The organism is Bacillus mesophilum (genome assembly GCF_008923265.1).
Classification (GTDB): Bacteria; Bacillota; Bacilli; order Bacillales; family Cytobacillaceae; genus Cytobacillus; species Cytobacillus mesophilum.
The window spans coordinates 345663-459738 of record NZ_WBOT01000004.1 but is presented as its reverse complement, the minus strand read 5'-3'; the positions used below and the strand labels follow the sequence as shown (position 1 = coordinate 459738).

The window sequence follows — 114076 nt, the reverse complement described above, 5'->3', positions numbered from 1 at the left end:
GACTTGCATGTATTAGGCACGCCGCCAGCGTTCGTCCTGAGCCAGGATCAAACTCTCCAAGAAAGAGTTGATTAGCTCTTGTGTACATAATGTACATTGTTGATTCCGAAGAATCTTTTTTAAACGTTGACGTTTTATTGTTCGTTCAGTTTTCAAAGAGCAATTTTTCTTAAGTATCGCTCCGAGGCGACTTTCTTAATATAACATGTTGAGTTTTTCATGTCAACACTTTTTTAAAAAATATCCGTCAGCTACAAAAACGTTTTTTGTTCGTTTCTCAGCGACGGATATAAATATACCAAGTATTTAATTAAAGGTCAATACTTTTTAAAACTTTTTTACGATAATTTTTTCCCGACTTTATAATAGCGATGGAGTATCCCTTTTCCTTTGGTCTCCACATTCACAACCTCAACATAATGTTTATCAATCAGATACTCTAGAAGCATTGTTAAATCCACTGCATATAAGCCGAGTTCTTCATGATTTAAGATCTCTTGCACAGTCCAATGCTCTCTTTCACTTAAAATATCAATAAGATGGCTGATTCCATCCTTGGTTCTTGAATGAATCAGAAACTCACTTGCTAGAAACAACAGCTCGAGCCGTTTTTCTAAAGGCTCGTGGCTATTCACCAACTCTTCATATAACTTCATAATCTCTGGTTCGATTTGTTTGACCTGATTCCAAACCGTATTCTCCGGATGAAAGCCATGGTCAATTACAGCAAGTCTGGCCAAATGATGCAATGAATGAACAATATGATTGTATGCATCAAAATATTGTTTGTTCTCAAAAAATGCTTTTCCGTCCATATACCGCTTAATAAGCTTGGCAAATTCAAGACCCATTTTCAACTTACGTCCGTGAAAAGGAAATTCCTGCAGTTCTTTCTTCGCCGTTTGCATATATTCATTACGATCAAACAGAATCTTTCCATTATAAATCCAATCAAACACCTTTTTATTAGTGCCAATCAGCAGCCATTCATTTAGCTGCTGCTCCGTAATGATATATAATGCAGCCTTCTTTTCCATATATGTATAATGTTTAATAAAAACCGGTTCATCCGCTTCCGTTACAATAATCAGCAGAACCGCATCAAAGGTATCGGTTGTCGGCAGTGCTTTCTGCCTCTTCTCAACAAGCAAAACACCCTTTGTGTTTGCCTGGCTTGCCCGCTCCTGATAGATCGGGCGGAGAATATCTTCCATTACAATTCCTCCATTAATTAAAGTGAAACTTCAATCCATTTTTCAATCAATAATAGTCATTATACCAGACCATAACGAACAGTTACGATTTCTTTTCCCTGCTAACAATTGAATTCAGACAGTTAGAGAGGGTCATATATGTAATACTTTCGCCAAAATGAAGTTGAATTCCTTCATAAAACAGAGACAATTTTCGACAGGAATAGGAATTGATATTTATAGCAGGCAGGCTTATATGCTATAGTTAACTTTTAGGAGGGTGTTGCATGGCTAAATATTCAAGCAAAATCAATAAAATTCGTACCTTTGCACTGAGTTTGATCTTTGTCGGTTTTATTGTTATGTATATCGGAATCTTCTTTAGAGAATCTCCTGTTCTCATGACCTTTTTTATGTTGCTTGGAACTATATTCATTGTTGCTAGTACAGGTGTTTATTTCTGGATCGGTTTATTATCCACGAAAGCTGTACAAGTTGTGTGTCCAAGCTGCGGTAAATATACAAAGGTACTTGGACGCGTCGATATGTGCATGTACTGCAAAGAGCCTTTAACATTAGACAAAACATTAGAAGGCAAAGAGTTTGATGAAAAATACAATCGTAAATCACAGCAAAACTCGGCAAACTAATGCCGAGTTTTTTGTTTGGCCATTTCGTTCCTATTCTGCAATGAATGACAAAATAAAAAAGCCACCTTAAATTAGGCAGCCTAGTCAATGAATTAGATTAATGCGCTTCTTTTGCAAGACACTCTGGACAAGTTCCGTAGATTTCCATACGGTGATGGCTAACTTTAAAACCCGTTACATGGGAAGCAAGCTGCTCCACTTCATCTAATCCCGGGTAATGAAAATCAACAATTTTGCCGCACTGCTCACAGATTACGTGATAATGCTGTGTTGTAATGAAATCAAAACGGCTTGAAGAATCCCCGTAAGTTAGTTCTTTTACTAATCCAACCTCACGAAATACTCTCAAATTATTGTAAACTGTAGCCACACTCATATTCGGAAACTTTCCTTCTAGAGCTTTATAAATATCATCTGCTGTAGGGTGTGACATGGAGTTTATTAAATATTCAAGTATCGCATGACGCTGAGGAGTAATGCGGACTCCTGTATCTTTTAAAGTATCCAGCGCTTCTTTAAGTTGATCGTGCGTCACGTCATGCACCTCTTTCTAACATAGATTATTACTTTATAATGTTTATAAATAGTGTACTCATTTTACAGTGACTTTGTCAACAATGACAATTGTTCTTCATCTATATGCCTGTCCAACAATTATGCTCCTTTAAATAGTATATACGTTTTTAAAGGTGAAAATTACTTGAACTCCCATCTGCCCTCTCTCCTGCTCAAGTCATAAAAAAACGGACCTTTAAAAGGTCCGCATTATGACTATCTGAGGAGGTATGCCCTAATAAAATGATATTCAGATTGCCGTTTTTTGAATTGGACAAAAGCCTTGAAATCATAAAATAGGCTGGAAATCCGCTCAATTGGGTTCCTCTTTATTTCAATTCTTCTTTTACAAAGCTGTGTACTTCCTCTACATGATCTTTAACCTTTACTTTGCGCCACTCTTTTGCAATCCGTCCCTCTTTATCAATAACGAAAGTAGATCGCTCCACTCCCATGTATTCTTTGCCAAAATTCTTTTTCAGCTTCCAGACATCATATAGTTCAGCTGCTGTATGCTGCTCGTCCGCAAGCAGCGGAAATGGCAGCTCATGCTTTTCAACAAACTTATCATGTCTGTTCAAAGGATCCGGGCTGATGCCAATCACGATGGTGTCTTCTTCTGCAAACTGACTGTGGCGATCACGAAAATCACAAGCCTGTGTCGTACAGCCAGGCGTCATGTCTTTTGGATAAAAATATAAAACAATGTTTTTGCCTCGGTGTTCTGATAGTGTAAATGTCTCCCCTGTACTTGCAGGGAGTGAAAAGTCTGGTGCGAACTCTCCTGTAATTGCTGTCATTTTGACATCTCCTTTATTCATATGTAAAAGTAAGTTTCCCTCTACAAAATAATAATAAACTGTCCAAAAACTTCTCCACTTTTACGTTAATGAAAAAAGAACAGAAAAACAACAGATAAGCATCATGTCTGCTGATCGATATCAAAAACAACTCGCGCTACAAACGCAGTTGGGATTACATAACCAATGAGCGCCTCAATGACAGCGATCATCCGGCCAATGCCAATTGGCGCAATATCCCCATATCCCACAGAAAACAGCGTCATCGCACTAAAATAAAAACCCGTCTCTAGCCGATCCAAAAAACTGACCTCCAGATAGCTAGTTTCTTCTATTAAAACAATATGTCCATTCAAATCAAGAATAATATAGATGAGCCCAAATCCGATCATGATCGTTCCATATAGAAACACTAAATAAATCATGTTCTCAATCGAAACCCATTTCCCTTTGATCCTTTTTGAAGTAAATAAGCTCTGCAGACTCATGATCATGCAAAGCAGGATTAGAACTAAAGAAATATAAAGTATCATCACCATACCTCATTTCAAGCCTGTCTACTCATTCATATGCGCAAAAAATACCTTCTATGAGTGCTTGTCATGTTCCCGGCACATACTCTATAGAGAAAACGTGGTAAACTAGAAAAGCAGAAGGTGCTCGCCCAGGGACGACAAGCTTAAGGCGAGACACCTTTATTTAAAAAGTGTTTAGAAGAGATCCAAGGAGGAATACCCATGCAATTCACAAATTCAGAACGATTACATAGCGAGGCGCTTGAACATATTGTTGGCGGTGTAAATAGCCCATCTCGTTCTTATAAGGCAGTTGGCGGCGGTGCTCCGATTGCGATGGAAAGAGCGAGCGGCGCATATTTTTGGGATGTAGACGGAAATCAGTATATTGATTATCTTGCTGCTTACGGTCCGATCATTACTGGACATGCACATCCTCATATTACAGAAGCGATTACAAGAGCTGCTGAAAGAGGCGTTTTATATGGCACGCCAACACAGCATGAAGTGAAGTTTGCCAAGATGATAAAAGAAGCAATGCCATGGATGGAGAAGGTTCGTTTTGTGAACTCCGGTACAGAAGCGGTAATGACAACAATCCGTGTTGCCAGAGCTTATACAGGTAAAGATAAAATCATCAAGTTCGCCGGCTGTTATCATGGACACTCCGATTTAGTGCTTGTTGCTGCTGGATCTGGTCCATCTACTTTAGGTACGCCTGACTCTGCAGGTGTCCCTAAAAGCATTGCCCAAGAAGTGATCACCGTTCCATTTAATGATATTGAACCTTTTAAAGAAGCATTAGAAAAATGGGGAGATCAAGTGGCGGCTGTCCTTGTTGAGCCAATTGTAGGAAACTTCGGTATTGTAGAACCGCACCCCGGATTTTTAGAACAGGTGAATGAGTTAACACATGCCGCTAACGCGCTTGTTATTTATGATGAAGTAATCACTGCTTTCCGCTTTTCATATGGCGGTGCACAGGACATGCTTGGTGTACGTCCTGATTTAACGGCAATGGGTAAAATTATTGGAGGCGGTTTGCCGATTGGAGCATATGGCGGCAAGAAAGAAATAATGGAAAAAGTCGCTCCGCTTGGCCCAGCTTATCAGGCAGGCACTATGGCCGGAAACCCGGCATCCATCCTTTCAGGAATTGCATGTTTAGAAGTATTAAAGCAAGACGGAGTTTACGAGTATTTAGATCAATTAGGCGAAATCCTTGAAGAAGGCATCCTAAAAGCAGCGAGAGAGCATAACATTCCGATCACAATCAATCGCTTAAAGGGTGCATTAACACTCTACTTTACAGACGTGAAGGTCGAAAACTACGAGCAGGCAGAAAACACAGATGGTGAAATGTTTGCTAAGTTTTTCAAGCTCATGCTGCACCAAGGCATCAATCTTGCTCCTTCCAAATATGAAGCATGGTTCTTAACAATCGCTCATACAGAGGAAGATATTGAAGCAACACTACACGCTGTCAACAATGCTTTTGAAGCATTAGCATCTCAATAATTATACATTTTTTATTCATTAAACGAAGGCTGTTCTGGCCTTCGTTTATACTGAACCAACGATGAAAACGTTTACATATATAGCTTTTTATTCACAGATTATACAATTACCCCAATACCTTCTATCCAACTTTCTGTATATTTAATTGATTTCTGAAAATTCATATGATACTATTAAATCAATATTCTTGTGTAAAACACCCTTTGCTACTTTCGCGTGGTAACGCGGTACATCATTATGTATAACTGCTGATCTCGTCCCTCAAACATTTCAGCACACGATCATAATGAACACGATAAAGTTTCAGATTAATTTTTCTATACAGGAGGTGAACGGCTTAAAGGCCCAGCCTATATAGCCGAAATGATGACAGAGCAATGGACTCCTTCACAATTCAATCAGTTTCATCGACAGGAACACGATGCATGTGGAATTGTCGCAAGTGTTGAGAAGCAAAAAACCCCTACAAGAGAAAATATCTTCAGTTGTATAAATGCCCTCGTAACGATGAATCACAGAGCCGGCTTTATTAACGGCGAAGGTGATGGCGTAGGTATTCATATCGATATCCCCCGTGTATTATGGAAGGAAAAATTAGCAGCAGCTGGTGCAGATGCGAACGCTGCAGATCAAAGTAATTTTGTTGTCGGCCATATTTTCATGTCCAGAGGACAAGATACAGCACAATTCAAAGAAAAATTGATTGAAAAATTAGAAAATAATGGTTTAAATTTTGTATTTCAATCTGAACAAGTGACAGAAGCGTCTGCACTTGGACCAATCGCAATTCAAGAAAACCCTGTTTTCTGGCAATTTGCTTGTACAGCAGATTTAGAGGAAAGTGAACTTTCTAAAACGCTTTTTGCTTTAACCATTGATTTCGAAGAGAACGAACATGTTCATGTTGCTTCATTAAGTCAGCATCATGCGGTCTATAAGGTAATGGGTGCTGGAGATATTCTGCCTAAATATTATCATGATCTTGCTAACCCGCTTGTGGCTTCAACTATGACTCTCGGCCACAACCGCTATTCTACGAATACACTTTCAAGCTTTTTTCGTGTGCAGCCATTTAGTGTACTTGGCCATAACGGTGAAATTAACACGATTGCAAAGCTGCGTGATGAAGCAAAAATGGTGGGTGTGCCGCTTGTAAAAGACGGCAGTGATTCACAGGATTTAAACCGGACAATTGACACATTTATCAGCCGTGATGGCTATTCTCTTTTTGAGGCGGTAGATATTCTCTTCCCGCCGATCGTAAATGAAATTAAAGCATACCCTGAACATCTGCAGAACCTGTATGCTTATATTCGCGAAGCATGGGGACATTTTTCACAGGGACCTGCCGGCATCATTTCCCGATTTGGCGACGAAGCGGTATTCAGTGTTGATGCTCTAGGTTTGCGTCCTCTCTGGATGCTTGAAACCCAAAGTTCTTACCTATTTTCATCTGAACCGGGCATCATTCCGTCCAGTGAATATGTAAATGACCCAAAACCTTTATCTCCTGGTGAAAAAGTTGGCCTTAAATGGGACGGAAATGACATTGTTCTGTATGAACAGAATGAGTACCAGCAGGAAGTGTATGAGCGCTTTTCCGCTAGAATGCTAGTTGATCAATATAAATTGCGTCTGACACCGCCGAAGTTTGATAAAGTCGTATCGATGAACTACCCAGATAAAATTCATAATGGCCAGTACAAAGCCTTTGGCTGGGAGCGAGATCATGTTCAGCTAGTGGAGCAAATGTCGAAAAATGGTGCCGAACCGATTCGCTCGCTTGGACACGATTCTCCACTTGCAGCACTTAATCCGCAGCGTAAGAACATTGCAGATTTTATTAAGGAAAGCGTGGCGGTTGTTACAAACCCAGCGATTGACCGCGATAGAGAAACGGAGCATTTTTCCACAAGAACGGTTATTGGAAGACGCCCATCTCTATTTGAAAAAGAAACAGCAGGAACAGCGATCGAACTGCTTTCTCCTATTTTAATAGAAGGAATCTCAGGCTATCGTTGTGCCAGTGAGTTGAACCAGCCTAGCTTTGACCAAGTGACAAACTTTTTCCAGGAAGAAAAGCTTGTTTCCTATATTCATATTCATTTTCACGAAAGCGAAACATTAAACGACGCAATTGAGCGTCTCAAGAGTGAAGCGATTGAAGCAGTAAAAAGCGGTAAAACGTTGCTAATCCTTGATGATTCGAATGTTCATCAGGAAGGTGCCTATTGGATTGATCCGCATTTAGCGGTGTCTGCCATTGACCAGTCACTTGTAAAGGCAGCGCTAAGACGGGATTGTTCTTTATTATTACGCTCTGCTTCCATCCGCTCTCTGCATGACATCATCACAGCATTTGGACTTGGAGCAGATTTATTAAGTCCATATTATATGTTTATTACGGTTGCGGATGAGGATCAGACTGCTCCGTTAACCAATCTTTTTGCAGCTTTAACGAAAGGGCTTGAAAAAGTCATTTCTACCATTGGAATTCATGAATTAAGAGGATATGGCCGCTTATTTTCATCAATCGGCTTAAGCAAAGAAGTTGCGGATGAGCTTAATATTGTGAACTTCTTTGGCTCTGAGGAGCTGAAATACAATTTCGCTTCTATGCGTGAAGATGGAATTGCCCGTGCAGCCGATTACAACAATGAAAAAGAACGAATCGGCAAAACGTTCAGCCTCTTCCCTCGTATCTGGAAAGCAATTGGCGAAGTCGCTTCAACTGGTGACTATAGCACTTATAAAGAAAAGATTACCGAGCAGGAAGAAGAAAATCCAACAACGATTCGCCACTTAACAAGCTTTAAAAAAGCAAGCGAAGTTTTATCGCCTGAAGAGGTAAATATCGCTGTTGGCGATCATGACTTGCCGTTTATGATCTCTTCCATGTCCTTTGGCTCGCAAAACGAAGTAGCGTTCCGTGCATATGCGGAAGGCGCCGACCGTCTGAATATGATCAGCTTTAATGGTGAGGGCGGAGAAATTAAAGATATGCTCGGCAAATATCCGCGCACACGCGGACAGCAGATTGCCTCTGGACGATTTGGAGTTAACGCTGAGCTCTTAAACTCGACAAACCTGCTTGAAATTAAAATCGGGCAAGGCGCGAAGCCTGGAGAAGGCGGACATCTGCCTGGTTCAAAGGTTACCGCTAAAATTGCCGAAGCACGTAACGCAACCATTGGCTCGGATTTAATTTCGCCATCTAATAACCATGACATCTATTCCATCGAAGACCTTGCGCAAATGATTCATGAGCTGAAAACAGCAAATGATAAAGCCAAGGTTGCGGTTAAGGTCCCTGTTGTTCCGAATATCGGTACAATCGCAGTCGGAATTGCCAAGGCTGGCGCTGATTACATCACACTTAGCGGCTTTGATGGAGGAACTGGTGCTGCAAGAATACATGCGCTCCAGCATGTTGGACTGCCGGTTGAAATCGGCGTCAAAGCGGCACATAATGCCCTTTTGGAAGCTGGATTGCGTGATGGGGTGGAAATTTGGGCAGACGGCGGTATTAAAAGCGTTTCTGATGTGTTAAAAGTAATGCTTCTTGGTGCAAACCGGGTTGGCTTTGGAACATTATCGATGCTTGCGATTGGCTGTACAACTTGCCGCGGCTGTCATTTGGATACATGTCATGTGGGAATCGCTACACAAATCGACTCAGAAGCACAAGCAAAAGAACACGGCTTAAGACGTTTTGTGCCGCGCCAATTTGATTTAGCCGTGCAGGGCATAATGAATTTATTCTCTGCGTTTGGCAAAGAGCTTCAAACACTGGCAGCTGAAATGGGCATTCAAAACGTTCAAGACGCTGTTGGCCGTTCGGATCTTTTAGAACAAGCAAAAGGCAGCGACCAGCTCGACTTAACTTTCCTGTTAAAAACATTGGAAATCCGCCAGCTTGATAAGCATGAAACAGCTTCTGCTCTATCCGAAGCACAGCTTCAAGTGGCAGTTGGAGCCGAGTATCTGGATGCAACGGTTGAAGAATTGCATAGCTCACGTGAATTCAACAGCATTACCTCTGAACAGCGTGTGCTCGGAAGCAGAGTTTCCTGCCACCGTGTCAGAGGCAGACTGGATGGATCTTATAAAGCTCTTCCGCCTGTTGATCTTAAATATAAAAACGGCTCCATCCCGGGCAACGGACTTGGCGCATACAACAGCTTTGGCATCAATATCGAAGTTGCCGGCGGGGCGCAAGATGGGATCGGAAAAACATCATTTGGCGGACAAATTCTTATTTTCAAATCCAAAGGCAAAAATGGTCACTACTATAATGGCTCTGTCGGAAAAGGATTTGGATATGGAGCACAAGAAGGCTTGCTTGTTGCTCAAGGAAATGCGGATGCACGTGCAGGGATTCGCCTCTCCGGCGCAGATATGATCATTGGCGGACAGCTTACGAAGCCTATTCCTGAAAATGAATTCGGCAATATTGGCACAAACGCGAATATTAAAGGATTTGCTTTTGAGTATATGACCAATGGCCGCGGGCTCGTCCTTGGCGATCCTGGCCCATGGATTTGCGCAGGTATGACAGGCGGTGTCGTTTATTTACGCCACCAGCCAGAAAAAGGCCTGACAAAAGAAGCCATTCAGCGCCGTATCGCCAAAGGAGCAAAAGTAACGATTACATCTCTTTCTGAAAAAGGCAAAGAGGATATCCAAGAACTGCTTGGCCAATACATCGCCATGCTAAAGATTCAGGAACAATTCGAAGAAGCTGCTGAATTATCACAGCTGCTCGAAAACCTTGATGATCACTTCCTTCAAGTTATCCCTGTGAAAGAACAGGCAGATCCATCAGTTTCTACTGAGTGATATGAGAAATATTTTTATAAAAGAGAAACGTTTGCTTGTGCGAACGTTTCTTTTTTTGCCTCTATTAGTTATGAGGTGGTTGTGTTTACAATCCCCCCTGCCTCCCTCTCATGTTTATAAGTGATTCCGCCACATATAAATCCCTTAAAAATAACAACCCACCCCAATCAATCCCCCGTCATCTAATTAAAACGTTTCCATAAAAAAGGTAGTAAAACTTTCAAAATTTAGGCTGTTTTTCTTTCAAAAGTTACTTGAACTTCGTGTATAATCCCTGTATAGTACATTATTGTTTAACAACTTGGAAAAACGTTTAAAGTAGATAATATGGACATACTTCCTCATTTTTAGAAGTATATATTGGTTAGAGTGAAACATTTTTTGATGTTAATACGTCAAACAATAGGTATCCATTAAGACTCCTGTATAAGAAAGGAACACATTTTGTATGAAACTTGGCGCCCGCATTTTAAAAACGGGAATCGCAATTATTTTGGCATTATTTTTATCCGAATTATTACAGCTGCCTAATCCTGTATTTGCCGGAATCGCAGCCATTTTTGCTCTGCAGCCTACCATTTACAGATCATATTTATCCATCATTGAGCAAATTCAAGGTAACTCGATTGGCGCTTTTATCGCCGTCATTTTTGTTTTATTATTCGGCAATGATATTTTTATCATCGGCTTGGGTGCAATTATTCTCATAACGATTAACTTAAAGCTGCGAATTGAAAATACGATTGCACTTTCTCTGGTTACGCTGCTTGCCATTATGGAATCACCTGGAGATGAATTTATTCAGTTCGCTCTTATTCGTTTTTCTACCATTATGCTGGGTGTCTTTTCAGCGTTTATCATTAATCTTGTATTTTTACCTCCTAAATATGAGAATAAGCTATATAACCGCATCTCAAATGTCACTGAGGATGTGACTAAGTGGCTTCGACTGACTGTCCGCCGTGCATCTGAGCATCATACCTTAAAATCTGATATTGAAAAAATGCAGGACTCTATCAGCAAATTGGACATGATCTACGCGATGTACAAAGAAGAAAGAAATTATTTTAAAAATAATGCTCTCGCGAAATCGCGAAAGCTGGTTATTTACAGACAAATGATTTCCACCACAAAACGCGCATTAGAAACGCTGAAGAAGCTCCATCGTTTTGATAATGATATGGCGGATATTACAGAGGAATTTCAGTATACCCTGCAGCAGCAGCTGGATTGCCTTATCCACTATCATGAACATGTGATGCTAAAGTTTATTGGCAAGGTTCGTCCACAGGTTTCTTTTGAAGAAGGAGAAGTCACGTTAAACAGACGCGAGCTCTTCCAGGTCTTCATTCAGCAGCAGCGGCAGATGGACACTGATCGCGATATTGAAGAATCCATGCTTCCGCATACCATGCAGATCGTATCTGCGTTCATGGATTATCTTGAGCAGGTCGAACATCTTGATATGCTGATTTCAAGCTTTCAAGCTTATCATAAAGAAGATAACGAAGTAACGATTGAGGAAACGGCAGAAAATTAATAAAAAACAGCTGACCATGGTGTCAGCTGTTTTTTTAATCAAAAGAGGAATTTTTCAATTTTTATGGAAGTATGAGATATACCATTCAGCACAAGGAGTTTACCCATGACAAAACAAATCAATATCTGGGCTTTTATATTATCAATCTGCTTTGTTTTTCTCTTTTTTATGATGCCTGGAACCGAATCTATTTTTGGCTTACATCCGCTCTATCTTCTTTTCTTTATCACGGTATTAACATTTATACTAAGCTTAATAGGATTTTTAGGCATTCAAAATTGGAAAAGTGCTATTCGGAGTATCGTCTCTGTGGTACTAACACTGGGGTTAGCTGCTATTCTTATTTTCATAATATTTGTTGGAAGCTTATAGAAAACGCCTGGAGAACACGAAGTCTCCAGGCGTTTTCTTAATTCTCCAGCTGCTGCACTTGAAAGAGCTTATAATAACTTCCTTGTTTTTTCATGAGCTCATCGTGAGAGCCTTCTTCCATGATTTGGCCATGCTCGATTAAAATGATTCGATCTGCATGAGTAATGGTAGAAAGGCGGTGCGCCACAATAAAGGTGGTTCGGTCTATTGCCAGCTCCTCTAATGACTCCTGAATAAGGTGTTCGCTTTCTAGGTCCAATGCAGATGTGGCTTCATCTAAAATTAGAATCGGAGGGTTTTTCAGGAAGATACGAGCGATCGCAATCCGCTGTTTTTGTCCTCCTGACAGCTTCACACCTCGTTCGCCCACTTTCGTATCATAGCCTTCTGGAAGACTCATGATAAAATCGTGCGCATTGGCTGCTTTTGCCGCCTGAATAACTTCCTCATCTGTTCCCTCTGGTTTCCCCAGCAGAATATTGGTTTTAACCGATTCGCTGAATAGAATATTATCCTGCAGAACCATGCCAATCTTATCTCTTAAACTGCGGACTTTGAAAGAACGGATATCTGTCCCATCAAGAAGGATTGATCCATCTGACACATCGTAAAAACGCGGAATCAAGCCCACTAAGGAAGACTTTCCGCCTCCGCTCATGCCGACTAGGGCGACTGTTTCTCCCTTTTGGATATCAAGGTTGATATGTTTTAATACATCTTCCTCATTTTCATTATATTTAAAGCTGACATCCTTGAACTGAATATGGCCGTTTACTTCCTTGCATTCCACTGCATTTGGCGCATCATCAATATCATATTTTTCATCAAGGAGCTCAAATACACGGTCCATTGAAGCAATTGACTGTGTCAGTGTAGTCGATGAATTAACAAGTCTGCGCAGTGGTGCGTATAAGCGATCAATATATGCTATGAACGCCATCATAACACCGAGTGAAATATCTCCTTGAATTACCTGGTAGCCAGCATAGCCAATGACAAGCAGCGGCGAAATGTCGGTAATCGTGTTTACAACCGCAAAGGCTTTTGCGTTCCATTTTGTATGGTCAATCGCTTTTTGCAGGAAGTTGCTGTTCTGCCGGTCAAAATTCCCTTGTTCATAATCCTCTGTCGCAAAGCTTTTAATTACAGCCATCCCTTGCACCCGCTCATGCAGATAGCCTTGCACCTCGGCGAGTGCCTGGGAACGTACACGTGTTAATTTTCGCAGATTGCCGAAAAAGTATTTAACCGAAAAAGCGTAAAACGGAAATAAGATCAATGACACGATGGTTAATGTGATGTCCATATTAAACATAATTATGACAGCAATAATGATCGTAGACACATCAAGCCAAAGATTCATTAATCCTGTGACAACAAAGGTTTTCGTTTGCTCAACATCATTGATGACCCGGGAAATGACTTCCCCAGCCCGTGTATTGGCATAATACTTAAAGCTTAGCTTTTGAATATGTACAAATAAGCGGTCACGGATATCATATAAAATTTTGCTGGATACCCATTGTGCAAAATATTGGCGATAATATTCAATCGGCGGTCGTGCCACAACAAAAATGACAATCATACCGCCCATCAGCCAAAAAAGTGTACTTGTCTTTTCAGAATCGGCTGCATCACCGCCAATAATATCATCGACGACATATTTAATCAGCAGCGGAATCAATAATGGAATGGCAAATTTAATAATTCCAATGATAATCGTTCCGATAATCTGAAGCCGATATGGCTTTACGAATTGCATATATCTTTTAATACTGTTCAAGTAGCCTCCACCCTTTCAAGGCCTAAAAAAATGCATATCTTTTGCACTCGTTTTAAATTGACCCGTTCCTCATGCTTTCATACCTAATGTTTCTTCCCTTCAGTGCAAAAAGAAAACTTGCCATATTGGCAAGCCGAAAAGACAATCATTAGGCTTCACGTATATTTCTATGCTGCTAAAACATTTAAAAAGCTAAAACCTGTTGACAATCCGTTCAACAGGCAACTCTTAGGCATTTTAACCCTAAATACTAGCGTCTGTACGTTAAATAGCGCTCATACCAAATGTCGATAAAATCAGGTGCAAAAGGACCTTTGCGCTGGCGAATCCATTGAATGAGCTTGTCCACATTGGACCACAGAATTTGATCAATCGGAGCAGGGTAATTCATTTCTTGACGATGGCGTTCATATTCGTCTTCATCCAATAAATTGAAGGTCATATCAGGAAACACTTTAATATCAAGATCATAATCGATATATTTTAATGCTTCCTCGTCGTATATAAACGGCGAGCTGATATTGCAATAATAGTAAACGCCGTCCTCTCTGATCATTCCAATAATATTAAACCAGTATTGGGAATGAAAATAACAGATTGCCGGTTCTCTCGTTACCCATGTTCTGCCGTCCGATTCTGTTACAATGGTCCGATCATTGCCGCCGATGACAAGATTTTGCGTACCTTTTAATACCGTTGTTTCCTCCCAGACGCGATGGATGTGCCCATTATGTTTATAGCTGTGTATTTGTATTGGAGATCCTTCTATGGGTACGGCCATTTTTTCCCCTTCTTTCATTTCTGGAAGCTTTGAAACCTATAGTCCTCTAGAAGCAAGCAAAACGGCTGCTTTTCTTTTAGACACTGAGTACCTTAGATGAATATGGAGCAGATATCTGCTTACCCGCTGTTCATATAAAGTTATCCGATCTGATCCTTTGAAAAGAATTCTTATCATTAAAAATTCCTCTTCACTTCGAACGACGAAAGGCTTGCAAAGAACGATTCCTATTTCTTCTTATTATAACGGTTATACGCTCATTTTAAAACAAAAGAACCATTGAAATGGCTCAATGGTTTAAATAATGCATCTATTTTGCTGTAGATCCTGTCCTTTATACAGGAACATTCATGTCCTGATAAGACCGGATCACCTCTTCTGTCTGTGTTTCGAATATCTTATGAATGGCCTTCAATTCATTTTTCATCATTTTAATTTCATGCTGAATGCTTTCAAGCTCTGTTTCCTGCTGAATTAGCTGCAGCTGTTCCTCAATCTCTTCACAGCGCTCCAGCTCCCCTTGAAGAAACAATAGCTTGTCCATCGTTTTCATCTGCTCTGATACTAAAAGGTTAAACTCACGCACCATTTGCCACCATCCCTTTTGTGATCTCCTAATACAAATTCGCGGCAGAACCCCTTTTCCCTTTGACTGATAATGTAGACTTAATGGAAGTTTTGTCGAGGATGTGCTGATGTTCTATATTGAAGCAGCAAAAAAACCAGGAGAAACTTCCCCTGGTTTCTACGAATAATCATAAGGTCCATCTTCAAGCAGATGGCATGCTGCTTGATGTTCGATCTCGCTCAGCGAATGCAGCTTAGGCTCTTCCACCGCACAGCGGTCCATGGCATATGGGCAGCGGGTGTGGAAGCGGCACCCTGCTGGCGGATCAATCGGCGACGGCACATCTCCTTTTAAGATGATTCTTTCTTTCTTTTTCTCTCCCACATTGATGCTTGGGATCGCAGATAAAAGCGCTCTTGTATAAGGATGCTGCGGATTTTCAAACAGAGAATCCTTATCCCCTATTTCCACTATTTTACCGAGATACATAACAATGATGCGATCCGATATATGGCGGACAACCCCTAAATCATGTGAGATAAATAAATACGTCAGCTGGAATTTTTGCTGAAGTTCTTTTAATAGGTTTAAGACTTGAGCCTGGATCGATACGTCCAGTGCCGACACGGCTTCATCGCAAATGACCAGTTTCGGATCGACTGATAAGGCACGGGCAATCCCAATTCGCTGCCGCTGTCCGCCGCTAAATTCATGTGGATAACGATCCATTTGATGCGCTCCAATGCCTACTGTTTGCAGGAGATCCTCGACCTTCTGGCGTCGCTCTTTCCTGGGAACCACATTTTGAATCTCAAGCGACTCTTCCAGGATTTGTCTTACCGTTTGCCTTGGATTTAAAGAGGCATAAGGATCCTGAAAGATGATTTGCAGGTCCTTGCGTTTTTTTCGCATTTTGGCCTTATTTAAACTTAATAAATTCTCTCCATCGAATAAAATATCACCTGAAGTGGGGTCATCTAAACGCAGGATCGCCCTTCCCGTCGTTGATTTTCCGCAGCCGGATTCTCCCACAACACTGACTGTTTCTCCTTCATACACGACAAAGCTAATATCATCCACAGCCTTTACGTGGTTCACTGTACCGCCAAACACGCCGCCTTTAATCGGGAAATACTGCTTTAAATTATTGACCTCTAACAACGCTTTCTTACTCATGAGTTGACACCGCCTCTTCTTGCTTTTCCCATTGATCGGTGTGCATCCAGCAGCGCACTTGGTTTCCATCTTCTTTCGTTTCCAATGCCGGCAGCTCTCGATGACAGATCTCTCTCGCATGTGGGCATCTTGTCACGAATCTGCAGCCGGACGGCAATTCAAATGGACTTGGCACAGACCCTTTGATCACAGACAATTCTCCTTCAACCTTTAAGTCATGTCTTGGAACTGAATTTAGGAGTCCAATCGTGTAAGGATGCTTTGGATCTGTAAAAATGGTTTTCACATCTGCATACTCAACGACTTTTCCACAATACATAACTGCGACACGATCACACATTTCCGCAACGACCCCAAGATCATGGGTAATAATCATTAAAGAGGTTCCCAATTCTTCCTGCAGCTTTTTTATTAATTCTAGTATTTGTGCTTGGATCGTCACATCAAGTGCGGTTGTCGGTTCATCTGCAATTAATAGCTCAGGATTACAAGCAAGGGCAATCGCGATCATAACACGCTGCCGCATTCCGCCAGAAAGTTCAAACGGATACTGCTTGACCCTTTTCTCTGGAGATGGAATTCCTACTAATTTCAGCATTTCTATCGCTTTCACGCGTGCTTCTTTTCGATTAAGCTTTTGATGAATCCGGAGTGACTCTGCAATTTGCTCGCCACATGTTAAAGTCGGATTTAGGGAGGTCATAGGCTCCTGAAAGATCATAGAGATTTTATTTCCACGAATATCTCTCATTTCTTTCTTTGTTTTCGTTAAAAGATTTTCTCCTTTAAAAACAATTTCTCCATCGACAACTTTACCGGCTGGTTCTTGAACCAGTCGCATAATAGATAAGGAAGTAATACTCTTGCCTGAACCAGATTCCCCCACGATGCCAATGGTTTTGCCTTTTTCTATTGAAAAATCTACTCCATCAACGGCCTTTACTTCTCCTTCATCTGTGAAGAAGGAGGTACAGAGATTTCGAACTTCCAGGATATTCTCTTCATTTGATATATTCATCCTTCTCACCTTCCTTTAATTCAGCTCAATTCGTTTATTAATTAAACGATATGTGATATCAACGATAAAGTTTACGACGACAAACAAGACGGCACATACGAGAATGGTCCCTTGCACCATTGGAAAGTCACGCATTCGGATTGAATCGACAACTAAGCGTCCCAATCCATTAATAGCAAAAACGGTTTCTGTGATAACCGCTCCGCCTAGTAATGTACCAAACTGCAAACCTACGATTGTGACAACCGGAACGAGCGCATTTCTTAAAGCATGTTTATAAATAACTACTCTGTCATGAACCCCTTTTGCATAGGCTGTGCGAATATAATCATTGTCAAGGACCTCAAGCATACTGGAACGTGTCATCCGCGCGATAATTGCTGCTCCCCCTGTACCGATCGTTAACACAGGAAGCACCATATGTTTCCATGATTCCCAGCCAATCGTTGGGAACCAGCCTAAATTAACAGAGAAGAAATAGATTAGCATAATTCCGAGCCAGAAATTCGGCATCGACATACCGAATAGGGCGACAATCATGAGTGATACATCCGAAAATGAATATTTTCTAGTAGCAGAAATAATCCCAGCGATTAATCCTAAAATCACTGCTAAAACTGTCCCATAAAGCGCTAACTCAAATGTAATCCATATACGATTTGTAAATATCTCTTCTGTTACGGCCCGATCTGTCCGGATAGAGGTGCCCAAGTCACCTTGAATAGCGTTTCCGACATAGCGGAAATACTGCTGATAAAGCGGATCGTTTAACCCTAAATTCTCCCTCATTTGTTCTAATTGGGCTTCATCAGCTCTCTCCCCTGCCATTATTTGCGCCGGATCCCCCGGAATCAAATGCATCATAAGGAATACAGCTAACGTCACACCGATCATGACAGGAATTGTTTGAAATAATCTTCTAATGATAAAAACAAACATGTCTCTCACCTTCCTTCATTATCTTTTTGTTTTAGGATCCAGTGCATCTCGCAATCCGTCTCCAAATAAGTTAAAGCCTACTACAACGACTAAAATAATCAGACCAGGAAATAAACTGATATGTGGTGCCTGAGCCATAAATGATCGTCCCTGAGCCAGCATAGTTCCCCATTCAGGCGTTGGAGGCTGTGTTCCGAGTCCCAGGAATGATAGTGCACTTGCAGTAATGATAGCTGATGCTATGTATAAGGTTGATTGGACAATGATGGGTGAGGTAATATTCGGTAAGATATGTTTGAAAATAATTCTAAAATCACTTGCTCCCACTGCACGAATGGCATCGACATACTCCAGCTTTTTTACACTGAGAGTTGAACCGCGTACAATCCTCGCAAAAGTTGGAACAGCAAAAAATGCAACAGCAACAATTACATTTGTAGTGCTTGGACCAAGAATACTGACAATAGCCAGCGCCAAAAGAATTCCCGGAAATGCCAGTAGAACATCACATATTCTCATAATCAATGAATCTACCCATTTTCCGTAATAACCTGAAACGATTCCTAATATGATGCCAACGACTGCACCTAGGATTGTTGATAGAATTCCAACCGTTAATGAAATACGGGAGCCATATAGAATTCTGCTTAGAATATCCCGCCCTTTGTCATCGTTTCCAAACCAATGATCAGCAGACGGCGGAGCTAATCTTTTACTCATGTCCATCGTAGTAGGATCATAGGGAGCGATTAGCGGTGCGAGGATTGCCAGGATCGTAAAGATCAGCACGACAATTGCCCCTGCGAGAGCTGCTTTGTTTTTTGCTAATTTTTTGTAAAATGATGCCCAAGGAGTTGTACTTTTATTTTTTGTTTTAATAGGAATACCTGTAGATTCTTGCAACTGGGGATGACTCATTCTTTTTCCTTCCTTTCTGTCGATTGTTCTTTCAATTCAGTCTTTTTTATAATATATAGTATTCATAATTATTACAATAGTTTTATTATTTGGTTTTTACTGTTTCTTATATCCTATGTTTCCAGATACTCTAATAGAAAGGATATTTCTTCATAGATGAGAAAACTTCCTTATATTCATATAATATTCAAATAATTATATATTTTTGTTAAAAATCTAGTTGTACTTATTGAATTTTTAGACTATTATAAAAATACACATGCCAAGTGTGTGTAAACTTTACTATTTTTAGGGGGAGTCAAATGAGAAACAAAAAAAATGCCTTTCTAATCCTATTGCTATCACTTTTTCTTGTGTTAGCGGCGTGCAGTACAGGTAGTAACACAGAGCCAGAAGACAATAATGATAGTGATGGTGAAAATGCTACTGAGAACGAAGAGCCTAGTACAGATGGCGGCGAATTAGTATTCGTTACTCCATCTGATGCCCCAACTCTAGATCCTCATGGTGTTAATGACACTGCATCCAATACTGCTACTACACAAATTTTAGAAAGATTAGTTGATTATAGTGAAGATGGCTCAATCGTTCCATTGCTGGCAACAGAATTTGAAGCGATTGATGATACGACTTGGGAGTTTAAATTGCGCGAAGGCGTAAAATTCCATGACGGTACAGACTTCAATGCAGAAGCTGTAAAAGTGAATATTGAGAGAATTACAAACCCTGACTTTGCTTCTCCAAAAGCATTCATTTTGAATGTAATTGAAGAGGTTGTCATTGTGGATGATTACACAGTTCAATTCAAGACAAGTGCGCCATTTGCTCCACTGCCGGCTCACTTAGCTCATAATGCTGGTTCGATCATTGCTCCATCAGCAATTGAAGAAGAAAACAGCGGCGGTAAAAAAGTAGATGAAAACCCAATCGGTACTGGCCCATTCAAGCTTTCAAATTGGAACCGCGGTGCTGAAATTGTATTTGAAAAGAACGAAGATTATTGGGGCGAGCCTGCAAAAATTGATACCCTTAAATTCGTAGTAGTTCCTGAACAAGCAACTCGTGTTGCGATGATTGAGACTGGTGAAGCACATGCTATGCTTTTAGGTGCATCTGACGTTTCCCGTGTTGAAGCAATGGAAAACATTGATATCGATCGCGTGAAAGGTACACGTATGGACTATGTTGGCTTCAACGTTACAAAAGAACCGTTTAATGATGTAAGAGTTCGTCAGGCAATCAGCATGGCGATTAACAAAGATGAAATTGTAACTGGAATTTTAGATGGTCAAGGGATTCCTGCAGTTGGACCTCTTGCTCCAACAGTTGTAGGAAACTACCAGGATTTAGAGCCACTGGGTTATGATGTGGAAGAGGCAAAAGCATTATTAGCTGAAGCTGGCTTCGAAGATGGTTTCGAAACTACTCTATACGTTAATGATGGAAGCCAAGAGCGTGCAGACATTGCTGAAATGGTTCAGGCTCATTTAGCTCCAATTGGCATCGATGTATCGATCGAGGTTGTTGAGTGGGGTGCATTCCTAGAGCAAACAGCTGCTGGTGACCACGAAATGTTTATCCTAGGTTGGACAACAGTAACAGCTGACGCAGACTACGGTTTGTATGCATTATTCCATTCTTCACAGTTTGGTTCACCGGGTAACCGTTCTTTCTATAAGAACGAACGTGTTGATGAACTGCTTGATCTAGCACGATCTGAATCAGATACTGATGCACGTAATGAAGCTTACAAAGAAATCTCAGAAATTCTGGTAGAAGAAGTGCCAATGGTTTACTTGCAGCATCCTGACTTTGTCCATGCACTTAATGGAATTGAAGGAATATTTGTAAACTTCAGCGGTACTCCATTCTTCCATAATGTATCATTAAAATAATCCGGATTTCCAAGGGGACGGTTACCTGTCCTCTTGACTTCTCGGTCTCAATGCCAGAAAAAAGCACCCTCCGTTGAAAGGGTGCTTTTTTCGTTACGTATCAATTATTTGCTGTTGCCAGAGTTTTTACCTTTTTGAGCTTCAGCACGTGCGTTACGTTCTTTCACTTCTTGTACGTTAGTTTCAGAAGCGAACTCAGTTCCGTATTGACCTTGACCAGCAGATTGAGCGTTTTGTTGTCTTACTTCTTGAACGTTAGTACCAGATTGTGTTTTGTTTGGTTGTTTTGCCATTGTAATCACCTCCACGCTCATTAATTTGTCCTTGAACGCAGAAAAGTATCCAACTTTTTTTAGAAAAAAAATCAAATAATTTTTAAACGATGATTATGGCCTATGTTTGTTGCTTAAATGTCAGAAAGAATGATTGTTATTAAACTAACAGTGAAATTCCGCCATCAACAATAATCGTTTGCCCGCGGATCATGCTTGATTCTTCTTTTGTCAGGAACATGATTGCATTTACCATGTCATCAATTGATACCATGCGGCCAGCTGGTGTTTTTTCAGCTGCTTCTGTCAGCAGTTCCGCGCGATTTGGGAAATGCTTCAATGCATCTGTATCAACTGCTCCGCCAGAAACAGCGTTTACCACGATATTTTTTGATGATAGCTCTACAGCCAAATACCTTGTCAAAGCTTCTAATGCAGCCTTTGACACACCTACGACCGTATAGTTTTCTAAATAGCGGATGGATCCAAGTGAGCTGACGCTGATGATTTTTCCGCCTCCGTTTTTCTCCATCAGTTTCGCTGCTTCCTGTGCACAAAATAGCAGTGCCTTGCTGTTAATATTCATGGTCCAATTCCAATGTGACTCTTCTAGCTCCATTGCTGGACGCTGAACGCCTGAGGCTGCATTATTGACGAACACATCAAGTCTGCCAAATTCACGATCGATTTCCGCAAAAAGATGCTTAATTTTATCCACATCTCCTACATTTGCCTTAACGGTAAGAACCTTTCTTCCCAGCTTTTCAATTTCCGCTGCCGTTTCTTGTGCGGCAGTTTTGCTGCGTGCATAGTTTATAACGATATCGTAGCCTTCTTTTGCTAATTTTAAGGCTGTTTCCTTCCCGATCCCTCTGCTGCTTCCTGTAATCAATGCTACTTTTTGTGTCATGTTCAAAACCCTCTCTTTACCATGCTTATGTACTAAACACTATTGCTACCATTTTAGCTTTTCCATGTATAGTTGGCAATCTGGATTACAACAATACTCTTATAGAGAAGGGAGGAATTTTCATGTATGTAGGCAGAGATATGACTGAGCTTTCCATGATGTCCAAAACAGATTGGAATGATAGTGAGCTAGCTTATTTTCATCATTCCTTACAGCAAATCACTCCATATTTAAACGCTGAGGGTCATACGATTCAGACGGAAATTATTAAAGAAATTGAAAGACGCGGAGGCAACGAGCGAAGAGAAGCAACGTATACGAGCGGCACAAAAATCAGCTATGATTAAATCAGGATATACGGGATCATTCGACCTGTCTTTAGATAGACCGGCTAGCTCACAATGAGAACGACTAGGCATCTGCATTTATTTAAGAAGCAGCCTTGCCTTTACTCCTATGCATTAAAAAAAAGGGCTCACATCCTGCAGCCCTTTTTTACATATATTAACCCTATTCTTTTTCAAGCTGATACATACGAAACATTTTTTGATATGGAACTGGAAAAGCATATTGGTCCAGTTCCTCTATTGAAACAAATTTCACATTTTGAAGTTCGCTTGCCGAAACATCATCGATTGTACCGGCATATATATTGATATTCCAGATAAGGTGTGAAAATACATGCTCTAATTGCCCGATAGACCGGTTAAGGTGAACATTTCCAGAATAATGACTTGCAAAGCGATCTTCCAGCAATGCTTTTTCATCCACATAACTTATTGTACTTTCGATATTCGGAAACTCCCAAAGATTTGCCAGCAGCCCTTTTGACGGGCGTTTTTGAATGAGAATCTCACCCTTGTCATTCACCAGAATGGCTGCTGCCATTTTCACATGCTTCTGTTTTTTATTTTTCGTTTTAATCGGCAGTTCATGCTGAGTGCCTTCGTGAAAAGCAGCGCAATGATCTCTGACTGGGCAGAGCAGGCAGGACGGCGACGTGGGTGTACAGATTAAGGCACCCAACTCCATTAACGCCTGATTAAAATCGGAAGGATTGTCATGCGAAATCAGTTCTCGTACAGCAGTTTCGAAGACCTTTCTTGTGGACGGTTTTGCAATGTCATCCCAAATGGAAAGAATTCTGGAGAAGACACGCATCACATTACCATCTACAGCTGGTTCCGGAATCCCATAAGCAATGCTTAGAATTGCACCGGCGGTATACGGGCCAACTCCTTTTAAGGACGAAATTTCCTTCGGTGTATTCGGAACAATTCCGCCATACTTTTCATACACTTCTTTCACGGCACTCTGGAGGTTTCTGGCTCTTGAATAGTAGCCCAGCCCCTCCCATGCTTTTAGAACCTGATCTTCTTCCGCCTGTGCTAAATCTTTTACTTCCGGAAAAAGTTCTAAGAAACGATGAAAGTAAGGAATTACGGTATCTACTCTTGTTTGCTGCAGCATGATTTCAGAAACCCATACCTTGTATGGATCCTTATCTTTTCGCCATGGCAGTTCTCTTTGTTCTTTCTGAAACCAGGATATTAAGTCTGTCTGAAATTGCTCTATGTCAATAGTTTCTAATGGCTGTACATCTTGTTTGTCCAAGTTTTTCCCCCTCCATGATGTTAAAGAAACGTAAATTTGGGAATATAATAAGTAAGTGTTCATTTTAACTCATACAATCAAATGAAGCTGCTTTTCATCCAAACAGTATTTTTTTCATAATGAAGACTTGCCGATTGGGCAAGTCCCTGAAAGGACGCAGACAGAGGCTTAACTGCACTTATACTACATTCTTGGAATGAGACGCTATGTCGATCATTCTGCTGGTCTGCTTATTTATACTGTCAGATCGTATAAAAATAAATCTTAACTTTAATATGAAAACAAATACTGCTAAAATGACAGTAGCTGCAATACAACAAACAAGGAGGTTTTTTCCTCTTGGATACTGGTACACACGTTGTCATGGGGCTGTCACTCGGCGGGTTGGCAACACTTGATCCAGCCGTTGCCGAAAACTCGGTAACAGCGACTAGCATCATGATTGGCACAATTGTTGGCTCACAGATTCCTGATATTGATACCGTATTAAAGCTGAGAAATAATGCTGTATATATACGAAATCACCGCGGCATTACACATTCGATACCGGCAGTGCTCTTATGGCCATTAGTCATAGTAGCTGTCGTTTATCCTTTTTTCCCAGAAGCTAATTTGCTTCATTTATGGCTTTGGACATTCCTTGCCGTATTTTTACACGTTTTTGTTGATATCTTTAATTCTTATGGCACTCAAGCCTTAAGACCCTTCTCCCCTAAATGGGTGGCTCTAGGCACAATCAATACTTTTGATCCGTTTATTTTCGGAATCCATGTCGTTGGTTTGTTCATTTGGGCGTTTGGTGCAAATCCCGGGTACACCTTTTTAGTCATCTATGGGATTCTGATATTGTATTATATTTATCGTTTTATCGCCCAGCGTCAAGTGCTGAAGGCGGTTAAAGTATTAATCCCAGATGCTCATGATATCATCATTGCACCAACCATGAAAATGCACAGCTGGAGAATTGCAGCGATGAACAAGCATCAGTTCTTTGTGGGGCGCTCTGAAAATAAACAAATTCTCATTCAAGATCAGTTTAACCGGGTGCCTGTTCCAGAAACAAAGGTCATTGTGGAAGCAAAAAAAGACGAAAATCTTTCAGCCTTTCTTTCCTTCTCTCCGGTCTACCGCTGGGAGGTTGATGAATACGATGACTATTATGAGGTCCGTTTCATCGATTTGAGGTATCGCAGCAACGATTACTATCCATTCGTAGCTGTTGTTCAGCTCGATCAGGACTATAATATCATAACCTCTTACACTGGCTGGATTTTTAGTGAGGAAAAGCTAAGAAAAAAATTAGATATTATTCCAAATTAACATGCAGGCGAGCCTTTTTAAAGGCTCGTTTTTTAATGCATTTTTTTAGGATCCTCGTTAAGTAAATGCTTGTATTTAGGATTTTGGGCAACAAATTCATGAAGCTTTTCTCCATAGTTTTCTATCCATTGACCAACAACCTTTGCCGTCATTTCACTTCCCTTATATTCACGGCCTGCCTTCGCATATGTTGTTTCAAAATCATCCCAAAGCAATTCAATCCATGTTTGAGCCTGAGCTGCAGAAATTTGTTTGTTTTTTTCTAAAAGCAGTTCATATAGTCTTTGCTGATATTCATTCATTAAAAATCCCTCTTTCTCATGTTTTTGCGCTGTATCATTAGCTGTCTTTTTACAAATACTATTTCTGATTCACCATTTCAGCGATCTGAGGAGGAGAAGCAGGATGCGCAATAAAGCAACTAATTTCCCAAATCAAAACAACAATAAATTTGAAGGTGAACCACGCGCAAAAGCTGAATATGCATCAAAACGTGCAGACGGCACCATAAACACTCATCCGCAGGAGCGAATGAGAGCTTCAACTAACCGCGACAGTGACACACCTGATTTTTAAATGCAGCGTGCTTCCAGAGAGAATGGATTTCTCTTTGGAAGCTTTTTTTGTAGCTGCTGGACCAAGTCCTATTCCCCTGCAGCCGTTTTTTTCAGCATAGAGATCGGCAGGGCTTCTTCTTCTTTACTTCCAGCCAGCCTGTAGCCCCAGGCGAACACGCCGTTTAAGTAATCAATTTTAAAATATTGGCCAGGATCCCCTTCAATTTCGTAAATTTCGCCTTTGATAAAATCCTTTGGATCAAGCAGGTATGATTTGGCCATTACGGCCTTTCGCTCCAGGACCGCATATTCATTAACCATTCCCATTTGTTCTGCTTTACGTGCTTTTTCGTTTAAGCTGGCAATTTCCTGCTGTAATTCGTATGGAGTCAGTTCGCTATATCTTTTTTCTGACATTTCTAAGCGCCCCTTTGTTATATTCAGTATAAGTATAGTAAAAATAGCTTAACAAGCAAAGAATTAGATAGGCAGAATGGTCCTTTCAAAGCAAGGGAATTGCAGGAAACTTACTCTTCCTCCCTCAGCACCTTATCAATTAAATCAAAAGAAAATCCTTTCCGTGCTAATGCCTGTTTCATTTTCTGGCGGTACTCAAATTCAGGAAGCGCTCTGTATTTCCGGCTTGCCTTTTCGGCTTGATGCCGCAACGCAGCCAGTTCTTCATCTTCTTCTTTTTCCGGAGCAGATGCGGAAATAGCTTCTTTTATGATGTCAGAGTAAAATCCTTTTCTGCTTAGTACCTGCTCTAGCTTTTGCTTGGCAATCCTGGTGGACTCCTTAGTATTTTTTCTCAAGTTTTTTTCACATAATTTAATCGCTGTTTCTAGCTCATCTTCATAGCTGAATTGCTCCAGTGCCTTCTCTATCAGCTCATCACTGATTCCTTTTTCCTTTAGCTCCCTTCGAATCAGGCCTCTGCCTTTATCCGTCGTATTCATCTGTGTACGCACAAATGCAAGAGCAAATTCTTCATCGTTTAAAAAGCTGTAATCGTATAATTTGTGAATGGTTTCCTGGATAATGGCCTCGTCCACTTCTTTTCCTTTTAAAAACGTCCTTACCTCATATTCAGAGCGCATCCGCCTTGAAAGATAACCGATTGCATCATTATAAGATTTGCGGATATCATCATGGTAGCCGATTTCAGATAGTAAAAATTCATCAAGCTCCATTCCCTTTTTGAGTCCATGCTTAATGAGTACATCTTCATCCACACTGAAGGAATATGCTTCACCACTTCCATCATCGGTAAAAATATTATAACGGTCCTTGTTTTTCTTTTGGATTGAAATTTTTGTAATCACCGGCATTTTTTCATCACCTCATTATGTTTGTAGCATATCAGAAAAGGGTTTTAAGAGGAAAGAGAGAACTATTAAAGATACATAAACGGGATATATTTAAGACCGAAAGGGGAAATGATATGAAAATTGCTCTTGCTGGAGGAACCGGCTTTGTCGGCAGCTATTTAACAGAAGCATTAAAGCAGAAAGGTCATGAAATTTTCATTCTCACAAGAAATACTCAAAATAAGACAGCAGCAGATCAAGTGAAGTACGTGCAATGGCTTAATGATGGAGATGCACCAGAAAAGGAATTAGAAGGGATAGATGCTTTCATCAACTTAGCTGGAGAGTCGATTAACAGCGGCAGATGGAGTGAGGGAAGAAAAAAAAGGATTATAAAAAGCCGGACGCAATCGGCACAAGAGGTTAATCGTATCTTACATAATTTAAAGGAATCTCCAAATGATGTCATTCAAGCGAGTGCAATCGGCTATTACGGCACGTCTGATACAAAATTCTTTACAGAAGAAGTAACAGCGGCGGGTTCTGACTTCTTAGCAGAAACAGTCTATAAATGGGAACAAACTGCCCATGAAGGCAAGCTTCCAAATTGCCGCCTGGTCTTTACCCGCTTTGGCATTATTCTCTCAAAAAATGGTGGTGCGCTGCCGAAAATGGTTCTTCCCTATCAATTCTTCGCAGGTGGAAAACTGGGAAAAGGCATTCAGTGGATGTCTTGGATTCATATAGAAGATGTGGTCAAAGCCATTCTTTATTGCCTGGAAAATAAGAAAATAGATGGCCCAGTCAATTTTACCGCACCAAACCCTGTGCAAATGAATGAATTCGGGAAAACATTAGGAGCAGTTTTACATAAACCGCATTGGCTCCCTTTGCCTGGTTTTGCCATGAAAATGATGTTAGGTGAAATGAGCATGCTGATGCTCGAAGGACAGCATGTCACACCGAAAAAACTATTATCAGCTGGTTACTCCTTTTCATACCCCCATTTAAAGGACGCATTAGAGGATATTTATTAACCCCTATGTATGAACACCTCTTAATTAGGGAAAATTGCTAATGCTTCTTAAATTTTGAAAGGGTGGGTCTGAAATGACAGGAGAAAAAAAGCGTAAGGAAAAAACGAAAAGCACTTTATCCAGCATGCAGGAAGTTACATATAGCCGGGAATTCAAAATGGCTGATCGCGCTGGCGGCTATACAGGCGGCCGTTCAAAACATTAATACGAAAAGCGGATGGCGCTTGCCCAGGACGACAAGCTTAAGATGAGCCAGGTGAAAGGTTGCTCTTTAACCTTTTGACTGGATCAGCTTAAGACCTCGAGTCCCTAGCGCCTGGAGCTAGACAATACGAAAAGCGGAAGGCGCTCGCCCAGGGACGACAAGCTTAAGATGAGCCAGGAGCTCGACAACGCAATTAGTTTTAACCATTTTACCCTTTTGTATCATATAAAAGCGTCTCTTGAGCAAGCTATATTTACGGAGCATTGCTTCCGTACATCAGCCTGCTGATGAGCGCTTTTTTTATGCTTATCAAGCATTGAAAGGGGATTACTATGGGACGCTTAGGCAATCAGCATCATAACTCCAAAGCAAAAGCAAAGCTGCCGCAAACACCTAAAAACTTAAAAAATTCTCCGAATGAAGAGTATGCTGGAGAACTGACAGATCAAGCTGAACTTGAAGTCATTGCAAGAGCAAACGCTGCTAATCAGCGTATAACAAGAAGATCTGACTGATTAAAATGACCCCTGGAGATCCAGGGGCCGTTTTTTATATATTGTTAAGGCTACTATAAGCTTGCAAGTCAGGATGTTACATGCTCTCCAACTGCTGCCAAGCCTTGATTGAGCTCATAATAAAAACCTTTTTTCTTCATTAATTGCTCATGTGTTCCTTTTTCCGTCATTCTGCCGTCTTGGAGAACAAAGATTTTGTCAGCCTGGCGGATTGTATTTAAACGGTGGGCAATGACAAAGCTTGTTCTTCCCACCATCAGTTTTTGCAATGCTTCCTGAATTTTCAGCTCTGTCACTGTGTCTATACTGCTCGTTGCTTCATCTAAAATTAAGATTGATGGATTTGCCAGAAAGGCTCTGGCTATGGAAAGCAGCTGGCGCTGTCCCTGACTGATTCCGCTGCCGTCCTGGTTTAAGACGGTCTCATATTTTTTTGGCAGCTTCATGATGAAGGAATGAGCATTTGCCAGTTTAGCCGCTTCCACCACTTCCTCATCTGTTCCATCCAATCTTCCATAGCGAATATTATCCATGACCGTTCCCTGAAATAAAAAGGGGTCTTGCAGCACAAAGCCCATATGCTCTCGCATACTCTCTTTTTTAATCCTGCTAATATCTGTTCCATCCAAATAAATCTTGCCTGCATTCACTTCGTAAAAGCGGGAAAGCAAATTAATGATCGTCGTTTTTCCTGCCCCAGTGGGACCGACAAAAGCGGCGGTTTCGCCAGGCATCACAGAGATCGAAATGTCCTTAAGCGTCTTGCCTCCTTCTTCATATTCAAAGGAAACATTTTCGAAAATTACTTCACCCTTAATCGAGCTCAGTTCATCGAGAGCCTCTTCATTTTGATACTCTTCCTCCTCATCTAAAATATCAAAGACCCTTTCCGCTCCAGCAATAGCTGAGAGCAGGGTATTGAATTGGTTGGCGAGATCGTTTAATGGCCGTGTAAACTGGCGCGAGTACTCGGTGAAAATAACGATTGTACCGATGGAAACCCAGCCATTAATCGCAAGAATACCTCCTACCCCTGCAATGATGGCAAACGAAAGGTTATTCAGTCCGTTCATAAGCTTTGGAATGAATCCGGAATACGTCTGCGCCCAAAAGCCAGCTGTGCGGAGCTTTTCCCCTTTTTCTAAGAATTCATTGATTACCTTCTCTTCTTGTGAAAATGCTTTAACAATCCGCTGGCCAGAGATCGTTTCCTCGATATAGCCATTTAATTCTCCGAGATTTTTCTGCTGCTCTTTAAATAATTTGCCTGTTCGGTTTGTAATCCACTTCATCCCGAAGAACATAAGCGGAACAATCGTCAGAGTCAGCAGAGTCAGCAGCGGGCTCATCCAAAGCATGACGCCGAGTGTGCCTGCCAAGGTTAAAACACTCGATATAACTTGAATAACAGAGCTATTTAGAGTTGAGCTAATGTTTTCAATATCGTTTGTCACTCTGCTCATTAATTCTCCATGCTGCCTTTTATCAAAGAAAGGAATCGGCAGCTTTTGCAGATGTGCAAATAAATTCGTCCGTAAAGTAAAAACGGTTTTCTGCGCAATGCCAATCATCCAATAGTTCTGATACCAGGTTGACAACGAAAATAACAGATAAATGATGCCTAACATCACTAATAGAGTCAGGAGGTTTGCAGTTGCATCCTCCACAATATAATGATCAATGACATATCCGACTAAATATGGTCCAAGCAACCCCATTGCCGAGCTGATCACCACCATGATGACTACCCAGATTAGAAGGCTTTTATTGATTGCTAAGTATTTCCAAAGTCTCTTTAATGTTTCCTTATAGTTGCCTGGCTTTGCTTTTTTCTGTGCCTGTGTTTGGCTGGACCGCTTGGAAAAAATCGATTTATCATATTGGAAAGGCGTTAACAGATCTTTTTTAGGCATAGCTCCGATCCTCTCCTCCTGTCTGTGACTCATAAATGCTTCGATAAAGGCCGGATGTCTTCAACAACTCTTCGTGGCTGCCTTCAGCAATCAAATCTCCTTCCATTAAAAGAAAAATATGATCGGCTTCCATCGCTGTATTGATTTTTTGCGTAATAATAAACGTTGTGCAGTCATACTGCTTGATCGCCTCCAGAAGCTTTGCTTCCGTTTTCATATCGAGCGCACTGGTACTGTCATCAAGCAAAAGGATCTTCGGCTTGCGCACTAAAGCTCTTGCAATCGTCAAGCGCTGTTTCTGTCCGCCAGATAAGTTGATGCCTTTTTGGCCAAGCTTCGTCTCATACTGATGGGGCAGTTTCTCAATGGTGTCATGAATTTGGGCATTTTTCGCTGCAAGGACGATTTCCTCCATGGTGGCATCTTCTTTCCCCCAGGCGATATTATCTCTGACGCTTCCGCTAAACAAAAGAGCATCCTGCGGCACATAGCCAATTTTTCTCCTAAGATCTTCAAGCTTCATTTCTTTTACATTTTGACCGTCAATCAGCACTTCTCCGCTGCTTGTTTCATATAAACGGGGAATAAGCTGAAACAGGGAGGTTTTTCCAGAGCCAGTAGCTCCTAATAACGCTACTGTTTGCCTGCTGTGAATAGTGAAATTAATATCTTCTAGTACATGCTTATCTGTTTCCGGATACTTAAAAGACACTTGTTTGAATTGTATTTTTCCATTTGTTACAGTATGATTTTGATCTGTTGCCAGCTTATCGACCAAATCAGCATCTGTTTCAAGCACTTCCGCAATCCGTTTCGAGGATGCTCTCGCACGGGAAAAAGCCATAATGATAAACGAAAGCATCGAAAAAGCTGAGGTTACTCTCATGGCGTAATTGACCACAGCAACAACTTCACCCACTTGCACTTCCCCTGTATTTACCTGAATGCTGCCAAACCATAAAACAGCAATAATCGCCCCATTCATGATCAAGAGCAAAATCGGCATCGTTACTTCCATTAACCGCAATGCTTTTGTCGTCTTTTCCTTCAGTTCATCATTTGCTTTTGTAAACCGTTTGACTTCATAACTTCTGCGGATAAAAGCTTTAATAACACGAATGCCCGTCAGGTTTTCCCTCATAACACTATTCACTCCATCCAGTTTCTTTTGGACAGATTGAAATAGTGCTCCTCCCTTTCTCATTACCCATACAAGAAAGAAAAACAAAAAGGGAATCACAACCGACAGAATCAGCGCGAGTTGAAAGTTGACCACAAACGCCATGACCAGGCTTCCGACAATCAGAAGCGGCGCCCTCATCATGATGCGCAAGCCCATAAAAATCGTGTTCTGCAGCTGTGTAATATCGTTGGTCATTCTCGTTATCAGAGATGAGGTCGGAAAAAGATTGAAATTCGCATAAGAAAAGGACTGTATTTTCTTAAATAAACTCGTGCGCACATCAAATCCAAAGCCCTGACTTACGTGTGCTGCATAAAAAGAATTTATGATTCCAGATGCAAATGCCAGCATGGAAATCGCGATCAGAATCGTCCCCCATACCGTAATAACATGTAAATCCTGCACTAAAATACCATCATCAATAATTTTGGCCATAATGAGTGGCTGCAGCAGCTCAGCAGCCAACTCGGTCAGCATCAGCACAATAGCTACAGCGGCCGCCAGCCGATATGGCTTTAAAAATTCAGCGATCTTCTTCATTAAATGCCCCCTAAATCTCTATAGCGAAACTCTTTCGAAAAACTAAATATTAAAGTGTATTTTTTTATCATATAACCTTTTGCAAAATTTTTAAATAATTCTGGTGTATATTTGTTTGTTTTTTGTGAAATGCTGATATCGGATGTGGGATTAGCTAGTTGGTTTGCTGCAGGTATGGGTTGGTGGGATGTGGCAGCAGCTTAAGTCTATGACTGTTTTTTGGTGTTATATTTGGATTTCAACTACCCATCTTTCTCTTTTCACGGGACTTCGGGCGTTTAAATCAGGTTTTAACTATCCATTTCACTCGTGCCGCGCGTTTCGGGCACAACCTTGCATCAATATCCAAACCGACGAATACTGCTTCTTTTATATGTTAATTCTATAATCATAAACCTATGTACCAGTTCATTATTTTTTTACATTCCTCAATATTCTATTTACCACTCCATAGGTGTCATTATTCCTAGTTATTCATCATCTGCTCTAATCATCCCTATGATGAACACTCTATATGTAAAAAAAACCATCTCAAAGCATCTCCTTTATACATGACAAAACTTTTGCATACACGCTACAATTACAGTAGTCTTAATGTATGCAAACACCATATGTTCATGAATAATGGTACAATATTAAATGATGAATATGAAAAAAGGATGGTATGACACGGTGAAAACTAGTAATCATTTACATACGGAAGCAACCGAAGTCCTAAAAGAAACAAGCAGAACCTTCTTTATTCCTATTAGCCTGCTGCCGGAAGGGTTAAAAGAAGGTGTTGGTTCAGCGTATTTATGTATGAGGGCAATTGATGAAATTGAAGATGATCCTGAAATCGAAAGCAGTCTAAAAATACAGCTCCTTTCTTCGATCAGTACCATTCTTAAAGAGGATGACCCTCGCGAACAGCTGAATGAATTATTGAAGCCACATCGACACCATCTTCCGGAAGTAACCAGCCGGATCGCAGACTGGGTTACGTATTGTCCTGAAGGCATTCGAAAAGAAGTTCTTAAATCCACTTCAATAATGGCCGAGGGGATGGCTAAATGGGTGGAAAAGGAATGGAAGATTACCGATGAGCAGGAACTCGATGATTATACCTATACGGTTGCAGGGCTAGTTGGTGTCATGCTGACGGATATCTGGAATTGGTATGACGGCACTAACGCTGATAAAAATCTTGGCATCGCTTTTGGCAGAGGACTCCAGGCCGTTAACATTCTCCGCAATTATAAAGAAGACGAAACACGCGGTGTCAGCTTTTTTCCGGAAGGCTGGTCTCTTGATGAGATGTTTGCCTATGCACAGCGCAATCTTGAGTTAGCAGACCTCTATATTAAGGATATCGACAATACTACCATCCTGCATTTCTGCAAGATTCCTTTAACACTGGCACACGGAACGCTACAGGCATTAATGGAAGGCAAAGAAAAAATGAGCCGAAACGATGTAGAAGACGCTGTTAATAAAGTCGTTGGGAAATAGGAACCATTCACCTAAGTCTAGGACATTCCTAGGCTTTTCCCTATTTTTTTACTGAATAGGAACTATGGTTTTTATGTCTCTCTCAACGATCCTAACTTCTTGCAGAGATTCAGAAATTCCCTTATCTAGTTCGATTACAAAGGTCCTTGGTGCAGCAAGCTCATCACAAGTATTTTCTTTTGAAGCCACAGTAATGGTAAGCATTTCTTGTTCATTATATATCTTTTCTATATGAGTGGGACAGCTGGATTCATACAGCCCAACAATCATGACATTCTTTGATTCAAAATCCACTTTTGGGATCTTCTTCTCAAAATCAAACAAATTCCAGAACTGCTCAAAGTCAATTGGGTTGTATGCTGCTTTAATTAAATACTGAAAAGCAGGAGGTTCTTCTCTTTTAAAAGCGATCTCATCAACGTTAGCAGACAGTGTTTTCTCGCTTGCGATCAGTTCGAAATTGATTTGAGGAGCTTCTGATGTTTCACCCTGATGCTCTTTTCCGCATCCATGCAGTAAGGGCACGCATAGTGCAAGAAATAATAAACTTTTCATCAGATTCACCAGAATCCCTCCCACACTATACTAGACGAAGCTCATTTTTAAAAAGTTTCTTCTGTTTGAAAAATTTATCACCTAGACGCACTAAAGTGTTGTATAATATGGCAAATGATTTAAAATTCATAATTTTATTTCATTTACTAGGGAAAGAAGGGAGAATAATATGGATTATAGCTTAATCATTTCTATTACAGTCTATATGGCAGGGATGATCGGGATTGGAATCTGGGCTTATAAAAAGACTTCCAATCTATCAGATTATATGCTGGGAGGACGTACGCTTGGACCCGCGGTTACCGCGCTAAGTGCCGGTGCTTCAGATATGAGCGGCTGGCTCATGATGGGACTGCCAGGCGCAATGTTTGCCGACGGTTTAAGTGCTTCTTGGATTGCCATTGGCCTTACATTGGGTGCATGGGCAAACTGGATTTATGTTGCACCGCGCCTGCGTACTTACACAGAGATTGCCAATGATTCTATTACCATTCCAGGCTATCTTGAAAACCGCTTTAAAGATCGCTCAAGGCTGCTTCGCCTTATTTCTGGTTTAGTTATCTTAATCTTTTTTACTTTTTATGTTTCATCTGGCATGGTTTCAGGCGGAGTTTTATTCCAAAGCATCTTTGGACTTGAATATCATACAGGGCTTTGGATGGTTTCTGCTGTTGTTATTGCCTATACGCTTTTTGGCGGGTTTTTAGCCGTAAGCTGGACCGATTTTATTCAAGGAATTATTATGGTTCTTGCACTTATTCTTGTTCCGCTCGTTACGATTTTTCATATTGGCGGCATTGGACCTGCAGTGGAGATTCCGCGGGAAATTGATCCTGCTCTCCTGAATATCTTTACAGGCACAAGCGTACTTGGAATCGTCTCCCTTTTCGCTTGGGGTCTCGGATATTTCGGCCAACCGCATATCATCGTGCGCTTTATGGCCATTTCGTCAATAAAAGAAATCAAAAAGGCCAAAAACATCGGAATGGGCTGGATGATTTTCTCGATCATCGGAGCCATGTTTACTGGTTTTCTTGGCATTACCTACTTTTCTCAGGCTGGGCAAACACTCGATGACCCTGAAACGGTATTTATTACTTTAGGCGAAATTCTTTTTCATCCGATCATTACAGGGTTCCTGATCGCCGCTATTTTAGCAGCCATCATGAGCACGATTTCTTCACAGCTTTTGGTAACATCCAGTTCATTAACGGAAGATATTTACAAAACATTTTTCCGCCGCGAGGCAAATGATAAGGAGCTTGTCTTGATTGGGCGCTTATCTGTACTAGTTGTCGCAGTCATTGCTCTTTTCATCTCATGGGAGAAAAATGAAACGATCCTTGACCTTGTCGGCTATGCATGGGCAGGATTTGGTTCTTCCTTTGGACCTCTCATTCTCTTAAGTCTCTACTGGAAACGGATGACATCAGCTGGCGCGCTTGCCGGAATGATTGTTGGTGCTGCTACGGTAATTATCTGGTCAATGGCAGATCTATCTGATTTCTTATATGAAATGATTCCAGGCTTCGCTGCTAGCTTGCTGGCAGTTGTTGTTGTAAGTATGCTTACACCTAAACCATCAATAGAAGTAGAAAAGGAATTTGAGGAGTTTGAAGAAGTGTTGAAATAATATAGGGAAAGCAGATCAATTGCGATCTGCTTTTTTTTGCGTAGAATATTCCGATAATATAATTACCTATTATTGTATTTAATGTTAAAATTAATAAAAAGAGAGAATAGATTAGGGGGAGTTTTTCTGAAAAAAATAGCATCTATCAGTCTGCTGAGTCTCTTTTTCCTGACAGGCTGTCAATTCCTAAATATTAGTATTGGCGCACTAGACACAACTAACTTAACGGACATTACTGAAGAGCAGCAGGGCAATTCACCGATCACTTACGAAGCAGCTACTGTAGAAGAGGGCCTTGAGGCTCTTCCGTTTGAAATGATCTTACCGGAAGAACTGCCATTTGAAGCAGAACTCTATATGCCTCCTGTGATCAATGATCTGAACGGTGATGGCAAAATGATCATCGCTTATTTCGGAGCACGCTCTGCAAATGAAAATGAAGAAATCCTCTTAAGAGTAAAAGCCGATTATCCTGTTTCAGACAGCAGTTATCCCAATTATGAAGAAGTGGAACTGAAAAACGGTGTAACAGGCTATTACCTAAAAAGCGCACTTTCTTTCCAGATCGACGATGTCGCCTTTACTGTGGTATATATGAATGATGATATTCCTGTGGAACAGCATCGAGAGGAAATCATCGCAATTGCAAATCAGATGATTGAATAGATTAGGAGATCACAAGGGAGTTTGGAGTTATGCTTCAAACTTCTCGTCTACTCTGCTATTTATTAACGAAAAATATAAAAAGGACAGAGAGAAACACCCTCTGACCTTCAAATTTTATTTTTTATCATTAAATAATAGATTAATAACCAGGATATCCGCCGTTATTTTGTATCCGCCGTCAAAAAATTTTATCCGCCAAAAACAGCACTTTATCCGCCATTCTCTCAAATCACTACAAAGAATAAACAATCCCTTCATAAGGAGACAGCTTTCCATTTTCCCGAGCATCTTCATTCGCAATCAGCACAGATGCTTCTCCAATGAACAGCAGAATCTGCTCATCTTCAATCACCAGCTCCTGATCCGAGAAGTTGCAGAGAACCAATAACTGCTGATTTCCTTCCACGCGCTTATAGGCAAAAATATGAGGATGCTCCCTCAGAAGCAATTCAAAATTTCCTGTTGTTATAATGTCATGCTTTTTCCTAAGTTGAATCAGGTTCTGATAATAGTAGAAGATTGAATTTTCATCATTCAAAGCCTGCTCAGCGTTGATATCAGTGTAGACCGGATTAGCCTTAATCCATGGTTTACCTGTTGTAAAGCCGCCGTTTTCCCTGCTGTTCCATTGCATCGGCGTGCGGGCATTATCTCTGCCCTTTTTATAAATTGCCGCCATTAATTGCTCATGATCCCAGCCTTGCTGCTTGCGGTCATGGTACATATTGATCAATTCAATATCACGGTAATCGTCTAATTTATCAAAACGTACATTGGTCATTCCTATTTCTTCGCCTTGATAAATGTACGGAGTTCCCTGCAGCATATGCAGACAGGTGGCAAGCATTTTGGCCGACTTGACACGATATTCGCCATCATTCCCAAAGCGTGATACAATGCGCGGCTGGTCATGGTTATTCCAATACAAGCTGTTCCAGCCGACACCATGCAGAGATGTCTGCCACTTTTCAAAGTTTTCCTTCAGATCCTGGAGATGTAAATCAGTAAAACTCCATTTGTCTCCATTCTTACTGTCTAAGTCCATATGCTCAAACGTAAACACCATATTCAGTTCCTGATTCTCCGGGTTTGTGTAAATTTGTGCATCTTCCGGAGCTGCTCCTGGCATTTCGCCGACTGTTAACACATCATATTTGGAGAGGACCTCCTTATTCATTTCGCGTAGGTATTCATGAATTCTCGGCCCGTTAATATAATGCTGCCCGCCGTTTCCATAAGCATCACCTGGATTTTTATCACCTTCTGGGAAATCTGGATCCTTTGATATAAAATTGATGACATCCATTCTAAATCCATCAATGCCTTTATCCAGCCAAAATTTCATCATGCTATAAACATCTTCTCGCAAGCTGGCATTTTCCCAATTTAGATCAGGCTGTTTTTCAGCAAAAATGTGAAGATAATATTGCCCGGTTTTCTCATCCAATGTCCATGCCGATCCGCCAAAGGTTGAACCCCAATTTGTCGGTGGCTCTCCATTATCCTTTCCATCCTTCCATATGTAATAATCGCGATATTCATTGTCCTTACTCTGCTGTGATTGCACAAACCATTGATGTTCATCCGACGTATGATTGACAACCAAGTCCATCACAAGCTTTAACTCTCTCTTATGCATTTCTTCCAGCAGCTGTTCAAAATCTGCCATTGTTCCATATTGATGAAAAATCTTCTGATAATCTCGAATATCATAGCCATTATCTTCTTGCGGAGAATCATAGATTGGTGAAAGCCAGATGACATCAACCCCCAGCTGTTTTAAATAATCAAGTTTGCTGATAATGCCTGGAATATCCCCGACTCCATCTCCATTGCTGTCCATAAAGCTCTTCGGATAGATTTGATATACTACACTTTTTTTCCACCATTCCATTACGTATCACCTAATTCTATATAATTTAATGTAAACGCTCTCCTCATTATCCACAAAAACAATGAAAAGAGCAAACGTTTGCACAAAATTATTTTCAAATCTCAAGTAAAGGTGGATATTACTTTTTTTGCAAGAGCTGCAAGCTCTAACCCCTCTAACGACTGACAATAATCAGCTTCAATTTTTCCTTTTCCTGCAGCCTCTTCTTCTTTCAGTAGATATAAAATTCGCCAATCTTTACACCACTCTTCTTCCTGGGCTGGTTCATGGTCAAACGTATCCCATACTGCTAAAAGCTGCGGACTATACAAGCGGCTGCTGGCGTTTTTCAAATGACATCCCTGCAGCTTAGCTGTATAAGCAGAACCTGGCACTTTGTCTTGTATATCATTAAAAAGGTGAGACCAATAATCCTTTCGTGAGCCTGTATGCTGGTTTGCGGCTGCCCAATGCTTCACTTGATTTTTTTCAGAGCTAAAAAGGATCTGGTACAGCTTTTTCCCGAATCGTATCCGTGCCTCCACATGCTGGAATTGATGAACGGTATCCCCTTTTAATGAAACATTGCCATCCTGCATGTATGGAAAAAGAATGTGATTGAATGCCAAATAATCCTGCAGTTTAAACTCCAATGTATCTACAACTTTTTTCTGAAAGACGGAATCATTCATCACCCTGTTTTGGATATAATTCTGTTCATTGATGATTAATCCATATGTTAAGACCTCGACATCTTTACTTTGCAGATAATGATTCCAAACCACCTCCATAAAAGTCGATACATGAAAATCAGCTAATAAATGGAACCTATTTTTACGTGTTCTTTTCCATTCTCTATAAAGCAGCAGCTGCGGATAGACATCTTGGAAAATAAGCCAGTTTCCTCTTTCTAAGAAGGCAAAAAAGGCTTTTTGTTCTTCGCCGTTTAATATTCTAGATAGAAACTCACCGCGTAAATCGGTCATGTTCCAGCCTGCATTTCTTGATACCATATGTGCCAAGAAGGACCAATGAATCTCCGGATATTCCTGGTAGTAGTCGTAGTAGGCCTGCGTTCTTGTCACATTATTTTTATTTAATTTTATTGTCTCAGCTTTAATTTTGGCTATAAGTTCTTCGTCCTCGGTTGAACACACTTTCACACTTCGCTTCTCTTTCAGCAATTTTTTCAATTCTTTTTTGAGCGGCTGCAGCTCAGGGGGCAATCTCAGTTGTTTTAACACTTTTAAAAGTACGTCCATGCTTCAACCTCCTTATCTTTGTGAATGGTGCTTCCCCCTTCAGAATATGTATTATGGAAGATTGTTTCGAGGAGGTTTGGAAGATGAACATTTCTCAGTCTATTGATAATTTGGTTACACGTCTAAGACAAGATCAAACAGAGCATGGTTCATGGGAATATCCATTTGAGACGGGGATTACGACAGATGCCTATATGATTATTTTATTAAGGTCACTAGAGATTGATGATGAACAATTGATTGAAGAATTATCAGAGCGGATTATGAGCAGACAGGAACAAAACGGAGCTTGGAAGCTTTTTCACGATGAGCTCGACGGAAATATCTCGGCAACGATTGACTCTTATTACGCCCTTCTTTACTCACGTTATTATCAGAAAAATGATGCACGCCTTCGTGCAGCCCGAAGATTTATCCTAAACAACGGCGGCATGGAAAAAGCGAATATGTTCACGAAAATGATGCTCACTCTGACAGGGCAGCAGCGCTGGCCTGCTTTTTTTCCGCTTCCCATTGAATTTATTCTTTTGCCGTCATCCTTTCCGATCAACTTTTACAGTCTCTCCGTTTATGGCCGCTCTAACATTGCACCAGTCATGATTCTAGCTGATAAAAGATTCCGGTTAAAAACAAAAAATCGCCCCGACCTCCGTGAACTGTATGGAAACCGAGAAGATGCTTTTTTCAGCTGGTCCCGCTCAGATGAATGGCAGCAGATTTTTTCTGCTATCAAAAACAGCCTCACCTATCTTGCTGGTTTGCCCGCTCAGCTGCACAGTATGGCAGTGAATCAGACAAAGCAGTATATTCTTAGCCGAATTGAAGAGGACGGTACGTTTTACAGCTATTTCAGCTCCACTTTCTTTATGATCTATGCGATGATTTCGCTTGGACATTCTAAAAATGATCCCATTATCCAAAATGCCATTAATGGCATGAAATCCATGAAAACTGCCATTAAAGGAACCACACATATGCAATATACGACCGCTTCCATTTGGAATACGAGCTTAATCAGCCATGCGCTGCAAGAAGCAGGCGTTTCTTCTGCTGATCCTATGATCAACAAAGCAAATAATTTTTTACTCAAAAAACAGCATCGCAAATATGGCGATTGGGCGGTTCATAATCCGCAAAGTCTGCCTGGCGGCTGGGGCTTTTCAAACATTAATACCATTAACCCTGATGTAGATGACAGTACAGCCACACTTCGGGCCATTACAGCAAGCGCAGCAGATCACAGCTCTCTTTTATACGCTTGGGACAAAGGCACAAATTGGGTGACCTCGATGCAAAATGATGATGGCGGCTGGCCCGCTTTTGAAAAAAATACGGACAGCAGATTTTTCTCCTTTTTGCCGATTGAAAAAGGTGAATTTATTCTTACCGATCCCTCCAGTGCCGATTTGACTGGAAGAACGCTTGAATACTTGGGACAATATACAAATATGGGGAAAACTTTAGCACCAATGAAGGATGGTATCCGCTGGCTTGTCTCAAATCAGGAGAGCAACGGCTCGTGGTATGGCAGATGGGGAATTTGTTATATATATGGCACTTGGGCAGCCTTAACAGGATTAGCGGCAGCAGGCGTTTCTCCAAAGCATAAAGCAATTAAAAAAGGAAAAAGCTGGCTTAATAAAATTCAAAATGCTGATGGAGGATGGGGAGAGTCGTGTAAAAGTGACTCTAACATGATCTACACTCCGCTAGGAACAAGTACATTAACGCATACAGCCTGGGCAGCTGATGCATTGATTTCCATCTCAGACCACCCAACTCTTGAAATTAAAAAGGCAATATCCTTTCTAATTCAAAACATTGATCAAAATGATTGGACAACAGATTATCCGCACGGCCAAGGAATGGCTGGAGAATTATACATTCATTATCATAGTTATCGTTATATATTTCCGCTGCTCGCACTTGCTCATTATAAAAATAAATGGGGTGAATCATAGCAAAGACAAGAACTCCGATTCGGCAAATGCCGGGTCGTTTTTTTTTTATTGGAAACACATTATATTTACTGATAAAAGGAGCAAATTAAAAGATAAATACGGTTTAGTTTTGTTATGAGGTGATGTTTATGAATGACAAAAAGATTTTGCATATTATAACTGCTATAAGCATGGCAGGCTGGTCCCTATTATTTCGCAAAAAAGGAGATACGAAAGATTGGTTTTTAATTTACTTTATCAAATCCTTAATCTCAACGCTCATTGATATTCCCGTTGTCAAAAGAAAATATGTGAGCTATCCTATTCGCTACTTTCCAAAAGTGTTTCAGTCCAATATTGTCTTCTTATACATTATCTTTCCATTATTATGTGTGAGCTACAACCAGTTTACCTACAAAATGAAGCCTTTAAAAACAATCTTCAGCGTATTACTGTTCAGCATTCCCATGACATTGATTGAAGGAGTACTTGAAAAGAAAACACGGCTGGTAAGTTATAATAAGGGGTGGAATGCTCTCTTTACATTTCTCACGCTCACCGGTACATTTTGGATTGTGCGACTGAGTATTGGTGTCATCCGATTGCTTGATCAAAAACGTAAAAAAGATCGTACGCAGACTGGCGAATAAATTGCAAAAGGGCGCTAGATCCATGCGCCCTTTTGTTCATGCTTAATTAAATACAATCGTTTTATTTCCATAAACAATCACACGATCCTGCAGATGCCACTTAACGGCACGCGCAAGCACGCTGCGCTCAATGCTTCTTCCTGTCCTTTTCAAATCTTCGGCATGATCTCGATGATCAACCCGTATTATATCCTGCTCAATAATCGGACCTTCATCTAATTCATTAGTAACATAATGCGAAGTCGCTCCAATAATCTTAACGCCTCGCTGATACGCCCGGTCATATGGACGTGCACCAACAAATGCCGGCAGGAAGGAATGATGAATATTAATAATTTTAAAAGGGTGTGCTTCCACAAAATCGGGAGACAAAATTTGCATATACCGTGCTAAAATAATGGTCTCCACTTCATATTCCTGCAGAAGCTGAAGCTGTTTCTCTTCCGCTTGCCGTTTGTTGTCTTTGCTCATTGGGATATGAACAATAGGTATGCCAAACGATTCTACCAGTTCTTTTGCTTCAGTATGGTTGCTGATGACAAGCGAAATGTCTGTGATTAATTCACCGCTTTCCCATTCCCATAAAAGCTCGCGTAAACAATGCAGTTCCTTTGATACAAAAATCGCAGTTCTTTTAAGATCATGAACAAATGTTAGCTTCCATTCCATTGAAAAAGTATCTGCAACCTTGGCAAAGCTTTCTTGAAGAGAGCTTTTTCTCTCCAGTAAATCCTGACATTCAAACTCAATACGAATGAAAAACGTTCCTCCCTCTGGATTGGTTGAAAACTGATTCGACTCCATAATATTCGCGCCATTTTCAAATAAAAACTGAGAAACTGCTGCTACAATGCCTGGCTGATCTGGACATTGAATTAACAGCCTGCCCCGGTTCTTCATCTTGTTTTTAAATGATTCAATCTGATGATCTTTCGTTCTCATTAAACTAACCACCTGTCTAAAAAGGATATGGTGTATTATAGCAAATTTGCATGAAAGCAATGTGAATTTTTGAACTTTTGTTTGATTCAATGAGAAAATGTGCTGAAAATCTGGAAATTGTCGGGTTTTATACTAAAGTTAGAGGCAAGATCGTTGATTCTGAGCTAATTTTGGATTTTCACTTTAAATCTTTGGGATTTTTTTATAGGCCTTGGGGATTTCCTATCAAATTTTATTGGTTTCCTATCAAACTTCTGCATGTTCCTATCAAAGATTCTGTCTTTCCTATCAAACTTACCAACCTTCCTATCAAATTCATTAATTTTCCTATCAAACCCGCCTTTTTAGAAGGCAAAATCACCTTCCGTGCATGAGTACATTGTATGAAGGCAGGGTGCCCGGCCATACAGAAAAAAGTAACAGTTTCTCCTTATATTCTCATAAAGATATGACTATTGTGGTATTTTGGCGAATGTCATCGAAATTCGGCAGTAAGCAGTGTATAATAAAATAGGTTTAATGACAGCCATATAAAAGGCTATATGGTACATACCATTGCTGCTAATATTCAGTTTCACATAATGACAGATTGATAGATGTATCTTTAATTTTAGGAGGAATATTTATGGGTTGGGTAATCGCAGTTTTATTTGGTGCTGCCGCAGTACTACTCGTATTATCTTTTATTAAAGCGAGAAAAACAGCTGCAAGCACAGATCAGCAGATCGATCAGCTTTCTTTTTCACTAATGGATGAAATTCATCAATTGAAGCAGCAAATCCGCAATCTAGAACTAGACAGCGAAATCGCAGATACGGAAGCTGGCATTGCCGCTGATGAGAAAGATCGCAAGAATACATTGAGAGAGATGCTTGAGATGCATCGCCGCGGCTATTCATTTGAAAGTATTGCAATGAAAATGAAGCTGACGCCAGATGAAGTTCAACAGGTTCTCGCTCCTTATATGAAACAAAAGGATGAAAGGAGTAAGGTTGCTCAATGACAGCTGGTACAATGCGCAGTTTTGCAGCGGGCCTTTTGGCAGCTGCCACTTTAGTCGCCATCGTTTATTTCCTTAGTCCTAGTGAACCTAAAACAACAGAAGCAAAACAAGTACAAGAAGAAGCCAAAGCTTTAACTGAAGATGAGATGAAAGCAGAGTTAACTGATAAAGACTATATCATTCTTACTGAGGATGAATGGAGCAAGCAGCTTGCTGAAGCAAAAGCTTCTGCAGAACCTGAAAAAACAGAAGAGCCTGCCAAAGAAGATGAGCAAGAAACAGAATCAGCTGAGAAAGTCGTGTACCGTACGATGCTGACTGTTACTTCCGGAATGACGAGCATTGATGTCGGTGATGCACTTGAAAGAGCGAATGTCATCAAAAACGCTAACGACTTTTTCAAAGAAGTTGAAAAACGCGGCTTATCCAACGAATTGCGTCCAGGTACATTTGAAGTTGAGAGCGGCATGACCATGGACGAATTGGTTTCGGTTATATTTAAATAATAAAAAACAGCGAGTAATCGCTGTTTTTTTTCTTGGAAGCCATACCCGCTGCCTCCTCACTTCAAACTAATTCAGTTATAACCTTCTGTGCTGTCTTCTCTCCATTTTCAATGCAATCCGGCAGACTTACTCCGTAATAAGAACAGCCGGCAAGCTCGATGCCAGGATAGATTTCGGCAAGTTTTTGTTCTAGGCTGGTTACTGTTTCTTTATGATCAATTAAGTAATTGGGCATGCTGTTTTCCCAGCGGGTAATTTCGCTGATGGCAGGTGCCGCCTCAATTCCTAATGCTTTTCTTACATCTGTTAAGGCTGTTTGCAGCAGTTCTTCTTCTGTCATCTTTTCAATAGAAGCGTAATTGGTCAGACTGCTTTTATAAAAAAGCCTTAACAGAAGGTTTCCGCTTTTTGACGTATGAGACCATTTTCTGCTGGACCAAGTGCAAGCATTGCATGTTAGTTCGTCAGGATCTGCTGAAATAAAGCCTGTTCCGTCAGCAGGCAGGATACTGTCAGGCACTTCAAAGCCAAGGTAGACACTAATTAAAGAGCTGGACTTTAATTGCTGAAAGCTATCCTGCAACTTCTGGTCAGCAAGCATGTTTTCAGCAGCCTTATGCGGAATGCTTAAAATAATATGATCTGCAGTTACTACTTCCCCATTCGTAAACGTCACGGTGTACTGGCCATCCTGCTTTTCAATACGCTCAGCCTTACTATTCATAAGCAGCTGCACATCCTCTAAACGATCTGCATAGGCATCAATAACTGTATGGAGTCCATTTTCAAAGGATAAAAACCGTTTCTCGCCGCTGCTTTGATACATCGCCAGATTGGCTTCAAAGCCTTTTATGATACTGCCATATTCATTTTTATATTTAAGCACACTCGGCAATGTAGCTGAAATCGTCAATTGATTCAGATCACCCGAATACACGCCAGATAATACAGGAGCGATTTGCTTTTCCACCAGCTCTTTCCCGAAATAGTGCTCTAGAAATTCTCCAATTGAATCTTCTTCTGTAAAATGTTCATTTTTTGTATAAAAATCCTTTAAAGCTGCCACCTTCCCCTCGGCTGAAACAAGCGTGCTCTCAGCTAATGCCTCAATGGTTCCCGGAATGCCAAAGACCGAATTGGTTGGAATCGGATGCAGCTGACCATCTGAGAATATATAAGATTTGCCTGATGCATTGTATACCACTTTGTCTTCAAGATTCAGATCCTTCATAAAAGACATAGAATGGGTTTTGCGCGTAACGATTGAATCAGCACCAGACTCCATCAAAAATCCATCTTGTTTAACAGAGCGGATTTTTCCGCCCAGCTGATCAGCTCCTTCTGCAAGGATCAGCTTCACATTTGAGCTGTTTTCTTTTTTCCATTTTTGCAGTTCATACATGGCAGCCATTCCAGTAATGCCGCCGCCGATGACTAATACTGTTTTCACTGTGTACACCTCAGTTATCTATCATTTATATCTATATAGAGTGTAACATATAATGATTAGATCTCTTTTATGCATGATTGTGAAAGTTTGAGGATTGTGTGACAGATGAGACTTTTTTTAACTGGTGATTATTTGCGGGTATTTAAGCAAATACATCTCAATTGCTTTTCACCTAAAAAGACTTTAAAATTAGATCGTACACGATTTAATTTTACATTAGGGAGGAAATACAATGAGCACGGTACATGATTTCCAAGTTAAAATGACAAACGGCAATGAAAAATCATTAGATGAGTATAAAGGCAAGGTTTTATTGATCGTGAATACAGCAAGCAAATGCGGATTAACTCCTCAGTTTGAAGGTTTGCAAAGTCTATATGATAAATACAAGGATCAAGGGTTAGAAATTTTAGGTTTTCCTTGTGATCAGTTCAATAATCAGGAGTTTGATAATATTGAAGAAACAACACAGTTTTGCCAGCTCAATTATGGTGTAACCTTCCCGATGTTTGGAAAAATTGACGTGAACGGAGCTAATGCTGATCCTTTATTTTCACATTTAAAAGAACAGAAAAAAGGCGTCTTATCCAAAAATATTAAATGGAACTTTACAAAATTCCTGGTGGATCGCAATGGTCAGGTCATTGAACGATATGCACCTACTACTGAGCCTGGAAAAATTGAAGATGATATAACAAAACTATTATAAATCAGTAAAAATTGCACAACCAACCAGTATGATAAGACCTGCATAGAAGCTATATGTTAGGTCTTTTTTTACATAAAAAAAGAAGTACCACTCATTACGAGCAGTACTCCTTTCCAACTATCCAATTGGAGTATGTTTTACAGCCTGTTCTGTGCCTTCAACAGGAGCTTTTTCTTCCTGTTCAACCACTGGTTTTTTCGCCCAGTAAGTAGCAAGAATCGGTCCTGAAATATTATGCCAAACCGCTCCTAGTGCGCTTGGAATAGCAGCGATCGGACCAAAGTGTGCGGTAGCTAGGGTAACCCCAAGTCCTGAGTTTTGCATTCCTACTTCAAGTGCAATGGCCCGGCGTTTGCTTTCATCAAGTCCGCACAAACGGGCTGCAAAGTATCCCAGCAGTAAACCTGCACCGTTGTGAAGCATAACCGCAACAAAAACAAGCAATCCTGTTTGTGCAAGTCTTTCAGCATTGCCTGATACAACAGCTGAAACGATAATCATAATTGCCACAACAGAAATCAATGGCAGAACCCCAATGCTCTTTTCCACTGTCTTTGGGAAGACTTTTCGAATCAATAACCCTAATGCAATCGGTACAATAATGACTTGAACAATTGATAAGAACATTGCAGCTGCGTCAACTGGCATCCATTGCCCTGCTAATAATAATAAAATAAGCGGTGTAACAACAGGAGCCAGCAATGTTGAAAGTGACGTCATTGCAATTGATAACGGTACATTTCCTTTCGCTAAAAACACCATAACATTTGATGCTGTTCCGCCTGGTACAGAACCTAGAAGAACTAAGCCTGCTGCAAGTTCAGCTGGTAAGTTGAGTGCTGTTGCAATCAGGAAAGCCACTAGCGGCATAATTGTAAATTGTCCTACAAACCCGATTAATACAGGAAATGGATTGGTGGCAATGATCTTGAAGTCTACAGGCTTTAACGTTAATCCCATTCCAAACATTACTACACCTAAAAGAATTGTTACATAGCCTCCCAGCTGCTGGAATGGTGCTGGCACTAGAAAAGCAATAACCGCAATGACAATCACCCATACGGCAAAAAATTTACCTGCGATTGAGCTGATGGTTTCTAATAGTTTCATAATCATAACCCCTGTTCTTTTACTTTTAATTTTTTCTTAATTACAGTTATATCCCTCACCCATTAAATGGGTTTCTTACTTCTGAATAATCTCACCACATATAAAAATATCACTCATATGATACCGCCCCTTTAATATTTTAATATCCATTCTACTAAAGAATCTGAATAATTAAAACAGTAAATTTATTTTTTTGTCAGAAAATCTTCCAGTTTGCTTGCAATCTCGTAAATTTGTAATTCACTTTCTTTTCGCATATACAAAAAAGCCTGCTCGTAAAAATACGAACAGGCAATAAATTTATTTATTTTTTCTTTTCGTGAGTCTGCCAAGCAGGAATGCTCCTGCAGCCACACCAATAATTGTATTCGTTTTCTTTGTAAAGACCTGCTTTGCCACAAGATTTAAATTTTGCGGGCGTTCCGCTAATCTGCGCATAAAATAGCCATACCAATCATGTCCAAAAGGTACATATGTGCAGAAATTGTAACCCTCGCTGGCAAGCTCGAGCTGCATCTCTTTTCTAAAACCATATAGCATTTGGAATTCAAACTTGTCATTTGAAATCTGGTGTTCTTTAACAAATTGCTTTACATGATTAATTACTCGGTGATCATGTGTCGCGATTGATGTAAATTTGCCATTGAGCAGATGCCATTCAATCAGTTGAATATAATGTTTATCTATTTCTTCTTTTGTCTGGAAAGCAACATCTTCGGATTCTTTATAAGCTCCCTTAACGATGCGCAATCGGTAATTTTTATACTTTTCAATGTCATCATCTGCTCTGAAAAAATACGCTTGGATCACTGTGCCAAGATTATCGTATTCTTTTGAAAGTTCATCGAGCATATCGAATGAAGGCTGCAGTCTTTTGTAGTCTTCCATATCGATATTAATGAAGATGCCATATTGATAGGCCCGAGCTGCAATTTCTCTCAGGTTCTCTAAGCAAAAAGAGTAATCAATATCAAGGCCCAGCTGGGACGGCTTTAAAGAGATATGCGCATCTGCTTGATGTTCATGAATCGCTTCAATCACTTCAAGGATTTGATTTTTTGCTTCTGTAGCTTCACTTTTTTCAAATACAAATTCGCCAAGATTATCTACAGTACAAGAAATACCCTTCGCATTAAGCTCTTTAATACTCTTAATCGCTTCGGTTAAGTTAGTGCCTGCAACAACACTTTGAGCACCCAATTTTAACCCGTATTTTTTCGCCGTATTATTTAAGAATTGATTTTGGGAAAGGCCAATAAACACATCTTTTAACACCATAGCGATTACTCCTATTCATATAAATTTACAAAATAAATTATAGCATATTTTTTTAATTTAGCTTGTTTTTCGAATATTTCAACCATCATATTTATACAAAAGGCGACAAAATCAGACATACATTCTGCCACTCCTGATATATGCTATTTAATTTCTTGTTATAATGATTACATTCCCTATTATTAAATCGCAATAACAATTATTTTTTCTTTTACCTTGCATTACAAGATAATTAAAGTTACACTAATCAATATCATGCTTTACAAGGTATATAAACCACATAACCCTTGTATTACAAGTTAGTAAAGAAAGGAGGGAAATTTTTTGTCGTCAACTCAGATGCTTAAAGGAATTATTGATGGCTGTATCCTGGCCATTATTCATAATAAAGAAGTCTATGGCTACGAACTGGCCGAAAAGCTTGAAGAATATGGATTTCATTCTTTCAGTGAAGGAACCATTTATCCTTTGCTTATAAGGATGCAAAAAGAAGAGTTGGTTACTTCTACATTGAAGAAATCCACTGCTGGTCCACGAAGAAAATACTACTCACTTACTCCAAAAGGAGAACTGGAATTACAGAAGTTTATAGAGCGCTGGCATCAGCTGGAGAGCAGTGTCAATAGGGTACTGCATCAAGAATCAGACAATGGAAAATAAAACTAAAGGAGCTGAAAATGTTGAATAATGAATTCACCTTATCGAAAAAAAGCCAAAATTTCTTAGAAAATCTGCGGGTTTATTTATTTTCCAGCGGTAAAAATCCAAAAGAGATTGAGGAAATGATTGAAGAATTAGAAGTTCATCTTTATGAAGCAGAAAAAAAGGGGAAACCAATCGAGAAAATTGTTGGAAAGTCCCCAAAAGACTATATGCAGATGATTTCAAATGAAATGCCTATTGATATGAGAACGTGGTTCAAATATATATGTCTGATTGCTTTAGGTTCATTTTCCTTTAACATCATTCCAGATTTGCTGAAAGGAACACTCTCGTATTCTGTTTTAGAAATTGTCGGACATATCATGATTGCGATCATTTTTATTGCTTTAGTATTGATCGGATTTAAGGCCATCTCTACATTGGAACGCTCTCCTATAAAAAAAGGATTGATCTTTATGGGGATATCTATTGTTCCAATTGGACTATTTCTCGGCTTAATCTTTCTAAACAAAGCGATCGCCACTCCTGTCATCGATTTTGGCATACTTGGAAGTATCATTACCGGGACTATTCTGCTATTGTTTCTTATTGGGACCTCCCTCTGGGCTAAAACCTGGGTTATGGTGATTGTTCTGGCACTTATTACATTGCCTGACTACCTGCTGGAACAAACATCCTTGCAAGATGAGGCAAGACTGATCACAAGTACACTAATTACCTTTGGCGGCATTGCTATTTATCTTTTGATTTCTGCAAAATTAGAGAAAAATAAAGCAGTTTAATAGAAATCTGAACAAAAAAAGATTCAAGGCATCAACGCCTTGAATCTTTTCTATTTTATTATGAGACACTCGCACTATCTTCTTTTAACTTGCTTGTTTTCTGCGTTTTCTCTCTTGATTCTTTTTTCTCAGCAGCCGGATTTTTGGCAACTGCTTCTTTTTTATAGTCAGCTCTTATGACTTTAAAGATCGAGAAATTCATCAGCAAGAGAATAATCACAAACGGCAGAGCGGCAATAATTGAAGCTGTCTGCAATCCAGTCAGTCCGCTTGCAAGGAGAAGGATTAACGAAATTCCACTCATTAAAACTCCCCATATAATTCTTATTCTAATTGGAGGATTGAGTGAGCCCCCAGTCGACATACTGCTCAAAATGAATACCGCTGAGTCAGCAGAAGTAATCAGGAAAGTGAAGATTAACAGAAGAACAAATACGGAAACAATTTCTGTAAATGGCAAGCCTGCTAAAGTAGCAAATAAGGCACTTGTAATGTCATTGTTAACAGCAGCCGCGATTGTTCCGCCTTCAAATAAATCCATATGAAGTGCAGTTCCTCCGAAAACAGCAATCCACAATAAAGCTATAGCAGGGGGAGCGACCATGACACCTAGGATAAATTCACGAATCGTACGGCCTCTGGAAACACGTGCTACAAAAGCTCCGACAAACGGCGCCCAAGCAATCGCCCATGCCCAGTAAAACACAGTCCAATCATAGACCCATTCACCGCCGCTATAAGGACTTAATCTCAGACTATAGGAGATGAAGTTTGTAATATAATCGCCAATACCAACAATTAACGTATCCAAAATGAACACTGTTGGACCTGTCACAAATACAAACAACATAAACACTAAAGCTGCACCCAGGTTGAAGTTACTTAGCCAGCGAATTCCTTTATCCAATCCTGTTGTAGCAGACAACAGATATAAGCCAGTTAGAATGGCCATAATGATAATCAGCGTCCATGGGGATTCTGCAAGCCCAAATGTGGACGTAACTCCTCCATTAATTTGCATGACACCTAACCCGATTGAAGTCGCTACACCTAGTACTGTTGCTACGATCGCCAAAATATCAACGAGTCTCTTTGTTGGCTTTTCATGTTTTCCTTTTCCGATGATCGGAGAAAGAGTCGTCGACACCATTCCATCTTTGCCCTTTTTAAATTGGAAGTATGCCATTGCAAGACCCACTATCCCAAAGACGGTCCATTGGCTAATTCCATAGTGAAAAAAAGAGTAACCCATGGCGATTCTTCCTGCCTCTGTAGATTGCGCCTCTACATCTGAAAATGGCGGTGCAAAGAAATGCGACATAGGTTCACCGATTCCGTAGAAAACAAGAGCGACACCAAAACCGGCTGAAAAAAGCATACCGATCCATGTAAACAGCGGATATTTCGGTCTTTCATTTTTGCCTCCCAATCGAATCGATCCATATTTACTGAAAATTAAGTAAATTAAAAAGACCGCAAAAATGAATATCGCGCCTAAATAAAGCCAGCCAAAGTTGTGCGTAGTAAATTGGAGCGCTGTGTTGGCAACTTCTGCAAAAGCCGTTGGCATGAAAGCGCCCGCCAATACTAAACCTGCAATAATGACCGCCGATGCATAAAATACTATATTTAATTTTTTCTTTTGAGAATTCATTGATTCTTCCTTTCAGATCGTTTTAGTACGAAGGGAAAGAACATTTGGTTTTTGAATATAAAAGAAGTTAATTGCGAAGTGAATCGAAGCGAATAAAACTAGAGTTTAGTGCAAGAATAAATTTCGCCGTAAAGAATTAATTTTCATATCCTCATAATCTCGTTGTGCACTGCATTCTTTATCTGTATAGGACAGATCCCCTTCTTCAGTACACTATTACGAATATAGGAAAAATAATTCCATTTCCAATTGTTGTGCTGTCCTCCTCCTTTCTTATATATGAACTTATCATAACTAAAATACAATATCAACCGCTGCTGCTCCCATAGAAAAACAGCAGAGTGCGGTTTCTCCTTATAACCACAAGGATCATCCATACTTCTCTTTTCCCTAAATTTATATAGAGTAAACCTCTATTTCAGTAAAATCTTCATAGATGACCAGAATAATATTCCTCGCCAAAAAGCAATGGCTGGCAAAAAGCCAGCCACATTTATCAATAATAATAATATGGCGGATAAAACGGTCGATATCCAGGATAACCGCCATATCCGAATCCAGGTGTAAGAAGTGCTCCTGCTGCCAAACCTCCAACAAAACCGCCTAAAAACGGTACGCCAAAACCATAACCGAACGGTCTTCTGCCAAATCCTCCATAACCAAATCCATAAGGTCTTCTTCCATACATATTAATAGGCTCCCCCCTATAATAATTAATTGGCTTAGCCGGATCATGATCGCGCCTTACTTCCACCAGGCTGACATTTATTTTTAGCCTTCATGCTTTTTCATTATTTAAAATGTGGAAGAAACGAAACAATCCTAATACAATTGCACAGCCAATTTATAAGATAAAATATGCTGGACATTCGTATATGTTTGAGGCAGTTGCCTATATTTGTTAAAAAAGAGGGCTATTGCTGATTTTTATGTTGGATTGCTTCTAAAGCAATTAACTCTGTTTGATTTCCTCAACTAAGGGTTTCGATGCACTGTGTCGAACATATAGATACATGTATTTTCAAATCGACAGTATTCCCTAGGAAATAATGGGATCAAACAATGTTTTCATAATTTCTTAGAATATATGACAAATGAAGAAAAGACTGTACAAATCATTAATGTGCTCAAAATATGCAGAAGCTGTAATGCGCTGAGGTTAACCCAGCCTAGCTGAATTCCTATTTGAAACAATATCAGGTACAGCATAAACGCTATAAAAGAAGCAAACATCCCCTTCTGCTTGATTAATTTCACCCGCTCATCATTTTCTTTAAATTGCGGAAATAAGTAGCTGAGACAATAGGACATGTAAGCCATGGCAAGAACAATATAGGTCATGGATACTGGAGCTGAGTCTGCCATGATTCCTGCGTATCCTACAAATCCCCCCATTAGCGTAAATAGAATCCCCATGACTAAGAAAGTTCTTCGTGATCCCATCATCCTTCCTCCTTTTTTCCTTCATAAATAAATACATGTTCAATCGTTGTTTCAAATGTTTTTGCTAGTTCAAAAGCCAGCGGCAGCGAAGGAAAGTATTTTCCTTTTTCAATTGAAATGATAGTTTGCCGCGACACTCCAAGCTTGGCTGCAAGACGCTCTTGCGAATATCCAAACATTTTCCGTAACTCAGGCAATCGATTTTTCACTTCATCACCTCTCATATTTTCACATTAACGTAAAAGAAACTTTACGTCAGGTTTACTTCACATCTCTTTTTGAAGATCATACAAAAAAACGGCAAGAGCTTTTAAAAGCTCTTGCCGTTTTTTATGTTTTTCTAACCTATATTTATCTTCCCAGCCAGCCGCCATCCACGACTAATACATGGCCATTGACATATTCAGAAGCCTTGGAGGATAAAAAGACTGCGGCTCCAGCCAGGTCATCTGCTTCTCCCCATCGACCTGCCGGAATTCTTTCTAAAATCGATTTATTGCGCTGCTCATCGTTTCTGATGGCTTCTGTGTTGTTCGTTTCAATATATCCAGGAGCAATTGCATTTACCTGAACGCCTTTGCCAGCCCACTCGTTGGCTAAAGCCTTTGTCAATCCAACTACTGCATGCTTGCTTGCCGTATAAGCTGGTACAAATATACCTCCCTGGAAGGATAAAAGGGATGCAATATTAATGATTTTACCTGATCCTCTTTCCACCATTCCTCTCCCAATTTCCTGAGACAATACGAAAATGGAGTTCACGTTAACATCAATGACACGCATCCATTCTTGCTCATTAAAATCTACTGCTGGTTCACGATAAATAACACCCGCATTGTTAACTAAAATATCAATCTCATGCTTTTCAATGATTGGTTTAAGTTTTTCACGAATTGTGTCGACCTTGCTTAGATCGATTAAGATGGTATCGTACGTCCCGCCAATTTCCTCAATCTTCGTTTGTGTTTCCTGTAAATTATCACGATGGCCCAAAAGAAGGACATGTGCACCAGCAGCTGCCAAACCAATTGAAATTGCTTGGCCAATTCCCGTCCTTGCTCCTGTAACTAATGCCGTTTTCCCTTTTAGTGAAAAGTAATCCAATTGAAATGTCATGTGTATCCTCCGTTCGTTTAGTACAGATCTATTTTTCATTTCACCATTCTATTTAATATATAGTTTACAATTTTATGTTTAAACAAGTACTAAAGGTCTTTCTATCCTATAACCTATTCTTTCTTAACGCCCTAACCAGCCGCCATCAACCGCCAGTGTATAGCCGTGAATATAGTCAGAGGCATCAGATGCTAAAAAGATTGCAACACCTTGCATATCCTGGCCATTGCCCCATCTTTGTGCGGGGATTCTCTCAAGAATTTGCCTGCTTCTTGTTGGATCTTCGATTAGCGCTGTATTCATTTCTGTCGCCATATAGCCTGGTGCGATGCAATTTACGTTTACTCCTTTGCCGGCCCATTCATTCGCTAATGATTTCGTGAATTGCATGACCGCTCCTTTGCTCGCTGCATAGGCTGGAACGGTTAAACCGCCTTGAAAGGATAGGAGCGAAGCAATGTTGATGATCTTCCCTTTTCCTCTTTCAAGCATATGTTTTCCGACAGTCTGACAAAGATAAAATACGGCGTTTGCATTAATATCCATCACAAAATCCCAATCTTCTTTCGGAAATTCCGCAGCAGGATGACGTTTTTGAACTCCTGCATTATTCACTAAAATATCAATTTTGCCCATTTGATCTATCACTTGATCCACTAGTGAACCGTAGCCATCCACATCCCGAATATCATAATTGATGCCGATCGCTTTAACTCCTTGATTTCGGATTTCTTCCAGTACCTCTTCTGTGACATTTCTCGCTACCACTGCAACATCAGCTCCAGCACTGGCAAGACCTAAAGCCATTTCCTTTCCAAGACCGCGATTACCGCCCGTTACTATCGCTACTTTTCCAGTTAGATCAAATAAGTTATTCATGTTTTTATTCCTTTCTAAAGGACAAATATTTTTCTTAAAAAGAATACATAACCTTCACAGCATTTGTTCCTGTTGTCAGCAGTTCAAAGCCTTTTTCTGCTTCTTCAGGAGGAAGCACATGTGTAATCATTTTTTCAAAGCTGCTTTGTGAGTTTAATAGGTCAATCGCAATCTCAAAGTCTCTTGGTGTGTAAACACGCACAAATTGAATGGAGAGCTCCTTAAACATTCCTTGAAGAAGGTTGACTGGAGCCGGCTTTTTATAAGCTGCGACAATGATTATATTTCCTCTGACCTTTACAAGCTCGGTCAGCTGAGTTAATACCGATGGATGGCCTGCACAATCAAAAACAAAATCGGCACCTAAGCCGTTCGTATACTCTAAAACCACGCTGTGAACATCCTCAGTCAGCGGATTTACCGCAACAAAACCAAGCTCTTTCGCCATGGCAAGACGGTGTTCATTTGTTTCAGCCACAATGATATCTGTTGCACCCAAGCTTCTTAAAACGAGTGCTACACATAAGCCAATCGTGCCTGCACCAAAAACAACGACCCGATCTCCCGGCACATAACCGCCCTGACGGACCGCATGAACTGCAACCGCAACCGGCTCTGCCAATGCTCCTGCCTCTAAATTCATCTCCTCCGGCAGAGCAATAATGCTTTCGACGGGTGCTGCAACATATTCTGCCATCCCGCCGTCACAATCAATGCCAATCAGTTTTAGAGACTCACAAACATGAGACTGTCCTGATACACAAGGTCCGCATGTGCCGCAGCTTAATAATGGGTTTACTGTTACTTTTGCTCCTTCTTTTAGTGTTGGATGTCCTTCAAGCACCGTACCGGAAAATTCATGCCCAATGATTAAAGGCGCAGCAGCGCGAGGATGTGTTCCTGCATAGATATTTAGATCTGTTCCGCATATCCCAACATGGGAAGTTTTAATGAGTGCCCACCCTTCTGGCAGTTTAGGCATCTCTGCTTCTTTGAAGGCAACATGTTCCGCACCCTCATAAAAAATGGCTTTCATGACCAATCCCTCCATTACATAAAAAAACATATTTAGCATCATTCTAGCTGTTTCTCAAACTCTCATTATAAAAACAGGTACAGTCCCGTTTCCACGCTACATGTACCTGTCCACTTTTTATTAATTTCCTGTTAAGTTAAATAGCTCTGGTATAAATAGTGATAGCTCTGGGATGTACGTAATAAGAAATAATACCAAGACAGTCACTAGGAAGAATGGCAATAACGGTTTTATTACACTCTCAATTCGCAGTCCAGCTACCTTGGTACCTACAAATAATACTGGTCCAACAGGCGGTGTAATGGTTCCAATTGATAAGTTGAATACGATCATGATCCCAAAATGAACTGGATCAATTCCGAAGCTTGTTGCAATTGGTAAGAAGATAGGCGTAAAAATTAATACCGCCGGTGTCGGATCCATGAACGTACCAACGATTAAAAGCACTATGTTCATAATCAGAAGTATAACAAACATGTTATCTGAAATACTTAGCAATGTATCCGCTATAATGCCCGGAATATTCGTAAATGCCATTACCCATGACATAATAGAAGAAACACCGATTAAGAAAATAACAATAGAAGTTGTTTTAGCTGAATCTAGTAGAATACCAGGCAAATCTTTAATTTTAATCGTTCTGTAAATGAAAGAAAGCAGCAGGGAATAAACAACGGCAATGGCAGAACCTTCTGTTGCCGTAAACACGCCTCCAATAATCCCTCCAATAACAATCACAATTAACAAAAGACTTGGAATGGCATCTAAAAATACTTTTAACGCGATGGCAAAGCTGACTTTGTCATCACTTTTATAGCCATACTTTTTCGCTAATAAGAACGCAACAAGCATACAGCCTAATCCCCAGAGAATTCCTGGAATGTACCCAGCCATAAACAGGGCAGCGATTGACGTTCCGCCGCTAACAAGAGAATAGACAATCAGCGTATTACTTGGCGGAATCAGCATTCCTGTTGGAGCGGATGCAATGTTTACAGCCGCACTAAATTCCTGATTGTAGCCCTCTTTTTTTTGCAGTGGGCCCATCGTTCCTCCAACTGCTGCTGCTGCTGCAACTGCCGAACCGCTGATGGATCCGAACATCATATTAGCAACAATATTGGTATGTGCTAAAGAACCCGGCAAACGGCCGCTCAGTACTTTAGCACAATTGACCAGTCTCATTGCAATCCCGCCGTTGTTCATGATTACTCCGGCAAGAATAAAAAACGGAATAGCAAGCAGCGTAAACGAGTTCATTCCGGTAAACATCCGCTGTGCCGAGGTCAAAAGACCATTATTAAAGTCCACGATGGAGAACATCGCCAAAGCGGATGCTACTCCTACACTGATACTGATTGGTGCACCAATAATTAATAAGAATGCCACGCCAGCAAATAGTATCAGTGCCGCTTGAACAGCAATATCCATATTATCTACGTCCTTTCAGCCTAACTATTGCTCTAGTGGTTTCTTATTTTTAATGATGAGGTACATATTATAGATACAGTAAAAGATAATAAATACTCCGCTAAGCGGAATGGCTGAGTATAAATAGCCTACGGGAATCTGAAGCGCACCAGATAGCTGTGTCCATGCAAGACTTGTTGCTGCAAATCCACCTTGGACAAGTATAAGAGCGGCAAAGAGAATAACTACGAGCTCAATAAACAGTTCAACTCCCATTTTGATCCCGCTTGGAAATTTATCCTTAATAAATTCAATGGCCATATGCCCTCTTTCACCGAATACATAAGCAGCCCCAAACAAGACAAGCCAAACGAAGCAGTATTTTGCTAATTCTTCAGAGATCACACTCGGATTATCAAAGATAAACCGAGTGATAACTTGCCATGTTACCAGTAAAACAAGGAAAGCGAATAGAATGATACATATACTGCCCAGTATTTTATCTAAAATTGTTTTTATGAGTTTCATACAATCACTCCAGCTCTTATTCAGCTACTTCTCTAACTTTTTCATATAAAGCTTTTGCGCTGTCTGAGCTTAACTTTTCATCAATGACCGGCTGAACGGCATCTTGGAAAACTTTAATATCTAATTCGTTAAATTCAGCACCTGCTTCTTCAGCAGCTTTTTTCGCAGCTTCTACATCTGCATCCCAAAGCTCAACTTCACGATCAACTGCTTTTGCCAATTCTTCTTTGAAGATGTTTTGATGCTCTTCAGACATACCTTTTAATAAATTTGTGTTGATGAGCAGGTAATCAGGAATCATTAAATGCTGTGTATACGAATAGTATGGTGCGATTTCCACATGCTTCAGATTAGAGTAGATTAGCTCATTGTTTTCTCCTCCATCAATAACACCTGATTGAATCGCTGTGTAGACCTCACCTTGACCCATTGGTGTTCCTGTTCCACCCATGTTTTCCATCATCTTAATGTTTGTATCACTTTCGATAATACGAATCTTCATTCCAGCTAAATCCTCTGGTGTATTAATAGGTTTTTCACTGTTATAAACATTGCGGACACCGCCATGGAATCCAGCTGCAACAGTCATGCCTTGATCTTCAACTGACGTATATAAGTCTCCTACAATATCCTGATTATTTAATACGGACATTTGGTGATCCTTTGAATCAAATACGTATGGCAAGTTGAATACAACAAATTCTTCATTGAAGTTTTCCATTAAGCTTCCTGCAACAATAGACATTCCAATTGTCCCGGATTGAACAAGCTCCATTGTTTCACGCTGTGCACCTAAAAGTTCATTTGGATACAATTTGATTTCATATGCACCATCCGTTAATTCTTTAAATTTTTCACCGAACTCTTCCATTGCTTTGTACTGCGGATGGTTTTCAGGCTGGTTGAAAGCTACTTTAATTTCCTGAGCTGATCCGCTTCCGCCTGATCCTCCATCTGATGTATCACCAGAAGAACTAGATCCGCCGCAAGCAGCTAACATTGTTACAAAGAAAACGGTTACAACTATAGCAAAAGTTTTAAAAGTCTTTTTCATTTACTCCACTCCTACTCTTTTATAAGGTTATGAATCTCATTTATTGGGTAGTGCACAGGTTCGCCTTTCAAGAAACGCACAGCTTCCTCTGCTACTTTTCGTTTTAATTCCAATGCGGCCTGTTCAGAGTACCAAGCCATATGCGGTGTACATAAGAAATGATCGTGTTTGAATAATGGAGAGTCTGCAGACAGCGGTTCTTTTTCCGCTACATCAACAGCAGCACCGGCTATCCACCCTTCTTCAAGTGCTGTATCAAGGGCAGCCTCGTTCACGATTCCTCCGCGCGAAACATTCACCAGATAAGCTGTATTTTTCATCCGTTTAAGCTGTTCTTCATCTAACAAGTTATATGCAGATTCAAGCGGGCAGTGGATGGAAACAACATCAGATTGCTCAAGCAATTCATCTAATTCCACAAGCTCCATTCCATCTGGCAGTTTTCTAGATTGATTGTTTTTATATTTGGAATCGCATACAATAACGCGGCAGCCAAGAGCCTGCACTTTTTGTGCAAAAGAAGTGCCAATTCTGCCTAACCCGATAACGCCAACAGTTTGTTCACTATGGCGGTAGATCGGAATGCTCTTTTGGTAATCCCAAACGCCGCTCCTTACTAGCTGATTCATGTGCGATATTTTTCGGGTAAGAGCAAGCATCAGCGCCAATGCATGATCGGCAACCTCATTCGTGCCGTAATCAGGAACATTACACACTTGAACTCCGTATTTATCTGCTGCTTCCAAATCCACATTATTCACTCCAACACCATAGCGGACAACCAGCTTCAAATCAGGCAAATTCGCCATAACTTTTTCGGTAATAGGAGCGTATTGATTGAGAAAAACAGAAGCTCCCCGGCAATTAGCAATGACATCATCTTCTGTTTTACAGTCCAAGTGTTCAAAAGTGAATGATTCATTTCGAAAAATATTTGTTTCTATATCAATATTTTCATGGTCGCAATCTGTAATGATAATTCTGGGCTTTGTCATGGCAGCCTCCTTCAAGCGTTAAAAGTAGATTCGAAGGATTGCGCTACTAACGCAAATCCTTCATTGCTACATGATCCATATCATCGAAATCCTGATTTTCTCCGCACATTCCCCAGATAAAGGTATAATTGCGCGTCCCGATTCCAGAGTGAATTGACCAGCTCGGTGATAGTACAGCTTGCTCATTGCTCATTACAATATGTCTTGTTTCATGCGGCTGTCCCATTAAGTGAAAGACACGTGTGTCTTCTTCCATATTAAAGTAGAAATAGACTTCCATTCTTCGTTCATGCGTATGAGCAGGCATTGTATTCCAGCCGCTTCCTTCTTCAAGAACCGTCATCCCCATGCTCAACTGGCAGGAATCCAGCACATCCGGGTGAATAAACTGATGAATCGTTCTTTTATTCATCGCCGCATCTTCTCCAAGCGGGCGTGCGATTGCTTTCTCTAAATCTACTTTTACGGTTGGATATGTTTTATGAGCAGGACATGAATTGATATAGAACTTAGCAGGCTGATTTGCCTCATTTGATTTAAATACAACCTCTTTTGTTCCTCTGCCAATGTAAATTCCTTCTCTGTTATTGATCTCATATTCTTCTCCGTCGAGAACGATTACTCCGTCTCCGCCAATATTGATAACGCCCATTTCACGTCGCTCAAGGAAATATTCTGCTGCCAGTTCTTTACCAGCATCTAACGTCAACGCTTTCTCGACAGGCATTGCTCCCCCATAGATAATGCGATCCACATGGCTGTATGCTAACTCAACTTCGTTCTCTTTGAATACAGTTTCCATTAGAAATTCATTACGTAGTTTTTCAGTTGTATAGTTTTTGACATCATCCGGATGGTGTGCATAATGAATTTTCATTTTAAAAATTCCCCCTCTGTAATACTAAATCGTTTGGAAAGCGATATCATTTCTCCGCGTCCTTCGTTAACCTTTTTACTAACAATTCCTCTTTGTTCCACATTATAGAATCATGTTCTATAATTTTTATTATAAATGATATCTGATGAATTTCAATAAGAAATTTTCTTTTAAGTCAAAAAAATGAAAGGGGATACATAAAATTTTTCCATAGTTTACAAACCAATTTGATTTTACTATGATAAATGTGTCAACGTGCCGTGAATAATAAATAATAAAAGTTATCTAGATATGATCATTGATCAGTCTTCGTTCGTTAACGATGGAGGGAAATTATGGCGAATGTACAATCATTGGAACGTGCTCTTACCTTGCTGAATGTTCTATCCGAATATCCAAACGGGATTCAAATTACACGTCTATCAGAACAGGTCGGACTATCAAAAAGTACTGTTCACCGACTTCTATCCACACTGATAGATATGAATTATGTAAGTAAAGATGTTGAAACAGATAAGTATAAAATTGGGTTCCAGATCATTTATATTTCAAGAAATGTATTGAATAATATTGATTTGATCCCTATTTCAAAGCCTTTTCTTAAAAAACTTTCTTCTGAAGTGAATGAAACGATTCACTTATGCATGGAGGATAAAGGTGAAGTTGTCTATATTGACAAAATCGAGAGCAATCAAACGATCCGCATGTATTCAAGAATTGGGAGCAGAGCCCCTATGTATTGTACAGGCGTGGGAAAGGTCTTGCTTTCAGGTAAAGATGAAGAGCAATTCGAGGAGATTGCAGCAAAGACTGATTTTATCACCCGTACAGAGAATACGATCCGCTCACGCGATGAATTAAAACGTGAAGTAGAAACCATTCGAGCTCAAGGGTATGCACTAGATAATATCGAAAATGAAGAAGGCATACGCTGCATTGCTGCTCCAATTTATGATTATACTGGTAAAATTATTGCCAGCTTTAGTATATCCGGACCAAGCAGCCGAATTACGATGGAACGAATAGACGATGAGCTCCAAAACAAAATTCAGGAAACATCAAGGAATATTTCTAAGCAGCTCGGTTACCGAATTTAAAATAATTGCTTGATCATTTCTTGATAATAAAAAACATCTCCTTTCACCGAGTGATTGGAGATGTTTTGTTATTTTGGAATAGTTGTTTTATGTTGTGAAGTTTCCATCATAGCTCAGCATAACAGACTTCATAGGTGACTTCGAAGTCATAACCTGGCATGATGGTACCAATTTTGAGATTCAGATAATAGACTTTTTGCGGTTGTTGCAGTCATTTATGCGACACTATTTTCCAGATGCTGGACTTTGCGGGGGTATTTCTGCCATTTTCACGACACTCTTTTCCAGTTACTGGACTTTCCGGGGGTGTTTCTGCCATTTTCACGACACTGTTTTCCAGATGCTAGACTTTTCGGGGGTGTTTCTTCCGTTTTCACGACACTCTTTTCCAGTTACTGGACTTTTCGGGTTTGGTTCTTCCGTTTTTACGACACTGTTTTCCAGTTACAGGACTTTTCGGGGTTGTTTCTGCCATTTTCACGACACTCTTTTCCAGTTACTAGACTTTTCAGGTTCGTTTCTGCCATTTTCACGACACTGTTTTCCAGTTACAGGACTTTTCGGGGTTGTTTCTGCCATTTTCACGACACTCTTTTCCAGATACTGGACTTTTCGGGTTCGTTTCTGCCATTTTCACGACACTCTTTTCCAGATAATGGACTTTCCGGGGGTGTTTCTGCCATTTTCACGACACTCTTTTCCAGTTACTGGACTTTTCGGGGTTGTTTCTTCCGTTTTCACGACAATATTTTCCAATTACTGGACTTTTCGGGTCCGTTTCTTCCGTTTTCACGACAATATTTTCCAATTGCTGGACTCTCCGCGCTTGTTACCACCATTTACACGTCACCTTTTTCCAGTTACTGAACTCCAGCACCTCGTTTCCACCATTTACACGACACCGTTTCCCAGTTATTAAACGTTCATGACTCATTCTAACATCCCAGCATTGCACTGCACCCAAGCATTTACCCATCTCTATTTTAAGCGCATTGTTCGCTAGTTTTACTCTAATTGGATAAAATTAAACTAAGCAGTTTTCTAAGAGCTAGGAGGCTTTAGATATGAATAATGAAATCCGTTTAAACGGCACATCTATAAAAGTTAAAAGTTTGAATCACGACGTAGCAGGAGGTCTTCATAAAATCACTGTTGTCTTCAATGTAAACAGTGAAGAATATCATGACATCGCTGTATTATTATATGAAAAAAGCTTTCAAGTTTCCGTACCTTCCCTGCAACTGGCTTTCACGGGAGAAATCGTTCACTACTATACCTCCCTTACAAACCTTTATGAAAAAGGAAATGTCGGAGAGTATACGGTAACCTTTCTGGAAAAGGAACAAGAGACACAATGAAGCTAAGCATTTTGGATCAATCCCCTATTTCAGCGAATCAAACGGCAAAAGAAGCACTGGAAGCTTCCTTGAAGCTTGCCCAACACGGTGAAAAGTACGGATATTCCCGCTACTGGATTGCAGAGCATCATGATTTAAGCGGCCTTGCCTGCCCCGCACCGGAAATCATGCTGAGTTATATTGGTGCACAAACGAATACCATTCGAATTGGGTCCGGTGCGGTTCTTTTACCTTACTATAAGCCTTATAAGGTTGCAGAGGCTTTTAATATGCTTGCCACATTGTTTCCAGACCGCATTGATATCGGGCTTGGCCGTGCACCAGGCGGATCTGCTGAAGCAAGCCAGGCACTATCTGATCATTTCTTAAAAGGCGTATGGTCCTTTCCTGACTCAATTAATGACCTCTTGCATTTTCTGGACAATGATTTTCCGGAAGATCATCCATATGCAAAAGTAAAGGCAGCGCCAATACCTAAGCAGCCACCACATCCATGGCTGCTGGGCACCAGTAAAAAAAGCGCCATCCTTGCCGGCGAAAAAGGAATATCCTATGTATTCGGTCATTTTATGAGTGACAAAGATGGCCCTGCAATTGTGGAGCAGTATCGGGAAGTTTACAGCAAAACTCCACACAAAGAAAAACCTTATGTCATTATAGCGGCAACTGTGTTTTGCGCTGAAACAACGGAAAAAGCTGAAGAAATTGCTTTAAGCTCTTTAATCTGGTCTATTCAGAGAGAAAGGACAGAGGGGAATAAAGGAGTACCAAGCATAGAGAATGCGAAAAATACCCCGCTGTCTTTTGAAGAAAAAACGAAGCTCAAAGCCATGAAGGAGAAGATCATTTTCGGGAATCCTGCTGAAGTTAAGCAGAGACTTGACCAATTGCAGAATCAATATCATGCTGACGAGCTTATGATTGTGACAATTACATATGACCCAAGTGATAAATACGAGTCTTATCGATTAATAGCCAAGGAGTATAAAGAGTTATAATTCACTTTTTGCAGGCTGTACGTTAAATAGCAAAGGCATCTACGCTTGTAGATGCCTCTTTTTTCTCTTAAACATCAGCTGCACAGCGGAATCCTACATTGCCTGATGAACTGTCAGGTGTATTTGAACTCCTGGCCGCCACTCGGTAGCGATTACAGTATGAATCGTGACATAAATAGGAACCGCCTCGCATTGTTCTAGGTGACTCAGGCATGAGTGTATTGGGATTATGTTCATCCTTTTTAGAACGATCAAACCAATTGGCACACCATTCCCAGACGTTTCCTGCCATATTGTGCAAACCATATCCATTTGCCGGAAAAGCATGAACAGGTGCTGTGCCTAAATAGCCATCTTCTTCCGTATTTTTTACCGGAAATTGACCTTGCCATATATTGCAGTAATGCTCTCCGTTTGGCTGTAAGGTATCTCCCCATGGATACCGCTTCTGAACAAGCCCGCCTCTTGCGGCATATTCCCACTCTTCTTCTGTCAGCAGTCTTTTTCCAGCCCACTTGCAATAAGCCTGTGAGTCATTCCAGGAAACATGCACAACAGGGTGATCCATTCGTTCTTCAATTGAAGAATCAGGACCTTCTGGATGCTGCCAATTGGCTCCATGTACAACACGCCACCATGGGGTTTGTACTGGTGCCTGTGTGACTTTTGCAGCTGTTTCTTCAGATATTAGCAGATGAAATACAAAAGACCAGCCAAATTTGTCGGCATCTGTCTGATAGTTTGTATCGTTAATAAATTCTTGAAACTCGCGATTTGTTACGGTATATGGATCAATATAAAAAGGGTCAACCTTTACTTCCCGAATCGGTCCTTCCTGGTCAAACGGATTGGCGTCAGCATCCTCCGTTCCCATTAAAAAGGTGCAGCCTTCAAGGTAAACCATATTTTCTCTATCCTTCTGTTTCACTTGGCTCTCAAGATTTTGTTCGCTTTCTGAAACAGTATTATTCACAGAAATAGACGATCTGGATGCAGAACAGCAGCTTTTCTGGTTGTCCATTGGATCACTCCCTATAGAAAATCTCACTTTAATCATTTTCCCATTCGGGCAGGAGTATTGCCAAATTTCAGCACTCAATAATAAAGTGGCATTTTATTTTCATACTTATTAATTTTATTTGTAAACCTTAATGTAGTCAGGTGTGGCCGCGTAATGGCACTTCCAACCACGACCGCATAGGCACCTAAGTATAAACTTTCAATTGCCTCTTCAGGTGTATTGATTTTCCCTTCCATTAATACAAGTCCTTTTCCCTCACATGCACGTACAATTTTAGCCAGCATTTCAAAGTCAGGACTATCAATTGACTTCGGATTATCATTAAATCGATACAGAGTTGGAGCCACCATATGAGCACCTTGCTCCAGGGCGATGACAGCTTCTTCTTCATTGCGGATATCTGCTAAAATGGTGGTTTCAGGATATTTTTGTTTGATTTTTTCAATTAGGAAATATGCTTTTTCACCATCTGCATTGATCCGGTCAGTTGCATCAAGTGCCACAATATCGGCACCTGCCCCTATAACCTCGTCAACTGCTTCCATGGTTGGCGTTATAAAAACAGAACTATTCTCTGAATGCTGCTTCCACAGACCGATAATAGGAAGGTCTGTGATTTGGCGGACCTCGCTGATTTGTTCAGGAGTGTTAAGACGCAGGCCTGCTGCTCCTCCCCATATCGCAGACTTGGCCATCCCTGTAATGATGCCTGGCATATACATCGGGTCGTCCTTTTTTGCCTGACATGAAACAATAAGACCATTTTTTAATTGCTGGATCATTTTCTGCTGTTTCTCATTATAAGATTGCATTTCACCATTACCTCCTTTATTTAGATACATAATGGAAAAATCCCGCTTACTCAGAAGAATAAGCGAGAGTTACCCAGCACTTTTATTTTGTCAGTTCAACAATATTTTCCTGCTGTGCTTCTACTTTTTCATTGGGATTGTTCACTTTGCAGGCTTCCCCGCTTGTGAAAATCAGAATTATATCTGTTGAAGGAACAAGTTCTTTGATTAAATCAAAATCAATCGTTAATAAAAGGTCACCTTGTTTCACCTTTTGTCCATCTTGTATGTGAGAAGTAAATCCTTTACCCTCTAAGTTTACAGTATCTACGCCCACATGAATGAGAATTTCTTTACCGTCCTCTGTCTTTAAGCCGACCGCATGATTTGTTTTAAAAACAAAATCCACGACAGCATCCACAGGGGAGAATACTTGCGTAGCGCTCGGAGCAATCGCAAAGCCATCACCCATGATTTTTTGTGAAAATGTTTCATCGTTTACCTGGTCAATCGATTTAATAGTCCCGGCAGCAGGGCTAACAAAACCATCTTTTTTCTTTTTATTAAAAAGTCCAAACATGTTACTCACCAGCCTTTAAGTAGTCATTAGGATCTTTTGAGCTAGGGTTATACGTTTCTGCACGATTAACCTTCCAGCCTTCTTCTATTTTGAAGTGACCTGACAGAATCGGATCATTTGTTTTCACTTGATGATCATGCAGTTTTTGACGCATTTCTTCAAGGATCGTATTGTAGCGCTCAACACCAGCTAAGTTATTTCTTTCGCCCGGATCGTACATTAAATCATACAAACCTTCATGAGGCTTAACAGCTTCTTCTAAGCCATTTTCATGAAATAATGTTTTTGTTGGTGAATTATCTATATTTGTGCGGTTAATTTTCAAGTAGTTTTCATCATAATATTTGATATATTTATACCTTTTCGTACGAATGCTACGTGCAGGCTCATAAGACGTATGATAATTGATCTCAGCAAAAATCTCGTCTCTCACCTCATGATCCATCACTTTAAACATCTCTGCAAAAGAAACACCCTGCAGATAAGATGGCTTTTCGATCTCCAGCAATTCACACAATGTAGGGAAGATATCTACCTGCGAAACAAGACCTTCTACTTCCTCACCAATCATATTGCTTCCTGGAACACGCATGATTAATGAAACACCGATTCCGGTATCATACAATGTACATTTGCCGAATGGGAAAGCTAAACCATGGTCCGTTGTAAGAATAATAATGGAATTGTCATATAAACCTTCTTCTTTTAACGCATCAATCACTACTTTAAATGATTCGTTTGCCCAAGTGGCAGAGTTAAGATATCCTGTGTAATCTTCACGAATTCTCTTATCATCCGACATTGGGTATGGAGGCATTACATACTTTGGATCAAACTCCGGGTAATCCTCGTGCGCTTCTTCCGGAAACTTACGGTGTGTCGCAAACATTCCATAAGATAAAAAGAAAGGCTTATCCTTATCTGTCTGCTGCAGCCATTCACGAACTTGATTCGCGTTTTTATAATCCCACTTCACAAGCTCTTGTTCAGTTAAACCAGCATTATCAGACGTAATATCCTGGTCATATCCAATCATTTTTGCACCATTTTTATGATCTGTATAGCTGCCAGCCTCATGCTGAATACCACAAAGGACAGTATGATAATCTTGCTTCTTTAAGAAATTTACTAAATGCTGATTATAATCATGAAGCTGGAATCCCCGCTGAGATAGTCCATACATTCCGTTGCTATGCGGGTACATTCCTGTCAGAAGTCCTGCCCGGCTTGGTGAACAAGTTGGCCCTACACAATATGCCTGTCTAAAAATAGTTGCTTCTTCCGCAAACTGCTGCAATGCAGGTGTCGGAACATCATAACCATATGGACTAAGAACTTTTCCGCTATCATGTGTGTGTATATAGATTACATTTTTTTTCATTATAAAAACTCCTTTCAAGACGAATTGGCAAAGGCTCTATCAAAAATCGATAGAGCACTCCACTCATTACAAATGCTTAATATTGTTCTGTTCGATATAGTCGTCTACTTCTCCGCGGATGATATTCACTTTTGGTCCGTAGATCACTTGAATCGCCTTGCCTCTTACAACTGTGTTCATGGCGCCAGTCTGCTTTAATGTCTTCGCATCAATTTTATCTGGCTTCACTACAGTTACTCTCAGTCTTGTTGCACAGTTATCAATTTCTGTAATATTATCAAAACCGCCAAGACCTTCAATGATTAATTTAGCTTTATCATCTTCTGTTACTACTGCTGCTACATGACTTTGTTCTTCTTCTGTCACCTCGTCATCATCACGGCCAGGTGTTTTTGCATTAAGCTTGATAATCAAGAACTTAAAGACAAAATAGTAAACAGCTATAACCGGAATGGCTAACAGGAGAGCCCAAAGGAAATTCGTTTTATCGTTTCCTTGGAATACTCCGAATAGAAGGAATTCAACAAGTCCTGCTGAGAAAGTTGAACCGATTGTAATATTGGCAATGCTCGCTACCACAAAACTTAAAGCGAAAAGGATTGCTTCTGCTGCGAAAAGAAGTGGTGAAGCGAATAATAGAGCGAAAGAAATTGGCTCAGTAACACCTGTTACAAATGCTGTTAAACCTACTGATAATAAGAAACCAGCTGTTGCTTTTCTCTTTGGTCCTTTAGGAATTGCATGATACATCGCAAGAACGATACCAATCATACCGAACATCATGTGCAAATAACGGCCACTATTAAATAGTGCTAAGTTTCCAAAGAATTTAGTTGTTTCAGGATCAGATAATTGCGCTAAGAAAATCGTTTGGAATCCTTCATACATCTGTCCGCCAACTTCTAATGTTCCACCGGCAGCAGTCGTCCAGAATGGAAGATAGAAAACATGATGAAGACCAAACAGATAAAGAGTACGAAGCATTAAACCATATAAAAATGCTCCAAGTGTACCAAGTCCTGTTGCAAATTCTCCAAATGCGGCAATTCCATTACCGATAAATGGCCAAATGATATACATTAAAGCACCAACAATTAAGAATACGAATGTATTAATAATTGGAACAAATCTTGAGCCTCCAAAGAAGGCAAGCATTTCAGGCAGTTTTATATTATAAAAGCGATTGTGGATTAAACCGGTTACAATACCTGTTAAAATACCTCCAAAAACACCCATTTGAAGTGTCAGAACTCCAAATTGTGCTCCTTGTCCATATGCTCGTGGATCTGCATCTGGTGGAGCTAATTCGCCTGTAATAGTTAAAAGTGCATTGATCGTAATAATTAAGACGAAATAACCAACAACAGCTGCTAAAGCAGCAGGACCCTTTTCCTTTTTAGCTAAACCAATCGCTATCCCGACTGCAAATATTAATGGGAGAGCATTAAATACCCCTGATCCAGCTGCTTTCATAATCTGTAAAATCGCTTGCAAAATGGTGTTGTCTAAAATTGGATATGTTTCAAGAACTGCTTGACCAGATAAAGCGGACGATATTCCTAGCAATAATCCCGCTACTGGAAGAATCGCTACTGGCAGTAAAATCGCTTTTCCAAGTTTTTGACCAAAACCCATCAGTGCGTCTTTCATTTTTATCCCCCTTTCTCTTTGTGAAATTAACAGTAAACAGGAACCGCTTTCATCACTCTCAAAAATTTTTCACTCAACTTTGAGTGCTGTAAACGGTTAATTCAATTTCTATAAACATAATATCAAATCTATTAAATATGTCAATACATTTTAATAATATGTATTAATAAATAAAAGCGAGTTACATTATCTATATATTAAAAGAAGGCAGGATAACCCTTTTCTCTTTATTCCTAAGCTTTTATGGATACAAGTGTCTGCTCCTTTCCAGAAACTTATGTATAAAATGGTATATTATTTTTATAAAATAAAAAAAGCACTCACCTCATTGGTGAATGCCATTATTTTTGCTAATTCAATTGTAATATTTATATAGACTGTATAAAATTTGTTAATACAAATTATTTCGCTCTTATGGATTGATACTGATACTTTTCTGAGTTTAAAATGACCTCAGTATAATCCAGAATTTTTCCGGTTGTTAAAAAGGTTGTATTCAATAACTTTATTAAAGGCTGCTCTGGGTTATAGTTAAAGTATTGTACAATTTCCTCAGTCGGCATAATCGGTACTACTACATGGTGGGAGTGATCGATGGTTTGATTTTTTACTTCTTCGATATACTGATATTTAGATCCAGTAATATTTTCATAAGATAGATCTGGGTAATCTTCCACACTCATATAGCTAGTCTCCAGCATCATTGGGTCATCGTCCGCTTTCCGGAGTCTTCTAATAAAATAAATGGGATTGCCCTTTTCCATTTGTAATTTAAGTGCTATTTCCGGACTTGCCGAAATAATTTTAAATTCAAGCACTTCTGTACTGGCCACTTTCCCCATTTCTTTCATTTCATCTGTAAAACTTTTCACATTGGTCGTTCTGCCAACAATTTTTTGACTTGAAACGAAGGTGCCGCTCCCCTGACTTCTGGATAGATATCCTTTTGCCACTAGATTGTTGGTAGCCTGTCTGACAGTCACACGGCTTACACTAAACTTTTCAATCAATTCCTGTTCTGTTTCAATTAATTGGCCTTTTGTATATTCTCCGCTTTTTATTTTTTCAAGTATATATTCTTCAATGATTTTATATTTCGCAATTCTTTTAGGCTTTTGCGGCAACAGACTAACCTCCACATATCACATTGTTATATCTTCAATATACCTTTTTTAGCGTGAGAATTAAAGGGAGTACCGGCTAATGTTCTCACAGAAAGCGAATGCGGTTTGTGATTGTATGTTAAAGCAATGCTTCATTTTTTATGGAGGAGAAGAAGAGGATATGTCAAAGTAGCACTTTTATTTAAAAAAATTTTATTTTAGAAGCAACACTAAAAAACCCGAATGATTAGAAATAACTCCTTTTCTAATCATTCAGGTATGATGTTAAATATTTATGTCCCAAGCTCTTTTAATAGGCTGTAAAGTCTAACCTGACTCAACTTTTTATTTCACATCATCCACAAGCTTCTTCATCGAGTTCAGCTTGTTTGATAGTTCTTTAAACCACTCCCGGTCTCCAGTTTCAAGAGCCAGGTCAATGAGAAAGCGAAGCTGTTCTATGTTAGTCACCTTGGCATTAGGGATTTTCTTTAGCTGTTTCTGCAGAATCGGAATTCTCCTTCCAACTGCTTCATTGTTATCAGAGGTTACAACGATTACCTTTGCAAATTGTTCTTGTTCATTTACGGAATCAATGTATCCTAAAATTAATTCTCCATCTGCTGATTGTCCTTTGATCCAATCGCCGATTTGCAAATTCGTCATATATGTTCACCTACTCTTTTATTTTAACTGTAAATATTTTCACTACAGTTAGACTGCAGGAAAAAATGATCATTCCCCTGTCAGCACAATTGATTTTTCTGGTTAACAAGATCCACAATGTCTTTAATAGTATAGTTTTTTAAATATTGTCCGAGATGCTGTTCTGCACCGATAAAAATCGAAAATAATACTTTTTGCATGTTTGCGCCTACTACGCAATCCTCATTCGAATCTGGACATTTGGGCTGTAAGGCTCCATCTGAAGTGATGCGATATATATCCCACAAGTTGACTTCACTTGCATCTTTTGAAAAGATAAAACCGCCGCCGATTCCTTCTTTTGATACAATGAACCCATGTTTTTTTAATAAACTTAAAACCTTGCGAATTCGTACGGGATGTACACATGCACTTTCCGAAATAGCATCACTCGTTGACATATGATCCAATTGAAGAGCAAGATACGTTAAACTGTGTATGGCAAGAGTAAAGTCACTATTCATTTTTTGCCTCCAAAAAATGCAAAGTTTGTTATCTGTACTGTAATACTAATTGTTACAGATAGTGTTGTCAAGAATCCTGTCCGAGTGCATTAGTTCGCCATTTTCTGCAATTCACTAAAGGAAAATGAACGGAATTTGCGCGGCAGAAAACTGCGGATTTCTTCTTCATTAAAACCTACCTGCAAACGTTTTTCATCTAACAAAATGGGTCTGCGCAGCATTTGCGGATGATCCATAATTAACTGATACAATTCCTTCAGCGGGAGTGCATCCACATCCACATCTAAAGCTTGAAACGTTTTTGATTTTGTTGAGATAATTTCTTCTGTCCCTGCTTCAGTTAATCTTAAAATTGATTTAATTTCATCTGCTGTTAAAGGGTTCGTTCCAATATTCTTTTCTACAAAATCAATTTGATGCTCCTCTAACCATGCTTTCGCTTTTCTGCAAGATGTGCAGCTTGAAGTTGTATATAAATGTACCATGAGTTTCAACACTCCCGACATAGTATTAGTCTAAATGTAATATAAAAAATTACAGTTTAAATAAATATATAAGTGATAATCGTTATCACCTTATACTGTAATATTAATATTTACAGTTAAAGAAGTCAACCGTATTTTTATCTTTAATTAAAAATATTTTATATCGAACATTTATATTGTGTGATTGAGATCTCTTTCTATTTGTGCAATCCTTGCCTCCATAACCTCCGTTAATTTCTCTTTCATCATATCTGACGTCACAATGCAGCTGACTGGAAGGAAATTTGTTTGGATTTTCAGCTCATAGCCGCTATTCACCTCTTTGCCAAACCCATAGAATCTGTGATTCTGATTGATTTCAACAAATCGAAATGACTTGATGTTTTTCCAGGGAATAAAACGGGTGCCGCATAATAGGCCGTCATTTAAAACAGCGAATAAGTTTAGGAGATTAGTTGTATGGATTAGCGGGAGAAATATGCATAAATACATGGCCCATTGAAGCTGCCAATAGAATACACCCATCAAAACCATTACACTTAAATAAATAAGCAGCAAAGAGTATGTGATTAAGCCTGTTTTATGCTGGGAGAAAGTCGGAAATTTAACAGGTGATTGGGGGTGTTTTCGAATATGCTGAAGATCCTCATTATTTAGAGGCACCAGAGGCTTCTTATTCATTTTAAAGAGGAGCTGAAGTAATTTAAATGCAGAGAATCCTATTATGAAAAAGAAAAGAACCGTCATAAAAATCTTCATTTTCTACACCCTTTCCAAGTCTTAAGGTCATGATAAAAACAGTGAAACAAAAAAGATAATCAACAAAACCCCAAGTGCAATTCCAACTCCAAAAGCTACAGCATAAGTTTTTCTCGTATAGCCTTGAAACTCAACCGGTGTGCTCGCCTGATCTACTTTTCTAAAATGGATAATCAAACTAATATTAATCATAATAAAAACCGTAAAAGCAATTATCAGCATCAGCACGATTTCTAATTGAAAAACACCGTCACCGGAGTCACTGAACAAAACGGATTGCAGAATGAACATGCAGCCCAGCACTAAACTCCAAATGTGTCCAGTTCTTTTATACTTATACCACTCATTGCCCATTTTTTCTTTCTCATATTGTGCTGCCTGCTGAAGGATTGGAAATATTGATCTCGTAGAATCCCTCTTTATAAGACCAGAAAGCCCCTGAATCAGCACTATAATCCCAGCTGTTAAATAAAATTGAGAGAACGTTAGCGTAAAGACATTGACAATAAGAAAAAAAAGAGCGAGAAGAACAAGTATTAACATATTGATTGTGCCAGCTTGCTTTAGCCTCATATCGCTTACTTGATTTGTATCCATTCTGTTTCCCCCTTTTCCTGTTTTTCGGCCAGATGATAACTTTTATTTTACATACTGTAACAATAGGTTCCATGGCAATTTAAACGTTTCTATTTTAAACTGCTAAATTCTGCATTCTTCATTTTGTGTTCCTTATAATACGATCAAGATATCAAACAGTTTCATTATTTGTATATATTCCCCTTATTTTACCTGATTGTACAACTAAAAAAGCCCTAATGCCGAATCCACATTAGGACTTTCAATTCCATTATTCAGCTGGGTTAATTTTAACTTTCACCACATCATCTAAGTATTTGGTAGAGTCATAGCCATACAGTTCAATCGCTGTAGGTGTAACATTATTTCCGTAATATTTTGTTCTTTCCACAGTTCTAATATGACGGGGATAAACAAGCTCTTCATATGGAATGGAGAGATTATGAATATCATACTCCTTACCATTTTTATCGACAATCACACCTTCTCCATCCATCTCCATAGAGGTGACTTCTGCATCGTTTTCAGTTACAACATTGTACTGCAGGGAATCATAACTTCGATTCGCAGTTTCATAATTGCTGAGTGTAATCTCAGTGGCATCTCTCGATTGGACATTGTCAATTGAAATGGTACTATCTGCATATTCAAAGGTATAAGGATATTCCTGGATCGAATCCAGCGGAATGGTTAATGAATCCGTCACCGATAAATGAACAGATCCAAATTGAATGCTCATTTCATTTCCTTCTGCCCCCAAAAGAGGATCAAAAAGGCTTTCAGTGGTTATTGACCCATTGTTATTGTGAGTTGAGTTATAATAAGACCCGTAAAAGTCTGACTTAACGACTGTCTCACCGACATTTAAATGGTCAATCATATAAGTATACATTTTCTGCATGGTCGGATCCCCTTCTACCGTATATTGAAGCACGGTTGAAGTCGGTGCAGAAGTCAATGTATTAAAGGTTACTTCTACTCCGTCAATTTCTGCACTTCCCTCCAATGCAAATTCGGTCGAAGGCTGTTTCGTTAATGGGAGCTCAAATTCCCATTCCCCTCTTGCAGCCTCTGCATAGTCATAGTTGATGAATCCCTCTTTCGTCACTCGCTGCAGGTTTCTAATATTAAGCTTAATCGTACCGCTATCTTTTACGAGCGGCCGTAAACTTAGCTTTCCATGATATACATTTTTTTCTCTCTGGTTTAAATCCGATTCAATATTTGGCGGATAGTAACGCGGATAGCTCATGCCGCTCAAGCTCTTAAATTCGTCTTCTACAGTGACCCCATCTTCATAAATCATCATATATTGATGTTCTTCTTCCAGATCTTCAATTTCATAATAAACAAGGGTCTGATATTCATCGGCAATCGCACTTTTAATCGTGATTTTAACACCATTATCTTCCGCCACCAGGTTCAGCCGTTCCCCTAAGTTTCCCTGCAGATAATAACGCAGTTCAGGATCATCCTCTGACAGGGCATAATAAGTAGAGGCAAAAATACCTGTAATAAATCCTAATGCGATCAGCATCGTAAAAACACTTGCTGTGATAAGACCAATTCTTTTTCGTTTTTTTCTCTTCTGCTGTCTTTGTTTTTCTGTTTCTTCCACTCTTTCTTTGAGCTTTCTCCATATGGCAGCAGGCATCTGTTTTTTAGGCAGATCAGCCAGCATCAGCTTGACTTCTTGGAATGTCGCTAAATCCTCCTGGCAGTTTTGACAGTGATATAAATGAATCTCAAAATCTATCTTTTCGGACCGCTCCATGGCCCGGTCCAAATAGGTAAGATAGTGAGGAATAAATTCCTGGCAGCCCTTAAATTCTGGTCCCTCTCCTATTGTCTCTCTGATGGATTGAATTCCTGAAGCTAAAAGGGCTTTTAACTGATCTATATTTAATTGCAGCAGAGCTGCCGTTTCATCGTATGGTATTCCTTTTACATAAGTTAAAAGGATGGCTTCCTTCTCTTGCTTTTTTAATTGATAAATTGCGGCGATTAGTTCTTCTGTTCCCTCTGTCTCCTCTCGAATTCCGCCGCCAGCAAGCTCTTGGCATTTATGTATAAAGTTTGCGGTAACCCAGCCTTCATATGAGGTTTCTCTCTTGAATCGTGAAGATTCCTTGTCGGTTTTTAAAATAGATTGATAAAAAACTTCTTCTATTTTCTGATGGTCTGTGAAATGGCACAAGGCAATATAATAAAGCGATTGATTATGATGGTCGAACCAGGAGAGTGTTTCAATCAAACTGCTTTCACTTATATTGCTGACATGCACCTTATCCGTTTTTGCTGGGATCATGAATGTATTTCCCCCTGTATCCTGTCTTTTTCTCATTTAACTGGGTACTTCACTGCATTTTTCTCCATTTTTTTAAAAGCTTCTTCCATTAGATCCACATCCATCTTCTCAGCCAATTGCAAAAGATAAATGAATACATCCGCCATTTCTTCTTTTATATTTTGTTTATTATCTGCAACTGCTGCCTCGCTGCTTCTCCATTGGAAATTCTCTAATAGTTCATTCGCCTCAAGCGAAATCGAAATTGCGGATCTTTTTCATTATGATAAGGCGACCAGCCTCGTTCATCTCTAAACGCAGTAATCTTATCTATTAACTCTTTCAAGCCTATCCCACCTACTATTATTGTAAATTACTACTATTTTATCATTTTTTGAATTGGAAATTGAAGGATGACTTTGAAATTTTTATAAAAGTTTGACAGATTGCCGCTTTGAGTTGAGGAAATGAAAAAGTCGACCTTTGAATAAGGGATGTGCCTAAATATTGTTATGATTTTCATTAGAAGTGGGGAATAGTTCAACTCGCATACTATTAAAATCGATTGATTTTTCATTTAATAGTAGGGTTCCTATCAAAATTTTTGATTTTCCTATCAAAGTTTTTACGTTTCCTATCAATTTCGATGGCTTTCCTATCAAACTTTTTTGTTTTCCTATCAAATTATTAAGTTTTCCTATTAAACCACTTCTTCACCTTTTAAATACCACAAACCGAGCCCGTCCCATATACCAAAAACTTATAGTATACTAAATTTACCATTACTTAAGAGGTGATCCTAATGTGGCATTTAACTAGAGAAGCACAAGTAAGGTTTGCTCAGGTAAATCTTCTGCCTATACACGAGAGCGATGAAGACTGGGAGATTGCTATAAGTGAAGCAGATGAAGAAGGCGAGGATCTTTTTGCCTCATTAAAAGAAGATCTCGATGAAGTGCGGGAAGAGCTTCAGCAAGTGCTGCCAAGCCGTTTTATTCCGTATTTAAATAATAATACTTTAAATCATCCTTCACTTCCGAAAGCTGTTCGTGAGGATTATTTACAGTGGATGAGTGAGGGTGAACAGGAATTTGAACAGATATTAGAAGCTGCAGGTGAGAATGCGGAGCATGCGATTCCCTTTTTATCCGCTGCAGCACAGGAAGTGTTTAATGAGAGCTTTCATGATGGAAGAATCGAACGCATCATAAGAAAAAGTGATACACTTCATATTTACATCAATACAGAAGGCGGCTTTTCTACTAAAGCATATGTTCATCTAATGTTAAAAGGTGTTACGTCAGAAGAAACAGATGTGCCGCTGGAGGCTGGGCAATACTTTATCTATGATGAACTTCAGAAAATTGAGGATGGCTTTGCTTTTCGCGTTTTATTTGATTGTCCTGAATCACAATGGACCATTACGATGAAGGATGTCGATGCCCGCAGTTTCTATCGACCAAAGCAATATTCTCTACTTCATGATGAAGATCGGTTTGAATCCACATCTCTTGAAGAATATGTTTCAGAGCTGAATCCTGATCACCGCTATTGGCTTTTTACACCTGATGCTGAATTGGATATGCAAATTGATTCAGGTCAACTGCTTATCGATAATGGATCATTGAAAATGACCGAGAATGAAATCCTTATTTCCACACATCATAAGCAATTTACTTATGATATCGAAGAATACTCTCCTCTTCAGTTTATTTACACTGATACATATGAAAACCCTTATGAACAGCAAAATGAGTCTGTACCAGCAGACGAGCTGGAAGATGCGGCTTTAAGTGATGACTTGGAATTACAAGTGCGTGCATGGAACACGATGTATCGTGGTCCTCAGGAATTTGCGGACATCATTAACACTGTTCTTAGCAAAATTGAAATAAACGAAGAAAACGAAATGATCCTAACTGTATATGTGAATCATTTTTATCAAGAGGAAATTTTGAAGAGAGATGTTATAGAGAAGTTCAAGGAACTAATTGAGTAGTCGGCTTTAGAGGGAATTTTTAAATAACTAGACGAGTCGATTATAACCAAGATTAGGAGACTGAAACTTACATTTTTAATGATTGATTAGAAATACAATGTTTAAACCTGGTGAAATGAAGCGGAGGACACTCGCCTCCTGCGGGAAGCAGAGCAAAGGGTGAGACCCGACAGGCTTGCCGAAATGCTCACGCGGAAAGCGAGTGTCCAAAACGCAGGTGGAACGGAATTGTTTTGAAAGCTAGAATAAACTGTAATTTGGGATGGGCTTTTAGATTGTTCCATCCTTTTTTTACCAAACAATCAATCCTCCACCACATCAATCAATTCCTCATAAATCTCCACGAAATACGCTTCTAATAATCCAGCTAATTGGTCGTCCAAACTGTAATATTCTGCATCAGCTTTTTCAATTACTTCATAGTATTCGCTTTCTTCCACTTCATCATTTTCTAAAGAGATATGCAGCTTCCACATTTGCTCCCCATATTTTCTGATGATCGCAGCATAATCATGGGCATTTATTTTCTCGAGACTCTCTATTAATTCTTTTACATATGCTCTAATTCCTACTTCTTTTATATAATCGGAAGTCCAATTGAGTAAAATTTCATGCCCGCCGCTTTCCATTTCGGAGTAGTATTGAAATACCGTAAAAGCTTCTTTTGCTGTTTTGTTTTCTGCAGAATAAACATATTCAGGTAAAGCAGAGATTACTGCATTCCAAATGTCATCTTTATGAGCTAATTCTTTTTTATTCATTTTAGGCTTCATAAAAACCTCTCCATTTCTTATTCATCTTTTAAAAGTAAACCGTTATTCATCCTGCTCAAGATCATCCTTTAAAACCCAAGGCAGTTTCATTTCAAAACCTATTTGTAATACAGGAGAAGAAAGAGTATCTATATGATCCATTTCAAATCCAATTGCTGCATCGCCAAAGGTGGCTGTATTTTCAGCATTCCAGGTCGAACTTGTGCAAGTGGGTCCTTTCACTACTTTACCTGTCAAATGGTAATTCCCTATGTACAACCGCTTCCCATCCTCCTCTTCTCCAAATTCAGATAACAGACTTGGTTTCGACGGATCTACGCCTAACTGCAAAAACAGCTCCATTACAGAGCTGTTGATATATTTACATGCTTTTCTAAAATTTTTACAATCCAAACATGTACAAACCTCTTGTTCTTTCTTATAAAAATCTTTCGTTTTGTCTACATCAATCTCTAAAACCCAGTGCAGGAACTCTATTCTTTTCATATAATTGATCTCATTTCTCTGCGTTTTAAGTTGTTTCTAGACTTACTCACTTTAAGATTAGCAAAAATTTTATGATTGGTCGATCATTATAGTGCCACGAGATTTCTCAAGTTTTCAAGCCCAAATCGATTCAGAAACTTGAAGAATGGCTCTCTCTTCTTCCCATATTCAGCATAGATATCCAGTATGTTCTCAACTGCTTTATAAAGCATTTCTGGTGTTAAATTCTCCATGAATAAAGTACCCACATGCGCATCTTTTCCTTTTGCTTTACCGCCAAGATATAGATGATACCCCTCCTTAATTTTCATGACGCCAATATCATTTACAAGCGGCTCTCCACAACCCACCGGACATCCTGTGTATGCTGGCCGAAGAGTAAACGGAACCGGCTTTCCGGCAATGCGGTTATTTAATTCAATTGCTGCGGGCATGCCTTCTTCTTCTGAACCTTTGCAAAAGTTGCATGTTCTTAAGCTTTTTACATAGTTTCCAACCGGGTAACAGGACAATCCAACCTCTCGAAGCTTTGCCTCGACTTCTTCAACCTTGCTTTCTTGAACCTCTATATAAAGCTGCTGAAAGGTGGTTAACTCCAGTTCATCTTCATCATTCATGTATTCTGTGATCGTCACAAGCTGTTTCGCATTCAGTTTGGCTCCAAACGTTATCCCGCCGTTAATCGCCATTTTTACTTTTTTCTGTGTTTCTTGCATTCTCTCACACCCCTATATGAATGAAAGAGTAAACTGCGATCAGGCAGTTTACTCTTCATTTGTTTTTTTATAATTTAACTCTCTGTAATCGCAATGCGTTTAAGACAACAGATACGGAGCTGAATGCCATAGCTGCTCCTGCCACCCATGGTGCAAGCAAGCCGATTGCGGCAATTGGAATTCCAATTGTGTTGTAGGCAAATGCCCAGAATAGGTTTTGTTTAATATTGCGCATCGTTTTGCGGCTCATGAGAATTGCGTCCGCAATACTATTTAGATCTCCGCGAATAAGTGTGATATCGGCTGCTTCCATAGCTACATCCGTACCAGTGCCAATCGCCATCCCCACATCTGCTGTCGCAAGTGCTGGTGCGTCATTAATTCCATCTCCAACCATCGCTACTTTCTTTCCTTGCTCCTGCAGTTTTTTCACTTCTTCTGCTTTGCCTTCAGGAAGCACTTCAGCGATCACTGAATTGACGCCAACTTCTTTCCCGATTGCATCTGCTGTCCGCTGGTTATCACCTGTCATCATAATGACATTAATGCCCATATCCTGTAAGCGGCGAATAGCATGGCGGGAAGTATCTTTAATGGTATCTGCAACAGCTACTATTCCAGCGTACTGACCATTGATTGCCGCAAGCATCGCTGTTTTGCCGTCGCTTTCTAATTTTTCCATTGATGATAGAACCGCTTTAACATCAACACCATACTGCTGCATAAGCTTCCGTGTACCAACAATTACAGCCTGACCTGAGATCGTCGCTTGCACACCATAGCCAGGAATGGCTTCGAAGTATTGAACATCTCCAAGTTCAATGCCTTTTTCCTGAATTCCTTGGACAATTGCTTCTGCCAATGGATGTTCAGATTGTTTTTCAGCTGTGCCAATATAGGATAAAAATTGTTCCTCATCCTGGCCTTCAGCTGTTAAAACATCCGTTAAAACCGGTTTCCCATGTGTGATAGTACCTGTTTTATCAACAACAACAGTATCAATGCCTTGGGTTTGCTCCAGGTGTTCTCCGCCTTTGAAAAGAATGCCGAATTCAGCTGCACGCCCGCTTCCTGCCATTATAGAAGTAGGCGTTGCTAACCCTAAAGCACATGGACAAGCAATAACAAGCACGGCAATTAATACTTCCAATGCCGGCGTAAACTCTCCAGGCTGAACCCAAATAATCCAAACAAGAAATGTCAGAATGGCAATCCCAACTACGATCGGAACAAATATGCCTGAAATTTGGTCGGCCAGACGCTGAATCGGTGCTTTTGAACCTTGTGCATCTTCGACAACCTTGATAATTTGCGCTAATGCTGTATCTCGGCCCACTTTTGTTGCTGTCATTTTAATGAAACCATTTTTATTAATAGTAGAACCGTATAAAACATCGCCTGTCTGTTTATCAACTGGCAGGCTTTCACCTGTCAGCATGGATTCATCTACAGCTGTTGTTCCTTCTAAAACTTCACCATCCACAGGAATCTTTTCTCCTGGTTTTACCAGGATGGTGTCGCCAATCACGACTTCTTCTAAAGGAACTTCTTTTTCTGCTCCTTCACGTAAAACGATCGCTGTTTTTGCTTGAAGCCCCATTAGTTTTTTGATTGCTTCAGATGAACGACCTTTTGCTTTTGCTTCGAATAATTTTCCTAAAAGAATGAGTGTGATTAACACTGCACTTGTTTCAAAATAAAGATGCGGACCATGATGTTCTCCAACCGAAACAATCGCCTGATAGACACTATAGAAGTAAGCGGCTGATGTACCCATTACAACAAGTACATCCATATTGGCGCTTCCATTTCGAAGTGCTTTATAAGCACCAACGTAAAATTGCTTACCAATAATAAATTGAACTGGTGTTGCTAATAGCATTTGGAACCATGGATTCATCAATAGATCAGGTACATACATAAACGATGTAAATGAAAAGTGTCCGAACATCGTCCAAAGAAGAGGCAGTGATAGAATGGCAGAAATAATGAATTTTTTCTGCTGACTTTTAATTGCCTGTTCCCGATGATCTACTTGTTCTTTCTTGTCATCTTTTTTTTGGTGTGCACCGTAACCCAGTTTCTCCACTTTCCCAATAATGTCTCCGATGCTTACTTCGGTTGGGTTAAATTCAACCGTAGCTTTTTCCAGTGCTAAGTTGACATTTGCTGAGGCAATGCCCTCCATTTTATTTAGTCCTTTTTCAATCCTGGAGGAGCATGCTGCACAGGTCATGCCTGTAATTTCGAATTCTGCTTTTTCTTTTACAACGCCATAGCCAAGTGCTTCTATTTTTTTCTCAAAATCTGCAGCACTTAATTTTGATGGATCATATTTAATGGAAGACTTTTCGAGAGCTAGGTTGACGTTTGCAGACTGTACACCCTCCATTTTGTTTAAACCTTTTTCAATCCGGGTCGCACATGCTGCACAGGTCATACCTGTAATTTGTATATTAGCTTCTTTGGCTTCATTGGCTAGAGAGCTCATACCTTTCACCTCGCATACCTTATAGGGGTATATATTTATTAAAATGAGAGAGTGCTATAGAAGCACTCTTATTCTACGTCATATCCTTGATCATCAATCGTCTCTTTAATTTTTTCAAGAGAAACTTGTGATTCATTATAAACAACTTCTACTTGCGCATCATCTAATTTTACAGTTACTTGTTCAACACCAGTTAATTCACCAACACTGCCTTCTACCGCTTTTACACAATGTCCGCATGACATTCCTTGTACATTTAACGTTACATTTTTCATAAGTATTCTCTCCTTAACATGATGTTATATTTATCACTATATACACTATAGGGGTATATATAAACCTAAAAAAATATAATTATTTTTTCATTAACTTTTGAACGGTAACTACAAATTCATCTAATACCTCTAGATCGCCTTCTGAAAGCCGGTTAACTACACAGCCTTTTAGATGGCCTTCTAATAAAATCTTAGCTACACTATTCAGTGCCGATTGAGTCGCAGCTAGCTGTGTAATAACATCATCACAATAAACATCCTTCTCAATCATCCCTTTGATGCCTCGTATCTGACCTTCAATGCGATTTAAGCGGGAAGTTAGATTCTTTTTAACCTCTTCAGAATGATGACTTCTTCGGTCAGAATTTATATGACCAGTATCACAACAGGAATTCTCCAATACTAATCCCTCCTAACTTATACTCAGAATAACATACCCCTAAAGGGTATGTAAAGGAAAGAATCTCAGTTATTATTTATACTTGTTTTCCATATGGAAATGATGTTTTCTTCATCTACAATATAAATATCTGGACATACTAAGCCTGCTAAATACGGCGGTGCACCTATTCCAATTACCAGCCCTAAGAAAATTGGATAATACAAGATCTCCAAGGGAGAGTGATAAATTATTGAAGTTTTTCGTATCTCCCATTACTAGACAGGCTATTCTTCTCCCAATCCTGCCCTACCAGATGAAGCAGTCACAATAAGCGGAGGTTTTACCCTTATTTCCAAAATTGATCTATTTTCCGGCGAAATAAGGGGAGGTTTTCCGACTATGTTGAATAAAATCGCTCATTTGCACGTTTTTTGGTCAGTTAGTCGGAATATATCCGTCTATTTAGGCAGATTTTAAGTGATTTTACGATTTAAGCGGAATTCCTCCGCCTATTTTTCATTCTCAAAATTTTTAAGAAAATCAATTTAGCACTATGCCTGTTGATTGAAATGAAAAAGTGATAGATGCCACTCTCCGCCCCTCCCCGCGGAAATGAACTTCTACTCATTTAAATTCATAGCGAAAACAGCCTATGCTAAAGTTTTTAAATTTTTCATCATTATTCTTTTATCAGCAAAAATCATTTAATCAGCCTGTATAGGAAATTTTTTCTTAGGCAAAATAAATGTGAATTTATAAGAAAGGCGGTTGGTGCCGTGTATTTTTATCGTGAAGATTTAATTAATATGATTGTTCCTGATCGTCCAGATCCTTCTGCAGCAAAGGTTCTGCAGGAAGCACTTGGAGGACAATTTGGGGAAATGAGAACCATGATGCAGTTCTCTTTTCAAAGTGCAAATTTTAGAGGAAATGCAAAGCAGTATCGTGATCTAATCAGAGGTGTATTTCTAGAGGAACTCAGTCATATTGAGCTTGTACAGACTACTATTAACCAGCTGCTGAATGAATCTGGAGGCGAGCTTCCAGGAAATCAAGCATCTGATGGGGCACCGCTTGACGATGTGATCCAATCTGGAGCAAACCCTCATCATTATATTATGGGCGCAAAAGCATCACTGCCTGTTGATGCTGGCGGAAATCCGTGGAATGGCTCATGGGTTTATGATCATGGAAATCTAGTTGCCAATCTTCTTAATAATGTTGTCCTCGAATCAACAGGTGTTCTGCAAAAATCACGCATTTATGAAATGAGCAGCAACAAAACATTAAGAGAAACAATCGCTTTCTTAATGGTCCGTGATAACGCTCATCAAAATGCTTTCGCTAAAGCTTTAGAAACATTGGGTGTTGATTGGGGCAAAACATTCCCTGTTCCTAACTATGACCTAAATAAATATCCTGAATGCCGCAAATATGTGGATATGGGCTTCCACAATGCTCAATTTAATTTCCGTCTTGATCAAACAAGAATCGGTGAAGTTTTTTCTGGCACAACGCCAAGCAGAAATGGCGGAGAACTTGCAGTAACTGAACCGCCTAAAGGTTATCCAGTTCCTGAGCTTCCAGATATGCCAAATGAGCATGCACCTGGTTTACATGATTTAAATAATTAATACATTTGCAAATCATAAAGAGGCCTCCAAAAGTAAAACACTTGGACAGCCTCTTCATTTATTTCTGCATTAAGAGGATTTCATCTTTAAAGATTTCCATGAATGTTTCTTGTTCCTCTAAAAATGGGGAATGTGCAGAGTTTTCAAACGTATACATTTTTTTATAAGGTGCTGTGATGCTATCAAAAAATCGCTTTGCTTCTTTATAAGAGGTTTGATAATCATATTTTCCCTGCACAACGTATACCGGAATTTTAAACTCATGTGCAAGCTCGGCCACATCAAGCTTCGCCAGCTGTTCTGCAAATGCCTCATAGCTCGTAAAAATCCCCTTTGGAATATTCAGCTTTTCTCTCCAGGTATACCTTCTGCACGAAAATAATTCTAACAAACTTTTCATTTGTGAATAATCAGCTCTCTTCATTCCTCCTCCGTATTTGATTAAATAACGGCTGAACACCTTCCGATATTGATTATCCTTATAAAAATGCTCATCAATCTGCACCTTTTGAATTTCCTCTTCAGCCTTTTGGTCGCCTCTTTCAATTGCCGTTTCCAAAAGGAATTCCACCGTATCTGCATTGGAATGCAGATGCCTTCCCATTTGTCCCGCACCAATATAGGCAATAAAATGCTCTGGGTACGTGCTTGCTAAAATAGAGCCTATTAACGTTCCCCAAGAATGTCCAAACAAATAGATTTTCTCTTTTTTATATTCCCTTTTTAAAAAAGCGGTGACGACTAGTGCATCTTGAACAAATCGTTCAATTGTCAATGTTCCCTGCGTTTTTGAATTGTAAGACATGCCTGCTGCCCGCTGATCCCAATAGCATACAGTCACATAGTCACTCCAATTTAAACCTGCAGATTGGATCATTGGATATTGCGGATAGCCTGGCCCTCCGTGAAGATACAGCATAACTGGGTGATCGGGACTCGTACCTTCGATAAACATGCCGTGTTTGTGCCCATCTATTGTGAGGTATTCTTTTCTAAAGAAACATTTTGATGCTAATTTGTTCATACGACACCACCTATCAGAACGTTTTATAATAGAGCAATCCAGAAACATAAGATACAGGCGGCAGCAGATAAAGGGGTCATGACGTATTTCTCTTTTTTACTAACAGAGAACAGATTTGCGATGGAGTTTAATGCTAGAAAAATGGCAATGATCCAAACAAATACATGTGTTGAAAAAGGCAAAATACTTTCTAAGATATATGCATGCTGTAAAAAAATCCATGCAAATAAAATTAAAATAACGGCATTTCCTATACTCACAAAACGCCATTTTTTCGGCAGGACCTTATGAAAGCCTCCAAGCGCAAACTCACCTAACGGAAAACCAAGTGCCAGCAGCACCTGAAAAATAGCGATTAAGAGAAAAAGGACTGCAACAGTTATGGATAAAAAAGTAACCACTGAATGAACACCTCCTACGGTAACTTATACGTTTAAGCGGGGGTTCATGACTGATATTTTGTTATGTTTTTCTTTATAAGGACTTATTTTCTTTTCTTCTTTTTAAATATCCTAATGTACAATGATATAAAGTACTGAGAGTGGAGTGATTAACGATAAATATCAAGGATAAGGCAAAGCAGCTTCCCTCTTCTCCAGGTGTATATTTAATGAAAGATTCATCGGATCATATTATATATGTGGGAAAATCAAAAAGTTTAAAAAGCAGAGTGCAATCTTATATGAATCACTCTAAGAACCATACAAAAAAAGTTGAGAGATTAGTTGATCACTTAACAGACTTTGACTATATTTTAACGGATACTGAATTTGAGGCTTTCATGCTTGAGTGTGAGCTAATTAAAGAACTTAAGCCAACCTATAACAGAAAGATGAAAACACCTAAATCTTATTCTTATTTAAAAATTCAACGGGATACACACTCCCCGTCTATTAAGCTGACAAACACAAAAAACATTGCCGATGGCTCCCTTTACTTTGGACCCTATACCGGCCAAAGAACCATAGAAAACGCATTAAACGGGATGAAGCTATTTTATAAAATGGATTGTAATCACCCAATGAATCATCGGAAACCCTGCTTTAACTACACAATTGGCAAGTGTATAGGGATTTGTTTTAAAAGCTCAGCAATGGAGGAATACCGGAGGATTTTAGATAAAATCATTGATTTACTTCACGGAACAGATACGAAGATCCTTCATGAGATGGAAGAAAAGATGATTGAAGCTGCAGCAGGCTTTCATTTTGAAATGGCTGCCGATATTAAAACATGGCTGAAATCTGCAGAAATTCTATATAAAAAAGGGCAGGTTCTCCAATTCACAAACGAAAACAATTATATTCTTGTAATGGAATACTTAGAAGAAAACAAGATGAAACTGTTTTTAATCAGAAGAAATAAAGTGCTGTACAAACAGATATATGACTTAAGAGAGGCACATCTTAAACAATTGATACAGACCCATCTTCAGCCTTATATAAAAATAGAATCACTGCCACCGAAGGAAATCAATCAGGATGAGCTGGATGAAGCGCAGATTATCTATAGTTATTTGAATAGCAATGCTTGTGAATATGTCATTGTTCCTGAGAAAAAGCTGTATGGCGGAAAGAATAATGGCATTGAGCAAGCCGTTCATGATTTGCTGGATTCCAAGACAACGGAAGTGAACTAGTTTATTTTATTGCAGTATTAAGTGATTTCGACTGCATGGTACTCTCTTTCCAGCGGGGCGGGAGATGAGCTTTCTCACAGCGATGCTCATCTTCTCACTCTCCTGAGCAGGAGCCTTGCACCATTTCATTTCAATCAGCGGGCAGAGTGTCAATGCTTTACCCCAATCATTCAATCAATCACACTAGATGATCCTGTTTATTAAGAAACTTAATGATTCTTCCTCTTTCGCTGATCTCTACAAGATGCATGCCTGTATCACCAGTATAAAATATAGCCTCACTATTAATTGGCAGATTTAAAAACGCCTTGAAGAAATTAGAAATAAAGCCTCCATGTGATACGACAGCGATCCTTCCGTATTGCTGATAATCATGAATGATCTTATGAAATATTCTTTCGACTCTTAAACGGAAGTCCAATTCCGATTCTCCTTCCGGAATCGGCACATGAAGAGGACGACCGCCTTTTGGCAAAGGATATTTGATCATTGCTTCTTTTCTAGGGAGTCCTGCTAACACTCCATTATGAAGCTCCATTAGATCCTCTTCTTCAATTAATTCACAGCTGATTGCCTCTTGCAGAATACCAGCAGTTTTTTTCGCTCTCTTCAATGGACTGGCAAGAATGATCTCCGGTTTATAATGTTCTTTCACAAACTGAGCCATTTTTCGTGCTTGTTCTTCCCCTATTTCAGTTAAAGAGAAATCTGCTCTTCCTTCGTGAACATCAAGTATATCTGCTTCTGATTGGCCATGCCTAATCAATAATAATTCCACACGATACGCCTCCTCATCCAGTTTTTTCATAAACTACATTTAGTCCTCTACACGCATCTTCTAAAAAAGACCGAATCCAAATAGGATTCAGCCTCAATTTATGCTGCAATGATGTATCAGCTAAGGACATTAATGAATATCACGTTTCTTAAAGTTACCGCCCTTTACTTCGGCCACATCGTATACAGCTACGAAAGAATTTGGATCGATTTCATTGATGATTTCTTTCATTTTACTATCTTCTAAGCGGTTCACAATACACGTAATTTCTTTAAATTTTTCATTTGTATAACCGCCCTGCACTTCATTATAAGTAGAACTGCGGCCTAAACGGTCGCGAATCGTTTCAACCATAATTTCCGGTTTACTTGTAAGAATTTTATACGTTTTTGAACCGCTTAATCCTTCTTCAACAGCGTGAATAACTTTAGAAGCTATGTAATAAGCGATGGCGGAAAGGAAAGCACCTTGAAGGCCAAAGACGAATGAAACAACAATAAAAACAAACATATTTAAGAATAAAATAAGGTCACTTGTACCAAACGGCAATTTCCTGGACAGCAAAACAGCCAGCATATCAATGCCATCCAATGCTCCCCCATTTCTTAAAGCCAGTCCCATCCCAAAACCAATCACAATACCGCCAATTACCGTTACAAGCAGTGTATCTCCTTCAATGATCGGTGTAATATGATGCATTAGAACGGTACTGACTGCCAATGAAGCAATCCCAATAACAGAATAAATGGCAAAGCTTTTGCCGATTTGTTTGTAGCCCAGAAAGACAAATGGAATATTTAACACGGCAATTAAAACGCCCAAGGGAATGCCGATCAGTTGTGATCCAACGATACTAAGACCTGTAATCCCGCCGTCAGACACAGAGTTTGGTATCAAAATGGCCTCTAATCCATATGCCGTTATAAAGCCCCCGATAATAACAGCTAATCCCCTTAAAATTTTCTTAACTAAATTACTTTTCTTCTCTGAAGTCATTTTTTTGCTCATTGAATTATCCTTTCTCATCTTCATTCTCTTTTTACTTTACACATTTTTATTTCGTTTTGCTAGCTGTTTTCGTTGTGGGAATTAAAAGGGGCACTTATGAGAAGGCCAGTGATGGGAAGTTTTCGAAGCGGATGTATGTTTATCTTGTGTTATTTATTTAGCGAAAAAAAAGCATCCTTTATAAGGATCCTTTATGAATATTCAAGCAAACTCGACCAATCTTTATCAAATGAACAACTCATTTTCCGATTTAAAGCTCATTACTTTTTTTAAAAGATCCTGAAGAACAGCTGAAAAAAGGAGAATTACTATTGTTAAAAAGAGAATGGCTAGACCTATTAATGCCACACCTGGATGCAGTGCATTTTGCATTACAAGAAAGAGCATTCCGATTACATAAATTATGATAATAGAACCTGCACAGTGTTTAATCATGCCTAACGAATGTACAGCTGTTTTTGAAAAAACAAGATTGTTAATTAAATTATTCAGCAGTTTTAATGCCTGATAGAGCGCATAAAAAAAGGGGATAGCTGTAAGGTACAAACCAATCAACACCGGATACTGCAAGTAAGCAAACTCTGGATTCATAGCTGCTGCCTCATGAGCAAGTGTTGGTAAAGCAAAAACACATAAACACAGGATAACGATTCCCATAACATAAACGGCTGCCTTTAACAAAAGGATCTTTCCTTGTTTCATAAAATACCCCCATTCATTTCCTTTTAATTCAATTTTACAAAAAGATTTATTGTTTTTCAATAAATATTTGTTAATAAACGTTATTTCCTTTTGGTCATTTACTATTACTATTACTATTACTATTACTATTACTATTACTATTACTATTGGATTTTTTTATGTTGGTGTTTATAATGGGCGGTTATATAAAGAAGCAGGACCTATGCGGCTCCTGCTTCTTTTATATAATGCATCTTTTTATTCAGGCTGTATTTCCTTCCCTTTAGCCTTCATACTTGGGGCTGCCGGGAAGGATTCGTGCATTTATTCTTAAGCCAGTCGCTCGTTTTTCCGGTCTGGAGAAAAAAATTCGCATCAGTTTCCTCCCCCTAACCTGTTCTCTCCATCAGACACTAATTCTCTTCTTCACCGCAATCCAAATCTCACTATTAACATTGCTTCGATCCGATAAGTCACCTGTAAAAGAGATCTCAGGTGCTTCTACTAATTCGTAATCTGAAGACGGAAGCCATTCTGCCGCTATTTTACCCCAGGTTTCTTGCATAGATTTTGGGAACTCACCTTTTGATGAAAATATAGCCCAATTTAGTTTTGGCACCTCAATTACATCTAACTCATCAAAATCCGATTGGCTGTCTGTTAAAACACCAATCATATGATCAAGGCTTCCCTTTTCCTCCATACGCTCAACATCGAAATGATAGGATGCATTTACGACTTGATGCGGCTCAATGTTTGCCAAGTTCCGCATTTGTTCTCTTTGCTGAGGTGTAATGCTTTGTGCTAATTTTATGATTTCCTGATTTTCTCCTTGGAATTTAATCGGAACTCTCTTTTTAACGCCAACAATCTTAAAAGCTTCTTTTTGCTGTATTCGATAATCCATATTGTTTCCTCCCTGAATGGTTAGTTGGAAGGAGAGCTTAGGAAATGCTTTAAGCGTGTTTGTCTTCTTAACTTCTGAGGGATTGATTCCCGACCATTCCCTGAATGCACGTGAAAATCCATCCACAGATTCATATCCGTATTTGAAGGCAGTTTCTGTGACACTTTTACCTTCATTCTGCAGATCAAAAGTAGCGTTAGAAAGCTTGCGGTTACGGACATACTCTCCTAATGACATGCCAGCTAGAAAAGAAAACATTCTTCGAAAATGATAAATGGAGGTTCCTGTTATTTTTTCCACTTCGTTGTAATCAATCTCATCATTCAAGTGAACTTCTATATAATCCAAAGCCTCATTCATTCTTTTCAGCATATCTTCTCCCCCTTCCTATCTTTATTATAAAAACGATTAAAATCGGATACCCGATGGATCAGAAACGTTTTTTGTCGGATTTATTCTTTATTCTTTTTATACTTGACAACATATGCATAGTTATAATCTTCCTCATAGTGTTCTGGATTGCCCCATGCCCGTTAAATAGCTCTCATATAGTTTTTGAAATGCAGCCTTTCTGTCGGTTTCATGCAAAAATTCATCACTGATCATCTGCTCCAGCAAGCGGCTTTTCCATGCTGGGTCTCGAACATTCTCTAGAATAAATCGCCTTGACTGCTGCAGAAACTCGAGATAGTTTACATATCTTTCATCATACGTTTGGGATAGCTGTTTTTTTATCTTTTTTGCGAGCTTGGGACTTGCTCCATCTGTCGAAACTGTTAATGTCAATTTTCCGCGTCTAACCATTGCAGGGACTTGGAAATCAGACAAATGGGGATCGTCTATCATTAACACAAGCTGATTGTCAGATGCGGCCTGTTTCACCTCTCGATTCACCAATAGATTGTCTGTAGCGGCAATGATTATGAAAAAACCTGCTGCATCTTTGTTTTCAAAGCATTTTTCTTTCCAGGTGCATTTTTCCTCGGAGATTAATTTACACAAACCAGCTGTCACTTGAGGGCTAATGATTGTCACTGCTGCTCCTGCCTCAATGAGTCCTGCCGCTTTCCGTTCAGCAATGGCTCCTCCGCCAATGATTACAGCACTCTTTCCTTTTAAGTTCATCATCATTGGATACAGCATCAGCTCTCAAATTCCCCTTTCGTTCTTTTTACAAGCAGTTCTGCCAGTCTTGGATGAAACCCAAGCGGGTCGCAGTGGATGACTTTAGGAGAAGTGCCATCTGCTATTTCCTTAATTCTTTTTGTGATAATACCGGTAAAAAGCAGATGTGGAATTGTGTATATCGTTTCATACCCTGACTCCACAGCACTCTGCAGTTCTTCCTTGTAGCCTGGACTGCTTTCTTTTAGAAAACAGGGAAAAACATGCTGGCTATTTAAATCTGCTTTCAATAGATTACCAAGCTCTGATAGTTGCCTTTCGCTCTCCTTTACCCTGCTTCCATGTCCGATCAGCAGTACCGCTTTTTTGCTGTTATCTTCACTAAAATGCTTTTCCTGCACACGCTCTGCCAATATTTTGGCAGCGAGAGGATCAGCTCCCAGTTCTCTTCCATACTGAAATAACATATTTGGATAGCGTTCCTTCATTTTTGCAATCTCTTCAGGTATATCCTCTTTACCGTGAATACCAGCTAAAAGCAGCACAGGCATAACCAGGAGTTCTGAAGCACCTTTTTCAACACATGCTGCAACTGCTTCTGAAATGGAGGGTGACGCATTTTCAAGAAATCCGACCTCCTGTATGGCTGCATTAATATGCGGCATAACTTGCCCAATAAAGGCATGGAATTCTTCATTGCTGCTGGAGTTTCGGCTGCCATGCCCGATATATAACACTGCTTTCATCGTGTCAGCTCCTCGCCCTGAGAAATCATCATGTGCAGCAGCTCATCAGCTGTCGGCTTTTCGGGAATTGTAATTTGTTCATTCGTTAATTTCGAAGTAGCATTGCTGCTCTTTTTTCCCATACAGTATAGCATTTTCTCTTTTAAAAAGGAGACTGGATCCATGTTCATTTTCTTCGCCGCCGTCATCATTGTTGTAAATGCCGTGCTGCTCGGGATGATGACACTTTCTATCGCTGCGTCCTCAAACAGGCGGTTATAAATTGGGAAATAGTTCTCGTCTATGATCATTTCATGTGTATAAAAGTAATGTGCATTTTCATATACCTGTTCTATGTTTTTCTCGCCAATGATTAATAGTTGATTTGGATCTATATCGTTAGGCATATTTGATGCCATAATTCCGAATTGCGCAAGCTTTGCGATCGACTTGCTTGAGGCGCCATACACATTCCTTGGGATAGAGCGAATGTCCAGTTTTTCCTCTTTTAAAAGGGCAAAGAAATCATCCACACTTTCTGGAGAGGAAAATAAAATGTCAATGTACTCGCTGAGATTTGGCAGTTCCGCTCTTTCTTTTTTGGCTTTCATTTTCGGAAATTCGATTACATCTGCACCAAGATCGCGAAGCTTATTAGCAATTCGGCTTTCTGTCACCCCTGAGCGGGCAAGCAGAATCTGTCTTCCGTACATCGGTTTCTTTTCAAACCAGTTCAATTTTTCTCTTAGTTTCACAATCTCACCAACTAGTGTTATCGCTGGATTTAAGAATTGCTGTTCTTTTGCAAGTTCCGCAATGGTCGCAAGTGTGCCTTCTAGCGTTTTTTGTCTTCCATATGTGCCCCACTGAATTAAAATGACTGGTGTTTCAGATGGTTTTCCGTTTGCTATTAAGTTTTCGCAAATGAAAGGAAGGTTTTTAATCCCCATATAAAAAGCAATCGTATCAACACCTTGAGCAAGTCCAGCCCAATTAATGCTTGGCTTGCCGTCAGCTGACTGATCATGGGCTGTCACAACTGCAAATGATCCGGCATAGTTCCGATGTGTTACAGGAATGCCGGCATAGGCAGCTGCTGCAATGCCGGAAGTGATTCCCGGCACAATTTCGTATTCAATTTCATTTAGAGCAAGTTCTTCTGCTTCTTCACCAACCCGGCCAAAAACGGAAGGATCTCCTCCTTTTAAGCGGACGACAATTTTTCCTTCCAGTGCTTTTTCAACCAGCAAACGATTGATGGTTTCTTGCCGTAAAATATGGCGATCCGGCAGCTTGCCGCTATAAATGAATTCACAATTTTCCTTTGCTTGCATTAATAGCTGCGGGTTCAGCAATCGATCATAGAGAATGACATCAGCCTTGGTGATCGCATCCATCCCTTTTACTGTAATCAGTTTCAGATCCCCTGGTCCTGCTCCGACTAAAAATACCTTCCCTTTGTTCATCATGCTTCACCCTTTCCGTTAATCCAGCAAAATATAAACCTTATTATCCTCGACTTCTACTTCATACTTTTTTACGCTTCCGGTATCTGGACTTTGCACAAGTCCGTCCAGCAGCGAGATTTTCCAATCATAGAGCGGACAGAAAACATAATGCCCGCTCACAAGCCCCTCAGATAAAATACCGCCTTTTGGATGGGGGCTCCTATTTTCTATTGCATGCACGTCACCGTTTGATAGTTTGAATAATGCAATATTGGAATCGCCAACCGTTACCGGCTGCCCCATCTGTTCGTATAGCTTGGAATATGGATAAACTTCAATTCTTCTCATTTGGATCAGCCTCCTTAAACTAGTTCTACTTCTTTAGTAGAGTAATATTTTTCATTTACTTTTTGATCTTCTATCGCTTGCTTCCACGGCTCATTGTAGCGCTGTAATGTTTGGTCAAGACGATCATTCAGCTGTTCTCGTATGTTTTTATCAGCCAAGTGAGCTTTGACATGATCTAAACCAAGTCTTTCAAGCCATGTGGAAGTCCGTTCCAGATAGTTTGCTGTTTCACGGTAATACTGCAGAAATGCACCGGAGTATTCCATTACTTCTGCTTCAGTTGTGACGGTCCACGCGAGATCGCCTGCACGCAAATCTGTACCGCCGTTTCCGCCGACATAGATCTCCCAGCCGCCTTCTATTCCAACATATCCTAAGTCTTTAATGCCTGATTCTGCACAGTTTCTCGGGCAGGCAGATACCCCCATTTTCACTTTATGAGGTGTATCGAGGCGCTCAAATTTCTTCTCAAGTTCCATTCCGAGTGACATGGAATCCTGTGTGCCATAGCGGCAGAATTGAGATCCAACACAGGTTTTAACTGTTCTTAATGTTTTTCCGTACGCATATCCAGATGGCATATCAAGCTCCTGCCATACAGCTGTCAGGTCCTCACGTTTAACACCAAAGAGGCCAATTCTCTGTCCTCCTGTTAACTTCACAAGCGGCACATTATATTTTTCAGCAATTTGAGCAATTTTCATTAAATCTTTTGCATTTGTCACGCCGCCATACATCCGCGGTACAACAGAGTACGTGCCATCCTTTTGAATGTTTGCATGCATTTTTTCATTTACAAGACGAGAATCTCGGTCATCCTGGTATGCATCCATATGAACCATGCCTAGGAAATAATTGATCGCTGGGCGGCATTTGCTGCAGCCTTCCTCCTGCTTCCATTCGAGAACGTTCATCACTTCTTTTACTGTTGTTAAACCTTTTGTGCGAATTTCTTCTACGACTTCATCCCGGCTGAGTGCTGTACAGCCGCAAAGCGAATCTTTTGCAAGAGAAGCATCAAAACTATCGCCAAGTGTATGCATGAGGATATCATTGACTAGCGGTTTACAGCGTCCGCAGGATCTGCCTGCATTTGTGCAGCCGGAAACTTGGATTAATGTTGTTAAGCCTTGTGTTTGGATGGCTTCAACGATTGTTCCTTTTGTCACACCATTACAGCCGCAAATCACTTCTTCAGCTGGAATCGAACCGATATCCTCCGCCCCTTCCTCTCCTGCTTTCTGCAGTAGAGAAGTGTCTGTAAGGTCGGTAATTTCTTCTTTGGCCATCATCATCCGGAATAATTTACTGCTGTCCTTTGTATTTCCGTAAAGAACAATTCCTGCAATTTTGTTGTCGCGCACAAGAATTTTCTTGTAAATGCCATCAAATTCATTGTGAACTTTGATCGCTTTTACAGAAGGGTCATCCATTATTTCTCCAGCAGAATATAAGTCCACACCAGAGACCTTTAATTGTGTGCCTGTAATTGAACCTTCATAAGTACTTTCGCATTTGCCAACGATTGTTTCTGCAAGCACTTTTGCTTGCTCATATAAGGGAGCTACAAGACCGTATGTGACTTCCCGGTGCTCTGCACACTCGCCGACTGCATAAATATCAGGAATGCTTGTTTCAATATAATCGTTGACGACAATTCCGCGATTCACTTCCAAGCCGCAAGCTGCTGCAAGCTCAATATTCGGTTTTATTCCAACAGCCATAACAACTAAATCAGCAGCCGTTTCGCTTCCATCTGTGAAACGAATGACTGTTACCCGCTCTTCCCCTAGAATTTCTTCTGTTTGTTTTTCCATCAGGAAGTTCATTCCCTGGCTTTCAAGTTCTCTCTGCAGCATTTGTGAGGCTGTTGGATCAAGCTGTCTTTCCATTAGATGCGGCATTAAATGAACCACATCAACCTTCATGCCAAGATCAATTAGACCGCGTGCTGCTTCAAGTCCAAGTAGACCTCCGCCAATGACAACCGCATTTTTATAAGACTCTGCCGTCTTGATCATTATTTCACAATCATGTATATCACGAAAACCAGTTACGCCCTGTTTGTCTGCACCCTTTACGGGCAGAATAAACGGACTGGAGCCTGTCGCTATAATTAACTTGTCATATGCAGTGATGCGCCCATTGCTGCTCTCCACTGTTTTGTTTTCAGGATTGATTTTCACAATGCTTTCGTTTGTAAATAGCTGAATATGATTCTCCTTATACCAATCCCAATCATTCATAATGATCTCTTCCACTGTTGTATCACCCTGCAGCACATGTGATAATTGGATGCGGTTATAGTTAGGATATGGCTCTTTTCCAAAGATCGTTATCTCAAATTCCTCTTTATTTAATTTAAGAATTTCTTCGATTGCTCTTACTCCCGCCATGCCGTTCCCGATCATAACTAATTGTTTTTTCATTTTATAACCTCCTAAATTTGCTCAATATTTCACATAAACATGCTGATAGGTTTCTTCTTTAGGTATATTGTTTATAGATTTATTATACAAGATAAATAGAATTGATATTGTGAATAACTTCACAATATCATATTTTTTTGGTTTTTGATTCACATTTTTGACACAGTCACAGTGACGCCCCGAATTTTCTTGTTTCACAGGTAAAACCCTCCACTTGGATTTTCCCTGCTATTTCTATTAAACTATGAATAAGCAATCTCTGTATGAAGGGAGAAAAACGATGGATTTTATTGCAATTGACTTTGAAATTGCCAATAACCGTCTGGACAGCGCCTGTTCAATCGGAATGGCATTTGTTGAAAACAACTCGATTATAGACGAAAAATATTATCTTATTCAGCCTCCAACACTGTTTATGGATCCGGGGATGGTACGGGTGCATGGAATTACAGAAGATGATGTTAGAAATGCACCAACATTTGATGAAGTGTGGAAGGAGATCCAGCAATATTTTCAAGGAGAGCATCTCATAATTGCTCATAATGCTCAGTTTGATATGAGTGTGCTGAAAAACTGCTTGCTCACACACAAACTGGATATCCCTGAATTCACTTATGCATGCAGTATTCCCATCAGCTCATGTGCGCTTGGCCGCGAAAGAGTCAGCGGATCTCTCAAAGATCGCGCCGAACGCTTTGGAGTCCAATTAGATCAGCATCATCATGCTTTATCAGATGCAATTACATGTGCACAGCTTGTCATCAACTGTGTAAAAGCAAAAAGACGTAAATCACTGGAAACATTTTTAAGCACCTATCGTTCTGTTTCATTAAAGTCTTTTTCAGAATTAAAGCATCAAACTACTTTCGGTAAAAAAACGGCGGCACCAGCAAAGAAACGCTTTGCCAGTGCGCCAGCGATTTCATCTATTACAACAAGCAAAACAGAGTTTGATGAACAGCATCCTCTTTACGGAAAACATGTTGTATTTACAGGTGAATTAGCTGGGATGGATCGTGCAGAAGCCATGCAGCAGGTTGTGGATCATGGCGGATTGCTTAAAAGCGGTGTAACGAAACAAACCAGTTATCTTGTTGTCGGCACACAGGATAAAACACTGGTTGGCAGTGCAGGCGTGAGCTCAAAGGAAAAAAAGGCGGCAGCCCTCCAGGCAGAAGGTCTTCCGATTGAAGTGATTAACGAAGAACAATTCCGGCAACTTGTAGATGGACTGATGAGTTTGAGTTTTAAGCAGTCACAGTGACGCCCCGAATTTTCTTGTTTCACAAGCACACCGAAACTGCAAAGAAAAAGCCGATTACAGCGTAATCGGCTTTTCAAATTTAGAATAATGCATTGTTTTATTTGTCTTAGTAGTTGTTGATGGTTCCATCAGTGATCCGTAGTAAACAACATAACGTGATTCTTCGTTTGGCTCTGGAATGCTTTCCTTGATTTGCTCATAGTTAAACTTCCCATAATCTGATAACATTTTAAATAATATTTTCATTTTATAGCCTCCTTTTGTTCGTAACCTCATTCTAAAGGTGAATACTGAAATCCTCAAAGCCATTTAACAATTGAAGAAGAAAACTGTTATGTAAAATTTTAAATCAAAAATAGTACAGATAAATTACATCATATCAGAATTAGAAAACTAATCTTCCATGTACGGTACTGTAGCAATGTATTTCATTTCTATATTTCCCGATCCTTCTTCACTGCTCAAAATATCATCTTCAAGATCATATAATAATATTACAGAGTTAATTTTATGAGCTAAATGATCACCTTGTATGACTGTTTTTAAGCTTGGAATAAAGCTTCCACTATAAGAAAAGTCTTTCAGTATTTCGTCCAGATCACTTAACGGTTCCTCAAAAAAGTGAATCTCAATTTTATCTTCATCATAGTAACCAAATCCAAAACTTGTGCCAAATCTGGAATCGATTGAATCTCCATCTTCTGTATAAGTCACTTCAACATATTCTTCAAGGTTATGAAGAGATTTAGAGACTCCGAACCAAATCGATACCGCACTGTTAGATTGCATAAATTACACCTCCTGAATTTAGTCAAATTATTCTCCATATTAGCTGATCAGTTATCTATTTTTTCCTTTGTTTTTTTATAACTAAGATCACAAAAGCCATGATTCCCATTATTACAGCTGCTGTAACCCATATATAGAGATTACTTCCTTCATGTTCTCTTGTTAAATCGACTTCTTTCGTCGGAGGCTGCCCATCACCCAGTATGGCTATATCCTCTTGCAGAGAAGTCATTTTATTGGTGCGATCACAAATGCTACTTGCTAGATTTTTTTCACCGAATGTAGTGGATTCACTAGCATATACCAAGTATTCTGTTCCCTCTAAAAAATTAAATCCGCAATCGCCCCCACCTTGCCCTGTAGTAATAATAATCTGCGATTCATCTGCACCCTTCCAAATGTTCCTTACTTCAAAAAGAACGGACTTTGATGAATTTCGCTTTTCTCTTATATCCAAAACCGTTCCACTGAATACTGCGTCTGAACGTTCTATTTCTTCCTTAACACTTGGTAATTCCGCGCATGAACAAGCACTTACGAATGAAGGAAAAGAGTTAATGACTAAAAGACTAAAGAAAAAGAATAACGTTATTACTTTTTTCATTTTAATCACCTCATCTTAATTGTAAGCAGTAAAAAGATCACCATTAGGTGATCTTCTAGTCTAATGTATTTGTAAGTACAGTATAACAGTATGATATTTCCCAAACAATTTCGTATGCTTTAATAATAGATCTCTACCTTCGATCCCAAAAACGCCGAACCGTAATCGCCGAAACAAACGCCTCATTAAAATCTTGATTTTCAGCTGCAAACACGACACCATCTAAATTATTGTATTCAGAAGGCTGAATATAGGACTGTCCTGTTGTCGCCACACCAATCGGCTTATAATATTTGTATATTCCGTTTACAAAATCTAAAGTATTAATATCAAAGGAAGTTTGATTAGCACTTTCCCCGCCAACTATATACAGAGAGTCATATAGCGTATGATGAGTAGAAACAAAGATTTGATCCACTTTCAGTTCTGTGCCATCGGCTCCTGTAACAGTGCCAAGCTTTTCACTAATCAAAACAACGAAAACTCCATTTTGATTAAGTGTTTCAAGCGTATTTTTTACTTCTTCTCCATCAAAGCCATTGGCAATGATTACACCCACTTTTAATGTATAAGGATAATGCGGTGTATTCTCCTGGCTAAGTGCAGGCGAAGCCAAGGTAACCGGAACATTCTCTCCCTCTGGAGGATTTGCACCAATATTTTCGGCAATCTTTTTCGCCATTTCCTTATCGACGTTCACATACATATCAACAACCTGCTGGCGAACAGACTCATCCTTCACTTTCGCAAGCTCAAAACTGAATGCCTCGATGATATGCTGCTTTTCAACGCTTGACATGCTATTCCAGAATAGTCGCGCATGAGAGAAGAAATCCTTGAAAGTATCACTGCTCGCTTTGACCTTTTTCCCTTCCACCTGTTCCGGATAATGAACGAACCCGCCTTCCTCTGGCGGAGTTGGCCCGGGCGTGTTATTGGCGATAGAATTTCTAAAATAGTTTACTTGATCGACATCAATACGATATCTGTTGAAACTGTCTCGCTGATTGTTATGAAATGGACAGATTGATTTATTGATTGGCAGATCAGGATAATTCGAACCGCCAAGCCTGTGCTGCTGAGTTATTTTATAAGTAAAGGTCCTTCCCTGCAAAATGGGATCATTGCTAAAATTGATGCCAGGAACTAGATTCGTCACATCAAAAGCAACCTGTTCTGTTTCGGCGAAAAAGTTATCAACATTTCGATTCAACGTCATCTTCCCGATTTTTTCAACGGGAATGATCTCCTCTGGCCAAACCTTAGTAGGATCGATCACATCGAAATCAAACTTAAACTCATCTTCTTCAGCGATCATCTGCACCCCAAGTTCATAGACAGGATAAGCACCACGCTCAATCGCTTCACTCAAATCGCGTCTATGATAATCCGGATCTACTCCGCCAATAATCAGGGACTCTTCATTAAGGAGCGAGTGTACACCAAGCATAGGCTTCCAATGAAACCGAACAAAGTGCGACTTCCCCTCTTCATTCACAAAACGGAAAATGTTAATGCCGAACCCTTCCATCATCCGCCAGCTTCTAGGGACTGCGCGATCAGACATCGCCCACATCACAAAATGAGCCGATTCCTGATTATTGGCGACAAAATCCCAAAAGTTATCATGTGCGGCAGAAGCTGTTGGCATATCATTATGCGGTTCTGGTTTCAGAGCATGCTGTGAATCCACAAACTTAAATGCATCATGTATCACAAAAATGGGAAACTGCAGACCCAGCAAATCATAATTTCCTTCATCTGTATAAAATTTCACAGCAAACCCGCGTATGTCCCGGGCTGTATCCATAGACCCTTTGCCGCCCTGCACAGTAGAAAACCGCACAAACACAGGCGTCTTAAGCCCTTCCTCCTGAAGGAATCCAGCTCTAGTATATTTTTTCATCGATTTATACGCTTCAAATTCACCATGCACACCAAACCCTCTGGCATGTACGACTCTCTCTGGAATTCGTTCCGTATCAAAATGCATTTGCTTTTGAAAAAAATGAAAATCCTCCATTAGCACAGGACCGCGATCTCCCGCTTTTAAGGTGTTTTCATTATTGGCAACCTTTAAACCTTCATTTGTTGTAATCGGATTGTCTGCATTTTTAATTCGATATTGATCCAGCTGTTCATTTTTCTTATTTTGCTCATCTCTATTATTATTTTCCGGTGGTTTCTCCATGTTCTCACCTGCTTTTGGAGTTTAGGGGGTAACCCATTAATATATATGCGGGGGTGTAGGGGTTATTACTTATGGGAGGAATAGTTAGCATACAATACCCTCAACCTGTTTATTGAGGGTATTGTTCATTATATAAAAATAATCAGAGTCTCCTCATGTTCTCACCAGATTTAATGACTATACTTACACCCGAGGAAGTACCACTGTCAACATGATTTTCTATTTCCGTTACATCGATCTCAGCATAAACCTTCTCTACTTTTCTTTCATGTCCTGCTAATTCCACCGTATGAGGACCTGAAATATTTAGAAGCGATTCCATTTTAATATCATCTTCGAAATAGAAACTTTCATTAAATTCGAGAGTAAACTGAACATCATTACTGTTGTAATTTTCAAAAGGCAGATCACATTCTCCTCTTAAGGTAGATTCCCCTATCATTTCGAAGCGGCAATTGCTCCACTCACGATCATAAGAAACAGCATATATCCCGTCTGCAAATGTCTGTTGATACGCATTGGCGAGCATTGATGGAGCAAATACAGCAACCAATATAGCCAGCAAGACCATGCGCCCTTGATACTTGGCTATCGATCTGACAAGAAGAAAAAAACTAGCAAATAATAAGGCAAGTGAAAGTATACCCATAATATGAAAACCATTAGCAGATCGTATAGGAATATTGAATATTTCAAGCAGTGTTTCACCATATGGTCTTTCGTGCGGAAAAGGGAAATTTAAGGCCATTGATATAATATAAGGAATAAAAGCTAGATAAAGCAATTTTTTGTTTTTTATCATAAAGAAACACATCCATTCCATCATGATCTCTACTAACTATATACGGACTTGAATTCGTTTTAGTCTCACTTTTTTCATTTTTTTACAAAAAAACCTGGAAATCGGTTCACCGAAATCCAGGTTTTATAAAATCTATTTTATTGAGAATTTCAGTGTTCTCCAGAGTTATCTATATTCCTCTGCTCAAACTCATCCAACAAAGCTCGCACTTCATCTGTTGACTTCGTACTCATCAGCTGATTCCGCAGCTCACTTGCCCCTCTGAATCCTTTCACATATATCTTAAAAAAGCGAGGAAGAGGCTTGTACGGGCGCTGTTCTAGTGCCGAATGTTTATCATGGAGATCCAGGTGCAATCTTAAAAGATCCAGCAATTCCTTGCTGCTATGCTCTCTTTTCTCTTTTTCAAAAGCAAAAGGATTGCTGAAAATGCCGCGTCCGATCATCACTCCATCGACACCATATTGCTCAACAAGTTCCATGCCCATTTGGCGGTCAAGGATATCTCCATTGATTGTTAAAAGAGTATCTGGAGCGATTTCGTCACGAAGTTTTTTAATCTCTGGAATCAGTTCCCAGTGAGCAGGCACTTTGCTCATTTCATCTCTTGTACGCAGGTGGATGGAAAGATTCGCGATGTCTTGTTTCAATATATGGGTCAGCCAATCGCGCCATTCATCGACCTCTGTAAAACCAAGTCTAGTTTTCACACTTACAGGCAGTCCACCTGCTTTCGCGGCTTCAATAATATCCGCAGCAACTTCAGGACGGCAAATCAGACCGCTTCCCTTCCCATTGTCAGCCACATTCGGAACAGGACAGCCCATATTAATATCAATCCCCTTAAACCCCTGCTTCGCCATCCCCATACTCATCTGACGAAAATACTCAGGCTTATCTCCCCAAATATGAGCGACAATAGGCTGCTCGTCCTCTGTAAAAGTCAAACGCCCGCGCACACTCGCGTTCCCCTCTGGGTGGCAATAACTCTCCGTATTGGCAAACTCCGTAAAGAATACATCCGGTCTGGCTGCTTCACTCACGACATGGCGGAACACAACATCTGTTACATCCTCCATTGGTGCCAGTATAAAAAATGGACGTGGCAGATCACGCCAGAAATTATCTATCATCATAAAAATCCTTTCGTTCAAAAAATATAAAGATTATATAAGTAAAATATATATAGAACACCTTAATTTTTTTTGCATCAATATATAAAGTACAATGAAAAGCCAAACAAAACAAGGTATGTGTTCATGGAAAAGACCCGGAAGGAATCTTCCAGATCTTAGATTAACTAGTATTTACATTAAAGTTCAGTGGTTACATACCTAATTTTTCTATATTCGCTGCAGACAATTCTTGAACATCTCCATGCTGTTAAATCCTGATTTCCATCTCTTCGTCTGCAATGAAAAATCCTTTTGCTTCGATTTGCTTTCTTAGCAAACCATCTTCATTTAATACGGGGTTTGAATGGTTAAGATGTGTAAAATAAATATCCGTCTCCCCTGCTAAATCTTCGAGCAGCTCCATCGTCTCTGTTATGAGCGGATGGGGGATCTGCCGATAATCGCGCCCAATGTTTGCTATTTCCTCTTTAGAATAAAACGTACCATCGAGAAAACAAATATCCGCCTCTTTGGCCGCTTCGCGAATATCAATATCCCATTCATTCCAGCGATCAATATCTGGGATAAACAGTACCTTTTTATTCGGACCAATAATCCAAAAAGCAAAAGTCTCAGAAAACTCATTCCGATGTGGAACAAGTACAGGAGTTACCGTGACTTCTGAAGAAACACGGACAGGCTGTCTGTCTTTTAGTTCTTGAACAGCGATGTTTTCAAGCGCAGTTAACTGGCTCCATGGCGCATGATTTTCAATCAGCTTTTTCATCTTCGCTCCTGCCATTACTGGCAATTGGCGGGAATTAACCGATTCTTTCCCTAGGAACATCAAGCCTGGATAGTGACCAATATGGGCATGCGATAGAAAAATGCTGCTCATCAGCTGTGATTCCATCCCATATCTCATTTGCAAGCGTGCCATTTGTTCCCGCAGATCAGGAGTAGCCTCAATCAGATGCCACTTTTTCTCCTCTGGTAATATAATGGCCAAGGATGCAGCCGTTCTTTTAAACTTCGAGTCTGTTAATGCCCTCTTACAATTATCACAGAAACAATTTGCTTGCGGCAAACCGCCATCTTGTGCAGTTCCAGCCACACTTAAAAGTACCTCACTCACTATACAACTTCCCTTTCTGCATGTACCATTTCTTCTTCTTTGGTGTAATCTTTCCTGGCAATTGTCCATCCGGTAAAACCAAACAGCAGGTTAACTAATGGAACAAGATAAATAAAGAACGCATAGGGAATGAACTCCCACGCACTAACTCCCAATACGCCAGATGCAAATACAGCAGGCACACTCCAAGGCACAAGATTAATCCCGACAGTCCCCATTGACTCTACTGTTCTCGAAAGATTTTTCGTATCAATGTTCATATCTTTATACTTTTGCACAAACGTTCTCGCGGGCAATATAATGGCTAAAAATTGCGCACCGCTTGCTAATGCAACAATAAATGTTGATAACAGCGTAGAACTGATCAGCGCTCCAGCACTTTTCACTTTTTCCATCATTTTACCTGTTAATACTTCAAATGTTCCTGTTTCTTCTAAAATGCCGCCGAGAGCTGTAGCAATCATTAGCATCCCGACAGTTCCAAGCATGGAAGATAGTCCGCCGCGATTTAATAATGAATCAATCTCACCGATACCTGTTGTTATTTTAAAACCGTTCGTCATAAATTGAACGATTGAACTTACTGAGATTCCCTGAACCACAACAGCTATTACTGCACCTAATAAGCCTACTCCCATTAATGCTGGCAATGCAGGAACACGCTTAAGCATTAGAAAGATCGTTAAAATTGGGAGCAGCAATAATAATGGATGAATTACAAATGCATTCTCTAAGCCGGACATGATTGTATCAATAGCGTCTGATTCGATATTTGTGCTGTTCGCTGACTCCAAACTGCCAAATACCCAAAACAAAATAAGCGATAATAAAAATGCAGGTATCGTATCCCAAAGCATATGTTTAATATGACTGAATAAATCTGTATCAACCAGTGCCGCAGCAACATTGGTTGTATCTGATAATGGAGAAAGTTTATCCCCTAAATACGCGCCTGATATAACGGCACCTGCAACTAGAGCCGGCGGAAATCCTAACCCCTCACCAATTGCCATAAAGGCTAATCCAACAGTTGCAATCGATGTAAAGGAAGTTCCCAGAGTAATGGAAACAATACCCGTGATGAGTGCAACAACCGGAATAAACCAGCTTGGATTTATGATAGAAATCCCATAATAAATCATCGTCGGAATTACACCACTCGCAATCCAAGAACCAATAATCGTGCCGATGACCAATAAAATAAATACAGCTGGCAGAGCCCTTGTTACTCCATTTACCATCATCTGCTGCACTTGATTCCAGTTCCATCCGCTGCTAATCGCAACAGCAGAAGCTAAAATAACCCCAATGATTAATGGAACATTCATTCCAGCATTCCATATAAAAATGGAAGAAGCCGCAGCTATGATTAATCCTAATAAAGGAATAATCGATTTCCACATTGTTAGATTCTCTTTCACCTTTTCCCCCGCCAATCATATGAAACTATTATATACATTAATAGTTTCATAAATACTTTAACACTTTAAAGCTTTTATGCTTCTAAGTAATTAATCGTGATAATCATAAGTTATTTTATTTCATTAGTCAAATGAATATGGTTAAGAACTGCTAAACTTTTACTCACACAAAAAAGGACCAATCATAAGATTGATCCTTAAATTATTCAGCTATCTGCTGAGGTAAATTTTATTATAAATCCTAATTATTATATTCCAATTCCCTCAGATTGCTCATACTTCTTTCTATGAATCTTTGATAAAACAAAAATAGATAAAATGAGTAAGGCAAACACTAATACTAAAGTTAATGCACTCCCTGTGATCCCAGCAACAATATAGCCAACAAACGCAATTGAAGCATTAAGAAGTGCATATGGCAATTGTGTTTTCACATGATCGATATGGTCTGCACCTGCTCCTGTAGAAGATAAAATCGTTGTATCAGAAATAGGCGAGCTATGGTCACCCATGATTCCACCTGAAAGAACAGCACCGATGCAAACTAACAAATGTGCATCAAGTGTCACAGCCATCGGAATGGCGATTGGCAGCATAATAGCATAGGTGCCCCATGAAGATCCTGATGCAAGAGACATTAAAACACCGACCAAGAATAAGATGGCTGGGATAATGAATGCAGGCACATTTCCATTCATTGCTTCAACAATAAAGTTAGCTGTACCCATTTCTTTCATAACCTGTCCAAGGGACCAAGCAAGAATTAACGTAACGGCAACATAAACCATCTTTTGCATCCCTGTTGTATAGATATTGAAAATGTCACTGAATTTCTTCAACTTATATACAAGCATTAAGATGATAATCGTAATAGCAGCAAATAAATAGGCTGTAGTTAAAGCAACTCTAAAATCATTTCCTGCCACAGGTTCAAATGGGAATCCATATGAAATCAGCAAAGCGAATAGAGTAACAAATAACACTAACAGCGGCAGCCAAATTAATATGGCATGCCGGTGTTCCGTTCCCTCTTCGGCATTCTCAGCCCTTCTTAATGGCTTAGAAGCTGGCCAGTACAATTCGCCCGAAGTTTGAACTCTGCGCTCAGCTTTTGCCATTGGCCCAAAATCTAACTTTGTAAGAGCAATTAACGGTACAAGTGCTACTGCCAATATCGCATAAAACTGAAAAGGTATAACCTGGACGAGAGTGGTAAATTCAGATGTCGTAATATTCAATGCTTCATATTCCTTTTGAATAAGACCCATAATGTATACGCCCCATCCAATAAAAGGAATTAACACAGCAACTGGTGAAGACGTTGAATCAATAATCCATGCTAGCTTCTCTCTAGAAATCTTTGCCTTATCAAAGATCTTTTCAAAAACTGGTCCAACAATAAGTGGAGTACCCAAATCGGAGAAGAAGATGATAATTCCTCCGAACCAAGCTGAAATCTGTGCTTTTGCCTTCGTATTGATAAATTTAATCGTATTCCCTGCAAGAGCGGCTCCACCGCCCGACTTTTCCATGAGTCCTACAAATCCGCCAATAAAAAATAATAAAACAATAATAGCTGCGTTGTATCCATCCGCGGCAAGAGTAAAAAAGTAGTTTCCAATCGTCACTGTCGTTGCCTCAAGAGGATTCCCTCCGACTAGAATGAGCACCCCAATAAAAGCACCAGAAAACAGTGACACTACAACGTTCTTTGTTATGATGGCAAGAATGATTGCTATAATTGGGGGAAGTATTGATATCCAGCCCATGTGTTCCATAAATATTCCTCCTTATTAATAAATATGCAAAATGTATGTATAAATACAAAATGGTTAATTTTATAAAATTACCTTAAAGGTAGATTATAGGGAATATAAAGATAGAATGCAATAAGCTATTTTGAATAAACATAAAATTTTAATCATTTCATATTTACTTACAGTTGTTTAATGAAATGAATTTTTATACACAATATATACAAATTGGATATCACTTATTTCACATATTAAAAGAATATACATCATATTTGTTAATCTAACTTTTAATAAAAAACAAATTTTAAAATCTTCTAGAGTAAATTCAGCGGAAGAATCGGAGGATGAGGATTGAAGCAGTAGGATTGGGGAGTATGGCTTTGTCCTTGAAATTTTAAAAAGGAGTATCTTTAACTACTTCATTTAATGTGATTGAGTGAGGATTTTTAATCTACTTGAATTGAGAAATTTTGTATGCGGGTTAGCATTCCTAAAATAGATAAAGGCAAGAGCCTATAGACTCTTGCCTGATTTTTATTTTAATTTTAACTCTGTTACTACCTCAATATGAGAAGTCTGCGGAAACATATCCACCGGCTGAATCATTTCAACGTTATACTTCTTGCTTAATACATCAATATCCTTTGCAAGCGTAGATGGATTACATGAAACATAAACCACTTTCTTTGGTTTCACGTTAAGAATGGTCTGGATTAGCGCGCGATCCAGTCCAGTTCTTGGCGGATCTACGATGATGACATCTGGTTTCCAGCCTTCTTTTACCCATTTCGGGAGCAGTTCTTCTGCTTTGCCGGTAACGTATTTTGAATGCTTGATGCCATGACGTTTCGCATTTTTCTTTGCATCTTGAATGGATTCTGGAATGATATCCATCCCGCGGATTTCTGACGCTCCGTCCGCCACCCATAATCCAATGGTTCCAACACCACAATATGCATCAGCTACTTTTTCCTTCCCTGTTAGCGCAGCAGCTTTTTTGACTTCATCATAAAGCTTTACGGTTTGCTCAGGGTTCAGCTGGAAGAAGGTTCTTGCTGATAATTCAAATTGCAGATCGCCTAATGTTTCTTGAATGAAATCACTGCCGTCGAGGTTGAACGTTTCTTCCCCAAATATTAGCGATGTTTTTTGGCCGTTAATGTTTTGAATGATGGATTTAACTTCTGGCAGACTGTTTTTAATTTTTTCTATTATTAATGCCTTTTTTGGCAGTTCTTTTTTAGCTGTGATCAGGACGATTTGCAGTTCGCCTGTTTGGATGCCAACACGGGCGACAATGGTACGGACAATTCCTTTTCTTGTTTTTTCATGGTAAATCGGGATTTGCAGATCCTGAAGCACTTGTTTGACTGTTTTGACTGCAGCATTTGTTTGCGGATGCTGTACGGCACATTGCTCGATGTTGATGAGTTTGTGGGAGTTCAGTCCGTATAGTCCTGCCAGTACTTTGCCGTTTTGTGTTCCTACTTGGAATGAGCTTTTATTCCGGTAGCTCCATGGATTGTCCATGCCAATGGTTTGTTTTATATTTAAATCTTCAACCTTCAATCTTGAATGGCGTTCTAATGATTGAATGACGATATCGCGTTTTTCCTTGAGCTGCTGGGTGTATTCCAGGTGCTGCAGCTGGCATCCTCCGCACTGGTCATAGACCGGACAAGGCGGGACAACGCGATGCTGAGATTTTTTGCGTACTTTTTTTATTTTACCTTCTGAAAATTTCGGATGTACCTTTGTTGCTTCGACCACAACTTCTTCGCCTGGAAGAGCGCCTGGAACGAAGACAACTTGTTTTTTAAAGTAGCCGACTCCTTCTCCATTGATGCCGAGGCGTTTAATTGTCAGCGGAAAGGTTTGTCCTAATTTTAACTGAGCTGTTTGGTTTTGAGTCATTGATATCACTCCAATTTATTCGATGCTTCTCCATAAATAGAGTGAAGCATAGCTTAAGTATGGCTCCCAATGCTGGGCGTATGTTTGCATTTCTTCCTGGGTTGGCTTTACTGGTAAATCATATAATTTTTTGAGGGCATTTTGTATGCCAATATCTGCCGTGGGGAAAAGGTTTGGTCTGCCGAGGCCAAACATCAGGAAATTTTGAACGGTCCACGGACCAACTCCCCGCAATTTGATTAGTGTATCATAAATTTCCTCATCAGACATGTTCTTTAACTCTTCATATTGTAAATATCCTTCGGCTGCAGCCTTTCCAATACCGATAACATACTCTGCTTTTCTTCCGCTAAACTGGAGTTCCCGGAGTTCTTCGACGGTTAGCTGTGCTACCGTTTCTGGGAGTGGATAAAAGGGGACACCATCTTTTTCAAAACCAAATTTGCGTACAAATCTTTCAGTTAATGTATAGGCGAATTTTAGGTTAACCTGCTGATGGATGATGAGTTTCATGAGCGAGCTGTATGGATCAAACTCTAAGAATAGCGGAGTGCCGCGGTGATCCGTAAAAATCTCTTTCAAGTCAGTTTTGATGAAAAAATCATGGATTGGCGCAAGCTTTGTATTCCATTGAAAAATATCAGCAATTCGCTGTTGGGCTTGTTTTTGATAAGGTTCTTCAATTCCTGAAATTTTGAATTTTGGTTCATCTGTTGTTCCAACCGCTTGGACCTCTGCAACAACTGGTGTTTTGTCGATTAAAAGAGGGACTTTTACAAATCTTTTCTCCATATCAACAACATGCAGCGGATCAAGCGCTAATCTGCTTAGAACTAAATCGAAATTATATGGTCCTTCTACTGTCAGTATATCCATATTTCCCCGTCCTTGTTCTTTTACCTGCATTATAACAAAAAGATCGAATCCAGTCAGAAGCAGAGCTGGATTCGATCTTTTTTATTCAGTATAGCATTGGGTTGCTGATTTTCCTCGACCACATTAAATCGTCTATGCTTTTAAATGTATAGCCGCGTTTCTTTAAATCTTGAATCGCTTTTTCCAGTGCTTCGGCATTGTCCTTTGAAACGGTATGAAGCAGAAGAATACAGCCTGGATGGATTTGTTTCATGATATTGTCGTATGCGTATTGTGCACCTTTTTGCTGATCCGTCTTCCAGTCAATAAAAGCTAATGACCATAAAACATGTGTGTATCCTTGTTTTTTGGCCAGGTCTAGTGTTCTTTCGCTTAAGATGCCGCGTGGCGGACGTAAGTAGTTCATCGTTTTCATTCCGGTAAGTCTTTCAGTTTCTGCTCTGACTTTTTCTAATTCGCGTATAAAGCGCTCTTGATCAACTGTTGTCATATCAGGATGATGCCAAGAATGGTTCCCAATCGTATGCCCTTCTGCCGCCATTCTTTTTACAAGGTCTGGTGCCGTGTTTAAGTAGTGTCCTGTAATAAAAAACGCTCCGGGTACTTTTTCTTTTTTCAGCACATCAAGAACTTGTGCTGTATAGCCATTTTCATACCCGTTATCAAAGGTTAAGTATATATCCTTTTTCGATGTGTCACCCTTATAAAAAGCATCGTATTTCTCTAAAAGATCATCAAGCGGTTTACCCGCTTCTGCCGGCACTTCGTTTGAAGCTTTTTTGAACCCCCAATGGATCGCTTTATTTGATGTTTGTGCGTTGGCTGTAGTTGTACACAATAGTAAAATGAAGGTGAAAATGATACTTCTTTTTAACATCTTTGTCTCCTCCAGGATTTTTTCTTAGTTTCTGTTTAAATGGAGGAAACATTAATGACAATTGTATCCTTATGTGGATGGTGGAAATTGGGTGGCTTTTGAGTAATTGTTAAGTGAAATTTATGACTTTTTGGTGGGATCTAGCTGTAATAGAGAGGTTATTCTACTTTATTGGACTATAGAGGTGTGTTTCTCTGCTTTCCGCGACACTGTTTACCTTTTTCTGGATTATAGAGGGGTGTTTCTCTGCTTTTCGCGACACCGTTTACCTTTTTTTGGATTATAGAGGGGTGTTTCTCCGTTTTTCGCGACACTATTTACCTTTTTCTGGATTATAAAGGGGTATTTCTTTGCTTTTCGTGACACCGTTTACCTTTTTCTGGATTATAAACGGATATTTCTTTGCTTTTCGCGACACCGTTTACCTTTTTCTGGATTATAAAGGGGTATTTCTTTGCTTTTCGTGACACCGTTTACCTTTTTCTGGATTATAAAGGGATATTTCTTTGCTTTTCGCGACACCGTTTACCTTTTTCTGGATTATAAAGGGATAATTCTTTGCTTTTCGCGACACTATTTACCTTTTTCTGGATTATAGAGGGGGGTTCTTTGCTTTTCGGGACACTATTTACCTTTTTCTGGATTATAGAGGTGGGTTTCTTGCTATTCAAGACTTCATCGTTTAATTTATTCTCCCCCACTTCCACATAAAAATCCCCCGCAAACCAAGCCTGCAGGGGGATTACGACTTTATTTAAAAACAGGTTCTTTAAACTGTGCCAGTTTTTCAAGGGATGACTTGTCTACATCTTTATGAAGGCTGTTGCCGTGAGAGTCCATTGTGACTACAGCTGTGAAGCCTTCTACTTTTAGGTGCCACATTGCTTCTGGAATTCCAAAGTTCATAAGGTCAACGCCTTCGACCGACTTGATACAGTCCGCATAGTATTGCGCCGCACCGCCGATTGCGTTTAAATAAACTCCGCCATGTTCTTCAAGAGCAGCAAGGGTTTTTGGTCCCATTCCGCCTTTTCCGATGACAGCACGGATGCCAAATTTTTTCATGATGTCGCCTTGGTAAGGTTCTTCACGGATACTTGTTGTTGGTCCGGCAGCCTTAACATGCCATTTACCGTCTTCATCTTTCATCATAACAGGTCCGCAGTGGTAGATGATTTGTCCGTTGAGATCAATCGGTGCGTCATGCTCCATTAAATGATGGTGAATCGCATCGCGGCCGGTATACATCATGCCGTTAATTTTAACAACA

At 39.8% G+C, this 114076-nt stretch carries 109 protein-coding genes, 1 rRNA gene and 1 pseudogene (1 of these 111 running past the window's edge); 29 read left to right on the top strand and 82 right to left on the bottom strand.

Annotation, left to right across the window (positions count from 1 at the left end; translation table 11 throughout):
* Nucleotides 1–63, bottom strand: a 16S ribosomal RNA gene (locus F7732_RS15395); the annotation flags it as partial.
* A gap of 275 nt (nt 64–338) precedes the next feature.
* A complete protein-coding gene (locus F7732_RS15390) occupies nt 339–1214 on the bottom strand; it encodes a nucleotidyltransferase-like protein (protein ID WP_066449152.1) in 876 nt (291 codons plus the stop codon).
* A 266-nt stretch (nt 1215–1480) separates the two neighbouring features.
* Between F7732_RS15390 and F7732_RS15385 the strand changes: the two genes are divergently transcribed.
* Nucleotides 1481–1843 carry a YgzB family protein gene (locus F7732_RS15385; protein ID WP_066449155.1) on the top strand — a complete coding sequence of 121 codons (363 nt, stop codon included), beginning with the start codon at nt 1481–1483 and terminating at the stop codon, nt 1841–1843.
* A 97-nt stretch (nt 1844–1940) separates the two neighbouring features.
* On the opposite strand, the gene perR is transcribed toward F7732_RS15385, so the two are convergent.
* From perR to F7732_RS15370, 3 genes are all read right to left on the bottom strand, one after another.
* Nucleotides 1941–2378, bottom strand: coding sequence for a peroxide-responsive transcriptional repressor PerR (gene perR, locus F7732_RS15380; protein WP_066449157.1), 438 nt, complete (start codon nt 2376–2378; stop codon nt 1941–1943).
* Nucleotides 2379–2727: 349 nt separating this feature from the next.
* A complete protein-coding gene (bcp, locus tag F7732_RS15375; RefSeq protein ID WP_066449177.1) occupies nt 2728–3198 on the bottom strand; it encodes a thioredoxin-dependent thiol peroxidase in 471 nt (156 codons plus the stop codon).
* Between the two features lie 122 nt (nt 3199–3320).
* Nucleotides 3321–3731 carry an ion channel gene (locus F7732_RS15370; RefSeq protein WP_151574887.1) on the bottom strand — a complete coding sequence of 137 codons (411 nt, stop codon included), beginning with the start codon at nt 3729–3731 and terminating at the stop codon, nt 3321–3323.
* A 204-nt stretch (nt 3732–3935) separates the two neighbouring features.
* Between F7732_RS15370 and F7732_RS15365 the strand changes: the two genes are divergently transcribed.
* The 4 genes from F7732_RS15365 to F7732_RS15350 all read left to right on the top strand — a co-directional run bounded on the left by F7732_RS15365 (nt 3936) and on the right by F7732_RS15350 (nt 11982).
* Nucleotides 3936–5231 carry a glutamate-1-semialdehyde 2,1-aminomutase gene (locus F7732_RS15365; RefSeq protein WP_151574886.1) on the top strand — a complete coding sequence of 432 codons (1296 nt, stop codon included), beginning with the start codon at nt 3936–3938 and terminating at the stop codon, nt 5229–5231.
* A 366-nt stretch (nt 5232–5597) separates the two neighbouring features.
* A complete protein-coding gene (locus tag F7732_RS15360; protein ID WP_151574885.1) occupies nt 5598–10070 on the top strand; it encodes a glutamate synthase-related protein in 4473 nt (1490 codons plus the stop codon).
* Nucleotides 10071–10518: 448 nt separating this feature from the next.
* Complete coding sequence (locus F7732_RS15355) at nt 10519–11610, top strand: FUSC family protein (protein WP_151574884.1); 1092 nt, start codon at nt 10519–10521, stop codon at nt 11608–11610.
* A gap of 105 nt (nt 11611–11715) precedes the next feature.
* Complete coding sequence (locus F7732_RS15350) at nt 11716–11982, top strand: hypothetical protein (protein ID WP_151574883.1); 267 nt, start codon at nt 11716–11718, stop codon at nt 11980–11982.
* Nucleotides 11983–12019: 37 nt separating this feature from the next.
* On the opposite strand, the gene F7732_RS15345 is transcribed toward F7732_RS15350, so the two are convergent.
* The 7 genes from F7732_RS15345 to nikC all read right to left on the bottom strand — a co-directional run bounded on the left by F7732_RS15345 (nt 12020) and on the right by nikC (nt 19165).
* Nucleotides 12020–13765 (bottom strand): ABC transporter ATP-binding protein, encoded by a 1746-nt coding sequence (locus tag F7732_RS15345; RefSeq protein WP_151574882.1) that lies wholly within the window; start codon nt 13763–13765, stop codon nt 12020–12022.
* 250 nt (nt 13766–14015) lie between these two features.
* Nucleotides 14016–14546, bottom strand: coding sequence for a nucleoside tri-diphosphate phosphatase (gene ntdP / locus F7732_RS15340; protein ID WP_066449191.1), 531 nt, complete (start codon nt 14544–14546; stop codon nt 14016–14018).
* Between the two features lie 334 nt (nt 14547–14880).
* Nucleotides 14881–15132 (bottom strand): YgaB family protein, encoded by a 252-nt coding sequence (locus F7732_RS15335; RefSeq protein ID WP_151574905.1) that lies wholly within the window; start codon nt 15130–15132, stop codon nt 14881–14883.
* Nucleotides 15133–15291: 159 nt separating this feature from the next.
* On the bottom strand, nt 15292–16290 hold the full coding sequence (locus F7732_RS15330) for an ABC transporter ATP-binding protein (protein ID WP_151574881.1): 999 nt from the start codon (nt 16288–16290) through the stop codon (nt 15292–15294).
* Complete coding sequence (locus F7732_RS15325) at nt 16283–17308, bottom strand: ABC transporter ATP-binding protein (RefSeq protein WP_151574880.1); 1026 nt, start codon at nt 17306–17308, stop codon at nt 16283–16285. The genes F7732_RS15330 and F7732_RS15325 overlap by 8 nt, the downstream gene beginning before the upstream one ends.
* A 15-nt stretch (nt 17309–17323) precedes the next feature.
* Complete coding sequence (locus F7732_RS15320) at nt 17324–18247, bottom strand: ABC transporter permease (RefSeq protein ID WP_066449199.1); 924 nt, start codon at nt 18245–18247, stop codon at nt 17324–17326.
* Between the two features lie 18 nt (nt 18248–18265).
* Entirely contained in the window at nt 18266–19165 is a 900-nt protein-coding gene (gene nikC, locus F7732_RS15315) for a nickel transporter permease (RefSeq protein ID WP_151574879.1), read from the bottom strand.
* A 302-nt stretch (nt 19166–19467) separates the two neighbouring features.
* Between nikC and F7732_RS15310 the strand changes: the two genes are divergently transcribed.
* Nucleotides 19468–21060, top strand: a complete 1593-nt coding sequence (locus tag F7732_RS15310) for a glutathione ABC transporter substrate-binding protein (protein WP_151574878.1) — start codon at nt 19468–19470, stop codon at nt 21058–21060.
* A 104-nt stretch (nt 21061–21164) separates the two neighbouring features.
* Here F7732_RS15310 and F7732_RS15305 read toward each other — a convergent pair whose 3' ends face one another.
* Both F7732_RS15305 and fabL read right to left on the bottom strand, forming a co-directional pair.
* The gene (locus F7732_RS15305; protein ID WP_151574877.1) at nt 21165–21353 is read right to left on the bottom strand and encodes a gamma-type small acid-soluble spore protein; all 189 of its coding nucleotides are present in this window, start codon (nt 21351–21353) and stop codon (nt 21165–21167) included.
* 139 nt (nt 21354–21492) lie between these two features.
* Nucleotides 21493–22242 carry an enoyl-[acyl-carrier-protein] reductase FabL gene (gene fabL, locus F7732_RS15300; protein WP_151574876.1) on the bottom strand — a complete coding sequence of 250 codons (750 nt, stop codon included), beginning with the start codon at nt 22240–22242 and terminating at the stop codon, nt 21493–21495.
* A gap of 122 nt (nt 22243–22364) precedes the next feature.
* Between fabL and F7732_RS15295 the strand changes: the two genes are divergently transcribed.
* Entirely contained in the window at nt 22365–22589 is a 225-nt protein-coding gene (locus tag F7732_RS15295) for a hypothetical protein (protein WP_066449213.1), read from the top strand.
* A 163-nt stretch (nt 22590–22752) separates the two neighbouring features.
* On the opposite strand, the gene mutY is transcribed toward F7732_RS15295, so the two are convergent.
* Nucleotides 22753–23856, bottom strand: coding sequence for an A/G-specific adenine glycosylase (mutY, locus tag F7732_RS15290; RefSeq protein WP_240056641.1), 1104 nt, complete (start codon nt 23854–23856; stop codon nt 22753–22755).
* A gap of 339 nt (nt 23857–24195) precedes the next feature.
* Between mutY and F7732_RS15285 the strand changes: the two genes are divergently transcribed.
* Entirely contained in the window at nt 24196–25176 is a 981-nt protein-coding gene (locus tag F7732_RS15285) for a metal-dependent hydrolase (protein WP_151574874.1), read from the top strand.
* A 32-nt stretch (nt 25177–25208) separates the two neighbouring features.
* Here F7732_RS15285 and F7732_RS15280 read toward each other — a convergent pair whose 3' ends face one another.
* Nucleotides 25209–25478, bottom strand: a complete 270-nt coding sequence (locus F7732_RS15280; RefSeq protein WP_151574873.1) for a YfhJ family protein — start codon at nt 25476–25478, stop codon at nt 25209–25211.
* Between the two features lie 103 nt (nt 25479–25581).
* Between F7732_RS15280 and F7732_RS15275 the strand changes: the two genes are divergently transcribed.
* A complete protein-coding gene (locus tag F7732_RS15275) occupies nt 25582–25752 on the top strand; it encodes a small, acid-soluble spore protein K (protein WP_151574872.1) in 171 nt (56 codons plus the stop codon).
* A 68-nt stretch (nt 25753–25820) separates the two neighbouring features.
* Here F7732_RS15275 and F7732_RS15270 read toward each other — a convergent pair whose 3' ends face one another.
* Both F7732_RS15270 and recX read right to left on the bottom strand, forming a co-directional pair.
* Complete coding sequence (locus F7732_RS15270) at nt 25821–26150, bottom strand: YfhH family protein (protein ID WP_151574871.1); 330 nt, start codon at nt 26148–26150, stop codon at nt 25821–25823.
* Between the two features lie 110 nt (nt 26151–26260).
* On the bottom strand, nt 26261–27064 hold the full coding sequence (recX, locus tag F7732_RS15265) for a recombination regulator RecX (protein WP_151574870.1): 804 nt from the start codon (nt 27062–27064) through the stop codon (nt 26261–26263).
* 113 nt (nt 27065–27177) lie between these two features.
* Here recX and F7732_RS15260 point away from each other — a divergent pair, with 113 nt between their 5' ends.
* From F7732_RS15260 to F7732_RS15250, 3 genes are all read left to right on the top strand, one after another.
* A complete protein-coding gene (locus F7732_RS15260; protein WP_151574869.1) occupies nt 27178–28080 on the top strand; it encodes a TIGR01777 family oxidoreductase in 903 nt (300 codons plus the stop codon).
* A 73-nt stretch (nt 28081–28153) separates the two neighbouring features.
* Complete coding sequence (locus F7732_RS15255) at nt 28154–28285, top strand: YfhE family protein (protein ID WP_082851741.1); 132 nt, start codon at nt 28154–28156, stop codon at nt 28283–28285.
* A 332-nt stretch (nt 28286–28617) separates the two neighbouring features.
* Entirely contained in the window at nt 28618–28800 is a 183-nt protein-coding gene (locus F7732_RS15250) for a YfhD family protein (RefSeq protein WP_066449234.1), read from the top strand.
* Between the two features lie 68 nt (nt 28801–28868).
* Here the strand turns inward: F7732_RS15250 and F7732_RS15245 are convergent, their stop codons facing one another.
* Nucleotides 28869–30713, bottom strand: coding sequence for an ABC transporter ATP-binding protein (locus F7732_RS15245; RefSeq protein WP_151574868.1), 1845 nt, complete (start codon nt 30711–30713; stop codon nt 28869–28871).
* Nucleotides 30706–32436 carry an ABC transporter ATP-binding protein gene (locus F7732_RS15240; protein ID WP_151574867.1) on the bottom strand — a complete coding sequence of 577 codons (1731 nt, stop codon included), beginning with the start codon at nt 32434–32436 and terminating at the stop codon, nt 30706–30708. Before F7732_RS15240 ends, F7732_RS15245 begins: the two co-directional genes overlap by 8 nt.
* Before the next feature lie 672 nt (nt 32437–33108).
* Between F7732_RS15240 and F7732_RS15235 the strand changes: the two genes are divergently transcribed.
* Nucleotides 33109–33927: a squalene/phytoene synthase family protein gene (locus tag F7732_RS15235; protein ID WP_240056640.1), complete on the top strand. Its 819-nt coding sequence runs from the start codon at nt 33109–33111 to the stop codon at nt 33925–33927.
* Nucleotides 33928–33975: 48 nt separating this feature from the next.
* Here the strand turns inward: F7732_RS15235 and F7732_RS15230 are convergent, their stop codons facing one another.
* Nucleotides 33976–34491 (bottom strand): hypothetical protein, encoded by a 516-nt coding sequence (locus F7732_RS15230; RefSeq protein ID WP_151574866.1) that lies wholly within the window; start codon nt 34489–34491, stop codon nt 33976–33978.
* A 160-nt stretch (nt 34492–34651) separates the two neighbouring features.
* Here F7732_RS15230 and putP point away from each other — a divergent pair, with 160 nt between their 5' ends.
* Complete coding sequence (gene putP, locus F7732_RS15225; protein WP_151574865.1) at nt 34652–36115, top strand: sodium/proline symporter PutP; 1464 nt, start codon at nt 34652–34654, stop codon at nt 36113–36115.
* 81 nt (nt 36116–36196) lie between these two features.
* Nucleotides 36197–36781, top strand: coding sequence for a hypothetical protein (locus F7732_RS15220; RefSeq protein ID WP_151574864.1), 585 nt, complete (start codon nt 36197–36199; stop codon nt 36779–36781).
* Between the two features lie 232 nt (nt 36782–37013).
* Here the strand turns inward: F7732_RS15220 and F7732_RS15215 are convergent, their stop codons facing one another.
* Both F7732_RS15215 and F7732_RS15210 read right to left on the bottom strand, forming a co-directional pair.
* Nucleotides 37014–38675, bottom strand: a complete 1662-nt coding sequence (locus F7732_RS15215; protein ID WP_151574863.1) for a glycoside hydrolase family 13 protein — start codon at nt 38673–38675, stop codon at nt 37014–37016.
* Nucleotides 38676–38776: 101 nt separating this feature from the next.
* Complete coding sequence (locus tag F7732_RS15210; RefSeq protein ID WP_151574862.1) at nt 38777–39916, bottom strand: DUF2515 family protein; 1140 nt, start codon at nt 39914–39916, stop codon at nt 38777–38779.
* Nucleotides 39917–39999: 83 nt separating this feature from the next.
* On the opposite strand from F7732_RS15210, the gene F7732_RS15205 reads away from it, so the two are divergent.
* Together F7732_RS15205 and F7732_RS15200 are read left to right on the top strand one after the other, a co-directional pair.
* On the top strand, nt 40000–41877 hold the full coding sequence (locus F7732_RS15205) for a terpene cyclase/mutase family protein (protein ID WP_151574861.1): 1878 nt from the start codon (nt 40000–40002) through the stop codon (nt 41875–41877).
* A 128-nt stretch (nt 41878–42005) separates the two neighbouring features.
* Nucleotides 42006–42506, top strand: coding sequence for a CBO0543 family protein (locus tag F7732_RS15200; protein WP_151574860.1), 501 nt, complete (start codon nt 42006–42008; stop codon nt 42504–42506).
* Nucleotides 42507–42548: 42 nt separating this feature from the next.
* Here F7732_RS15200 and purU read toward each other — a convergent pair whose 3' ends face one another.
* The gene (gene purU, locus F7732_RS15195) at nt 42549–43448 is read right to left on the bottom strand and encodes a formyltetrahydrofolate deformylase (protein WP_151574859.1); all 900 of its coding nucleotides are present in this window, start codon (nt 43446–43448) and stop codon (nt 42549–42551) included.
* Nucleotides 43449–44073: 625 nt separating this feature from the next.
* On the opposite strand from purU, the gene F7732_RS15190 reads away from it, so the two are divergent.
* Nucleotides 44074–44451: a hypothetical protein gene (locus tag F7732_RS15190; RefSeq protein ID WP_151574858.1), complete on the top strand. Its 378-nt coding sequence runs from the start codon at nt 44074–44076 to the stop codon at nt 44449–44451.
* Nucleotides 44448–44957, top strand: a complete 510-nt coding sequence (locus F7732_RS15185; protein WP_151574857.1) for a hypothetical protein — start codon at nt 44448–44450, stop codon at nt 44955–44957. Before F7732_RS15190 ends, F7732_RS15185 begins: the two co-directional genes overlap by 4 nt.
* A 61-nt stretch (nt 44958–45018) precedes the next feature.
* Here F7732_RS15185 and hemG read toward each other — a convergent pair whose 3' ends face one another.
* Nucleotides 45019–46407 carry a protoporphyrinogen oxidase gene (hemG, locus tag F7732_RS15180; protein WP_151574856.1) on the bottom strand — a complete coding sequence of 463 codons (1389 nt, stop codon included), beginning with the start codon at nt 46405–46407 and terminating at the stop codon, nt 45019–45021.
* Nucleotides 46408–46639: 232 nt separating this feature from the next.
* Here hemG and F7732_RS15175 point away from each other — a divergent pair, with 232 nt between their 5' ends.
* Nucleotides 46640–47116: a glutathione peroxidase gene (locus tag F7732_RS15175; protein ID WP_151574855.1), complete on the top strand. Its 477-nt coding sequence runs from the start codon at nt 46640–46642 to the stop codon at nt 47114–47116.
* Between the two features lie 117 nt (nt 47117–47233).
* Here the strand turns inward: F7732_RS15175 and F7732_RS15170 are convergent, their stop codons facing one another.
* Complete coding sequence (locus tag F7732_RS15170) at nt 47234–48226, bottom strand: bile acid:sodium symporter family protein (RefSeq protein ID WP_151574854.1); 993 nt, start codon at nt 48224–48226, stop codon at nt 47234–47236.
* 300 nt (nt 48227–48526) lie between these two features.
* Entirely contained in the window at nt 48527–49504 is a 978-nt protein-coding gene (locus F7732_RS15165) for a proline dehydrogenase family protein (protein ID WP_151574853.1), read from the bottom strand.
* Between the two features lie 339 nt (nt 49505–49843).
* On the opposite strand from F7732_RS15165, the gene F7732_RS15160 reads away from it, so the two are divergent.
* Both F7732_RS15160 and F7732_RS15155 read left to right on the top strand, forming a co-directional pair.
* A complete protein-coding gene (locus F7732_RS15160) occupies nt 49844–50164 on the top strand; it encodes a PadR family transcriptional regulator (protein ID WP_151574903.1) in 321 nt (106 codons plus the stop codon).
* 20 nt (nt 50165–50184) lie between these two features.
* Nucleotides 50185–50949 (top strand): HAAS domain-containing protein, encoded by a 765-nt coding sequence (locus tag F7732_RS15155; RefSeq protein WP_151574852.1) that lies wholly within the window; start codon nt 50185–50187, stop codon nt 50947–50949.
* 58 nt (nt 50950–51007) lie between these two features.
* Here the strand turns inward: F7732_RS15155 and F7732_RS15150 are convergent, their stop codons facing one another.
* The 12 genes from F7732_RS15150 to kduI form a co-directional block, all read right to left on the bottom strand.
* The gene (locus tag F7732_RS15150) at nt 51008–52603 is read right to left on the bottom strand and encodes a BCCT family transporter (protein ID WP_151574851.1); all 1596 of its coding nucleotides are present in this window, start codon (nt 52601–52603) and stop codon (nt 51008–51010) included.
* A gap of 496 nt (nt 52604–53099) precedes the next feature.
* The gene (locus F7732_RS15145) at nt 53100–53291 is read right to left on the bottom strand and encodes a spore coat protein (protein WP_151574850.1); all 192 of its coding nucleotides are present in this window, start codon (nt 53289–53291) and stop codon (nt 53100–53102) included.
* A gap of 380 nt (nt 53292–53671) precedes the next feature.
* Nucleotides 53672–54049 (bottom strand): permease, encoded by a 378-nt coding sequence (locus F7732_RS15140; protein WP_151574849.1) that lies wholly within the window; start codon nt 54047–54049, stop codon nt 53672–53674.
* Nucleotides 54046–54255: a helix-turn-helix transcriptional regulator gene (locus F7732_RS15135; protein WP_151574848.1), complete on the bottom strand. Its 210-nt coding sequence runs from the start codon at nt 54253–54255 to the stop codon at nt 54046–54048. The genes F7732_RS15140 and F7732_RS15135 overlap by 4 nt, the downstream gene beginning before the upstream one ends.
* A gap of 142 nt (nt 54256–54397) precedes the next feature.
* Nucleotides 54398–55162 carry a 2-dehydro-3-deoxy-D-gluconate 5-dehydrogenase KduD gene (gene kduD, locus F7732_RS15130; protein WP_066449304.1) on the bottom strand — a complete coding sequence of 255 codons (765 nt, stop codon included), beginning with the start codon at nt 55160–55162 and terminating at the stop codon, nt 54398–54400.
* Between the two features lie 123 nt (nt 55163–55285).
* Nucleotides 55286–56041, bottom strand: a complete 756-nt coding sequence (gene kduD / locus F7732_RS15125; protein WP_151574847.1) for a 2-dehydro-3-deoxy-D-gluconate 5-dehydrogenase KduD — start codon at nt 56039–56041, stop codon at nt 55286–55288.
* A 34-nt stretch (nt 56042–56075) separates the two neighbouring features.
* Nucleotides 56076–57077, bottom strand: coding sequence for a zinc-dependent alcohol dehydrogenase (locus F7732_RS15120; protein ID WP_151574846.1), 1002 nt, complete (start codon nt 57075–57077; stop codon nt 56076–56078).
* A gap of 120 nt (nt 57078–57197) precedes the next feature.
* Nucleotides 57198–58502, bottom strand: coding sequence for a TRAP transporter large permease (locus F7732_RS15115; protein WP_420837697.1), 1305 nt, complete (start codon nt 58500–58502; stop codon nt 57198–57200).
* 30 nt (nt 58503–58532) lie between these two features.
* Nucleotides 58533–59015 (bottom strand): TRAP transporter small permease, encoded by a 483-nt coding sequence (locus tag F7732_RS15110; protein ID WP_151574844.1) that lies wholly within the window; start codon nt 59013–59015, stop codon nt 58533–58535.
* Nucleotides 59016–59031: 16 nt separating this feature from the next.
* A complete protein-coding gene (locus F7732_RS15105; protein WP_151574843.1) occupies nt 59032–60069 on the bottom strand; it encodes a TRAP transporter substrate-binding protein in 1038 nt (345 codons plus the stop codon).
* Between the two features lie 11 nt (nt 60070–60080).
* Nucleotides 60081–61064 carry a C-terminal binding protein gene (locus F7732_RS15100; protein ID WP_151574842.1) on the bottom strand — a complete coding sequence of 328 codons (984 nt, stop codon included), beginning with the start codon at nt 61062–61064 and terminating at the stop codon, nt 60081–60083.
* A 46-nt stretch (nt 61065–61110) separates the two neighbouring features.
* Nucleotides 61111–61941 carry a 5-dehydro-4-deoxy-D-glucuronate isomerase gene (gene kduI / locus F7732_RS15095; RefSeq protein WP_151574841.1) on the bottom strand — a complete coding sequence of 277 codons (831 nt, stop codon included), beginning with the start codon at nt 61939–61941 and terminating at the stop codon, nt 61111–61113.
* A 335-nt stretch (nt 61942–62276) separates the two neighbouring features.
* Between kduI and F7732_RS15090 the strand changes: the two genes are divergently transcribed.
* From F7732_RS15090 to F7732_RS15080, 3 genes are all read left to right on the top strand, one after another.
* Nucleotides 62277–63038 (top strand): IclR family transcriptional regulator, encoded by a 762-nt coding sequence (locus F7732_RS15090; RefSeq protein WP_151574840.1) that lies wholly within the window; start codon nt 62277–62279, stop codon nt 63036–63038.
* Nucleotides 63039–64102: 1064 nt separating this feature from the next.
* The gene (locus tag F7732_RS15085) at nt 64103–64396 is read left to right on the top strand and encodes a DUF3219 family protein (protein ID WP_151574839.1); all 294 of its coding nucleotides are present in this window, start codon (nt 64103–64105) and stop codon (nt 64394–64396) included.
* A complete protein-coding gene (locus F7732_RS15080; RefSeq protein ID WP_151574838.1) occupies nt 64393–65394 on the top strand; it encodes an LLM class flavin-dependent oxidoreductase in 1002 nt (333 codons plus the stop codon). The genes F7732_RS15085 and F7732_RS15080 overlap by 4 nt, the downstream gene beginning before the upstream one ends.
* 67 nt (nt 65395–65461) lie before the next feature.
* On the opposite strand, the gene F7732_RS15075 is transcribed toward F7732_RS15080, so the two are convergent.
* From F7732_RS15075 to F7732_RS15015, 13 genes and pseudogenes are all read right to left on the bottom strand, one after another.
* Nucleotides 65462–66415, bottom strand: a complete 954-nt coding sequence (locus F7732_RS15075) for a formylglycine-generating enzyme family protein (protein WP_151574837.1) — start codon at nt 66413–66415, stop codon at nt 65462–65464.
* 74 nt (nt 66416–66489) lie between these two features.
* On the bottom strand, nt 66490–67227 hold the full coding sequence (locus tag F7732_RS15070; RefSeq protein WP_151574836.1) for an N-acetylmannosamine-6-phosphate 2-epimerase: 738 nt from the start codon (nt 67225–67227) through the stop codon (nt 66490–66492).
* An 82-nt stretch (nt 67228–67309) separates the two neighbouring features.
* On the bottom strand, nt 67310–67786 hold the full coding sequence (locus F7732_RS15065; RefSeq protein ID WP_151574835.1) for a PTS sugar transporter subunit IIA: 477 nt from the start codon (nt 67784–67786) through the stop codon (nt 67310–67312).
* A gap of 1 nt (nt 67787) precedes the next feature.
* A complete protein-coding gene (locus tag F7732_RS15060; protein WP_151574834.1) occupies nt 67788–69167 on the bottom strand; it encodes a sulfatase family protein in 1380 nt (459 codons plus the stop codon).
* Nucleotides 69168–69233: 66 nt separating this feature from the next.
* Nucleotides 69234–70817 carry a PTS transporter subunit EIIC gene (locus tag F7732_RS15055; protein ID WP_151574833.1) on the bottom strand — a complete coding sequence of 528 codons (1584 nt, stop codon included), beginning with the start codon at nt 70815–70817 and terminating at the stop codon, nt 69234–69236.
* A 401-nt stretch (nt 70818–71218) separates the two neighbouring features.
* Complete coding sequence (locus F7732_RS15050) at nt 71219–71941, bottom strand: GntR family transcriptional regulator (protein WP_161598893.1); 723 nt, start codon at nt 71939–71941, stop codon at nt 71219–71221.
* Nucleotides 71942–72265: 324 nt separating this feature from the next.
* The gene (locus tag F7732_RS15045) at nt 72266–72586 is read right to left on the bottom strand and encodes an IDEAL domain-containing protein (RefSeq protein ID WP_151574831.1); all 321 of its coding nucleotides are present in this window, start codon (nt 72584–72586) and stop codon (nt 72266–72268) included.
* Nucleotides 72587–72666: 80 nt separating this feature from the next.
* Nucleotides 72667–73089, bottom strand: a complete 423-nt coding sequence (locus tag F7732_RS15040) for an RrF2 family transcriptional regulator (RefSeq protein ID WP_066449384.1) — start codon at nt 73087–73089, stop codon at nt 72667–72669.
* A gap of 89 nt (nt 73090–73178) precedes the next feature.
* On the bottom strand, nt 73179–73574 hold the full coding sequence (spxA, locus tag F7732_RS15035; RefSeq protein WP_151574830.1) for a transcriptional regulator SpxA: 396 nt from the start codon (nt 73572–73574) through the stop codon (nt 73179–73181).
* A 171-nt stretch (nt 73575–73745) separates the two neighbouring features.
* Nucleotides 73746–74333 (bottom strand): hypothetical protein, encoded by a 588-nt coding sequence (locus tag F7732_RS15030; RefSeq protein WP_151574829.1) that lies wholly within the window; start codon nt 74331–74333, stop codon nt 73746–73748.
* Nucleotides 74334–74360: 27 nt separating this feature from the next.
* Entirely contained in the window at nt 74361–74930 is a 570-nt protein-coding gene (locus F7732_RS15025; protein ID WP_151574828.1) for a hypothetical protein, read from the bottom strand.
* 250 nt (nt 74931–75180) lie between these two features.
* The gene (locus tag F7732_RS15020) at nt 75181–77217 is read right to left on the bottom strand and encodes a DUF4179 domain-containing protein (RefSeq protein ID WP_161598892.1); all 2037 of its coding nucleotides are present in this window, start codon (nt 77215–77217) and stop codon (nt 75181–75183) included.
* Nucleotides 77218–77249: 32 nt separating this feature from the next.
* Nucleotides 77250–77542: pseudogene (locus F7732_RS15015) on the bottom strand (nucleotide pyrophosphohydrolase).
* Between the two features lie 456 nt (nt 77543–77998).
* On the opposite strand from F7732_RS15015, the gene F7732_RS15010 reads away from it, so the two are divergent.
* Nucleotides 77999–79195 (top strand): DUF4085 family protein, encoded by a 1197-nt coding sequence (locus F7732_RS15010; protein ID WP_151574826.1) that lies wholly within the window; start codon nt 77999–78001, stop codon nt 79193–79195.
* A 302-nt stretch (nt 79196–79497) separates the two neighbouring features.
* Here F7732_RS15010 and F7732_RS15005 read toward each other — a convergent pair whose 3' ends face one another.
* The 6 genes from F7732_RS15005 to F7732_RS14980 form a co-directional block, all read right to left on the bottom strand.
* Nucleotides 79498–79968 (bottom strand): DMP19 family protein, encoded by a 471-nt coding sequence (locus F7732_RS15005; protein WP_151574825.1) that lies wholly within the window; start codon nt 79966–79968, stop codon nt 79498–79500.
* A gap of 42 nt (nt 79969–80010) precedes the next feature.
* Complete coding sequence (locus F7732_RS15000) at nt 80011–80454, bottom strand: hypothetical protein (RefSeq protein ID WP_151574824.1); 444 nt, start codon at nt 80452–80454, stop codon at nt 80011–80013.
* A gap of 86 nt (nt 80455–80540) precedes the next feature.
* Nucleotides 80541–81170, bottom strand: coding sequence for an NAD(P)/FAD-dependent oxidoreductase (locus F7732_RS14995; RefSeq protein WP_151574823.1), 630 nt, complete (start codon nt 81168–81170; stop codon nt 80541–80543).
* A gap of 67 nt (nt 81171–81237) precedes the next feature.
* Nucleotides 81238–83661 (bottom strand): heavy metal translocating P-type ATPase, encoded by a 2424-nt coding sequence (locus F7732_RS14990; RefSeq protein WP_151574822.1) that lies wholly within the window; start codon nt 83659–83661, stop codon nt 81238–81240.
* Nucleotides 83662–83729: 68 nt separating this feature from the next.
* Complete coding sequence (gene copZ, locus F7732_RS14985; RefSeq protein WP_066449423.1) at nt 83730–83936, bottom strand: copper chaperone CopZ; 207 nt, start codon at nt 83934–83936, stop codon at nt 83730–83732.
* A 79-nt stretch (nt 83937–84015) separates the two neighbouring features.
* The gene (locus F7732_RS14980) at nt 84016–84336 is read right to left on the bottom strand and encodes a metal-sensitive transcriptional regulator (RefSeq protein WP_151574821.1); all 321 of its coding nucleotides are present in this window, start codon (nt 84334–84336) and stop codon (nt 84016–84018) included.
* A 758-nt stretch (nt 84337–85094) separates the two neighbouring features.
* Here F7732_RS14980 and F7732_RS14975 point away from each other — a divergent pair.
* Nucleotides 85095–85952, top strand: a complete 858-nt coding sequence (locus F7732_RS14975) for a manganese catalase family protein (protein WP_066449433.1) — start codon at nt 85095–85097, stop codon at nt 85950–85952.
* A gap of 58 nt (nt 85953–86010) precedes the next feature.
* Here the strand turns inward: F7732_RS14975 and F7732_RS14970 are convergent, their stop codons facing one another.
* A complete protein-coding gene (locus tag F7732_RS14970; protein WP_151574820.1) occupies nt 86011–86976 on the bottom strand; it encodes an alpha/beta fold hydrolase in 966 nt (321 codons plus the stop codon).
* A 23-nt stretch (nt 86977–86999) separates the two neighbouring features.
* Entirely contained in the window at nt 87000–87377 is a 378-nt protein-coding gene (locus F7732_RS14965) for a hypothetical protein (RefSeq protein WP_151574819.1), read from the bottom strand.
* Between the two features lie 155 nt (nt 87378–87532).
* Between F7732_RS14965 and F7732_RS14960 the strand changes: the two genes are divergently transcribed.
* Nucleotides 87533–88615 carry a GIY-YIG nuclease family protein gene (locus F7732_RS14960; RefSeq protein ID WP_338024116.1) on the top strand — a complete coding sequence of 361 codons (1083 nt, stop codon included), beginning with the start codon at nt 87533–87535 and terminating at the stop codon, nt 88613–88615.
* 178 nt (nt 88616–88793) lie between these two features.
* Here F7732_RS14960 and F7732_RS14955 read toward each other — a convergent pair whose 3' ends face one another.
* The 9 genes from F7732_RS14955 to nirB all read right to left on the bottom strand — a co-directional run bounded on the left by F7732_RS14955 (nt 88794) and on the right by nirB (nt 98064).
* Nucleotides 88794–89393, bottom strand: a complete 600-nt coding sequence (locus tag F7732_RS14955; RefSeq protein WP_151574817.1) for a histidine phosphatase family protein — start codon at nt 89391–89393, stop codon at nt 88794–88796.
* A gap of 129 nt (nt 89394–89522) precedes the next feature.
* Complete coding sequence (locus F7732_RS14950; protein ID WP_192913041.1) at nt 89523–90389, bottom strand: YitT family protein; 867 nt, start codon at nt 90387–90389, stop codon at nt 89523–89525.
* Nucleotides 90390–90626: 237 nt separating this feature from the next.
* Nucleotides 90627–91103, bottom strand: coding sequence for a DUF2975 domain-containing protein (locus F7732_RS14945; protein WP_151574816.1), 477 nt, complete (start codon nt 91101–91103; stop codon nt 90627–90629).
* A gap of 385 nt (nt 91104–91488) precedes the next feature.
* Nucleotides 91489–92361 (bottom strand): AraC family transcriptional regulator, encoded by an 873-nt coding sequence (locus F7732_RS14940; protein ID WP_151574815.1) that lies wholly within the window; start codon nt 92359–92361, stop codon nt 91489–91491.
* A gap of 132 nt (nt 92362–92493) precedes the next feature.
* Entirely contained in the window at nt 92494–93132 is a 639-nt protein-coding gene (locus F7732_RS14935; protein ID WP_151574814.1) for an NAD(P)-binding protein, read from the bottom strand.
* Nucleotides 93132–93860 carry a sirohydrochlorin chelatase gene (locus F7732_RS14930; protein WP_151574813.1) on the bottom strand — a complete coding sequence of 243 codons (729 nt, stop codon included), beginning with the start codon at nt 93858–93860 and terminating at the stop codon, nt 93132–93134. Before F7732_RS14930 ends, F7732_RS14935 begins: the two co-directional genes overlap by 1 nt.
* Nucleotides 93857–95305 carry a uroporphyrinogen-III C-methyltransferase gene (gene cobA / locus F7732_RS14925; protein ID WP_161598891.1) on the bottom strand — a complete coding sequence of 483 codons (1449 nt, stop codon included), beginning with the start codon at nt 95303–95305 and terminating at the stop codon, nt 93857–93859. Before cobA ends, F7732_RS14930 begins: the two co-directional genes overlap by 4 nt.
* 18 nt (nt 95306–95323) lie before the next feature.
* Nucleotides 95324–95635, bottom strand: a complete 312-nt coding sequence (gene nirD / locus F7732_RS14920) for a nitrite reductase small subunit NirD (RefSeq protein WP_151574811.1) — start codon at nt 95633–95635, stop codon at nt 95324–95326.
* A 14-nt stretch (nt 95636–95649) separates the two neighbouring features.
* Nucleotides 95650–98064 carry a nitrite reductase large subunit NirB gene (gene nirB / locus F7732_RS14915; RefSeq protein WP_151574810.1) on the bottom strand — a complete coding sequence of 805 codons (2415 nt, stop codon included), beginning with the start codon at nt 98062–98064 and terminating at the stop codon, nt 95650–95652.
* A gap of 280 nt (nt 98065–98344) precedes the next feature.
* Here nirB and F7732_RS14910 point away from each other — a divergent pair, with 280 nt between their 5' ends.
* Complete coding sequence (locus tag F7732_RS14910; RefSeq protein WP_151574809.1) at nt 98345–99328, top strand: exonuclease domain-containing protein; 984 nt, start codon at nt 98345–98347, stop codon at nt 99326–99328.
* A gap of 54 nt (nt 99329–99382) precedes the next feature.
* Here F7732_RS14910 and F7732_RS14905 read toward each other — a convergent pair whose 3' ends face one another.
* From F7732_RS14905 to F7732_RS14845, 13 genes are all read right to left on the bottom strand, one after another.
* A complete protein-coding gene (locus tag F7732_RS14905; RefSeq protein ID WP_151574808.1) occupies nt 99383–99574 on the bottom strand; it encodes a hypothetical protein in 192 nt (63 codons plus the stop codon).
* A 147-nt stretch (nt 99575–99721) separates the two neighbouring features.
* Entirely contained in the window at nt 99722–100117 is a 396-nt protein-coding gene (locus F7732_RS14900) for an immunity 22 family protein (protein WP_151574807.1), read from the bottom strand.
* 55 nt (nt 100118–100172) lie between these two features.
* Nucleotides 100173–100721, bottom strand: a complete 549-nt coding sequence (locus F7732_RS14895) for a hypothetical protein (RefSeq protein ID WP_151574806.1) — start codon at nt 100719–100721, stop codon at nt 100173–100175.
* A gap of 133 nt (nt 100722–100854) precedes the next feature.
* On the bottom strand, nt 100855–102912 hold the full coding sequence (locus F7732_RS14890; protein WP_151574805.1) for a catalase: 2058 nt from the start codon (nt 102910–102912) through the stop codon (nt 100855–100857).
* A gap of 142 nt (nt 102913–103054) precedes the next feature.
* Nucleotides 103055–103714 carry a hypothetical protein gene (locus tag F7732_RS14885; protein ID WP_151574804.1) on the bottom strand — a complete coding sequence of 220 codons (660 nt, stop codon included), beginning with the start codon at nt 103712–103714 and terminating at the stop codon, nt 103055–103057.
* 149 nt (nt 103715–103863) lie between these two features.
* Nucleotides 103864–104847, bottom strand: a complete 984-nt coding sequence (locus F7732_RS14880) for a tRNA dihydrouridine synthase (RefSeq protein ID WP_151574803.1) — start codon at nt 104845–104847, stop codon at nt 103864–103866.
* A 250-nt stretch (nt 104848–105097) separates the two neighbouring features.
* Nucleotides 105098–105964 (bottom strand): MBL fold metallo-hydrolase, encoded by an 867-nt coding sequence (locus F7732_RS14875; RefSeq protein WP_151574802.1) that lies wholly within the window; start codon nt 105962–105964, stop codon nt 105098–105100.
* Nucleotides 105964–107385, bottom strand: a complete 1422-nt coding sequence (gene nhaC, locus F7732_RS14870; protein WP_151574801.1) for a Na+/H+ antiporter NhaC — start codon at nt 107383–107385, stop codon at nt 105964–105966. The genes F7732_RS14875 and nhaC overlap by 1 nt, the downstream gene beginning before the upstream one ends.
* A 248-nt stretch (nt 107386–107633) precedes the next feature.
* The gene (locus F7732_RS14865) at nt 107634–109163 is read right to left on the bottom strand and encodes a Na+/H+ antiporter NhaC family protein (protein ID WP_151574800.1); all 1530 of its coding nucleotides are present in this window, start codon (nt 109161–109163) and stop codon (nt 107634–107636) included.
* A gap of 510 nt (nt 109164–109673) precedes the next feature.
* Nucleotides 109674–111053, bottom strand: coding sequence for a 23S rRNA (uracil(1939)-C(5))-methyltransferase RlmD (gene rlmD / locus F7732_RS14860; protein WP_151574799.1), 1380 nt, complete (start codon nt 111051–111053; stop codon nt 109674–109676).
* Nucleotides 111054–111068: 15 nt separating this feature from the next.
* Nucleotides 111069–111929 carry a DNA-3-methyladenine glycosylase family protein gene (locus F7732_RS14855; protein WP_151574798.1) on the bottom strand — a complete coding sequence of 287 codons (861 nt, stop codon included), beginning with the start codon at nt 111927–111929 and terminating at the stop codon, nt 111069–111071.
* A gap of 85 nt (nt 111930–112014) precedes the next feature.
* Nucleotides 112015–112806, bottom strand: coding sequence for a delta-lactam-biosynthetic de-N-acetylase (gene pdaA / locus F7732_RS14850; RefSeq protein WP_151574797.1), 792 nt, complete (start codon nt 112804–112806; stop codon nt 112015–112017).
* A gap of 750 nt (nt 112807–113556) precedes the next feature.
* On the bottom strand, nt 113557–114076 hold the 3' end of the coding sequence (locus tag F7732_RS14845) for a fumarate hydratase (RefSeq protein WP_151574796.1). Its footprint extends 1028 nt past the window's final position; only the last 520 of its 1548 coding nucleotides appear in the window; its start codon lies off the right edge, out of view; the stop codon is at nt 113557–113559.

Bases quoted from the DNA above. Each gene is read 5' to 3' on its own strand.
- F7732_RS15390 (WP_066449152.1), bottom strand. From the start codon at position 1,214: ATGGAAGATATTCTCCGCCCGATCTATCAGGAGCGGGCAAGCCAGGCA.
- F7732_RS15385 (WP_066449155.1), top strand. From the start codon at position 1,481: ATGGCTAAATATTCAAGCAAAATCAATAAAATTCGTACCTTTGCACTG.
- bcp (WP_066449177.1), bottom strand. From the start codon at position 3,198: ATGACAGCAATTACAGGAGAGTTCGCACCAGACTTTTCACTCCCTGCA.
- F7732_RS15370 (WP_151574887.1), bottom strand. From the start codon at position 3,731: ATGATACTTTATATTTCTTTAGTTCTAATCCTGCTTTGCATGATCATG.
- F7732_RS15365 (WP_151574886.1), top strand. From the start codon at position 3,936: ATGCAATTCACAAATTCAGAACGATTACATAGCGAGGCGCTTGAACAT.
- F7732_RS15360 (WP_151574885.1), top strand. From the start codon at position 5,598: ATGACAGAGCAATGGACTCCTTCACAATTCAATCAGTTTCATCGACAG.
- F7732_RS15355 (WP_151574884.1), top strand. From the start codon at position 10,519: ATGAAACTTGGCGCCCGCATTTTAAAAACGGGAATCGCAATTATTTTG.
- F7732_RS15350 (WP_151574883.1), top strand. From the start codon at position 11,716: ATGACAAAACAAATCAATATCTGGGCTTTTATATTATCAATCTGCTTT.
- ntdP (WP_066449191.1), bottom strand. From the start codon at position 14,546: ATGGCCGTACCCATAGAAGGATCTCCAATACAAATACACAGCTATAAA.
- F7732_RS15330 (WP_151574881.1), bottom strand. From the start codon at position 16,290: ATGAGTAAGAAAGCGTTGTTAGAGGTCAATAATTTAAAGCAGTATTTC.
- F7732_RS15325 (WP_151574880.1), bottom strand. From the start codon at position 17,308: ATGAATATATCAAATGAAGAGAATATCCTGGAAGTTCGAAATCTCTGT.
- F7732_RS15320 (WP_066449199.1), bottom strand. From the start codon at position 18,247: ATGTTTGTTTTTATCATTAGAAGATTATTTCAAACAATTCCTGTCATG.
- nikC (WP_151574879.1), bottom strand. From the start codon at position 19,165: ATGAGTCATCCCCAGTTGCAAGAATCTACAGGTATTCCTATTAAAACA.
- F7732_RS15310 (WP_151574878.1), top strand. From the start codon at position 19,468: ATGAGAAACAAAAAAAATGCCTTTCTAATCCTATTGCTATCACTTTTT.
- F7732_RS15305 (WP_151574877.1), bottom strand. From the start codon at position 21,353: ATGGCAAAACAACCAAACAAAACACAATCTGGTACTAACGTTCAAGAA.
- fabL (WP_151574876.1), bottom strand. From the start codon at position 22,242: ATGACACAAAAAGTAGCATTGATTACAGGAAGCAGCAGAGGGATCGGG.
- F7732_RS15295 (WP_066449213.1), top strand. From the start codon at position 22,365: ATGTATGTAGGCAGAGATATGACTGAGCTTTCCATGATGTCCAAAACA.
- F7732_RS15280 (WP_151574873.1), bottom strand. From the start codon at position 25,478: ATGAATGAATATCAGCAAAGACTATATGAACTGCTTTTAGAAAAAAAC.
- F7732_RS15275 (WP_151574872.1), top strand. From the start codon at position 25,582: ATGCGCAATAAAGCAACTAATTTCCCAAATCAAAACAACAATAAATTT.
- F7732_RS15270 (WP_151574871.1), bottom strand. From the start codon at position 26,150: ATGTCAGAAAAAAGATATAGCGAACTGACTCCATACGAATTACAGCAG.
- recX (WP_151574870.1), bottom strand. From the start codon at position 27,064: ATGCCGGTGATTACAAAAATTTCAATCCAAAAGAAAAACAAGGACCGT.
- F7732_RS15260 (WP_151574869.1), top strand. From the start codon at position 27,178: ATGAAAATTGCTCTTGCTGGAGGAACCGGCTTTGTCGGCAGCTATTTA.
- F7732_RS15255 (WP_082851741.1), top strand. From the start codon at position 28,154: ATGACAGGAGAAAAAAAGCGTAAGGAAAAAACGAAAAGCACTTTATCC.
- F7732_RS15250 (WP_066449234.1), top strand. From the start codon at position 28,618: ATGGGACGCTTAGGCAATCAGCATCATAACTCCAAAGCAAAAGCAAAG.
- F7732_RS15245 (WP_151574868.1), bottom strand. From the start codon at position 30,713: ATGCCTAAAAAAGATCTGTTAACGCCTTTCCAATATGATAAATCGATT.
- F7732_RS15240 (WP_151574867.1), bottom strand. From the start codon at position 32,436: ATGAAGAAGATCGCTGAATTTTTAAAGCCATATCGGCTGGCGGCCGCT.
- putP (WP_151574865.1), top strand. From the start codon at position 34,652: ATGGATTATAGCTTAATCATTTCTATTACAGTCTATATGGCAGGGATG.
- F7732_RS15220 (WP_151574864.1), top strand. From the start codon at position 36,197: ATGTTAAAATTAATAAAAAGAGAGAATAGATTAGGGGGAGTTTTTCTG.
- F7732_RS15215 (WP_151574863.1), bottom strand. From the start codon at position 38,675: ATGGAATGGTGGAAAAAAAGTGTAGTATATCAAATCTATCCGAAGAGC.
- F7732_RS15210 (WP_151574862.1), bottom strand. From the start codon at position 39,916: ATGGACGTACTTTTAAAAGTGTTAAAACAACTGAGATTGCCCCCTGAG.
- F7732_RS15205 (WP_151574861.1), top strand. From the start codon at position 40,000: ATGAACATTTCTCAGTCTATTGATAATTTGGTTACACGTCTAAGACAA.
- F7732_RS15200 (WP_151574860.1), top strand. From the start codon at position 42,006: ATGAATGACAAAAAGATTTTGCATATTATAACTGCTATAAGCATGGCA.
- purU (WP_151574859.1), bottom strand. From the start codon at position 43,448: ATGAGAACGAAAGATCATCAGATTGAATCATTTAAAAACAAGATGAAG.
- F7732_RS15190 (WP_151574858.1), top strand. From the start codon at position 44,074: ATGGGTTGGGTAATCGCAGTTTTATTTGGTGCTGCCGCAGTACTACTC.
- F7732_RS15185 (WP_151574857.1), top strand. From the start codon at position 44,448: ATGACAGCTGGTACAATGCGCAGTTTTGCAGCGGGCCTTTTGGCAGCT.
- F7732_RS15175 (WP_151574855.1), top strand. From the start codon at position 46,640: ATGAGCACGGTACATGATTTCCAAGTTAAAATGACAAACGGCAATGAA.
- F7732_RS15170 (WP_151574854.1), bottom strand. From the start codon at position 48,226: ATGAAACTATTAGAAACCATCAGCTCAATCGCAGGTAAATTTTTTGCC.
- F7732_RS15165 (WP_151574853.1), bottom strand. From the start codon at position 49,504: ATGGTGTTAAAAGATGTGTTTATTGGCCTTTCCCAAAATCAATTCTTA.
- F7732_RS15160 (WP_151574903.1), top strand. From the start codon at position 49,844: ATGCTTAAAGGAATTATTGATGGCTGTATCCTGGCCATTATTCATAAT.
- F7732_RS15150 (WP_151574851.1), bottom strand. From the start codon at position 52,603: ATGAATTCTCAAAAGAAAAAATTAAATATAGTATTTTATGCATCGGCG.
- F7732_RS15145 (WP_151574850.1), bottom strand. From the start codon at position 53,291: ATGTATGGAAGAAGACCTTATGGATTTGGTTATGGAGGATTTGGCAGA.
- F7732_RS15140 (WP_151574849.1), bottom strand. From the start codon at position 54,049: ATGATGGGATCACGAAGAACTTTCTTAGTCATGGGGATTCTATTTACG.
- kduD (WP_066449304.1), bottom strand. From the start codon at position 55,162: ATGACATTTCAATTGGATTACTTTTCACTAAAAGGGAAAACGGCATTA.
- kduD (WP_151574847.1), bottom strand. From the start codon at position 56,041: ATGAATAACTTATTTGATCTAACTGGAAAAGTAGCGATAGTAACGGGC.
- F7732_RS15120 (WP_151574846.1), bottom strand. From the start codon at position 57,077: ATGAAAGCCATTTTTTATGAGGGTGCGGAACATGTTGCCTTCAAAGAA.
- F7732_RS15110 (WP_151574844.1), bottom strand. From the start codon at position 59,015: ATGAAACTCATAAAAACAATTTTAGATAAAATACTGGGCAGTATATGT.
- F7732_RS15105 (WP_151574843.1), bottom strand. From the start codon at position 60,069: ATGAAAAAGACTTTTAAAACTTTTGCTATAGTTGTAACCGTTTTCTTT.
- F7732_RS15100 (WP_151574842.1), bottom strand. From the start codon at position 61,064: ATGACAAAGCCCAGAATTATCATTACAGATTGCGACCATGAAAATATT.
- kduI (WP_151574841.1), bottom strand. From the start codon at position 61,941: ATGAAAATTCATTATGCACACCATCCGGATGATGTCAAAAACTATACA.
- F7732_RS15090 (WP_151574840.1), top strand. From the start codon at position 62,277: ATGGCGAATGTACAATCATTGGAACGTGCTCTTACCTTGCTGAATGTT.
- F7732_RS15085 (WP_151574839.1), top strand. From the start codon at position 64,103: ATGAATAATGAAATCCGTTTAAACGGCACATCTATAAAAGTTAAAAGT.
- F7732_RS15080 (WP_151574838.1), top strand. From the start codon at position 64,393: ATGAAGCTAAGCATTTTGGATCAATCCCCTATTTCAGCGAATCAAACG.
- F7732_RS15075 (WP_151574837.1), bottom strand. From the start codon at position 66,415: ATGGACAACCAGAAAAGCTGCTGTTCTGCATCCAGATCGTCTATTTCT.
- F7732_RS15070 (WP_151574836.1), bottom strand. From the start codon at position 67,227: ATGCAATCTTATAATGAGAAACAGCAGAAAATGATCCAGCAATTAAAA.
- F7732_RS15065 (WP_151574835.1), bottom strand. From the start codon at position 67,786: ATGTTTGGACTTTTTAATAAAAAGAAAAAAGATGGTTTTGTTAGCCCT.
- F7732_RS15060 (WP_151574834.1), bottom strand. From the start codon at position 69,167: ATGAAAAAAAATGTAATCTATATACACACACATGATAGCGGAAAAGTT.
- F7732_RS15055 (WP_151574833.1), bottom strand. From the start codon at position 70,817: ATGAAAGACGCACTGATGGGTTTTGGTCAAAAACTTGGAAAAGCGATT.
- F7732_RS15045 (WP_151574831.1), bottom strand. From the start codon at position 72,586: ATGACGAATTTGCAAATCGGCGATTGGATCAAAGGACAATCAGCAGAT.
- F7732_RS15040 (WP_066449384.1), bottom strand. From the start codon at position 73,089: ATGAATAGTGACTTTACTCTTGCCATACACAGTTTAACGTATCTTGCT.
- spxA (WP_151574830.1), bottom strand. From the start codon at position 73,574: ATGGTACATTTATATACAACTTCAAGCTGCACATCTTGCAGAAAAGCG.
- F7732_RS15030 (WP_151574829.1), bottom strand. From the start codon at position 74,333: ATGAAGATTTTTATGACGGTTCTTTTCTTTTTCATAATAGGATTCTCT.
- F7732_RS15025 (WP_151574828.1), bottom strand. From the start codon at position 74,930: ATGGATACAAATCAAGTAAGCGATATGAGGCTAAAGCAAGCTGGCACA.
- F7732_RS15020 (WP_161598892.1), bottom strand. From the start codon at position 77,217: ATGATCCCAGCAAAAACGGATAAGGTGCATGTCAGCAATATAAGTGAA.
- F7732_RS15010 (WP_151574826.1), top strand. From the start codon at position 77,999: ATGTGGCATTTAACTAGAGAAGCACAAGTAAGGTTTGCTCAGGTAAAT.
- F7732_RS15005 (WP_151574825.1), bottom strand. From the start codon at position 79,968: ATGAAGCCTAAAATGAATAAAAAAGAATTAGCTCATAAAGATGACATT.
- F7732_RS15000 (WP_151574824.1), bottom strand. From the start codon at position 80,454: ATGAAAAGAATAGAGTTCCTGCACTGGGTTTTAGAGATTGATGTAGAC.
- F7732_RS14995 (WP_151574823.1), bottom strand. From the start codon at position 81,170: ATGCAAGAAACACAGAAAAAAGTAAAAATGGCGATTAACGGCGGGATA.
- F7732_RS14990 (WP_151574822.1), bottom strand. From the start codon at position 83,661: ATGAGCTCTCTAGCCAATGAAGCCAAAGAAGCTAATATACAAATTACA.
- copZ (WP_066449423.1), bottom strand. From the start codon at position 83,936: ATGAAAAATGTAACGTTAAATGTACAAGGAATGTCATGCGGACATTGT.
- F7732_RS14970 (WP_151574820.1), bottom strand. From the start codon at position 86,976: ATGAACAAATTAGCATCAAAATGTTTCTTTAGAAAAGAATACCTCACA.
- F7732_RS14950 (WP_192913041.1), bottom strand. From the start codon at position 90,389: ATGACTTCAGAGAAGAAAAGTAATTTAGTTAAGAAAATTTTAAGGGGA.
- F7732_RS14945 (WP_151574816.1), bottom strand. From the start codon at position 91,103: ATGAAACAAGGAAAGATCCTTTTGTTAAAGGCAGCCGTTTATGTTATG.
- F7732_RS14940 (WP_151574815.1), bottom strand. From the start codon at position 92,361: ATGCTGAAAAGAATGAATGAGGCTTTGGATTATATAGAAGTTCACTTG.
- F7732_RS14935 (WP_151574814.1), bottom strand. From the start codon at position 93,132: ATGCTGTATCCAATGATGATGAACTTAAAAGGAAAGAGTGCTGTAATC.
- F7732_RS14930 (WP_151574813.1), bottom strand. From the start codon at position 93,860: ATGAAAGCAGTGTTATATATCGGGCATGGCAGCCGAAACTCCAGCAGC.
- cobA (WP_161598891.1), bottom strand. From the start codon at position 95,305: ATGAACAAAGGGAAGGTATTTTTAGTCGGAGCAGGACCAGGGGATCTG.
- nirD (WP_151574811.1), bottom strand. From the start codon at position 95,635: ATGAGAAGAATTGAAGTTTATCCATATTCCAAGCTATACGAACAGATG.
- nirB (WP_151574810.1), bottom strand. From the start codon at position 98,064: ATGAAAAAACAATTAGTTATGATCGGGAACGGCATGGCGGGAGTAAGA.
- F7732_RS14910 (WP_151574809.1), top strand. From the start codon at position 98,345: ATGGATTTTATTGCAATTGACTTTGAAATTGCCAATAACCGTCTGGAC.
- F7732_RS14905 (WP_151574808.1), bottom strand. From the start codon at position 99,574: ATGAAAATATTATTTAAAATGTTATCAGATTATGGGAAGTTTAACTAT.
- F7732_RS14900 (WP_151574807.1), bottom strand. From the start codon at position 100,117: ATGCAATCTAACAGTGCGGTATCGATTTGGTTCGGAGTCTCTAAATCT.
- F7732_RS14895 (WP_151574806.1), bottom strand. From the start codon at position 100,721: ATGAAAAAAGTAATAACGTTATTCTTTTTCTTTAGTCTTTTAGTCATT.
- F7732_RS14890 (WP_151574805.1), bottom strand. From the start codon at position 102,912: ATGGAGAAACCACCGGAAAATAATAATAGAGATGAGCAAAATAAGAAA.
- F7732_RS14885 (WP_151574804.1), bottom strand. From the start codon at position 103,714: ATGATAAAAAACAAAAAATTGCTTTATCTAGCTTTTATTCCTTATATT.
- F7732_RS14880 (WP_151574803.1), bottom strand. From the start codon at position 104,847: ATGATAGATAATTTCTGGCGTGATCTGCCACGTCCATTTTTTATACTG.
- F7732_RS14865 (WP_151574800.1), bottom strand. From the start codon at position 109,163: ATGGAACACATGGGCTGGATATCAATACTTCCCCCAATTATAGCAATC.
- rlmD (WP_151574799.1), bottom strand. From the start codon at position 111,053: ATGACTCAAAACCAAACAGCTCAGTTAAAATTAGGACAAACCTTTCCG.
- F7732_RS14855 (WP_151574798.1), bottom strand. From the start codon at position 111,929: ATGGATATACTGACAGTAGAAGGACCATATAATTTCGATTTAGTTCTA.
- pdaA (WP_151574797.1), bottom strand. From the start codon at position 112,806: ATGTTAAAAAGAAGTATCATTTTCACCTTCATTTTACTATTGTGTACA.